The organism is Brevundimonas sp., from assembly GCF_046299595.1.
Lineage (GTDB): Bacteria > Pseudomonadota > Alphaproteobacteria > Caulobacterales > Caulobacteraceae > Brevundimonas.
Genome location: NZ_JBKBHQ010000001.1, coordinates 54,796 through 165,947 on the forward strand (window position 1 = coordinate 54,796; position 111,152 = coordinate 165,947).

Sequence of the window (111,152 nt, forward strand, 5' to 3'; positions counted from 1 at the left end):
TCTTTCACATGCGCGGAGCCTATCGCAGCGGTGCCTTGGCCACGCTTGCACGGATGGCCGCGCTGTTCCTGGCCACGGTGATCGGCTCGGGCTTGATCATGATGCTGTGGCTGATGCTGGCCTTCAACGAGATGATCGGCTGAGGCTGGAAAGCCGTACGCTAAGCCCCCTCAGGCGCACGGTCAGGGGAGGAGAGGCGTGCGAAGTCGCAAAGATGGGGCTTTCGTCCGGGCGCTCGCTCTGAAATAGGGTCTTGCCATGTTCAAATCCGTTCTTGTTGCAAACCGGGGCGAGATCGCCTGCCGCGTCTTCCGCACCGCTCGCGCGATGGGGATTCGCACCCTTGCCGTCTATTCCGAGGCCGATGCCGCCGCCCTGCATGTGCGTATGGCCGATGAGGCGACCCTGATCGGACCGGCGCCCGCACGTGAAAGCTATCTGGATCAGGACAGGGTGCTCGCCGCCGCCCGCGCCATGGGGGCCGAGGCCATCCACCCCGGATATGGCTTTCTGTCCGAGAACGCCGAGTTTGCCGAGGCCGTCGCCAAAGCCGGTCTGGTCTGGATCGGCCCTGCGCCCGCCTCGATCCGTGCCATGGGCCTGAAGGATGCGGCCAAGGATCTGATGGACAAGGCGGGCGTGCCGGTCACGCCGGGCTATCTGGGTGCGGACCAGTCCGACGAGCGCCTGATCAGCGAGGCCGGGCGCATCGGCTATCCGGTGCTGGTCAAGGCAGTGGCCGGTGGCGGCGGCAAGGGCATGAAGCGTGTCGATGCGCCTGCGGACTTTGCTGCTGCGCTCGCATCGGCCCGGCGCGAAGCAGGTGCGGCCTTTGGCGACGAGCGCGTGCTGCTCGAGACCTACATCACCCGCCCGCGCCACATCGAGGTGCAGGTGTTCGGCGATGCCCACGGCAACATCGTTCATCTTTACGAGCGCGACTGCTCGCTCCAGCGCCGCCACCAGAAGGTCATAGAAGAAGCGCCTGCGCCGGGCATGGACGCGGCCACCCGCAAGGCTGTCACGGACGCCGCCGTGCGCGCCGCGCGCGCCGTGGACTATGTGGGCGCGGGCACCGTGGAGTTCATTGCCGATGCCTCTGAAGGGCTGCGGGCAGACCGCATCTGGTTCATGGAAATGAACACCCGCCTTCAGGTCGAGCATCCCGTGACAGAGGCGGTCACCGGCGTCGATCTGGTCGAGTGGCAGTTCAGGGTCGCGGCGGGCGAGCCGATCCCGATGGCTCAGGACGACATTCCCCTTAGCGGTCACGCCATGGAGGCGCGCCTCTATGCAGAAGACCCGGCGCGCAACTTCCTGCCCAGCATCGGGCGGCTTCACCACTTCCAGCTACCTGATGAGATGCAGGGTGTGCGCGTCGACACCGGCTTTGCCGAGCATAGCGAGGTCAGCCAGTTCTACGATCCCATGCTGGCCAAGATCATCGTGCACCGGAACGATCGTGGGCAGGCAGCCGAAGCGCTGGCGCAGGCCTGTGCAGAGGTCGAGGTCGCGCCGGTCAGGACCAATGCGGGCTTTCTGGTGCGCTGTCTGCGTCACCCGCGCTTTGTGGCGGGTGATGTGGACACCGCCTTCATCGGTGCCGAGGCCGAAGCTCTCGCCTCGCCGGGCCTGTCACCTGATGCCGCCGCCGCAGCGGTCTGGGCGCTGGGCGCCCCCGGCTTCGAGCGCACCGACGAGTGGGCTTCTCCCTGGGAGGGCACGACCGGCGTGGCAGGTCTGCGTCTCAACCAGCCGGGCGTGAGGACGCGCCGAATTTATGTGGCGGATCAGGCAGTGGACGCGTCGCTTGAGGGCGATGACGACTTGGACTTCTCCTTCGTCAGCACCGGGGATGGGCTGGTGATCTTCGAGGCGGGCGAGGCGTGGCCGGTATCGCTGTTCCCGCCGACGGGCGCCAGCGGTGCGGCCAGCTCGGATGGCAGCCTGCGTGCGCCCATGCCCGGCAAGGTGGTCGCCACGCCGGCGGCGGCAGGCGATCACGTCGTGGCCGGACAGCCCGTCGTGGTGGTCGAGGCCATGAAGATGGAGCACGCGCTCAGCGCACCTTTCGATGGTATGGTGGCTGAAATCAGCGTAGGCGTGGGCGATCAGGTGGGCGAGGGCACTGTCCTGGCCGTCGTCTCGAAGGATCAAAGCGAATGAACCGCGTGAGCAAAGCCCTTCTTCCTCTGGCCGCGGCGTGTGCGGCCCTGACCCTGGCGGGCGGGGCTGCTGCCCAGGCCTATCAGCCGTCCAGCCCCGAGGCTGCCCGTCCCGAAAACCTGGCCGACATGCAGTGCATGGCCGTCTATGGCTATCTGGCAGGACGGGGCGACGAGAACGTTGCCGCCGGGGCGCTGGGGATGTTCTACTTCCTTGGTCGGCTTGAGGGCCGTGCGCCCGCTGTGGACTGGATGCGCGAGCTTTACCTCCTGACCGACACCCTGACTGATGAGGCCCTGGCCCCGCACTTCCAGCGCTGCGGCCAGGTTCTGATCGATCGTGGCGAGGCCATGCAGGCAGCGGCGGCACTCTATAGCGAGAACTGAACGGCTCAGCGCGCGCTTGCGCTCTGCCCCTGCATCCCCAACTCCCTCTCATGGCTCTGCACCTCATAAAGCTGGGCGTCGGCGTGCCCGATGTCGAATGGCTGGAGCGGCGCGTGGCGGGCGGGCAGCGCCTGATCGTGCACACGCGCCAGACGCCCAAGCGCGCATCCGAGATCGAGGACGGCGGCTCGCTCTACTGGGTTATCAAGGGCGTCGTGGGTGCGCGCCAGCGCGTGCAGGACATCACCACCCACGGCGAGGGCAAGGGCGCGCGCTGCGAAATCACCCTGGTGCCCGAAGTGGTCCGTACCGCGCCTCTGGCCCGCAGACCCTTTCAGGGCTGGCGCTATCTGGAAGCCGGGGAGGCTCCGCCCGACCTGCAAAGGCTGGAGGCCGAGGGGTTGCCCGACGATCTGGCCGAGCAGCTGCGCGAGCTGGGTGCGTGGTAGCGCGCGCATCTTGATCCGCGAGCAGACGATCAGGCGAGCGGCCTCGCGCCGCAGCCAAGGTTGACGAAACGGGCTTCCCCTGTCTCTCTGCCGCAGGTAAGACCCCGCCCGAAAACGGTCGGGAGCGAGACGACGCCGTCTGAAGTGTCGCCGCCGGAAGCGTTCAGGAGACTGCAGTGACCATCGAGACAAGCATTCCGGGCCTCGATCAGGCCCCGACCCGCCATTCCGGTCTGATCGCATGGGTACGCGAGATCGCCGCCCTGACCAAGCCCGACCGGGTGCACTGGTGCGATGGTTCCGAGGCTGAAAAGCGCATGATCGAGGCCGATCTGGTTGCGCGCGGCACCTTGCGCCCGCTGAACCCGGAGAAGCGCCCCGGCTCGTTCTATGCTGCCTCCGATCCCAAGGATGTGGCCCGCGTCGAGAGCCGCACCTTCATCTGCTCGAAGCAGAAGGCGGACGCAGGACCGACCAACAACTGGATGGACCCGGCCGAGATGCGCGGGCGTCTGGACGGCCTGTTCGATGGCTGTATGCGCGGGCGCACCATGTATGTCGTGCCCTTCTGCATGGGCCCGCTCGGCTCTCACATCAGCGCGCTGGGCGTCGAGATCACCGACAGCGGCTATGTCGTGCTGTCCATGGGCGTGATGACCCGCATGGGTCAGCCCGCCCTCGATCAGCTGGGCGAAGACGGTTTCTATGTGCCCGCCGTGCACACGCTCGGTGCACCGCTGTCGCCAGGTCAGCAGGACGTGCCCTGGCCCTGCAACGAGGAGAAGTGGATCGTCCACTTCCCTGAGACGCGCGAGATCTGGTCCTACGGCTCGGGCTATGGCGGCAACGCCCTGCTGGGCAAGAAGTGCTATGCCCTGCGCATCGCCTCGATCATGGCCCGCGACGAAGGCTGGCTGGCCGAGCACATGCTGATCCTGAAGCTGACCTCGCCCGAGGGCGCGGTGCACTATGTGGCGGCGGCCTTCCCCAGCGCCTGCGGCAAGACCAATCTGGCCATGCTTCAGCCCAGCCTCGATGGCTGGAAGGCCGAGACGGTCGGTGACGACATCGCCTGGATGCGCTTTGGCGACGATGGCCGTCTCTATGCGGTGAACCCCGAGGCCGGATTCTTCGGCGTGGCGCCGGGCACCAGCCGCAATACCAACCAGAACGCTCTGGCCACGCTGTCGCGCAACACCATCTTCACCAATGTCGCCCTCACCGAAGATGGCGATGTGTGGTGGGAGGGCCTGTCGAAAGAGCCGCCTGCCAATCTCACCAACTGGAAGGGTCGGCCGCACGATCCCGCCTCGGGCGAGCCTGCCGCGCACCCCAACGCCCGTTTCGCCGCGCCCGCTCACCAGTGCCCGACCATTGCGCCGGAATGGGAAGACCCGGCAGGCGTGCCGATCTCTGCCATTCTGTTCGGGGGGCGGCGCGCCTCCACCGTGCCGCTGGTGACCGAGGCCTTTGACTGGGATCACGGCGTGTTCATGGGCGCGACCGTGGCATCGGAAGGCACGGCAGCGGCCGAGAACAAGGTCGGCGAGCTGCGCCGCGACCCCTTCGCCATGCTGCCGTTCTGCGGCTACAACATGGGCGACTACTTCGGCCACTGGCTCAAGATGGGTGAGGGGGCCGATCGCGAGCGCCTGCCGCGCATCTATTTCGTGAACTGGTTCCGCAAGGACGAGAACGGCCGCTATGTCTGGCCGGGCTTCGGCGAGAATGCCCGCGTGCTGAAATGGATCGTCGAGCGCATCGAGGGCACGGCGGGCGCCAATGACACGCCGGTCGGCCGCGTGCCGGGGCGCGAGCATCTCGATCTCGAAGGCCTTTCGCTGAGCGACGATGAGCTGTCGACCCTGCTCGATCTCGACCTCGAGGCCTGGACCGAGGAAGCCTCGCGCATCCCCGCATTCTTCGAGATGTTCGCCGAGCGTCTGCCCCGGCCCCTGTGGGATCAACACGCCGCCCTGACCCGGCGCATCGCCAGCGCCTCTGAGGCCACGGCGGTCGCTGCCGAATAGAGAGCGCTTGCCAGGCAGGCTCGTGCTGCCACAGGATCGGTTCGTGTCTGCCTCCCCGCACACGCCTGCCCAGCCCATGCCGCCGCTCGACGTGATCGTCGTCGGTGCAGGCGCGCTCGGTCTCGCCACGGCAGCCGAGCTGACCGCTCGCGGGCACAGCGTCGCGGTCATCGATCCCGGCGGTGACAATGCGTCATCGGTGGCCGCAGGCATGATCGCGCCTGCGTTCGAGAGTGCGCTCGAAGGCCTTGATGACGATGGCGCGGTCCTGCTGCGCTCGGCCCGTGCCATCTGGCCGACATTTGCCGCACGCCATGGCATTGTCCTGCACGAGGACGGTGCGCTGTGGTGCGGCCCTGATCGCGAGGCCATGGCGGTGCGCCTGAAAGGCCTCGGCTTTGATTGTCAGCACACGGACGATGGCGTGCTGGCGCCGCTGGATGCACGCCTCTCGCCGGTCCGGGCGCTCGCGGCCTTGTCCGGCCATGTCACCGTGGTGAGGGCGGAAGTGCGCGCGATCAGGCGGCTGGGAGTCTCGCTCTGGTGCGTCGATGAGCAGTGGACAGCGCGCCATCTGGTTATCGCCACGGGCCATGGATGCGCCATCGAAGGTCTGCCGCCGCTGGCGCGCACGGCCATGTCGCCCGTGGTGCCGATCAAGGGACAGATCGTGATGGTGCAGGGTGCGCCGGTGCCTCGAACCGTGCGCGGACCGGGCATCTATCTGGTGCCCGGCGACGGCCACACCATGATCGGGGCGAGCATGGAGGAGGGGGCCGAGGACAAGGTGGCCGATCCGGCGGTCACGCGTTCTCTGCTGGAGCGCGCCGAGGCCCTGACCGGCCAATCCCTGACCGGCCTCGTGCACAGCGCGCGCTGCGGCGTTCGCGCTGCCATGCCAGACCGCCTGCCGCTTGCGGGTCATGTCGAGCAGGGTCTGTGCCTTGCCCTCGCGCCGCGCCGCAATGGCTGGCTGCTGGCCCCTGCGGTGGCGGGAACCGTTGCGGACGCCATCGAGCAGCGCCCGCCCGGTCCGTTCTCACAGGCGTTCAACCCGCTGCGATCATTCCACGTTGAACCTTAGCGGGATGTCTACGCGCGCTCCGTTGACCGGTGCGCCGTCGACCACCATCGGGCTGATGCGGAAATAGCGGGCCAGCTGCTGGGCCGCGCGGCCAAAGCCCTGTCCGGCCGGTGTCTCGGACAGCACGGTGCAGTCGCTGAGCGTGCCGCGTACCGATACGGCGCAGCGCATGGTCACGCTGCCGGTGATCCCGGCATTGAGCGCGCGCGGCGGATAGTGGCGCAGAAGCTGATCGCCTGTGGGCCTTTGCAGCCAGTCGGGATTGACGATCATGGGCGGGCCTGCCGGGGCTGTGGGCTGTGCCGTGCCGTTGGCCGCTGTGACAGCACCGGGAGCGGGTGCTGTGATGATCTCGGGTGTGAACACGCCCGTTACCTCGGGAGCGTCGACCGGGGTGAAAGGCGCAGTCTCGATGTTGGGCGCGGCCATGCGGGGCTGGCGAATCGGAGTCGGCTGGGCCGCCGCCTGGGCGGGCGCCGGGTCGAGCCGGGGGGCGGGCGGGCGGATCAATTCGATCTGGGTGGTGCGCTCGGCAGACTGAACGGGCAGCGGGGGCATTTCGAACCTCTGGCTGTAGAGCCAGGCTCCGAAGGCGGCGTGCACGGCAAGCGACGCGCCTGCCGCAAGCCAGATCCATTTGGGGATGGGCCGTTTTTTCTCGTTGAAATCCAGCGGCATGACCGCGCCGGGTCCGCCTTGCAACTGCATCATCATGACTGTTCTCCCTCCACTTTTCGTGCGGTGACAGCCGACGGCCGTCGCCGCGACAACCATGAGGCGCGTCGTTCGTGGTGGAATTGGGGCCCTGGACAGCCCCTGCTGCCGATCGCCGGGTTCAGCGCGCGTTAACCACGTTGGGGCAGATGCTGGATCATGAGCGTCGGAGCCATCGCATCGAGGGGCAGCGTCGAGGCGGCCATCCGCCGGGCGGCCGATCGCACCGGCGTGGATTTCGAGTTCCTCATGGCGACCGCGCGGCGCGAGAGCGCCCTGAACCCCGGAGCCAGGGCGCGCACCTCATCGGCGAGCGGGCTTTATCAGTTCATCGACCAGACCTGGCTGGCGACGCTCAGCCGTCATGGCGCGCGTCACGGTTACGGCGCCTATGCCCAGCACATCACGCGCGGGTCGGACGGGCGCTATCGGGTCAGCGAGGCTGCGCGCCAGCAGGTCATGGACCTGCGTTTCGATCCGCAGGCGTCTGCGGTCATGGCGGCCGAGCTGGCGTCCGACCATGCGGCTTACCTGCGGGGGCGAACCGGCATCCAGCCCAGCTCAGGCGATCTCTATGCCGCGCATTTTCTCGGGCCGGAGGGTTCGGCACGTCTGATCGAGGCGGTCCGAAGCCGCCCGACCGCCATCGCCGCGAGCCTGTTTCCGCAGGCCGCTGCCGCCAACAGGCCCATCTTCTATCGAGACGGGCGCGCGGCCACGGTGGCGGAGGTCTATGCCAACCTCACACGTCAGCATGGTGCTGGGGCGGCTGTGTCCGGCCCTCGCCAGACCGTGCCTGTCCTGAGCGATCAGGAGCGCGCCCTTGCCGAACGGCTTGATCGTCTGCGTGGCCAGCAGCAGCTTCTGGCCATGCTGACAGGCCAGAACGACCAGCAGGGCCTGAGTACCGGGTCGCTGCTTGCGGCGTTCGGTCCGGGACGGCGCGAGCCGGGCTCCGGATTTTAGGCGGCGCGCTCGCTGGCCTGGCGGGCCTGTTCGATGACGCGGCGGCGCGCCTCCTCCAGCGCATGAGTGACGCCGCTCAAGGTCACGGGCCTGAAGATCACGGCGGCAAATCCCATGGCCTCCAGCGCGTCGGCGTCCGTGTCTTCGCTCTCGATCACCGCGATCACAGGCATGGGCGCTCGGCCCGACTGGACCTTTGTCATGAAGGCCGCGATGTCCTGAGGCTCGGCCTGTGTCGAAACGAGCATCACGTCGGGGCGTCCCGCACGCAGCAGCTCGGCAGCCCGCTCGAGGCTCCTGACGCTCAGGACCTGGTGATCGAGCTGTTCCAGCACGGCCTTGAGCATGGCACCGCTCAGCGGATCGGCCTCGATCATGACGACCTTTAGGGGGCGCTCGCCAAGCTCGAGGGGGGCACTTGGAGTGGTGTCCAGCTCGGCGTCAGGATCGAAGGGCATTTCCAGAATGAAGCGGCTTCCGATGCCGCGCGAGGATTCGGCCTCGAGGCGCCCTCCCATCAACTCGGCCAGCTTGCGCGACAGGGCAAGACCGAGGCCCGCGCCGGGCAGGCCAGCGCTGGTCCGCTCGATGCGGGTGAAGGGCGTGAAGGCCATGACCAGCTCTTCGCGCGTCAGGCCCGGCCCTGTGTCGATGATCTCGATGCGAAGGCGCTGGGGCTCGGGCAGGCTGGCACGCACCTCGACACGGCCACGGGCGGTGTAGGCGATGGCATTGGACAGCAGCGCGTGCAGGATCTGGCGCACCCGCGCGCGATCTCCGATGGCACCGCCAAGAGTCCTGCTCGTGACGCTCCTGACGTCGGAACTCAAGGTCAGGCCCTTGGCCGAGGCGTTGCGGGCATGATGCAGCAGCAGCTCCTGAATGATCCGGCCCACATCGACTTCCTGCCGGGCGATGACGAGCTGTCCCTGCTCGGCGCTGTGATTGTCCAAGGTGGCGTCCAGCACCTCGACGAGGCTGCGGGCCGAGGACAGGGCGGTGTCGATCTTGTCGCGGGACGGCGCGCCGCGCGTGCCTGCGCCCATGGCCGCCGCCAGCACCTGGGCCACGCCGGACAGGCCATGGCGGACCTCGCGTGACAGGGTGGCCAGAATGTCCGAGCGCGACTTGGCCAGCAGGCGGTTGTGACGAAGGGCGATCTCGTTCTCGCCGAACAGCCGTTCGCGCTCGATGGCCAGGGCAAAGTGTTCGCGCAGGTGCCGGTTCAGGATCAGCGCCAGGGCCATAGCCAGAGCCAGGGCGCTGAGCACCAGCGTCGCCGTCGCACTGTCTCCATGCAGGGTATAGAGGCCGACAATCGGGCCGATCGCCGCTGCCGGTCCCACCACAAGCAGGTTGGGCAGGGAAGGCGCGCAGAAGAAGATCACGCCCACCGCTGCACCCGCACAAAGGACCAGCAGGATCTCGGAAAACGGGCCGGCGCCCATGGCCAGAAATGCAGTCTGCAATACGGCCACGGCCCACAGAAGGCCCGCCCCCATGTGCACGGCGGTGCGCAGCCGCAGATTGCCGACCTCCAGCGGTCTGCGGCGATGCCAGTCGGCGATGGCGTAGAAGACCGCCCAGTTGAAGGCGTAGATCCCCAGCGACAGACCCATCCAGGCTCCGTTGGGCGCGTGGGCGGCGATCAGCACAAACACTGGCAGGCAAATGCCAAAAAATCCAAGCGCATAGGGCAGCAGCTTGAGCTGAGCTTCGAGCCCCAGCGCCCCCACCTCGCGATTGGCGAGGGCGTCGTCTGCACTGATCGAGGTGGGGCTGCTGACCGTCATGATGCGAGCATAGGCGCGCACCGATTTATTCCGCGTTACGACAGGCGGGCGCATGGTAAAGATTGGGTAAGGTTAAAGGCGAGATACTGGGCACTCTCAATCGCTCCCGGAACGACACGACCCGCCCATGGCCAGCCCGATGCGCGCCCGCCTCACCGAAGCCGACATTCGACGCCTGGTGAAATCCCGCGACGACGACGAGCGGGCGTCTGCGGCGCACAAGCTGTGCCGGGCCATCGACCGGGCCGAGCTGGGCGATCTGGACCTGAAGGCGGCCCAGCGCATCATCCGCATCATGGCTGACGATGCCGCGGAACTGGTACGCCGCGCTCTGGCGGTCACACTGCGCTGTTCCGACGTGCTGCCGCGCGATGTCGCCATGAAGCTGGCGCAGGACGTCGATTCCATCGCCTTGCCCGTTATCGGTTTTTCACCTGTATTCACTGATGAAGACCTGATCCGCATCGTGCGCGCGGGCGATCAGGCCCGCCAGGTGGCTGTGGCCAGCAGGCCCTTCGTCGGCCGGGAGGTGGCCAGCACCCTCGCTGCGGAGGGCGTCGAAGCCGCGGTGCGCGCCCTGTGCGCCAATGACAACGCCGACCTTTCCGAGCAGGCCATGGCAAGGGTCGTGGATCGTTTCGCAGACTCCGGTGAGGTGGTCACGGCTCTGGCCTATCGCCGTGTGCTGCCGCTCGACATCACCGAGCGGCTGATCGAGGCGGCTTCGGAAAGCGTGCGCGCCCATCTGGTCTCGCGCCATGCCATTGCGCCTGAAGTGGCCATCCGCCTGGCCGCCGATGCGCGCGAGCGGGCCACGGTCGATCTTATTGACCAGGCCGAAAAGTCTCATGATCTTGGTGTTTTCTGTCAGCATCTTGATGCGAGGGGGCAGCTCAATGCCTCGCTTCTGCTGCGTGCCCTGGCACGAGGCTCCATGCCGTTCTTCGAGCACGCCCTGTCCGTGCTGGCAGGGGTGCCGCACGCGCGCGCCTGGCTGATGATCCATGATGCCGGGGCGCTGGGATTGAAGGCCATCTATGACCGGGCGGGGCTGCCGCCGCGCCTGTTCACGGCGTTCCGTGCCGGTGTCGACACCTGGGCCGAGATGCTGCGCGAAGGCGTGACGCCCGAGCCTTCACGCTTTCAGAACCGTATGCTGGAGCGCTTCCTGACCCAGCGCGCCTATGCACCGCGCGAGGACGTGGCCTATCTGATGGACCGCCTCGACATGAGCGCGCCGCCGCCGCCGCTTTCAGCAGCCAATGCAGCCTGAGCCCGGCGAGGCGCCGGGCCTTCTCATGATTGTGGCTTGGATGGTGGCGGGCGCGATCAACGCCCGTTGAAGTCGCGCACGCGCGTTTCCAGCTCGGTGGCGAGCGCAAGGCCCACGGGGTGGTCATCGGTCTTGATATCGTCGCGCACCACAGCCTTGATCGCATTGATGTGCGCATCGAGCAGCACCTGGGGCGCATCGAGACGCTTGGCCGGATCGTCCAGCAGCTTGCACAGCGATCCGGCCAGACGGGTCACCAGGGGGAACTGATATGTCGAGCCCAGCCCTTTGAGGTCGTGCGCGCGATGATAGAGCGCCTCGGCCGTTGCCGTATTATAGCCGTTGGTCTGGATGGCGTTACGGGCGGCCTCGAGCTTGTCCAGCTCGTCCTGAAGCCATGCCGCGAACTGGCCGGACATGGCCGCCAGAGCTTCCTCGGCCTTGGCGATGGCCGAGGCATCGATGCCGCCGAAGCCGCCGCCGAGCTTGGCTTTCAGTGTGTTGGGCGGCTGGATGAATTGGGCGGACGAGGGCTTGTTCACGACGGGACTCCGCATTTGACTGCCCTACCCATAGCCCCGCAGCCTTAAAAACCCGTGACCGGCACCCCTAGGCTGTGAATTGCTCGGCCAGCACGCGTTCCTCGAACGAGCGGTCCTTGTCGAACAGCATTGTCAGGGCGATGTCGCGCCGCTCACAGACCTCGACCTTGGCCACGCGGCGCACCTCGAAGCTGTCGGCCACGGCGCTGACCGGGCGCTTGTCCATCTCAAGCACCTCGAAACACACACGCGCCGTGTGGGGCAGAAGGGCGCCGCGCCAGCGCCGCGGGCGAAAGGCGCTGATCGGGGTGAGTGCGAGTACCTTGGCATCGAGCGGAATGATCGGTCCGTGGGCGGACAGATTATAGGCGGTGGAGCCCGCAGGCGTGGCGATCAGGGCGCCATCGCACGACAGCTCGTCGATGCGCACGCGCCCGTCCACGCTGATGCGCAGCTTGGCGCTCTGACGGGTCTGACGAAGCAGGGACACCTCGTTGATCGCAAGGCCAGAGTGAACCTCGCCCGCCTGGGTCCAGGCATCCATCTGCAAGGGATGAATGGTGGCGCTGGTGGCGTGGCGCACGCGCTCGGGCAGATTGTCGATCTCGAGGTCGTTCATGAGAAAGCCGACCGAGCCCATGTTCATGCCATAGACGGGCGTGCGCCGTGACAGGTTGGCGTGCAGGGTCTCGAGCATGAAGCCGTCACCGCCCAGTGCCACGATAACATCGGCCTCACTGACAGGCGCCTGCCCGTAGCGTGCGACCAGCTTGCGCGAGGCCTCGGCGGCATCGGCGCGATCAGAGTGGGTGAAGTGCAGGGCAAGGGTGTCGCTCACAGCCCACAGCAACCCTTCGCCGCCCCCACTGTCAACGCCCCTCAGGCTGCGACGTGGGTGGCAGCCTCGCGAAAGGCACGTGCGCTGGCGTCGCTGCTGAGGGCAAATGTCGCCGTCATATCGAAGGGCTGGTGACCGGGAAGGTCCGCGTTCAGGCGGCGGATTTCCTGAACCAGCGCGGGAAACACGGCGCGGTCGATGCCCACGCTGGCACAGGCCAGCGCCAGCTTGCGGGCACTGGTATCACGCATGGCCCTGCGGACATCATCCAGATTGAAGCCGCCCAGTGTGGACAGGGCGATCTCGAACAGGCTGAGACGCCCTTCGCGCACCGCCCGGATCAGATAGCCGGGCCTCAGCTGGCCCGAGGTATCGAGCTTGGCCACGAGGCGCTGTTCCATCTCGATGCGCTCACGGTCTTCGATCGGAGTGGGCTTGCCTGGCTCCGTGCTGCGAAGCGCGCTGCGCATGCTGGCCTCTACGGCGCGGTCGAGCTGGACGGTATCGACACGGAAGCGCTCTGAAATGGCCTGGCGCAGGGCCTGACCAACACAGGCGTAGAGCTGGGCAGCCAGCTTTTCGCTGAGGTGAGGATGGCGAATCAGCGGGCCACGCAGCGCCGCGATGCGCCGCGAGGCTTCCACGAGGCGCCGCATGCCCCCCTCGCTGATGTCGGCGCTGCGATTGCCGGCCAGGGCGGTCATGACCACAGGTTCGGCATTGTCGATGATGGCATCGCACACGCGCGAGCTGATGCGCGGGCGGCGCGCGACTTCGATCTGATGCTCCAGAGTGCATTCGACCAGAACCCGAAGCAGATCCTGATCGCGCAGAAGCGGGCTGCGGGCGATGATCGGGCGGGCGATCTCGATCTCGTCGAGCACCAGAATGTCGATCAGGGCGCGCGGCGCCCATTCGGCTTCGGAAATCTCCTCGGCCAGCACACGGCGCAGATCGCTCTCGATCTGGGAAACCAGCGTCGTGAAGATGTCGCTGAGCAGGTGCGGGCTGGAGGTGCGGCTGATGGGATCGGCGGCCTCGCACAGGGCCACAATGCCTTTGAGCAGGCGCTCGCGGTCGGGCCTCTCACGGCTGCGCGCCAGGTCGACCAGCTCAGGCCCTGTGGGCATGTCCGGGGACAGAACCGCACTGCGGCCCGGATGGGGGCTGTTGAACGCGGTCAGGCTCACTGCACAATCTCCGGTGCAAGTCGCGGAAAATATAGCATGCCCAGAGTTAACGCCGTGGCGTGAAGGCATCCTTAACGGCAGGTGAATCTGCGCCGCTCTTGACCATCACCGCCCCGGGCGGGTTGATAGCGATGGCGACCCGGCGGATCAGGCCTGACGGGACGCCCGACAGGAGGACAGCGCCATGGCCGACGGCACTTCGGTATCGCTCAAAGGTAAGGTCAGCGAGGAGGAGTGGAAGACCCGCGTTGATCTGGCAGCCCTCTATCGTCTCGTGGCCCTGCACGGCTGGGACGACATGATCTTCACCCATATCTCTGCGCGGGTGCCGGGGCCGGAGAAGCATTTCCTCATCAATCCCTACGGATTCTATTTCGAGGAGATGACGGCCTCGATGCTGGTCAAGGTGGACCTCGAGGGCAACGTCGTCGCCGAGACGCAGCACTTCATCAATCCGGCCGGTTTCACCATTCATTCGGCGGTGCACGCGGCGCGTGACGACGCCCACTACGTGATCCACCTGCACACCGACGCGGGCGTGGGCGTGGCCGCGCAGAAGGGTGGGCTGCTTCCGCTCAGCCAGAACGCCTGCCTGCTTCAACACCAGGTGGCCTACCATGGCTATGAGGGGCTGGCCCTGAACCATGACGAGCGCGAGCGTCTGGTGGCTGATCTGGGCGACAAGCCGCTGATGCTGCTCAGGAACCATGGCACTCTGGCAGTCGGAGAAACGGCGGCCCAGGCCTGGCTCGGCATCTTCTTTCTGGAGCGCGCGTGCCGTCAGCAGATCGCGGCGCTGTCTGCGGGCGCCGACGGCGTGCTTCCCGCTCCCGACGAGGCTCAGGCTGAGACCAGGGAGCAGGGCCGCGCGCTGCCCTATGTTGCCGCCCTGGCCTGGCCCGGCGCGCTGCGCCAGCTCGGCCGGCACCTGCCCGGCTATGATACATGAGGCCTGAGGCCTGATGATGTGCGCTGGGGGGCGCGCAGCCTTTCTCGCGGCGGGCGTGATTGCGGTCACGCTGAGCGTCGCGGGCGCGACGCAGGCAGGGGCCTGGAACAAGGCGCGCGGCGAGAGCCAGGTCATCGTCAAGCTGGAGGTCATGCGGGCCAGCGAGGGTTTCGATCCCGACGGTGTGCGGCTGCCCCTGCCGGCCGAGCGGCGCGACGACATCGCCTCTGTCCTTGGCGAGCACGGCCTGAGCGACCGGCTGACCCTGATCGTGCGCACGGACTATCAGCGCGGCGAGGACGCCTTCGTGCGCTATGAGGGGCTGGGCACCAGCGAGATCGGCCTGCAATGGCAGGTGTGGCGCGATGATCGCTGGGCGCTGGCGCTCTCCACCTCTCTGGGCAGGGCGGGTGAGGGGCGCGGCGCGGGCTATGCGCCGCCCGGCGTCGGCGAGACGGAGCGCGAGGTGCGCCTGCTGGCGGGACGCTCCTTCGGACACGGGTCCGGCCGTCTGGATGGATGGCTGGACGGGGCCTTCGCCGAGGTGCAGGTGGCGCGGCGCTGGCGCTCGGAACAGGAGGACGAAACCCGCCTCGACGTGACTGTGGGACTGCGTCCTCATCCTCGATGGCTGCTGCTGTCCCAGGTCTATGCGGGGGAGGTGGCGGGTGGCGGGCCCGCCTGGGCCAACACCGAGATCAGCGCCGTGCGCGAGATCGGCAGCTGGTCCTTTCAGCTTGGCTATCGCACAGCTCTTGCAGGGCGCGAGGTTCCGGCGCAAACGGGACCGGTGATCGGCATCTGGCGGCGTTTCTGACCCGTATGTAGCGACGGATTGGCGGTGGTTGTCGCGTTCCATATGGAACGACACCGGTTACAGAGATTTTAGTTGATGCGGCCGATTTGCCGGTCAACAAGCCCGCACGGCTTTGGAGACCCGATTTGTTCAAGCGCCACTTCTTTGCACTTGCCGCCGTCGCTCTGGTTGCGGTGATGGCTGTCGCGGGCATCCTGCGGCTGGCGCTGGCTGATGACAGCGGCGGGCAGGGACGCGGGGGTCCGGGCGGGCCGGGTGGTCGCGGCGGCGGCGGTCAGGCCGTGTCCGTGGCCGTCGTCGAGGCGCGCGGCTTTTCCGATACGCTCGATGTGCTGGGCGTGGCGCGTGGTCGCCGCTCGGTCAATGTGACATCCAACACTTCGGAACTGGTCACGCGGGTGCTGTTTCGTGACGGCCAGAGCGTGCGTGCCGGACAGGCGCTGGTGGAGCTTCAGGCGCGCGAGCAGGATGCCGGCCTGATCGAGGCTCAGGCGCGTCTGGCCCAGGCCGAGCGCGACTGGCAGCGCTGGCAGGAGCTGGCCGATCGCGGCATCGCGCCCCGGGTCAATGCCGAGCAGGCCCGCACCGCCTACGAGACCGCGCAGGCGGGTGTGAGAGCCGCCCAGGCCCGCGTCGGCGACCGCGTGATCCGTGCGCCCTTCGCTGGCGTGGTGGGTCTGTCCGATGTGCAGCCCGGCACGCTGATCTCGCCCGGAACCGTGGTGGCGACGCTTGATGATCTCAGCGTGATCCGCGTCGATTTTCCCGTACCCGAGCGGTTCCTGTCCTCGATCAGCAACGGCCAGCCTGTGCGTGCACGCCCGGACGCCCTCGACGGCGTGGAAGTGAGCGGGCGCATTGCCACCCTCGATACCCGGATCAACGAGCAGACCCGCGCGGTCACGGCCCGAGCCGAGTTTCCGAACCCCGGCGGCCGGATCAGGCCGGGCATGATGATGCGCGTCTCCATCGTGCGCGGCGAGCGCAGCAGCCTGTCGTTGCCCGAGACGGCCATACTGTTCCAGGGCGGCGACGCCTTCGTCTATCGCATCATCGAGCGCGAGGGGCAGAGTTCAGCCCAGCGGGTGCAGGTCACCATCGGGGTCAACGAGGGCGGGCGCGTGGAGATTCTTTCTGGCCTAGATGCCAATGATCGCGTTGTGGCGACGGGGCTCAATCGCATCCAGCCCGGCTCACCGGTTCAGCCCCTCGACCGTCAGGCCGCCCAGGGCGGGCGTCCGGGTGCAGGCGGCAACGCCAGCGTTCGCGGCAACGCCGGGCAGTCCGCGCCATGATGCTTTCCGATCTTGCTGTCCGCCGCCCGGTCTTTGCGGCCGTGGGCGCCATCGTGCTGTGCGTGATCGGCATGGCGGCATTCTTTTTCTTGCCCGTGCGCGAGCTGCCGAATGTGGACCCGCCGGTCGTCTCCATCAGCACCACCTACACCGGTGCCTCCGCCGAGGTGATCGAGAACCGCATCACCGAACCGATCGAACAGCAGATCGCTGGCATTCAGGGGGTGGAGCGCATCACTTCGGCCTCGCGCGATGGCCGCTCTCAGGTGACGATCCAGTTCTCGCTCGACCGTGATCTCGACGCCGCCGCCAACGATGTGCGTGACCGGGTCTCGCGCGTGCTGCGCGCCCTGCCGGCCCAGGCCGATCCGCCCGTGGTGGCCAAGGCCGACGCCGATGCCTCGCCGATCATGATCCTGTTCCTGCGCTCCTCGGAGATGAACCGTCTGGAGCTGACCGACTATGCCGAACGCTTCCTCAACGAGCGTTTCACCACGGTGCCGGGTGTGGCGGCCATCCAGATCTATGGCGAGCAGCGCTATGCCATGCGCATCTGGCTCGACTCGGCAGAGCTGGCCTCGCGCGGCCTGACGGTCACGGATGTCGAGACGGCCCTGACCAGCCAGAACATCGAGCTTCCCGCAGGCAGCCTGGAGTCGACCAGCACCGACTATGTGATCCGGGTGGCGCGCAACTACGCCACCGCTGAGGAGTTCGCCAATCTTCCCATCACTCGCGCCGGTGCCATTGCAGGCACGGGCCTGACCGGCACGGCGCAGTCCGCTGCCTATGTGACGCGCCTCGGGGATGTTGCGCGCATTGTCGAGGCCGCCGTCGATGACCGGCGCCTGTTCCGGGGCAACGGCCTCGACCAGATCGGTCTGGCCATCACGCGCCAGAGCCAGTCGAACGATCTGGCCATCTCGGAAGGGGTGCGCGCGGTCCTTGCCGATGTTCAGGACACGCTTCCCGCAGGCACCGAGCTGGTCATCGGCACCGACAACTCGCAGTTCACGGCCGAGGCCATCCGCGAGGTGTGGATCACCATCGGTATCGCGCTGGTGCTCGTGGCCATAGTCAACTTCCTGTTCCTGGGCACCATCCGCGCGGCCTTCATTCCGTCGATCGTGGCACCGATCTGTCTGCTTTCGACCTTCATCGTGCTGGCCCCGCTGGGCTTCTCGCTCAATCTCCTGACCCTGCTGGCGCTGGTGCTGGCCATCGGTCTGGTCGTGGATGACGCCATCGTCGTCACCGAGAACATCCAGAGGCGCATCGACCATGGCGAGCCGCCGCTGGTTGCGGCCGAGCGCGGCGCACGTCAGGTGTTCTTCGCCGTCGTTGCCACCACCATTGTGCTGATTGCGGTGTTTGCCCCGCTGATGTTCCTGCCCGGCTATGTGGGCCGACTGTTCGTCGAGCTGGCCGTGGCCATTTCCGCAGCCGTAGCCTTCTCGTCGTTCCTCGCGCTCAGCCTGTCGCCCATGCTGGCATCCAAGATCCTGCGCCCGGCCAGCGGCGGGGGTTTCATGGCGCGCCGTGTCGATGCGGGCCTTGGCGCGCTCAGGGATTCCTATCGCAGCACGCTGGAGAGCATCATCGGGCGCAAGGCTGCGGCCCTTGGCGTCGGCGCGCTGGTGCTGGCGGTGGGCCTTGGCGCCTTCCTGATGTTCCGGGCCCTGCCCAGCGAGCTGGTGCCGCCGGAGGATCGCGGGCGGGTCATGCTGCGCATTCAGGGGCCTGAGGGTGCGGGCTTTGACTATACGCGCAACATCATGCTGGGCCTCGAGCCCATACTTGCCGAATATGCCGAGGCGGGCGAGGCCGAGTTCTACATGGTCTCCAGCCCCGGCTTTGGTGGCGGCACCTTCAACAGCGGCAACGGCATTCTGGCGCTGACGCCTCTGGACCAACGCACGCGCTCGGCGGACGAGATCGCACAGGATCTGAACCGGCGACTGCGCAACCAGACAGATGCCCAGGTCAATGCCAGCGTGCCCCAAGGCTTCCAGATGCGCGGCGGTGGCGGCGGTGGCGGCATCGAGCTGGTGGTCACGGGCAGCGAGTACAGCGACATCTACAACTGGCTCCAGCCGGTTCTGGCCGCGGCTCTCGAGAACCCCAACCTGTCGCGACCGCGCCTGAACTACGAGCCCAACGCGCCGCGCCTGCTGGTGGATGTCGATCCCGAGAAAGCCGCAGCACTGGGGGTCTCCTCACAGGATGTGGGGCGCACGCTCGAGACCATGTTCGGGTCGCGACGGGCCACGACCTATATCCGCGGCGGGCGTGAGTACGACGTCATCCTTCAGACCGACCGGGCGAACCGGGCCAGCGTGGCCGACCTCGAGACGCTGTATGTGCGCGCGGGCACGGGCGCCAATGTGCCTCTGGCCTCGGTCGTCGAGACCCAGACCAGCGGCGACACGCCCGACCGCCGCCGCGTGGATCGCCAGCGCGCCATCTCGCTCCAGGCCGACATCGGCGCGGGCTACACCCTCGTTCAGGCCATGGAGTTCTTCGAAGGCGTGATCGAGCAGCAGCCGCAGGGCGTCGTGGTCACCCAGTGGGGCGGGGCGGCGCGCAACCAGCAGGAGGCGGGCGCCTCGGTGGCCATTGCTTTCGGCCTTGCGCTGCTTCTGGTGTTTCTGGTGCTGGCAGCCCAGTTCGAGAGCTGGATCAGCCCGGCAGTCATCATGCTGACCGTGCCTCTGGCGGCTGCAGGTGGCCTGTTCGGCCTGGTGATGGCGGGCTCCAGCCTGAACATCTACAGCCAGATCGGGCTGATCATCCTGATCGGTGTGGCGGCCAAGAACGGCATCCTGATCGTCGAGTTCGCCAACCAGCTTCGCGATCAGGGACGCAGCGTGCGCGATGCCATCATCGAATCGGCGTCCTTGCGCCTGCGTCCGATCATCATGACCTCCATCGCCACTGCCTTTGGTGCCCTGCCGCTGGTGCTGTGGCAGGGGGCAGGCGCGGGCAGCCGCCAGACCATCGGCGTGGTGATCTTTGGAGGGGCGCTGTTCGCCACCTTGCTGACGCTGTTCGTGGTGCCGGTGATCTATGCGCTGGTGGCCCGCTATACCCGCTCGCCCGAGTATACGGCACGCAAGATCGCCGAGTGGGAAGCGCAGGAAGTCACTGCGAACGACACGGTGCCCCAGGCCGCCGAATAGGGCTTATGGAGCCGCTTCGGGCGAGGCAGGCTCCGCTTCGGGCGGGAAGCCTGTTTCCACCTTGAGGAAGGCGATCAGGTTGCGCCGGTCGGTCTCGTCGCGCACGCCGGCAAAGCTCATCTTGTTGCCGGGCAGGAAGCCGCGCGGATCGTTCAGCCACTGGTCCAGCCGCTCGGCATCCCAGACGAAACCGGCATCGCGCAGCGCAGGCGAATAGTTGTAGCGCTCATGGGTGCCGGCCTCGCGCCCGAACACCTGCCAGAGGTTCGGTCCGGTCATGTTCGCACCACCCTCGTTGAGCGTGTGACAGGCGCGGCAGCGCGCGAACACCCTGCGCCCCTCGGCCCAGTCTCCGGCATTGTAGGGAGCGGGCAGGGCCGCGATCAGCGCCGCGCGCTGAGCGTCGTCGAGCGAGGGTGGGGGTGAGGAAGTCCCCTGTTCCTGCGGCTGGCCGCAGGCCGTCAACAGGACAATCAGGCCAGCGGCAATGATTGTTGGTATGGTGCGCATGGGTCCCTCCGGTTCTGCCAGCCCTAGATCGCGCGTGTGTCATGCGCTCGCAAGGTGACGGATGCGCGCGCCTGTTCTGCCTCGTGACTGCGCATGCCATGCCCGGGCTGGCCATTCTGAGGCGTCTCGCCTATGAGCGGGGCAACGAGAGAGCCCGCATCCAAGCCGTCAATCGCGGGCCAGGAGGAGCGTCATGTCCCGTCACAAGCTGCGTACCCTGGGCGCGCGCGCCCTGTCGCCCGAAACGCTGATGATGGGCTACGGCTACGATCCGGCCCTGTCCGAAGGCTCGATCAAGACGCCGATTTTCCAGACCTCGACCTTCGTGTTCCGCTCGGCCGAGGATGGCAAGCGCTTCTTCGAGGTCGCCTATGGACTGCGCGAAAAGGAGCCCGAGGAGGCGTTGGGGCTGATCTATTCGCGCATCAACAATCCCAATCTGGAAATCCTTGAGGATCGCCTGTCGGTGTGGGACCGCGCCGAGCGTGCCCTGGTCTTTTCGAGCGGCATGGCGGCCATCTCGACCAGCATCCTGGCGCTGTGCAGGCCCGGCGAGCGCGTGCTCTACAGTGCGCCCGCCTATGGCGGCACCGAATACCTGTTCGACCGCATCCTCCCGCGCATGGGTGTCCGGGTCGAGAGCGTGGCCGCCAATGCCGGCACCGAGGCGCTGCGCATGGCCATTGCGCGCGCCAGCGACGAAGCACGCGCCGAGGGCGGACGCCTGGCTGTGGTCTATGTCGAGACCCCGGCCAATCCCACCAACGAAATGGTCGATATCAGGGCCGCGGCCGAAGCGGTGCGTGCGTGTGCGGGCGAGGCGCGCCCCGCGCTCGTGGTGGACAACACCTTCCTCGGCCCTCTGTGGCAGCGCCCGCTGCAACTGGGGGCCGATCTGGTCCTCTATTCGCTGACGAAATATGTGGGCGGGCACTCGGACCTGATCGCGGGCGGATGCATGGGCGGGGGCGAGATCATGGCGCGCATCGGCGAGATGCGCACCATCTGTGGCACCATGCCCGACCCGCACACGGCCTGGATGCTGCTGCGCAGTCTCGAGACCCTGCACCTGCGCATGGAGCGCTCGCAGGCCAACGCCGAGACGCTCATCTCCCGACTGCGCGAGCACCCCGGCGTAGAGGGCGTGCTGGTGGCCGGCGGGGCGAGCGAGGAACAGAAGGCGATCTTCGCGCGCCAGTGCAGCGGCATCGGCTCGACGTTCTCGATACGTGTGCGCGGCGGCGAGGCCGAGGCCTTTGCCGTGCTCAACGCCCTCAGGCTGTTCAAGCTGGCTGTCAGTCTGGGCGGCACCGAAAGCCTCGCCTCGCACCCGTCCAGCACCACCCATTCCGACTACAGCGCCGAGGCCAAGGCGCGCTGCGCCATCAGCGAGAACCTGATCCGGCTGTCAGTCGGTGTCGAGAATGTCGAGGATCTGTGGGCAGACCTTAGCCAGGCGCTGGCCCTGATCTGAGGGCGGTCGGGCTGGCCCCCGCCGCACCGCTGCCGGAGTTGCTCTGAGCTTTACAAGCTCCTTCCGATTTGCCCCCAATCTGAGGATTGAGGTGGCTATCAAGCGGGAGGGTGTGATGGACTGGTGGGCGTGGATGCTGATTATTGCAGGGTATTTCCTTGCCTTTGATATCCATAAGCGGGTTTGCCAGATGGATGATCGAATCAAGGAATACGAGCGTCAGTTCGAGGGGTACTACCGAGAACTTGTGGAGCTGAGGCGCGAGATTTATCGCCTCGAGCGGCGCCGATCCTCGCGTGAATAAGTATGCCAGCCCTGGTGCCGCAGTTGTCGCCAGACGGTGATTGCTTCGCCAGACGAGCGGTCGACATGCGCTGTATACCGCGAACATATAGCGAAACAGGTTCGGGACTATTCCGGGGAATTCGGTCGGAATTGTCCCGAACTGACCCGATTTGTTCCAAATCCAGCGCCTTTGGCAGAGCGCCGCAAACCCCTTGTCAGCCTTGGAAATGTGGTGCCGGTTGCAGGATTCGAACCCGCGACCTTCGGTTTACAAAACCGCTGCTCTACCAACTGAGCTAAACCGGCGCATGGGCTGGCGTGCTTATGAGGCGTTGCGCTAGATGCCGCAAGCGGCAATCGTGCCGCCGGGACCACAACCATGCCGACCTTTCTGTCAGGCCTGACGCCTGCTCATGTGCTGCCAGTGCTCATGCTGGTGGTGTCGAACATTTTCATGACCGTCGCATGGTACGGACACCTGAAGGTCGAGCACCGGGCCCTGTGGCTGATCGTGCTGGTCAGCTGGGGGATCGCGTTCTTCGAATACTGCCTCGCCGTTCCCGCCAACCGCATGGGCTATCAGGTCTACAGCGCCGCCGAACTCAAGACGATGCAGGAAGTTATCTCCCTGTCGGTGTTTGCCGTGTTTGCCGTGACCTGGCTGGGTGAGCGCCTGACGATCAACCACCTGATGGGTTTTTCGCTGATCGCGCTCGGAGCCTGGTTCGTGTTCAGGGGACCGATTCCGGTTCAGCCCGCAGGCATGTGAGCGGCGATCTTGTCGGCCAGGGCGCGCAGCTCCTCCGTATCGGCCATGGGTGCGTGTCCGTGGCCCTTCAGGGGCCGGTCCGCCCAGCGCGGCACGACATGGAAATGCAGGTGAAAGATCGTCTGCCCGCCCGCATCGCCATTGTACTGGAAGATGGAAATGCCGTCCGGTGACAGTGCCGCATTCACCCCGATGGCCACGCGGCGGCTGACCTCGATCAGATGGGCGAGGGTCTCGGGCTCGATCTCGAGGATGTTTCGCGCCCGGCCCTGTCTCGGAATGATCAGCACATGGCCCGGCGACTGGGGGAAGACGTCCATGAGCGCCACGGCGTGCTCGTCCTCGAACACGCGCACCGAGGGCAGTTCGTCACGCAGGATGCGCGCGAAGATGTTGTTCGGGTCATAGTCGCCGCGCAGGCTCATGATCGTCTCCGGTCTGTGGCGCTGCCCGCCATCATGGCCCACGGCGCGCAGTGAAATCCAGCGCCTGATGCTGTCATGCCGAGCGAAAGGGCAGGTGCTCGCGCTCGATCATCGCCTTGGTGCGGGCCATCAGGCGGCGCTCCTGGCGTACGCGCTCGGCCACGGGCGCGCGCAGGGCCTCATCGGCGATGTAGTGTGCGGACCATGTGTATTCCGGGCGATAGCCGCGCGCGATCTTGTGCTCGCCCTGCGCTCCGGCCTCAACGCGCGCGAGGCGCTCATCGATGGCGATGTCCATGGCCTGATAGTAGCAAAGCTCGAAGTGCAGGAAGGGCCGCTCGATCAGCGTGCCCCAGTAGCGCCCGAACAGGGCATCGCCACCGCGCAGGTTGAGGGCGCCGGCCACCGCCCGCTCCCCCTCGAAGGCCATGACCAGCACGATCTGATCGGCCATGGTCTCGCCGAGCAGCGAGAAGAAGGTCCGGTTGAAATAGGGCTCGCCCCACTTGCGCTCGCCGGTGTCGAGATAGAAGTCGAAGAAGGCGTCCCAGTGCGCCTCGCGGATGTCGGAGCCGCTCAGGCGCTGGATCGTCAGACCCTGACAGGCCTCGCGCCGTTCGCGCCGGATGGATTTGCGCCGTGACGACGACAGCTCGCCGAGAAACGCATCGAAGCTGTCGTATCCGGGATTGCGCCACCAGTACTGAAGCTGGGCGCGGTCGATCAGGCCCGCCTCGCGCATGACGGCCTGATCCTCCGGGGTGGCAAAGTTCACATGCAGCGATGAGACCTGCAGGCGTGAGGCAAAGCTGACGGCGGCCTCGACCAGACTGCGCCGCGTGTTCTCCGGTGCGTCTGGCGCACACAGCAGGCGCGGTCCAGTGACGGGCGTGAAGGGCACCGCGCCCAGAAGCTTTGGGTAATAGGCCCCGCCCGCGCGCTCGTAGGCCTCGGCCCAGGCGAAGTCGAACACGTATTCGCCCGCGCTGTGATGCTTCAGATAGAGCGGCATGGCCCCGATCAGGGCCTCGGTCTCGTCGTGCAGGCTGAGGTGACAGGGCTGCCATCCGGTCGCGGGCGACGCACAGCCCGATACCTCGCATGCCTTGAGAAAGTCGTATGAAAGAAATGGATTACCGGCAGGATTTGACAGTCTGTCCCAGCTTGACCTGTCGAGCGCAGACAGTGCGGGGTTCAGCCTCGCTGTCCATCCTCCGGCACTGTCGTTCACTTGACCTCGACGATCGCGTCCACTTCGACGGCAAAGCCCAGGGGCAGGCGATAGACGCCGACGGCCGAGCGGGCATGGCGTCCAGCGTCGCCGAACACGTCGACCATCAGGTCCGAGCAACCATTGACGACCTTGGGAATGTCAATGAAGTCGGGTCCGGCCTGCACGAAGCCGCCCAGCTTGACCACGCGCACCACGCGCGACAGGTCGCCGTCCAGCGCCGCCTTCATCTGGGCCAGCAGATTGATGCCGCACAGGCGTGCGCCCGCAACGGCCTGCTCCAGGCTCACGTCCTCGCCCACCGTGCCCTTGAGCCCGCCCGAGGCATCGTTGGAAAGCTGACCTGCGATGTGCAGCAGGTTGCCCGAGCGCACGAAGGGAACGTAGTTGGCCACGGCGGCGGCGGCTTCGGGCAGGGTGATGCCGAGTTCGGCAATGCGGGCGTCGATGCTCATGAGCGATGGATCCTGAAGGCTGTGGGTCAGTCCTGTTTCCTAGCGGGACGCGGGCGCGGCTTCAATGCGCGACCGGCCTGAACGGCATCGAGGCCAAAGCGGCCACGCAGAGAATCGATGGCGCGCTCTGTGCGCAGGGCACGCCCCTCGCCCTGATCGAACAGGGAGGCGGGCACGGCTTCGGCGTCGACGAGGTTGGCAAGACCAATTCCGATCAGACGATAGCGGCGGGCGGCGGGTTCGGCATCAAGCAGGGCGCGGGCATGGGCGAACAGGCTTCGGGCGGTCTGAATGGGCTCGGGCAGGGTCACGCGCCGGGTGAGCAGGCGAAAGTCGCTAGTGCGCAGCTTGAGTATGGCGACCTGACCGGCCACGCCCTCACGGCGCGCGCGCATGGCCAGCTTTTCGCACAGGGGCCAAAGCTCTGCCCTCAAGGCTTCGATATCGCTAAGGTCTTCGTTGAAGGTGGTTTCCGCGCTCATGCCCTTGCGATCACGCTCCGGGTTCACGCGCCTGGCGTCACGCGCGTGGGCCAGTTCATGCAGGCGCAGCCCCCATTCGCCATAGGCCGTCACCAGGGTCTTGAGGTCGGCGGCGGCCAGATCGCCAATGCTGGGATAGCCGTCCGAGTGAAGCTGGCGCGCCATGACAGTGCCGACCCCCGGCAGGATCGATACGGGGCGAGGGGCGAGAAATCCCACAGCCTCCGCCGCGCCGATGACCTGAAAACCGCGCGGCTTGTCGAGGTCGGAAGCGATCTTGGCCAGGAAGCGATTGGGTGCGAGGCCGATGGAGACGGTCACGCCCACCTCGCGCTCGATCTCGGCCTGCAGCCTGACCAATTGCAGGGCAGGCGGGCCACCGTTGAGGCGCTCGGTGCCCGACAGGTCGGCCCAGGCCTCGTCCAGCGACAAGGTCTGGATCAGGGGCGTCAGGGCGGCGAGCCGGCCCAGAATCTGATCGCTGGCCTGCTTGTAGCGGCGAAAATCGGGCGCGATGACCACGGCGTCGGGGCACAGCTTGCGCGCCTTGAACATTGGCATGGCCGAGCGCACCCCGTGCTGGCGGGCTATGTAGCAGGCGGTCGAAACGACACCGCGCACCCCGCCGCCCACGATCACCGGCTGATCGCGCAGCTCTGGCCGGTCGCGCTTTTCCACCGAGGCATAGAAGGCGTCGCAGTCGAGGTGCGCGATGCACAAGGTGCCCAGTTCCTCGTGATTGACCACGCGCACCGAGCCGCAGGCATCGCAGCGCGAGCGCGCGCTGTCGCCGGGCTGTAGGCAATCGCGGCAGAGGCTCTTGACAGGGCTCACGACAGAACGGGGCAGGGGCTGATGCCGGCTTCACGCCAACTTAAGAATGTGAGGGCCATAGTGCGCTCTCAACGCGACGGGCAACAGTCGTGGGCGGGCAATGCCGCCGGGACAAGAGCGGACGGTTCGGTTGATGATGGCCAAGAAAGTCCTGATCGTCGAGGACAACGAGCTGAACATGAAGCTGTTTCATGATCTGCTCGATTCGCAGGGCTACGAGACTCTGCAGACCCGCGAGGGTCTGCAGGCACTCTCGCTGGCGCGCCAGCACCGGCCAGACCTGATCCTCATGGACATCCAGCTGCCTGAAATCTCGGGCCTCGAAGTCACCAAGTGGCTCAAGGAAGACGAGGAACTGGCCCACATTCCCGTGGTGGCCGTCACGGCCTTTGCCATGAAGGGCGACGAGGAACGCATCCGCCAGGGGGGCTGTGAGGCCTATATCTCCAAGCCGATCTCGATCACCCATTTCCTCGACACCGTGCGAAAGCACCTGAACTGAGGGCAGGGCGATGACCGCGCGTATTCTTGTGGTCGATGACGTGGAAGCCAACGTCCGCCTGCTGGAAGCCAAGCTGACGGCAGAATATTACGACGTGATCAGCTGTCACGACGGTGCCACGGCATTGGAGCTGGCCGCCTCCGAACAGCCCGACATCGTGCTGCTCGATGTGATGATGCCGGGCATGGACGGGTTCGAGACCTGCCGTCGCCTGAAGGCCGATGCGCTGACCAGGCACATTCCCGTGGTGCTGGTCACGGCGCTGGACGGGCGCGATGATCGCATCCAGGGGCTCGATGCGGGCGCCGACGACTTTCTGACCAAGCCGCTGGATGACGTGATCATGTTCGCGAGGGTGCGCTCGCTCACCCGCCTCAAGCTGGTGATCGACGAGCTGCGCGAGCGTGAGGAATCCGGGCGCAGGCTGGGGCTGAACGAGACCAGTTCCAAGATGCGCGGCGCCGGTGGCCGCGTGCTCATCGTCGACGACAACGCGCGGCAGGCTGCCCGCATCGCCGAAGTTCTGGGCAGCGAGCACCGCCCTCTGATCGAAAGCGATCCCGAGAGTGCCATGCTCACCGCACGCGGGCCGGTCGATCTGGTGGTGCTCAATGCGCGCGCCGAGGGTTTTGACGGGCTTCGTCTGGCGGCCCAGCTGCGATCCGGCGAGGCGACGCGCCATCTGCCGCTGGTTGCCGTGGTCGATCCCGATGATCGCCAGCGTCTGCTCAAGGCGCTGGAGATCGGCGTTAATGACGTGCTGTCCCGCCCCATCGATACCGAGGAATTGGCGGCCCGCGCGCGTACCCAGATCAGGCGCAAGCGCTATTCGGATTTCCTGCGCGATCGCCTCGATCATCGCATGGAGCTGGCCGTCACCGATCCTCTGACGGGGCTGCACAACCGTCGCTATATGTCGGGCCAGCTGCTGGCCCTGATGCGGCGCGCGGCGCGCGGTGGCGAGCCTGTGGCCGTGCTGGCTTTCGACATCGATCACTTCAAGGCCATCAACGATACCTTCGGGCACGACGCTGGCGACGAGGTGCTGCGTGAGTTCGCCGTGCGGATCGCCACCAATGTTCGCGCCATCGATCTGCCGTGCCGCACGGGCGGGGAGGAGTTCGTGGTGGTGATGCCGGCCACGGGCATGGAAGCGGCGCAGCGGATCGCCGAGCGCATTCGCCTTCACGCGTCAGGCACGCCTTACCGTGTCTATGGCGGGCGCGAGCTGCTGGACGTGACGATCTCGATCGGGGTGGCGGTGTCGGGCGACCGGAATGATACGCCCGAGGCTCTGCTCAAGCGCGCCGACGAGGGCCTTTACGAGGCCAAGCAGACAGGTCGAAACCGGGTCGTCGCACGCGCGGCCTGAACCCTTCCGCTGTCAGGCCCCCGACTCGTGTCGCGCGGCCATAGAAAAAGCGCCCTGACCGCATGGCAGGGCGCTTTTCATCCTGTCAGGCAGGAAAGGCTTACTTGATCTTGCCTTCCTTGAACTCGACGTGCTTGCGCACGACGGGGTCGTATTTGCGCATGACGAGCTTTTCGGTCTGGGTGCGGGCGTTCTTCTTCGTGACGTAGAAGAAGCCGGTATCCGCCGTCGAGTTGAGGCGGATCTTGATGGATGCGGGCTTTGCCATCGTCTTGTTACCTTGAGCGGGGGGCCGCTCATGGAAAAGCAGCCGCCGAAATCGGGAGCGCGGAACATACTCAGGACGGCTGCGAAGTCAACCGTCAGCGGGCGCGCGGGGTTCGGAGGCGAGGCTGATGACTATTCCCAGCCGGTCGCGGCCGCCTGCATGGCTGCTTGATTGACCGGGCGGGCGACCAGTCCGCTCTGGGTGATCCAGACCTCGTAGCGCGCGCCATTGGCCATGGGCATATAGGCCCCGCTGCCATAGAGCGTGTCCACCACCGGCGCGTGGCGACCATATTCCTGGGCCAGCTGCCACAGGTCGATGCGGCTTTGGCTCTCGGGGCGAAGGTCGTGCACGCTGCGCTCGGCGCTGATCTCGTTGCTCACGTCGGCATAGCGCCCGGAAAGGCGTTCGAGCTGATACTGGCTGTCGAGGCCCAGCACATTGGCCCACGGCTTCCAGCGCAGCACGCGCGCCTCGATGCGCCAGTGATCTCCATGCAGCGGATAGACCCGGGACACACCCTCGGGCGCCTGGTCGCTGGGCGGCTGGGTGAGCGTGACGTCATAGTGCCGGGTGCCGCGCTGGACGACGTCGAGGGTTGCGATGGGCCGCTCGAAGCTGAGGCGGTTGTAGGTCTGTATATCGAGGCCGACCATGGCCAAGGCAAAGGCGACAGCGCCGAACAGGGCACCGAAAATCACGCCGCGCCCGCCCTTGCCGGGGCGTCCGCGGAAGATCCATCCCAGCCCGCCCAGCAGAAGCACGGCGGCGAGAACGGCCACCACGCCCGGAATGATCCACCACCACCAGACCATAACGCCACCCCCACAGTTACGCTTAAGACACGCTTTACTACGCCGCTATGACCCTGACCTACAAGGGTTTCGCTTTCAAGGCGAATAAAAGCTCACCTCGCGGCAACCCAGGGTGGGCGGGCAAACTTGATCGCGCGGGAGCACCCTTTATGGTCGCCTTCCATGACAAGATATGCATTCAGAACCGCCATCGTCCCTGCCACTGCCATGCTTATGGCCCTTTCGGCCTGCCAGCAGCCCGCCGAAACCGGGCACGCGACGCAGAACGCGCAGGACCAGTTCTTCTCAAACCTGTCCGAGCTGTGCGGCCAGCGTTTCGTGGGCCAGGTCGTCACCGATGATCCCGTCGATGATGACTTCCGCAACAGCCGCCTGCTGATGCATGTGCGCGACTGCTCGGACGATGAAATCCGCATTCCCTTCTGGGTTGGCGATGACCGCTCGCGCACCTGGGTCATCACCCGCACCGACACGGGACTGCGCCTCAAGCACGATCACCGCGATCCCGACGGCACCGCTCACACCCTGCACTGGTATGGCGGGGACACGGCCAGTGAGGGCACGATTACCCGTCAGGAGTTCCCGGTCGATCAGGAATCGATCGATCTGTTCAATGCCAATGACCGGGCCGTCTCGACCACCAACGTCTGGGCCGTCGAGGTCAATCCGGGCGATACCTATGTCTATGAGCTGGCGCGCGAGAACCGCCTGCTGCGGGTGGCCTTCGACCTGACCAACCCCGTAAGCGAATAGGCCTAGAGCGGCTCGATCCGGTGGCGGCCCGCCTGCCAGCGCACGAAGGGCACGGGCCGGTCAGGTGAAGCCAGACGCGCCTCCACCTCGCCCAGCACAAAGCGGGTGATGGCAGGCAGGTCGAGCTTGCGCGCCTCATCCAGCGGTATCCAGGCCACGTCCTCCAGCTCGCTGGAGGGCGCACGCCTGTCTCGTGCCAGCAGGGCATCGGCATCGGCCATGAAGAAGCGCGCATCGAAGCGGCGTGTGCGCCCCGGCGGCGTGATCGCGCGGGCGATGAAGCGCAGGGCGCCAAGGTCAGGCGCGCAGCCGGCCTCGTAGAAGCCGTCCCAGCCGCGCGGACTGGGCCGGGACGGGGCAGGGCGTGCAAGCCTGTGCCCCGTTTCCTCGAAGGTCTCGCGGACCGCCGCCATGGCCAGGGCGCGGGCGCGGCGCGGTGCGAGCGCGAGCCTCGACAGGCACGCAGGTGACAAGGTGCCTTCAGCCGGTGCGGTGAAATCCGTGCGCTCCAGCCGCCCACCGGGAAACACCCACTTGGAGGCCATGAAGGCCAGCCCGGCCGCCCTTCGCCCCATCAGCACCGCAGGCTGAGCCTGCCTGTTCACCACGATCAGGGTGGCGGCATCGCGCGGGCGCATGCGGCTGGCCTGATGGGGAGCGTCGGCCAGATCCTGTGCGCTGTCGAACGGCGTGCTCATCAGCCCTTGCGACGCTTGCTGCCGGGCTTGGCAGCCCTGCCGCCCTTGCCGCCGCCCGAGCCGGAGCGGGGACCAGAGCGGGGGCCGCGGTCCCGCACGCCAAGACGCGGGCGCTGGGCATTGGGGTCGGCCGGTTCGGGCTCGCTCAGCATCTCGAACAGAAGCCCACCGGTGATCGGCGTGGCCTCGACCAGCCTGACTTCCACCTGTCGACCCAGCAGCCAGCGCTGGCCGCTGCGTTGGCCGACGAGAGCGTGGGCGCGGTCGTCGTGAATGAAATACTCCTGGCCCAGATGCGAGACCGGCACGAGGCCGTCGGCGCCGGTCTCGTCGAGGCGCACGAACAGGCCAAAGCGGGTCACGCCGGTGATCCGGCCTGCAAATGTGGCACCCACCCTGTCGGCGAGGAAGGCGGCGATATAGCGGTCGTTGGCGTCACGCTCGGCGGCCATGGAACGGCGCTCGGTGGCGGTGATGTGCTCGGCGATGCTGGTGATCTCGCTCGCCTCGCGGTCGCTCAGGCCATCATTGCCCAGCTTGAGTGCGCGGATCAGCGCCCGGTGCACGATCAGATCGGCATAGCGGCGGATCGGCGAGGTGAAGTGGGCGTAGCGGTCAAGGTTGAGGCCGAAGTGGCCGATGTTGTCGGGGCTGTAGTGCGCCTGCATCTGGGTGCGCAGCACCACCTCGTTGACGATCTCGCCGTGGGGGCCGTCGCGCGTCTCGTCCAGCAGGCGGTTGAAGCGCGCGGTGGTGGCGGGCTCGCCCTTGTTCCACTTCATGCCGATGGTGCCGAGGAAGTCGGCGATGTTGAAGATCTTCTCCTGGCTGGGCGCGTCGTGAACCCGGTAGATGAGCGGCGTGCGCTTCTGCTCCAGCGTCTCGGCGGCGCAGACATTGGCCTGCACCATCATCTCCTCGATCAGGCGGTGGGCCTCAAGGCTGCGGCGCGGCTCGATGGAGGTGACCTCGCCGTCCTCGTTCAGCCTGATCTTGCGCTCCTGGGTCTCGATGGCGAGCGGCGCACGCGCCTTCCGGCCCCTCAGCATCACCTCATAGGCGCGCCAGAGCGGCTTCAGGATCGTGTCGACGTGGGGGGCGGTGTGGGCATCGGCCTGGCCCTCGAAGCCGGCCTGGGCCTGCTCGTATGAGAGAGAGGCGTGCGAGCGCATCAGGCCGCGCATGAACCTGTGCCCGGTCTTGCGGCCGTTCCGGTCGAACACCATGCGCACGGCCATGCAGGCGCGATCCTCGCCCTCTTTCAGCGAGCACAGCCCGTTGGACAGATGCTCGGGCAGCATGGGCTCGACGCGATCGGGGAAGTAGGTCGAGTTGCCCTTGTCGCGCGCCTCGCGATCCAGCGCTGTCTGCGGTCGCACATAGGCGGCGACATCGGCAATGGCGACCCAGACGATCTGGCCGCCCTCGTTGGCGGGGTCCGTGTCCGGCTCGGCATAGACGGCATCGTCGTGATCGCGCGCATCGGCAGGGTCTATGGTGATGAGGGGCACGCGGCGCAGGTCTTCGCGCCCTTTCAAGGTGGGCAGTTCGGTGGCCCTGGCCTCCTCGATCACGGTGTCGGAGAAGCCGGTCGGAAGGCCGTGGCTGTGGATCGCGATCAGGGATGCGGCGCGCGGATGGTCCTCATGGCCCACCACCTCAAGGATCCGCGCGCGCTTGGGGCCATACCGGCTGTGAGAGCCGCTCGGCTCGACCAGCACCAGATCGCCTTCGCGTACCTTGTCGCCGTCATCGTCGGCGAGCAGGAATGACTCCCTCGACTTTCGGTCCACCGGCTCGATGCGCACTTCGCGGCGAGCCTTGCGGGCCACGCCGAGCACGCGGTGGGCGCTCTGTCCCAGCTTCTTGACCAGCCGGGCTTCCCATTCATCGCCCTCGCGCGAGAAGCGCACCAGCAGGCGATCGCCCAGTCCAGGTGCACCAGCCACTTTCTCGCGCTCGTCGGGCACCAGACGCACCAGCGGCGTACTAGCATCGCCCTTGACCAGCCGCACCCACATATCGCCGTCGCCGTCGCGCTCGGCCACGTCGGCAACGCCTACGGGCGGAAAGCTGTCGGGGGGCGCAAAGCCCTTGCGCCCGCGCTTGCCCAGCGCGCCTTCCGCCTCGAGCGACTTGAGCATGTCGCGCAGGTGGCGGCGCTCGGCACCCTTGAGCCCGAAGGCCCGCGCGATGTCTGCCTTCTCCGCCTCTCCGGCCTCCTTCATGAAGCGCAGCAGGGTCTCGCGATCCGGCAGGCCGGGTGAGGCGGGATGCTTGGAGGACGAAGCGTGCGGCGCGCGGGGGCGGCGGGGTCTGGCCATGGCTTCTCCTTATCCTGAACCCTGGCAGATCGAAACGCCTAAGGCGGCGCGTGGCTGCCAGAGGTTGCCCCCGGCATCGGTCCATGCGACCAGCAGCCAACGCTAGATCGCTGCTGCGGAGCAAGCCCATGACCCTGACCGATGCGCCCACGCTGATGCGCCCTGCCGACAGCCTGCTCGACATGATCGGGCGCACGCCCATGATCGAGGTGCGCGGGCTGGACACCGGCCCCTGCCGCCTGTTCCTGAAGCTGGAATCGAACAACCCCGGCGGCTCGATCAAGGACCGCATCGCCCTGTCGATGATCCGCGCCGCCGAGAGCGACGGGCGCCTCAAGCCCGGCGGCACAATCGTCGAGGCCACGGCGGGCAACACGGGTCTGGCGCTGGCGCTGGTGGGGCTTCAGAAGGGTTATCGCGTCCTGCTGGTCATTCCCGACAAGATGAGCCGCGAGAAGATCCAGCACCTGCGGGCCATGGGTGCCGATGTGCGCCTGACCCGCTCCGATGTGCCTCACGGACACCCCGAGTACTACACCGACATGGCCGAGCGCCTGGCCGCGCAGACGCCGGGCGGCTTCTACGTCAACCAGTTCGCCAACGATGCCAACTGGCAGGCGCACTACGACACGACTGGCCCCGAGATCTGGCAGCAGATGGGAGGGCGGGTCGATGCCTTCGTGGCCGGGATCGGCTCTGGCGGGACCATCACGGGGGTGGCGAAATACCTCAGGGAAGTCTCGCCCCAGACGCGCATCATTCTGGCCGACCCGGTCGGCTCGACCCTGGCGGGCATCGTCAACGAGGGACGGCCTGGCCCCGAGGGCAGCTACACGGTCGAGGGAATCGGTCAGAATTTCGTGCCCGAGACCGCCGACATGAGTCTCATCCACAAGGCCTATTCCATCCCCGACACCGAGGCCATCGCTGTGGTGCGCGAGCTGCTGCTGAAGGAGGGGGTGCTGGCGGGCTCCTCTTCAGGCACCCTGATCGGGGCGGCCCTGCGCTGGTGCCGCGAGCAGAGCGAGGAAAAGCACGTCGTGACCTTCGTGTGCGACACCGGGGCCAAGTACCTCTCCAAGGTCTACAACGACGCCTGGCTGACCGATCACGGTCTGAAAGAGCGCACCCTGCACGGCGACCTGTCGGACCTGATCACACGCAAATATGCCGATGGCGACGTGGTGACGGTCTCGCCCGCCGAGACGCTAGATAGCGCCTACAAGCGGATGCGCGGCGCCGATGTCTCGCAGCTGCCCGTGATCGACGACGGGCGTCTGGCGGGCATCATCGATGAAAGCGACATCGTGCGCGAGATGGACACCGACGCCATCAGCCGCGACGCGCGCTTCAAGCGCACGGTGGGTGAGGTCATGACGCGCGAGCTGGACACCGTGCAGGTGGGCGAAGCGCTCGACGCCCTGATCCCCCTGTTCGACCGCGATCGCGTGGCCATCGTGCTGGATGGCGAGGACTTCGTGGGTCTGATCACGCGCGTCGACCTCATCAACCATCTCAGCCTCAACCGGCAGGGGGCGTAAGCGGCATGAGCTCGTCCAACCGCAAGCCCAACGCCCAGGGCTTTTCCACCCGCGCCATCCACGCCGGCCAGCACCCGGACCCGACGACGGGTGCGGTGATGACGCCGATCTATGCGACCTCGACCTTCGCGCAGGAAAGCCCCGGCGTGAACAAGGGCTATGAGTATGCACGCGGCAAGAACCCGACCCGCGAAGCATTCGAGCGCTGCATCGCCGATCTGGAAGGGGGCACCCACGGTTTGGGTTTCGCCTCGGGCATGGCGGCCACCGCCACGGTGCTGGAACTGCTGGACGCGGGCAGCCACATCGTCACGGGCGACGACCTGTACGGCGGAAGCTGGAGGTTGTTCGAGCGCGTGAGAAGGCGCTCTCAAGGGCTTGATTTCTCATATGTTGATCTGGCTGACATCGAGGCGGTCAAGGCGGCCATTACGCCGTCCACACGCATGATCTGGGTCGAAACCCCGACCAATCCGCTGATGAAGCTGGCCGACATTCGCGCGCTTTCAGAGCTGGCGCAGGGCAGCCAGTGTCTCTTGGTGGTCGACAACACCTTTGCCACGCCCTGGTGTCAGCAGCCGCTTGCCCTGGGCGCCGACATCGTGATGCATTCGGCAACCAAGTATCTGAACGGCCATTCGGACGTGATCGCGGGCGCGCTGGTGACCGGCGACAGCGATCTGGCGGGCCAGGTCAAGTTCCTGCAGAACTCGGTCGGCGGGGTGATGGGGCCGTTCGACGCCTTTCTGGTCAATCGCGGTCTCAAGACCCTGGGCATCCGCATGAAGGCGCATTGTGCCAATGCCATGGAGCTGGCGCGCTGGCTCGAGGCGCGCGCGGGCGTGCAGAGGGTGATCTATCCGGGGCTCGACTCCCATCCGCAGGCCGAACTGGCGCGACGCCAGATGAGCCACTTCGGTGGCATGGTCTCGGTGTATCTGGAAGGAGGGCTGGAGCGCACCCGCCGCGTGCTGGAGCGCGTTCAGGTGTTCACGCTGGCCGAGTCGCTGGGCGGGGTCGAGAGCCTGGTCAATCACCCTGCGATCATGACCCACGCTTCGGTGCCCAGAGAGGTGCGCGAGGCAGGCGGCGTTGGCGACAATCTGATTCGCCTGTCGGTGGGGGTCGAGGACATCGAAGACCTGATCGGCGATCTCGATCAGGCCATGGCGGTCTAGGGCCATGGCACACAGCGTCTTCATCGATGGCGAGGCGGGCACCACGGGCCTGCAGATCCGCGAGCGTCTGGCGGGGCGCTCTGACATCCGCCTCATCTCGCTGGCCGAGACCGAGCGCAAGTCTATCGAGGCGCGGCGTCGCGCCATACGGGACGCCGATCTGGTCATCCTGTGCCTGCCCGACGATGCCGCACGCGAGGCGGTGGCCATGATCGGCGACACAGACACGCGCGTGATCGACGCATCGAGCGCGTTTCGTGTCGATCCGGCTTTCGTCTATGGCTTTGCCGAGATGGGCGAGGGGCAGCGCGAAGCCATTGCCGGTGCGCGGCGCGTCTCGAACCCCGGATGCTATCCGACGGGCTTCATTGCGCTGGCAAGGCCGCTGGTGCAGGCCGGGCTGCTGCCGAAGGACTGGCCGGTCAGCGTCAATGCAGTCTCGGGCTATTCAGGCGGCGGGCGCGCCATGATCGCCGAGTTTGAAGGGCAGGGGAGTGACGGGGCCCCGCCCTACCGGGCCTATGGCCTGGCGCTGGGCCACAAGCATCTGGCCGAGATGCGCCAGCACGCAGGCCTCGATCATGCTCCGCTGTTTTCGCCTGCCGTGGGCCGATACGCGCAAGGCATGCTGGTCGAGGTGCCCCTGCCTCTGTCGCGCCTGCCTTCCCGCCCCGGCCTCGGCGATGTGCACGCAGTGCTGAACGCGGCCTATGCAGACGAGCGCTTCGTCAAGGTGATGCCGCTCGATCAGTCGCGCGCCATGACCGGCATCACGCCGGAGGCCCTGAACGGCACGAACGAGATGCAGCTTTTTGTGTTCGGCCACGACGATCAGGCGCGGCTCATTGCCCGCCTCGACAATCTGGGCAAGGGCGCGTCGGGTGCCGCCGTCCAGAACCTCAATCTCATGCTCGGTGTGGACGAGGCGACGGGGCTCTAGCCTCACCCCCGGAACGGGTGGGTGTCGCAGGCGTGCGCCGCGCGTTAAGCTCCACTATCTGAAGTCGGGCTTCGGAGCGAGGGGCGCCGTGAAGCAGATCCTGATCGTCGAGGACATCGCTGAGACGCGACGCTGGCTGGCGCAGACGGCGACGCGCGCCTTTCCCGGCTGCGTAATCCGCGAGGAAGGCGGGGTGCGGGCTGGCTGTGCGGCGGTGCTGGCCGAGGCGTTCGATCTGGCGCTGATCGATCTTGGCCTGCCGGACGGCTCGGGGCTGGAAGTGCTGCGGGCCATGCGCCAGATGCAGCCCGAGGCGCTGGCTGTGGTGACCACCTCGGTAGGTGATGACGCTTTCGTCGTGGCCGCCCTGTCGGCGGGGGCTCATGGTTATCTGCTCAAGAATCAGCCGCAGGACACTCTGGTGAGGCAGCTCACCCAGATGGCCGAGGGCGTTCCGGCCCTGTCGCCCGCCATCGCGCGCCGGATCATGGAGCATTTCCGCATGACCGGACCGGCAGCGCCCGAGGCCGACCTGACGGCACGCGAGCGCGATGTGCTGGCCCTGATCGGGCGGGGCCTGCGCAATGCCGAGGTGGCGGGTGAACTGGGCCTGAGCGAGAACACCGTGGCCGGCTACATCAAGAACATCTATCGCAAGCTCGGTATTTCCTCGCGGGCCGAGGCCGCATGGCAGGCCGCGCGCATGGGCCTGACCACGCGCTAGATCGCCGCCTTGCTCATCGTGGTCTCAAGGGGTTCGGCCTCGCAGGCTGAGGGCCGCTCGCTCGGGATGCGCGCGCTGATCCGCGTGCCGCCGTCATCGGAATGCACGGCCATGGCGCCGCCCTGCGCCTCGACGCGAGACCTCATGTTGCCGAGGCCATTGCCGCCCGAAGCCCCGCGGCCGGGTGCTGGCCCGCGTCCACATCCGCCAAAGCCGCGCCCGTCATCGCTCATGATCAGGGTCAGGGCATCGGCGTCGAGATGCAGGGACAGGGCAAGGCGTTTTGCCTGCGCATGCTTGATGGTGTTGCTGACCGCCTCGCGGATCACGGCGCGCACCGCATGAACACCGGCACGGCCCAGGCGTGCGCCCGGTTCGATGCGCACCTGCCAGTCCAGCGCGATGGCGTGTGGCTCCAGACGATCGGCCGTCTCGGCTCTCAGGTCGGCGAGGATATTGGCCAGCGGCGCTTCCACACCCTGGGCATCGTTGATGACCTCGTGCATCTCGGCCAGGGTTTCGCGCAGCACCGCGTCCTTGCGCTCGCCTTCCGGGGTGTGAAGGGCCTTCAGAAGCTGGGCACCGAGATTGTCGTGGATGTCGCGGGCGATGCGCGCGCGCTCCTCGCTGACGCCGCGCTCATAGGCACTGCGGCTGGCCTCGGCGTGACGCATCAGTTCCACGATCTGCTCGGCCAGAGCGAGGTCGCGCAGGGAGAACAGGCGCCGCCCCTTGGAGCGATAGCGCAGCAACAGTGCCGGGCTCTCGGCAAGCGACGGTATCGCCAGCACCATCCCCTCGTCCAGCAGCGCCGGGGCATCGCGCGGAGGCGACGCAGTGATCTCCATGGGCGCGAAGGTATCGCGCAGCAGGGCCTGCCACCGCGTCGAGCGCTCGCCCGCGCTGGGGCTGAAGGCGGTTTCGACCACGGCGCGGAACAGGGCGGTCTCGTCGGTATCGCGGCGGCCCTCCACCCATGTCCACAGGCGGGCACGCAGCGGCAGATAGACGAGGCTGGCCAGCAGCAGGGCTGACGCCAGGGCGATGGTGGGCTCAAGTGACAGAAGCCCGATCAGGGCGACGTCGAGCGTCAGTATGGTCAGGGCGGTGCCCGCAGTGAAGATCAGCTGGAATGCCCAGGCGCCGAGCCCGAACAGGCGATAGCGCAGCAGCCCCACAGCCAGTCCGGCATAGATCACCAGAAAGAACATGAAGGCGTAATGGGCCTGCATCACCGGCGCGCGGCCAAAGCTGCTGGGGGCTGCAACGAGGGCGATGAAGGCACCTGCACCCACCACCACGCTGGCGCCGAGCCAGACTGCGATGGCCCGGGTACGCGGATCGTGACGGGCCGCTGCGATCTGCACGGCCGCAAGGGCCACGATCAGCACCATCTCGCTGAGCGTGATGCGGTGTACCTCGACATGATCGGGCGAGGGGCCCAGGGCGACCATCGCCGTCCACAGGCCGAAAACGCCTGCCGTCACGATCATCCAGAACCGCCATGCGCGCAGGCGCACCGGATAGATCAGGAACAGGGCGATCATGGCGATGCCGAAGCCTGAGGCGCTGATCATGTTCACCAGGCTGGCCGTGAACAGGAAGTCCGGGCTGAGCGGCGTCTGGAGCAGCCAGAACACCGCCGCAACGCAAAAGCCGAGGGTCATCACGCCGCTGAAGGCGAACAGGCCCGCAGCCAGGTCACGCGGCCTCAGCGCCCAGACCCAGCCGCCGAGCACGCACGCGGCCGCGCCCGTAAAAAGCGAGGTCCAGACCGGCAGGGAAATGGCGCTGATCGGGCGCCAGGTGCCGGGCGCCAGATTCCACCCGCCGGGAGGCTGGATGCCGAGCGCGATGACATAAAGCACGGTGCCCATCGACAGCGCCACGAACGGCGTCAGGCGCGCGACCGGTGTGTAGAGCCGCCCCATCCGAGTCTGGCCTCCCTCGCCGGTCCCGGAACAAGATTACCCGCAACACGGTCAAAGGCCATAGGATGGTGAGGGTGGCGGTGGCGCGCCCGGCAGGACTCGAACCTGCAACCGTCCGCTTAGAAGGCGGATGCTCTATCCGGTTGAGCTACGGGCGCTCAGTCGCAGGTGCGCACTGGCTCAGTGCGTCCAGGACTGCTTGCGATTGTAGGCGAAGTTGTCCGCATAGGCCTTCAGGATCACGGGTGCCTCGCGCGGTTCCTGAAGCTGGAAGGGGATGCCGTGACGCTCGGCATAGGCGATGGCCTCGTCGCGGGTGTCGAAGCGCAGCTTCACCTGGGCATTCATGTCCGTGGAACTGGTCCAGCCCATCAGCGGATCGGGCGTGCGCGCCGAGGCCGGGGCGAACTCCAGCACCCAGTGCTGGGTGCGGGCCTTGCCCGACTGCATGGCTGTCTTGGCGGGGCGATAGATGCGCGCGAGCATCGGGCAGTCTCCGGCAGATGTTCAGGTCCGATGGTCGGAGCGGCAGGATTCGAACCTGCGACCCTCTGCTCCCAAAGCAGATGCGCTACCAGGCTGCGCTACGCTCCGCACGGCGGGCGCTCCTCTTGCCATGGGCAGAGCCTGACCGCAACGCACCTATTGGCTGCCAAAGAAGGGATGAAGGATGCGATCTCCCTCGCGCAGGCCGATTTCGTCGCTGCGCCCCGCTCTCAGTTCCAGCACGCCCTTGGCCGGGCCGGTAGAGTATATGTTGCTGGTCGAATAGGGGGTGGTGTGCTTCGCGATGGATACAACGCGGCCCGCATCGTCGATGTAGATGATGTCCAGCGAGCTTGGGGTATTGGCCATCCAGAAGCTGCGAACGGCCATGTCGGGGAACTGGAACAGCATCCCCTCGCTGTCGCCCAGCGGCGGGCGGTACATCAGGCCCCGACTGCGGCTTTCCTCGGTATCGGCGATCTCTACCTGAAAGACGTGCTCGCCCGAGGCGGTCACCACGGTGAGCGGCTCCACGCGCAGATTGCTTACCGGGTGGCGGGTCTCGCTGCCCGAGGCGGAGCAGGCGGCAAGCAACAGAAAAGACACGACAACAGCGAGACGCAGCATGACTCAAAGCCCTTTTCCGGGCCGATCATGCGCCCGGCTGGATTTCCGCGACAACCAGGCCCTTTGGCCCTTCGGCAAACTTGACCATCACCGCATCGCCCGGCTGCAGATCATCGAGGCCGCAGCGACGCAGGGTCTCAATGTGCACGAAAATATCGTTGGGCGCACCATCGCGCACCACAAATCCATAGCCCTTGGTGCGGTTGAACCACTTGACCGTGGCGGGCTCGAACGGACCGTCGGTGCTCAGGGCGTGTCTGCGGTCGGGGCGAGCGGTAACATCGCCGCCTGCGCGGCGCAGTCCATCATAGCCGCCGGCACGCGGCGCGACCGCGACACTCTGGTCGAGGTCATGGACCTGGGCGACCTGCCAGCCCTTGGGGCGGCGCACGACATCGCAGGTAATGGCCGCGCCTTCGGACGCAGTTTCGTGGCCCACATCACGCAGGCTGGTGATGTGGATGAGAACATCCTTGAGGTCCGTCAGACTCGGATCGTCGGGGACGATGAAGCCGTACCCCTTACCCGGATCGAACCATTTGACGTGTCCGCTGATCTGCACCGCCTGCGACGCGTCCAGCCCCTCGAAATCAAACCCAGACATAAGCCCCTCACGCCACACGACCTATGTGTGACTGAACATAGATTACACGGTTCCGTGAAAAGGCGGGAGCCCCAGAAACAGGAATTTCGCGCTATGGGGGAAGCGAGGGTGCGTGCACCTTGTTCTGATCACACGCCGGTGGGGCCATCCATGAGCACGCGCACCTTCCGAACGAGGTCGAACTTGCGATAGGGCTTGCCGATCAGCTCGAAGCCCGAGCGATCCTCGCTGTTCTCCAGGGCCCGATCAGCCCAGCCGGTGGTGAGCAGGATCTTGAGCTTGGGATGAAGCGCGCGCGCCTGGTTCGCCAGGCTGACGCCGTTGATGCCGCCGGGCATGACGATGTCGGTGAACAGCAGCGCGATGTCGCTGCGCTCGCGCAGGATATTGAGAGCCGCCTCGCCGTTCTCTGCCGTCAGCACCTCATAGCCCACGTCGCGCAGCATGCCGCTGCCCATCTCCATCACATCGAGGTTGTCCTCGACCATGAGGATGATCTCGCTGCCGCCCTTGGCCGAGCGCGTCTCCGGCCCGGCGATGTCCTCGGCCTCGCCGGTGGTGGCGGGGAAGATCATCTCGACGCGTGTGCCCTGGCCCTCATCGGAGCGAATCAGCAGATGCCCCTGGCTCTGGCGCATGAAGCCATAGACCATGGCCAGTCCCATGCCCGTGCCCTTGCCCACCTCCTTGGTGGTGAAGAACGGCTCCATCACGCGTCCCAGGACAGATTTCGGAATGCCCTGGCCCGTGTCGATGACCGACAGGACGACATAGGCGCCCTTGTCGAGGGCGGGATACTCCGGGTCCGGCCCGTCGATGCTGATGTTGCGGGTCTGGATCGTGACCTGGCCGCCATCGGGCATGGCATCGCGCGCATTGATGAGGATGTTGAGCAGCGCCACCTCGGCCTGAACCGAATCGACGCGGGCCATATCGAGGTTGTCGGCGAAGTCGGTCCTGATGGTGACGTCAGAGCCCAGAGTGCGGTCAACCATCTCCATCAGCCCCGAGACCAGAGCGTTCAGGTTGATCGGACGGCCATCCAGGCGTTGCTTGCGCGCAAAGGCGAGAAGCTGGCTGGTCAGGGTCTCGGCGCGGCGTGCGCCCTCGATGGCGCGCTCGATCCTGTCGCGCACCACGGGGTCGATCACCCGCTCGCGCGCCATGTCGAGGTTGCCCATGATCACGGTCAGCATATTGTTGAAGTCGTGGGCGATTCCCCCGGTGAGCTGGCCCACCGCTTCCATCTTCTGCGCCTGACGCAGCGCGTCCTCGGCATCGCGGCGGCGCGAGACGTCGAGCTGGGAGGCAAAGAAATAGATCAGATTACCCGATGCATCGAACACCGGGCTGATGAACAGGGCGTTCCAGAAGGTCGAGCCATCTTTATGATAATTCAGGATTTCGACGGCGATGTCGGTGCGGTTCTCAATGGCCTGACGAACGGCTGCCACGGTCTCGGGGTCGGTGGCGGGGCCTTGCAGAAAGCGGCAGTTGCGCCCGACGATCTCGTGCTCGTCATAGCCTGTCATGTCGATGAAGGCACCGTTGGCGAAGACGATGGGATTGTCCGGCAGACGCGGGTCGGTAACGATCATCGGCATCCGCGTCTTCTCGACGGCGGCAAAGAAGATGTCGTCCTGTCCGGCAAAGCCTTCGGTCGTGACCGGGGGAGAGTGCGGATCGGGGTGACGCTTGTTCGGCACGCTTGAAAATCCCGTAAGCGGCCATGAGCGACCAGATCGATACGGCAGGCACTTTAGCGGCCTGAGCCAGAGGGTCAAAAGTCGGAAGCGTACACTTCAAGTGATCCGCAGCGACAAGGCATCGGAAGGCACGGCAAAGAAAAACGGCACCACAGGCGACTGCGATGCCGTTCCGGTAACTCGAGCGCGTGGCAGGCCCTAGGGGAATCGAACCCCTCTTTCCAGGTTGAAAACCTGGCGTCCTAACCGATAGACGAAGGGCCCGCAGGCGCGAGGGGGGCGATATAGCCGCCCTTTCAGACGGGCGCAAGGGCCTAATTCGCTGATGGCCGCCAGTGCGGATCGTGCAGGTCGACGACCTCGAATTGCACGCTCTTGCGTCCGTTCCAGTCGTCCGGCTTCAGGCGACCGACCACGCTAAGGCCCCCTGCGCCTGACAGAAGCGCCTGGCCCACGGGCAGGTCCGCACAGCGCCATGCGATGGCCTTGATGGCGCGCCCGTTCTGGCCCACCAGCCGCGCCCTCACGTGCCCTCCGTTCATCGCAACCGCGTCGCGTGACGCAACATCGGTGAGAGCGAAAAGCGGCTCCGGGTTGCCAGGGCCGTAGGGAGCCAGGCGCTCGAAGGCGTCGCACAGGGCGCGACTGGCGCTGTCCACTTCGAGCAGGGCGTCGATCTCGAGGCTGTCGGCCTCCATGGCGCTGGCATGGGCATCGGCGAGGACCCGGTCAAGGAAAGCGCGAAGGTCGTCGATGCGCTCCTTTCGCACGCTCAGACCGGCGGCCATGGCGTGCCCCCCGCCTGCCAGCAACAGCCCCTCATCGAAAGCGGCCTGCACCGCAGCGCCCAGATTGACCCCCGGCTGGGAGCGCCCCGACCCGCGCCCGATGCCCGTGGCGGGGTCGAGGCCGATCACGATGCTTGCCTTGCGAAGCCGCTCGCGCAGGCGCCCCGCCACGATGCCGACCACGCCGGGGTGCCAGTCCTCGCCTGCCACAATGGCGACAGGCCGGGCGTCGAGATCGGGCTGGCTCTGGAGCATGGCCAGGGCGGTGTCGGTGACTTCGGCCTCGATGTCGCGGCGCTGGGCGTTCAGCTCGTGCAACGCCTCGGCTGTCTGGCGGGCGATGGCCGGATCATCGGTGGTGAGCAGCAACGCGCCGAGGTCCGCCCGCCCGATCCGTCCGCCCGCATTGATTCGCGGGCCGAGCACGAAGCCTGCCGTGCTGGTGGTGGCGCGTGTGTCCTTCGAACCCGAGGCTGCAAGCAGGGCTGCGAGGCCGAGGTTCTGCCACCGGGACATCACCTTGAGGCCCTGTGCGGTCAGGGCGCGGTTGAAGCCGGTCAGGGCGGTGACGTCACAGATGGCCCCCAGCGCCGCCAGATCGAGCCACTGGCGGATGTCGGGCTCCGGTCGGTCATCGAACAGCCCGCGGCGGCGCGCCTCGCGGTTCAGGCCCGCCAGCAGCACAAGCGTCACACCGGCGGCAGCCAGATGTCCCTGGCCCGAGTTGCAGCCCGGCCGGTTCGGATTGACCACGGCCTCGCAGGCGGGCGGGGCCTCACGCATCAGGTGATGGTCGATCACCACCACCTTCAGGCCGATCTTGGTCGCGTGGGCGATGGCGTCCGTGGCCGCTGCCCCGCAGTCGAGAGTTACCACGAGGTCCGCGCCCGAAGCCTTCAGGCGGTCGAAGGCGAGGGGGCTTGGCCCATAGCCCTCGGTCAGGCGATCGGGCACATAGAAGGGGGCCTCGACGCCAAGCGCGCGCAGCCAGCGCGTGAGCAGGGCCGCACTGGTGGCCCCGTCCACGTCATAGTCGGCAAAGATGCGAATCTGCCGACGCCCCTCGACGGCATCGAGAATGGCGGCGCAGGCCCGGTCCATGTCGAGAAAGCTCGACGGGTCGGGAAAGTGCTCGCGCAAGGTCGGCTCCAGAAAGCCTGCGGCCGTCTCGGGTGTGATGCCGCGCCCCGCCAGTGCCCGTGCCAGCGGCTCTGGCAGGTCGTGCTGACGGATCAGCTCCGCAACCATGGTGTCACGGGCCGGACGGGCGATCCATCGCCGCCCGCTGAGCGACTGCTCGACACCGAGAAATGCGTTTGCCACTCTAGCTAGCTTCAGGCCGGACGGGTCATGTGGATGCGGCGGATCGTGCGCGTCGAGGAGTCCATGACCAGGGTGTGGGTGCTGACCATGCCGCCTCGCACGCTTACGCCGCCCAGCATGGCGCCTTTGGTCACGCCGGTGGCTGCGAACACCGCATCGGTCCGCACCAGGTCGTTCAGGCTGTACTTGCGCGCATAGTCGGTGATGCCCAGACGCTCGGCGCGCGCGCGCTCGTCATCGTTGCGGAACACAAGCCGGCCCTGAAACTGTCCGCCCACGCACTTGAGGGCCGCGCACGCCAGCACGCCCTCGGGCGCGCCGCCCTGGCCGATATAGATGTCGATGCCGGTCTCTGGCTCGGCGGTGTGGATCACGCCTGCCACATCACCATCGCCGATCATGAGGACGCGCGCGCCCACCTTGCGCAGGCTGGCAATGATCTCGGCGTGGCGGGGCCGGTCCAGCACGCAGGCCGTAATCTCATGGGGGCTGACGCCCTTCGCCCTGGCCAGAGCCTCGACATTCTCGGCGGCGCTGGCATCGAGGTCGATGATGCCATCGTCATAGCCCGGTCCGATGGCGATCTTGTCCATGTAGGTGTCGGGCGCTTGCAGCATACCGCCCTCGGGCGCCATGGCGACGACGGCCAGGGCATTGGCCATGGCCTTGGCCGTGATGGTCGTGCCTTCCAGGGGATCGAGCGCGATGTCCACGCGCGGGCCTTTGCCGGTGCCCACCTTCTCGCCGATGTAGAGCATGGGCGCCTCGTCGCGCTCGCCCTCGCCGATCACGATCAGCCCGTCCATGTCCTGACGGTTGAAGGCCTTGCGCATGGCGTCCACGGCGGCCTGATCGGCGGCTTTCTCGTCACCCCTACCGACCATGCGCGAGGCGGCAATGGCGGCGTCCTCGCACGCTTCGACCGCATAGCTGATGAGGGTGTCGGGAAGGGTGGCCATGAAGTCTCTCCTGATGTGTGCGGCGCACCGGACCGGCGCCCGCCACGCGTGTGTCTAGCGACGGGTGAGCGGCGGCGGCGGGGTGGCCCGCTGGCGCAGGGCTCTGGCCCACGCCTCGTATTCGGCGCGGCTCATGCCCGAGATCGGTCGGGTGCGGCTGGGGTCGATACGCGAGCGCGTGCTTTCAGCAAAGCCCTCGGGATCGTTCAGCGTCCACTGAATGCGCGAGACGGCTTCGGCGAGTGCGTCTTGGGTGGCTTCGAGCCTGACCACTTCCGTGGCGATCTCGTAGGGGGCGGGCAGGCCGGTCGGCGCGGCGGGGAAATCGGCCCAGCGCGGATAGGTCCGATTCTCCGCCACCAGCGCCTCGATGCGCGCGGCAGCGGGCGATGCCGGATCGACGGGCTGGTTGAAGGGCAGGGGCGAGGCACAGGCGCTCACGCACAGGCTCAGCCCAAGCGCGCCCGCCAGCCCCGACGGGCCGGACGGCAGGCTGAAGCGTTTTTTTGCCCGACAAGCGTTCATATCGGCCCTGCTCATATGCCATGATCGCGCCTCTAGGAAGGGCAGGCTCGCCAGAAGCGGTCGCAGGATCGCTGGCAGCGCCACATCGCCGGGGAGAAAGCGCGACATGAGCCGATCAAAGGACACCGCCGGGCCCTCGCCTCGCAGCCCACGCCCGAAGGCTGGGCGGGCCGGGGCCGGGGCCTCGGGCAAGGCCGCCGCGAAAGGCGGCAGAAAGCCCGCCGCGCGCCGCACTGATGAATTCCCCGCTGCCGAAGCGCGCCAGACGCCGCCGCCTTCTGCCTCTGCGGCCCCCGTGGATGCGGCGGGTTTCGATTTCGCCGCCCAGCGCGAGGCCCTCGAGACGCTGTCCATGAACATCGCCCGCGCCGCCCTTACGGCCCAGGCCGCCATCGCCGAGGCGGCCATGGCCAGCGCCGAGCGCCCGCCCCAGGTCTCTGCCGATCCGATGAACATGGCGCCGGCCATGACCAGCGTATTCACCAGCCTGAGCGCGCGGCCGGAAACGCTGTTCCGCGCCCAGGCTGACCTGTTTTCCCGCTACATGGACCTGTGGAGCGATGCCACGCGGCGCGCCATGGGCGAGGCGGTCGAGAGCGCAGCCGTGGCCGACAAGCGCTTTCGCGACCCGTCCTGGGGCGAGAGCCCGGTCTTTGACGTGATGCGTCGCTCGTATCTGGTGACGGCGGACTGGATGAACGGCCTGATCGCCAGCGCCGAGGACGTCGATCCGCGCACGCGGCGCAAGGCCGAGTTCTTCACGAAACTGCTCACGGACGCCTTCTCGCCGTCGAATTTCCTGGCGTCTAACCCGGTTGCTCTCAAGGCCATGGCCGAGACCAACGGCGAGAGTCTGGTGCGCGGGATGCAGAACTTTGCCGCCGATCTGGAACGCGGGGGCGGCAAGCTGGCCATCAGCCAGGCGGACTATGGCCAGTTCGAGGTCGGGCGCAATGTCGCCACCGCCGACGGTCAGGTGGTGTGGCGTGACGAGCTGTTCGAGCTGATCCACTACGCGCCCGCCACCGAGACCCAGCACGAGATACCGCTGCTGATCTTCCCGCCGTGGATCAACAAGTTCTACATCCTCGACCTGCGCCCCGAAAACTCCATGATCCGCTGGCTTTCGGCACAGGGCTTCAGCGTATTCGTGTGCTCATGGATCAACCCCGACCGGGACAAGGCGCATTTCGGCTTCGACGACTATCTGGAAAAGGGCATCTACCGGGCCAGCGAGAAGGTGATGGAACAGTGCGGCACCGATGCCTTGAGCGCGGTCGGATACTGCATAGGGGGCACCTTGCTGGGCGCGGCGCTGGCGCACATGGCCGAGCGGGGTGACAAGCGAATCCGGGCCGCCACCTTCTTTGCCGCCCAGCACGACTTCGAGCAGGCGGGTGACCTGCTTCTGTTCACCGACGAACACTGGCTGCGCGAAATCGAGCAGAAGATGGACGAGGCCGGGGGCGTGCTGCCCGGTCAGGCCATGGCGGATACCTTCAATGCGCTCAGGGCCAACGATCTGATCTGGTCGTTCTTCGTCTCGAACTATCTGATGGGCAAGACGCCTCCAGCGTTCGACCTGCTGTTCTGGAACTCCGATCAGACGCGCATGCCCAAGGCATTGCACATGGCCTACCTGCGCCGCCTCTACGGAGAGAATGCCCTCGCGCGGGGGGAGTTCGAGATCGGCGGTGTGCAGGTGGATCTGTCGAAGGTGAAGACCCCGCTCTATTTCCAGGCGAGCCGCGAGGATCACATCGCGCCGATGAACTCGGTCTATCGCTCGGCCCGGCTGTTTGGCGGCGACGTTACCTATACCCTGGCCGGGTCGGGCCACATCGCGGGCGTGGTGAACCATCCCGACGCGGCCAAGTACCAGCACTGGATCAACGAGGCCCTGCCCGATACCCTCGCCGAGTGGCAGCAGGGTGCAAAGGAGCACCCCGGCTCGTGGTGGCCGCACTGGTCTGCCTGGCTGGCCGGTCACTCCGGCGGGCAGGTTCCGGCCCGCGACCCGCGCAAAGGCCCGCTCCGGCCCATCGAGCCCGCACCGGGTTCCTATGTGAAAGTGAAGTCTTGAAACGTCTTGATGCCAACGTCCTTCTGGCCGTGACGACCCTGTCGTCCTTCATTCTACTGATCATGACCGCGACGGTCTTTGCGCCGTCCGAGCCGTGGTGGCGCTATGGGCTGATGGGGCTCATCACCGTGCTGGCCTACAGCCTGATGTCGCCGATGCTTGAAAGGCTGATGAAGCGCGAGGCCCAGCCGCTGGTCTCGCCCGAGGCACCCAGCAGCCTGGCGTGGTCGGCGATCTATCCCGGTGTGATCCTGCTGGCCGCGCTCGCGCCAATCGTCTGGACCGGCATCGACTATGGCCTTGTTCTGATCGTAGCCGGTGTGTGGTTCGGCACCACCTTGCGCTCGGCCATGGTCAGCGTGAAGCGCCAGCAGGAGGCAGGCTGAGCGCCTAGTTCGCGCTCAGGCCCATCTGGATCACATTGGTGCGGCCGGTGCGGAATCCGGCCTCGCAATAGCTGAGATAGAAGCGCCACAGCTTGCGGAACCGCTCGTCGAAGCCCAGCGGGCGGATGCGGTCCCAGGCCCGCTCGAAGGACTGGTCCCAGAGGCTGAGCGTGCGTGCATAGCTCTCGCCAAAGCGGCGGGTGTGCGTCCAGTCCAGCCCGGCAGCCGCCACGACCGGCGCCAGCGCCTTCTCGCTGGGTAGCATGCCGCCGGGGAAGATATATCGCTGGATGAAGTCCACGCGCTGGCGATAGCTCTCGAACAGGTCGTCGCGGATGGTGATGATCTGAAGGGCCGCGCGCCCGCCCTCGCCCAGAACCTCCCGGATCTTGCCGAAATAGGTCGGCCAGTAGCTCTCTCCGACCGCCTCGAACATCTCGATGGAGGCCACGCGGTCGAAGCGGCCCTCGACGTCGCGATAGTCGATCAGGCGCACCTCGGCGCGCTCGTTCAGCCCTTCGCGTTGCAGGCGCGCGCTGGCGAACTCGTATTGCTCGCGCGAGATGGTGATGCCGGTGACTCGCGCGCCGACCTCGCGGGCAGCGAACTCGGCAAAGCCGCCCCAGCCACAGCCGATCTCCAGCACGCTCTGGCCGGAGGACAGGTCCATGGCGCGGGCCAGCTCGGCATATTTGCGTGTCTGGGCTGCAGGCAGGGGCTCGGACCTTTTCTCGAAGATGGCTGAGGAATAGGTCATGGTCTCGTCCAGCCACTGGGAATAGAAGCTGTTGCCCAGATCGTAGTGGGCGTGGATGTTCTTGCGCGAGCCCGAGCGCGAATTTCGCCTCAGCCCGTGCAGCAGGCGATTGGCGAACCTGACCACGCCGCCGCCAGAGAACAGGCGCTGGATGCCCGCATGGTTGTCGGCCAGCACCTCAAGCAGGTTCGACAGGTCAGGCGTGTCCCACTCGCCCGCCATGTACCCTTCCGCAAAGCCGATGTCGCCACCGGCCAGAACGCGGCGGGCAAAGCGGAAATCGCGGATGTGAAGCTCGCCCGAAGGGCCGGGCGTGCTGCCCTTCAGCACCCGCGTCGAGCCGTTGGGCAGGCGGATCAGCAAGGTGCCGATTTCCCAGCGCGCGGACAGCATGTCGAGGACCATCCTGGCCCCCGGTCCGACCCGGGCATCAGGCAGGCCCGCGTGATCACTGTGTGAGATGTCGCTCATGCCGCGTTCCTGTGGTGTGAGTGCGAGTTTAGCCAGTCAGGCCCGCTCAAGGCCAGTCCCGCCCGATCTGGGCAGGGCGGAAAAGGCGTCGAGGGCGCGCTGGCGGGCCTCGGAATGATCGACGATCGGCTTCGGATAGGTGTCGCCGAGGCGCACGCCCGCATCAGCCAGCACTTCGTGCGTCGCCTCCCACGGCTTGTGAATCCAGCGATCGGAGAGGCGCGCCAGCTCGGGCACCCATTGTCGGACATAACGCCCTTCGGCATCGAACTTCTCGCCCTGTGTGACGGGATTGAACACCCGGAAATACGGAGCCGCATCGGCCCCGGATCCCGCGACCCACTGCCAGTTCTGTGCATTGTTGCCGAGATCGGCGTCCACCAGCGTGTCCCAGAACCACGCTTCGCCCTCGCGCCAGTCGATCATCAGATGCTTGATGAGGAACGACGCCACGATCATGCGCACACGGTTGTGCATATAGCCTGTGGCCCAGAGCTCGCGCATGCCTGCATCGACGATGGGATAGCCGGTGCGCCCGCGCTTCCAGGCGGTCAGCGCCGCCCTGGCATCGCGCCAGGGCATGGCGTCGAACTCGGGCCGGAAGTTGCGCTCGGGCAGGTGCGGGAAGTGGTGCAGCAGGTGCCAGGAGAACTCGCGCCACAGCACCTCCGAGATGAATTTTTCCGCATCCTTCGAGGTGGCACCATTGGAGCCCGCGGCTTCGCGCGCGCGGCGAACCAGTGTCCAGGGCGCGATCTCGCCGAAATGCAGATGAGCGGACAGGCGGCTGGTGCCCGAACTATCCGATGGAATATCGCGCCTTTCAGGATAGTTTTTCATGCCTGACTTCAGGAACCGTGACAGCTGGTCCTTTGCCCCTTCCTCGCCCGGCAGCCAGTCGGCAAAGCCGCTCGACCAGTCGGGGTCTTTGGGATGAAGTCCGAGAGATTCGATGCTCTCGCTTTCCAGGCCCGCTGCAGCGCAGCTCATCAGTCTTGGCCCAAGGCGCTCGGGCGGCAGCTCAAGCTCGCGCAGCAGCGCCTTGGCGAAGGGCGAATAGACCTTGTAGGGCTCACCCGATCCATTGAGAACACTGCCAGGCGGGCACAGCAGGCTGCCATTCCAGGCCTTGCATGTGACGCCGTCCTGCTCGAGACCGTGTACGATGTCCCGGTCACGCGCGGCGGCCTCTGGCTCAAAAAGCCGGTTTGCATACAGGGCGTTGGCTCCCGCTTCTTCAACCACCTTGCGAAGTTCCGCCTCGCACTGGCCGGCGCGAACGATCAGGCGAAGCCCCCGATCCTTGAGCCGGGCCTCAAGCGCGCGCAGGGACTTGTCCAGCCACCAGAGCGAGGCCCCGCCCTGGGCTCGCCCCTCAAGGGTCTCGTCATGGACATAGAGCGCAACGATCGGGCGTCCGCTCTCGTGCGCAGCGCTCAGCGCCGGATTGTCGGCGATGCGCAGGTCGCGGCGAAACCACATAATGACGGGAGCCTGATCTTTCGCCACTTTGAGGCCTCATGTGCATGATTTGCGCGCGTCTGCTTTGCAAGCTGCGGGCTGCAGACCAATATGTGGTTCGGATCGGTGCGCGCCAGTGATGCGACCGGTCGTACCTGTGGACCCTCGGCGTATTTTAGACCTTTAGCGGATCATGTCAGTGCAGCAGCCCAACAGCGAAATCATCCTCGGCACCGGCAAGGGCCGCGACGTGCGTATCGGCGGGGGCGGGCGCATCGCCTTCATCGCCGGGCCCTGCCAGATGGAGAGCCGGGAGCATGCGCTGGAGACCGCTCATGCCCTGCGCGAGATCGGCGAGCGGCTGGACGTGGGCATCATCTACAAGACCAGCTTCGACAAGGCCAACCGCACCTCGGCCAGCGCGGCGCGCGGCATCGGCCTTGAGGCCAGCTTGCCGATCTTCGCCGAAATCCGTGAGGTCACGGGTATGCCGGTGCTGACGGACGTGCACTCCGAAGAGCAGTGCCGCAATGTCGCTGAAGCCGTCGATGTGCTCCAGATTCCTGCCTTCCTGTGCCGCCAGACCGACCTGCTGCTGGCGGCGGCAGCCACGGGCAAGGCCATCAACATCAAGAAGGGCCAGTTCCTCGCGCCGTGGGACATGAAGAACGTGATCGCCAAGGTCACGGGTGCTGGCAACGCCAATGTCATGGCGTGCGAGCGCGGCACCTCGTTCGGCTACAACACGCTGGTGTCCGATATGCGCGCCCTGCCGGTTCTGTCCGAGATCGGCTGTCCGGTGGTGTTCGATGCCACCCATTCGGTGCAGCAGCCGGGCGGGCAGGGCACGTCGTCGGGCGGACAGCGGGAGTATGTCCCCGTGCTCGCACGTGCCGCCGTATCGGTGGGGGTGGACGCGGTGTTCATGGAAACCCACCCCGATCCCGACCGCGCGCCATCCGACGGGCCGAACATGGTGCCCTTGTCCGAGTTCGAGCGCCTTGCGGCCGAGCTGATTGCCTTTGACGACCTGTCCAAGCGCACCTTCGCACGGCGGCCGGGCCGCTGACGGGGCTTTACCTCGGGCTGGTGCCGCGATAGCTCCGAAACATGGAAATCAACGCTCTCAGAAACCGCATCCGGCAGATCGAGGGCGTGCGTGTGGCGTGCGTCGGCGATCTGATGCTGGACCGCTATGTCTATGGCGAGGTCAGCCGCATCTCGCCCGAGGCGCCCATCCCGGTGTTGCGCCACCTGTCCGAGATCGCCATGCCGGGCGCGACCGGCAATGTGGCACGCAATGTGGCGGCACTGGGCGGGCATGTCGTTCTCGGCGGACTGATCGGTGATGACGAGGCCGGGCGCGAGCTGTCCAGCCTGCTGACGGGTGATGCGCGCATCAAGGCGAAACTGACGCGCAGCGCGCACCTCTCCACCATCGTCAAGACGCGCTTCGTGGCCGCGGGCCAGCAGATGATGCGGCTCGACCGCGAAGATGCGCCCGCCAGCGCCGATCGCCTCGATCCCTCGGTTCTTGAAGGGGCTCAGGCCATTCTGGTTTCCGACTATGCCAAGGGTGCGGTCAGTGCGGACCTGATCGGCGCAGTGCTGGAGACAGGCGCGCGGCTGGCCATCCCCGTCATCGTCGATCCCAAGGGCCGTGACTTCGCAAGATACGGCCCCGTGGACGTGATCAAGCCCAATGCCAGCGAGCTGGCGCTGGCAACAGGGCTGCCCGTCGATAGCGATGGCGAGATCGAGGCGGCGCTGGCTGCCCTGCTGGAGGCCTGCGAGGCGCAGGCCATCGTGGTCACACGCGCCGGGCGCGGCATGAGCATTGCGCGGCGCGGCGGGGGCGTGATCCATGTGCCTGGCAGGGCGCGCGAGGTGTTCGACGTGTCTGGCGCGGGCGATACCTCCCTTGCGGCGCTGGGTCTGGCGCTGGGAAGCGGCGCGGACCTGGAGGAGGCGACCCACTTTGCCATCGTGGCCTCGGGCGTGGTGGTGGGCAAGCAGGGCACGGCCAGTGTGACGCCTGAAGAGCTGATCGACGCCGAGCGCGAGCGGCAGGTCAGCGCCGGTGCCGATGGTCTGACCGATCTGGATGTCCTGCTCGACGAGGTGGCGACCTGGCGCCGTCAGGGGCTGAAGATCGGCTTCACCAACGGCTGTTTCGACATTCTGCATCGCGGCCATGTGGCTTACCTTCGGCAGGCGCGTGGCTGGTGCGACCGGCTGATCGTCGCGCTCAACAGCGATGCCTCCGTGCGCGCGCTCAAGGGCGACAGCCGCCCGGTGAACGATATTCATGCACGCGCGAGCGTGATTGCCGGTCTGTCGAGCGTGGACCGCGTGACCGTGTTCGATGAGCCCACGCCTTTGTCACTGATCAAGGCCATCCGCCCGGATGTTCTGGTCAAGGGCGCTGACTACACGCGTGAGGGCGTGGTCGGGGCCGACGAGGTGGAAAGCTGGGGCGGACAGGTGCGGCTGGCCAGCTTCGAGCCCGGCTTCTCCACCAGCCGCACCATCGAAAAGATGCAGACCGGGGGTGTGAAGCCATGACAAGACCCATGATCGTTGTCACAGGCGGCGCCGGTTTCATCGGCTCCAACGTCGTGGCGCGCCTGTGCGCGCTGGGCACCCATGACGTGGTGGTCTGCGATCACCTGCGCACGGCCGACAGCGGCAAGTGGCGCAACATTGCCGGGCACGACGTGGCCGACATCTGGTCGCCCGAGACCCTGTTCGATGACCTCGATGCGTGCGCGGGCAATGTCGAGGCCGTGGTGCACATGGGTGCCATTTCCTCGACCACCGAGCCGGACGCCGAGCGCATCATCGAACAGAACTTCCGCCTGTCGCGTGACCTGTGGCACTGGTGCGAGGCGGCGGGTGCGCGCCTGATCTATGCCTCGTCGGCGGCTACCTACGGTGCCGGCGAGCAGGGCTTTGTCGACGACAACAGCGCAGAGGCGCTGGGCAGGCTGCGGCCGCTGAATGCCTATGGCTATTCCAAGGCCCTGTTCGATCGCTATGCGGTGCGCCACAGCGCGCGCGGGTCAGCGCCGGCGCAGTGGGCGGGGCTCAAGTTTTTCAACGTCTATGGCCCCAACGAGTATCACAAGGGCGGCATGAAGTCGGTGGTGGCCCAGATCTGGCCCAGTGTCAGGGACGGCGAGCCGGTGCGCCTGTTCCGCTCGCACCATCCCGACTATGCCGACGGAGGCCAGCTTCGTGACTTCGTCTATGTGGATGACGTGGTCGATCAGGTCATGTGGCTGCTGGCCACGCGCGAGGTCAGCGGAATCTTCAACGCCGGATCGGGCGAGGCGCGCAGCTTTGCCGATCTGGCCGCCGCGACGCTGAAGGCGGCCGGGCGCGAGCCGGACATCACCTTCATCGACATGCCCGAGGCGATTCGCGAGCGTTATCAGTACTACACCTGTGCCGACATGAGCCGCGCGCGCGATGCCGGTTTCGCGCGCGAACCAACCCGCCTGGAAGACGGGGTGCATCGCTATGTCACCCAGTTCCTGATGCACGACGACCCCTATCGCTGAGATGACGGCACCGGCGCACAGACGACTGTCGATGCGGATCATGGGCGCGGTGGTCGTGGGCGTGCTGCTGCTGCTGGCCGTCGGGGTGGTGATCTGGCGCGGCGACATCGTGCGTTCCTCGCTGGACCCGCAGATACCCTTCCAGACCTATACGCCTCCGCCTGCGCCCGACTATGGTGAGCCTGCTGCCTGGGCCGTGATGGACCCGCCCGCAGGCCAGCGCGCCGCCGTCTTCTTCCTGCATCCCACGACCCACGACGGCGGCAGTGACTGGAACGCGGCCCATGACGATGCGCGGGCACGCCGACAGCTCATGCGTGTCATGGTGCCGAACTATGCCGGGCCATTCTTTGGTCAGGCGCTCATCATGGTGCCTCACTATCGCCAGGCCAGCCTCTACACCCGCATGACCCTGCGCGAGGATGCCAGAGAGGCCCGCGCCTTCGCCTATCGGGACGCGGCAGCCAGCTTCGAGGCCTTCGTGCGCGCGGTGCCGGGCGACATGCCCGTCATCGTGGTGGGAGTGGAGCAGGGCGGAGAGCTTCTGGCGCGCCTGATCCGCGAGCGCATCGGGCCGGACCTGTCATTGCGAAGCCGTCTGGTGGCGGCCTATCTGATCGATGTGGTGGTGCCCGCCGATGAGTATGGCCCCGATGCCGCTGTTCCTGCCTGCACGGCTCCGGCGCAAGCGGGCTGCGTTCTGGCATGGTCGCCGGTGCGTGAGGGCTCGGACGACGAGGCGCGACGCAGGCGGGCGAGGGCGCTGGTATGGAATGATCGCGGACAGCTCGATTCCCTAGGCGATCGCCCGGCTCTTTGCGTCAATCCTGTGCTGGGGCAGGTGTCGGGCGAGGCTTCGCAGCCGCGTCAGCATCTGGGCGGAGCCAATGCCACCGGCATGGAGCGCGGGGCCAGGCCGGCCTTCATCACCAGACAGATCGCCGCCCAGTGCCGCGATGGAATACTGCGCTATACCGAGCCGCGCTCCGAGGCCTTCGAGCAGGATGGTTCGTGGGCGGACCGGCGCAAGGCCAAGCCCTATAATCTGTTCTATGCGGACATCGAGGCGGATGCAGAGCGCAGGCTGAACGCTTTCACCCGCTGAGCGGCTGCCATAGCCAAACGAGCCAGGCCGCGAGGGCTAGGAATGTTCCGAAGGGAAGGGCGTCTTGCAAGCTGCCCTCGCGCCTGACGATGAGGCGCGAGAGCCATAGCGACAGGCCCGCCAGGGACGCGACCAGCAGCACCAGGGGCAAAGCCTGCCAGCCTAGCCATGCGCCTATGGCGCCCAGCAGGCGCGGATCGCCGCCTCCAAGGCCCTCTCGCCTGCGGATCTTCTCGTAGAGCCACGCCAGCAGCGCCAGCACGCCTGCACCGGCCACCAGGCCCCACACACGCGCTTCGAGCGCCTCGGGTGCGAAGGTCATGGCCGCCACAAGCCCCGCCAGCGCCAGGGGCAAGGTGAGCTGATCGGGCAGCCAGAAGTGTTCCAGGTCGATAACGGCGATCAGCAGAAGCCACCAGCCGAAAAGTGCCGTGAGCATGATGGTGCCCTCGGGCGCCAGCCATGCAGACAGGGCGCCGATGAGCGCCGCGGCGATCTCGATCAGGGGATAGCGTGGGGGTATCGGCGTCCGGCAGTGGCGGCAGCGCCCTCGCAAGAAGGCGTAGCTCAGCAGGGGAATCAGATCGCCCGGCCCCAGACTCGCCTGGCATGAGCGACAGCGCGAACGGGTCATGACCACGGGCTCGTCGTGGGGCATTCGGCTGGATAGCAGCGCGATGAAACTGCCCGCGATCAGGCCTGCTCCAGCCAGAACGAGGGCCAGCAGCGGGGTATCAGAAAGCTGGTTCAGGGCGGTCTCGAAAGCGTGCATCTCGAAGGGCCGTTCCAGGCCAGGGGCAATCTGTGCAAAGGGTCTGCGCCGGAGGGGGCGGGTACAGCCCAAGGGTTGCCTGCGACTTAACGCGAGTTGAAATAATCCGCAAACGGATTGTTTCAAGCCGCTGGCATATAAGTCAGTATAAAGAGCATGACAGTGCCGTGAAAACTCTAATACGAAAATCTGATACTAAATTTCGGCTACCTGGCTGAAACAAAACTGTCGTTTCGCTCGCCTAGACCATCGCCCCAAGGCGGGGATGTAATCGCGCCGGGCGCTCCGCCCGGACCTCTTCGCCGTGTCCCATTGGCGGAGATGAAGATGATCGGCTCCTCGCGTTTCAAGAAAATCCTGATGGCCAGTGCGGCCGTGATGTTCCTGTCGGCCTGCGGTGCTGACGATGTGGCCTCGCCCGGTGAGGGCCGCTTCATCGGCGGTCCCGGCGGTGGCGGCGGTGGCGGCGGCGGTGGTGGCGGCGGTGGCTCCGGCCCGGCTGCTGACTGCCCGACGGGTTTTGCCAACGTGGGTGTGATCAACAACCTGCGTAACTGCCAGCTGCCTGCGACGATCATCGGCAATCTGGTGGTGCCCTTCCGCACGGGCACCGTTTATTCGCTCTCTGGCCGCGTCAACGTCGGCACCGACATGGGACCGAACCCTGCCGCGCCGACCGCTGGCAGCCAGCAGGGCATCCTGACCATCGAGCCGGGCGTGCGCCTCTTCGGTTCGGGCGGTCTGGACTATCTGGTGGTGAACCGCGGCTCGCAGATCTACGCCGAGGGCACGGCCAATAACCCGATCATCTTCACCAGCCGCCAGAGCATCGAGGGCACGACCAACGCCAACTCGATCGGTCAGTGGGGCGGCATCGTGGTTCTGGGCCGTGCGCCGACCAACGTCTGCCCCGGCGGCGTGACCCCGCCGAACATCGCCTGTGAAACCCAGGTCGAGGGCACCAACGCCTTCTACGGCGGCAACACGCCCGGCGATAACTCGGGCCGCATGCGCTATGTGCGCGTCCAGCACCCCGGCTTTGAAATCCTGCCGAACAACGAGCTGAACGGCATCACCTTCGCCGGTGTCGGCAACGGCACGACCCTGGAATACATCCAGGTCCACAACAGCTCGGACGACGGCATCGAGATGTTCGGCGGCACGGTCAACCTGCGCTGGATCGTCCTGACCGGCAACGACGACGACTCTTACGACACCGACACCGGCTTCCGCGGTGCGGCCCAGTTCATGATCGTGACCCAGCGCGCCGCCGGTGGCGACCGCATGTTCGAAATGAGCTGCGCGGGCAACCAGGCCTTCTGTTCGCACCCGATGGTGGCCAATGCCACCCTGGTGGGTCGTGCCGGTGGTGGCGATGCCATCATCATCAACTCGGGCACGGACCTGACCCTGATCAACTCGGTGGTCACGGCCCCGTCTACGGCGACCACGGCCTGCCTGCGCGTCGATGGCAACAACACCGAAGCGGCGGCGCCGACCTTCCGCGGCGTGTTCTTCTCCTGCCCGAACCCGTTCTCCGCGAACGCATCGAGCATCGGTATCACCCGCACCCAGGCGCTGTTCACCGACGCCAGCAACGTTTCGAACGGCACGTCCACGCTTCAGAGCGTGTTCATCAACGGTGCCAACGAATCGGCCCGCACGCCGGTGAACGCCAGCACCTTCAACCCCTTCTTCCAGAACGTGGGTTACATCGGTGCCGTGCGCGACAGCAACGACAACTGGTGGCGCGGCTGGACCTGCGGTCTGGAGGCCGGCTCGACCTGCTGATGACCCTGCGGGCGGCGGGAAACCGCCGCCCGTTCCCGTTTATCGTGCACGCATTCAAAGGCTTCACCCATGAAGACGCTCTCCCGCTCGCTGAGCGGACTTTTGCTGGCCACAACCGCGCTGGTCGCGCCGGTGGCGGCTTTCGCCCAAACCCAGCCCGCGCCGGGCCAGGACCCTGAGGTCACTGCGGTCGACGAGATCGTCATCCTGGGCCGCTACATTCCCGAGCCGCTGCGTGAAACGCCGCAGGTTTCGGCCATCCTGACCAGCGAGGATCTTGCGCGTCAGGGCGACGACAACGCCGCCGCCGCCGTGACCCGCCTGACGGGCCTCAGCATCGCCGAGGGTCGCTTCGTCTATGTGCGCGGCCTTGGCGAGCGCTATTCTTCGGCCCTGCTGAACGGCTCGCCGCTGCCCAGCCCCGAGCCGCTGCAGCGCGTCGTGCCGCTGGACCTGTTCCCGTCCAGCATCCTGCAGACCGTTCTGGTGCAGAAGACCTATTCCTCGGAGTTTCCCGGCGAGTTCGGAGGCGGCGTGATCGATCTGCGCACCGTGACGACGCCGATCAATCCGTTCCTGAACTTCTCGATCGGCACCGGCGGCAACACCGCGACCACCTTCCAGAGCGGCTTCACGCACTATGGCTCGGATACCGACTTCTTCGGATTCGATGACGGCACCCGCAAGATGCCCCTGCCGCTGCGCCAGGCCATCGCCACGGGCCTTCGCGTCAACCAGGCCAACTTCTCGGATGACGACCTGCAGTTCATCGGCCAGAGCTTCCGCAATGCGCCCCTGAACCTGATCCAGCGCACCGACACCGTGCCTGCGAATCTCAGCCTCGGTCTGTCGGGCGGGCGCTCCTTCGATCTGGGCCGCGGCCAGCTTGGCGTGATCGGCGTGTTCGGCTTCTCCAACAGCTGGACCACGCGTAACGGTGTGCAGCAGGAAGGCCGTATCGACATCGACGAACTGGTGCCGCTGACCGATTTCGGCTTCTCGTCGACCCAGAACGACGTGCGGCTCAATGCCCTGGGCGGGTTTGGTCTCGAGTGGGGTGCCGGCAACGAAGTGCGCTGGACCAACCTCTATGTGCGTAACACCACCAAGGAAACGCGCGTGCGCGAGGGCAACGACGACCTGGCCGGCCGTATCGTGCGCGACGACTTCACGGCCTGGTACGAGCGCCAGCTGTTCAGCACCCAGCTGACCGGCGCGCACATGCTGATGCCGTCGCTCGATCTGGGCTGGCGCATCGCCTATGCGACCACCTCGCGCGATGCGCCCTACGAGAAACAGATCCGCTATCGCCTCGACGATGGCATCTACTACCACGACAGCTCGCAGCAGCGTAACTCGACGCGCTTCAGCACACTGGACGACGACACCTTCAGCGGTGGTGCCGAGATTGCCTATACCACCGGCTTCATCGGCGGGCGCGAGGCGACCTTCACGGTGGGTGCGGACGCGCTGCGCAACACGCGCGATTCCGAAAGCCGCGAGTTCCGCTTCGTGGCCCTCAACGTGCCGCTGCCGCTGGAAGTTCAGCGCACGCGCGTCGACTTCCTGCTGGCCGACTTCAACATCCGCCCCGACGCCCTGGTGCTTCAGGAAACGACCGGTGCGGACGGCGCCGCGGCCTATTCGGGCGAGCTTGAGGTGCGTGCCGGCTTTGCCAAGGCCGACATCGACATCATGCCGACCGTGCGTGCCTCGCTCGGTGTGCGCTACGAGGATGCCACCCAGACGGTGACGCCGATCGACATCTTCACCGGTGCGGCTCTGCCGGGTGCGGCACCTCTGGAGAACAGCTACTGGCTGCCGTCGGCTACGCTGACGTGGAACTTCGCCGAGAACATGCAGCTGCGCCTCGGTGCCTCGCGCACCATCGGCCGCCCGCAGTTCCGCGAGCTGGCGCCTCAGCAGTATCTGGACCCCGACAGCGACCGCCTCTTCATCGGCAACCCCTTCCTGGTCGATACCGAGCTGACCAATCTGGATGCGCGCGTGGAGTACTACTTTGCGCCGCAGCAGTATGTGATCGGCGGCGTCTTCTACAAGGACATCGACCGTCCGGTGGAAGCGGCGGTGAACGATGCGGGTGCGACGGTCCAGCAGACCTATCTGAATGCGCCCAACGCGCGCATCTGGGGTGTCGAGCTGGAAGGCAAGGTCTATTTCGACCTCAACCCGGACTGGGGCTTCATCGGCACTCGCCGCTGGCTGCTTCAGGCCAACTACACCTACACCAACTCCGAGGTTCGCGCCTCTGCTGACGACGTGGTGTTCCCGCTGGTGGGTGGCGGAGCTCCGCGCCCCGCTCTCGATTACATCATCAACGGCAGCCGCCTGCAGGGTCAGTCGGACCACATCTTCAACATCCAGTTCGGATGGGAGAATGCGGCGAGCGGATCGCAGGGCACCTTGCTCGGCACCTATGTCGGCGAGCGTGTCTCGGCGCGCGGCCGCCCCGGCGAGCCTGACTTTATCCAGGAGCCGGGCTTCATGCTCGACTTCGTGCTGCGTCAGGATTTCACCGTGTGGAACCGCGATTTGCAGTTCGGCTTCGAGCTTCGCAACATCCTGAACACCGAGTATCAGGAGTATCAGCTCCTGAACGACAGCCGTATCGACATCAACCGTTACGACCTCGGCCGGAGCATCTCCTTCAGCCTCAGCACGCGCTTCTAGAAGACATCGCGTTCGATGAACTCTGTGCAGAGCCTCGCCCGGTCCGCCGGGCGGGGCTTTGTCATATTATCGTAGCAGAGTTGTCACGCACGATTGGGCTAGCGCGGATAGAAGCGAGGCTTCGTGATTTCGCGTCGAGCGTCGGGGCTCAAGGTGCGTGCTTCCCCCTCTACGGATTCCTCAGCCTACCTGTGGGCGAGACTTGATCGTCGCGCCCTCAATGCGGTCGTGCAGCTGCTGCTGATCGTGCTCATTGCCGTGCTGCTGGCCCGCCTGATCTGGATCGTGATCAGCCCTCCGGCAGACCCTCTGACGACACCGGCCGCAGCCCTGGATGTGTCAGCACGCGCTGACCGCAGCGTGCTGGCCCGCTTCGACCCGTTCGCCCTTGCCGCGAGCGCCGGCCAGCCTTCTGGCATAGAGGGGCGGGCAGCGACGGCGGGGGCTTATCGGCTGCATGGTCTGCGCTACGAGGCCGGCGGCGGGGGCAGCGCCATCATTGCTGTCGAGGGTGGGCGTCAGGGCATCTATGCGCCGGGCGACACCCTGCCCGGCGGCGGTCGGCTGGTGGGGGTCGGCCCCGACCATGCCGTGATCGAGCAAGGCGGGCGGCGCTACACCATCAGTTTTCCCTCGGCCCGGACGACCGCGCCCGTCCCGGGAATGGCTCCTGCTGCTGAGGAAGGCGAGGCTTCGTGAACATCATCATTCGCAATCTGTGTGCCGCTGTGGCGCTTGTGCTCATGCTCGCCGCGCCCCTTCACGCGCCGCTGGCCCAGTCCTCCCCGGCTGCACACAGTCTCAACTTTCAGGATGCCGACATCCGCGTCGTTGCACAGGATGTGGCGCGCGTGACAGGGCGGACCTTCATCTTCGATCCGCGCGTCCAGGGCACCATCTCGGTGGTCTCCAGCCAGCCGCTGAGCCGCAACGAGGTGTTCAACGTCTTCGTCTCCGCCCTGAGGGCCAACGGCTATGTGGTTACGCCGAGCGGCTCGGGGGCCTATCGCATCTCCCCGGCGGAGGGCGCAGCGCGCCAGCCGGGCAGCGCCGGCAGCGACCGCTTCGTGACCGAGGTGTTCCGCCTGCGCAGCATGGACGCGGCGGCAGTGGCTGAAATCCTGCGCCCGCTTGTTTCTGCCGAAGGTCAGGTGCTGGCTGGGGGCGAGAGCAATGTGGTGGTCGTCGCCGACTACGCCGACAATCTGGCGCGTATCCGCGGCATTCTGGCCCGGCTGGATCAGGACCGTTCCAATATCGAGATCGTGCCGCTCAGCAACACCTCCGCGCGCGAGATTGCCGGTGTCGTCAGCCAGATTCTGGGGCTGTCGGAGCGAAGCAGCTTCCTGTCGGTGGTGCCGGTGGACAGCAGCAATGCCATCGTTCTTCGTGGCGACCCCGAGGCCCTGGCCAGAGCCGTGGCCCTGATCACCGACCTCGACAGCCGCGCCGGGGCCAGTGGCGGTGTGCGCGTGGTCCATCTTCAGCACGCCAATGCCGAGCAGCTTCTTCCCGTCCTGCAACAGCTCGTGGGTCAGGTGCCTCAGCCCGCAAGGCCGACCGGTGCCGGTCAGGCGAGCGCAGCGCAGGCGGCTGCTGGCGGAGAGACGGGCAGCGCCGCGCCTGCCGGAGCCAGCCTGGGCGGCGCGCCCGTGGCCATAGCGCGCTATCCGGGTGCCAATGCCCTCGTCATCAGCGGCAATGCCGAGACCCAGCGCGCCCTGGCCGAAGTGATCCGCCAGCTCGATACCCGCCGCCAGCAGGTTCTGGTCGAGGCCATCGTGGTCGAGGTGTCGGATGATGCCGCGCGCCAGCTCGGGGTGCAGTTCCTGCTGGCCGGGGGCAATGGCAACAGCGTGCCTCTGGTGGCGACGAACTATACGGGCACAGGTCCGAACCTTCTGGCCATCGCCGGGGCCATCGCGGCCGATGGCAATTTTCCCGACGATTCCGCCTTGCTCCAGAACCTTCGCGCAACGGCGGTGGGATCGCTTATCAACTCTGCGGGCCTGATCGGCGGCATTGGTCGCCAGCTCGACAACGGTGCGCTGTTCGGCCTGATCCTCAATGCGGTGCAGAACGACGGTGCCTCGAACATCCTGTCCACGCCCTCGATCCTGACCCTCGACAACGAGGAGGCGCGCATACTGGTCGGTCAGGAGGTGCCCATCACGGTGGGCGAGGTGCTGGGTGTCAACAACTCCAACCCGTTCCGCACGATCCAGCGACAGAATGTCGGCGTGCAGCTGGAGGTGCGCCCCCAGGTCAATGCCGGTGGCGAGATCACGCTTTATCTCCGCGTCGAGGTCTCCAGCATCGCAGGCACCGTCAGCTCCGGCTTCGAGGAGCTGATCCTGAACAAGCGCGAAGCCCAGACCATCGCCCTGGCCGATGACGGCGACATCATCGTTCTGGGCGGCCTGCTGCAGCAGGACGAGCGCGTGTCCAACTCGCGCGTGCCCGTGCTGGGCGACGTGCCCGTTGTGGGCAACCTGTTCCGCAGCACCTCGCGCCAGCAGCAGCGCACCAATCTGATGATCTTCATCCGCCCGACCATCATCCGCACGCACGAGGAGGCACGCGCGGCCACAGCGCGGCGCTACGACCACATCACCAGCGAGCAGCGGATGTCGAACCCGGACGGCGTGAGCAGCCTCGAGGACTATGTGCGCCTCTACCTCGAAGAGCAGGGCCGCAGTGCCGCGCCCGCGGGCGCGGAGCAGCCATGAGCGCCCAGCCGCTTGTCATCGAGTTTGATGATGCGCCCCTCCACGCGCCGGTGCCGAAGCTCGCCTACAGCTTTGCGCGCGGCAAGGGCGTGCTTGTCGCCGAGCACGAAGGCGGACCGTGCCTGATGTTGCGCGAGGGTGCCGACCCGCGCGGTCTGATCGAGGCGCGCCGTGCCATTGGCGTGCCCTGCCACGTTCAGCGGTTGTCCGCTGCGGCCTTTGACCGGCTGCTGTCCGAGACCTATGCGGGTGACGTCATGGTGACTGCGGCCCATGACGATCTGCCTGTGGACGGTCTGGAGGGCTTTCTGGGGGACATGCCCACCGCCGCAGACCTTCTGGACACCCAGGACGATGCGCCTGTCATCCGCCTGATCAACGGCCTGATCGCCGAGGCGGTGCGCAGCGGCGCCTCGGACATCCACATCGAGCCGTTCGAGAGCACGCTCAGCATCCGCCTTCGAATCGACGGCGTCCTGCGCGAGACCCTGAGCCTGCACAGCCGCCTCGCTCCGGTGCTGGTGTCGCGCATCAAGGTCATGGCCCGCCTCGACATTGCCGAGAAGCGCATCCCGCAGGACGGGCGCATTCCGCTGGCGCTTGGAGGAAAGACGCTGGACGTGCGCGTGTCCACCCTGCCTTCCCGCGCGGGCGAGCGCGTGGTGCTGCGTATTCTCGACAAGGAGCAGGCCGACCTGAGCTTGCAGGCGCTGGGTATGCGCCCCGAGATGCTGGCGGCCTACCAGCGCGCGCTGTCGGAGCCGAACGGCATCATTCTGGTCACAGGCCCTACCGGATCGGGCAAGACCACCACGCTCTATGCCGGACTTGCCACGCTCAATGATGCCAGCCGCAATATCCTGACCATCGAAGATCCGGTGGAATACGCGGTCGAGGGGGTGGGTCAGACCCAGGTGAACACCCGCGTGGGCATGACTTTCGCCACGGGCCTGCGCGCCATCCTGCGTCAGGACCCCGACGTTGTGATGGTCGGGGAGATACGCGACTCCGAAACGGCCAGCATCGCCGTCCAGGCCAGCCTGACGGGACACCTCGTGCTCTCGACCGTGCACACCAACGATGCGGCCGGGGCTGTGACGCGCCTCAGGGACATGGGCATCGAGCCCTTCCTGCTGGCTTCCACCCTGCGACTCATCATGGCCCAGCGGCTGGTGCGCCGCGTTTGCACGGCCTGTGCCGAGGAAGTGACGGTCGATGCGGCGCAGGCAGGGCTCAGCGGCCTTCGCACCGGCACCCGGATCAGACGCGCCGTGGGTTGCGACGCGTGCCGGAACACGGGCTACAGCGGGCGTATCGGCATCTATGAGGCCATCCGGGTTACAGACGAGGTACGCCGACTCATTGCCTCCGGTGCCCCCGAGGACCAGTACCAGCCCCATCTGTCAGAGGCAGGGGGGCTTGCGGTATCCGCCCGCGCGCTGATCGCGGCCGGTCAGACGACGATCGAGGAAGTCCTGCGTGTCACGGCCCATGGCGGGGGCGATGATCATGCATCGGTTTGACTATGACGCCCTCGATGCGAGCGGCCAGGTCAGGCGAGGCAGGCTGAAGGCGGCCAGCCGGGAAAACGCCGAGGCGCGGCTGCGCGCCCGCTCGCTTATGGCGCTCGAGATCCGCGAGGAAGCGGCAGGCAGGGCGAATGCGAAAGCGCGACTGTCGAGCCGCGCTCTGGCCATGATCACGCGACAGCTCGCCACCCTGATTACGGTCTGCCCGCTGGAGGAGGCCCTGCGCACCCTGATCGCCCAGACCGAGGCGCCCGCTGCACGCAGGGTTCTGGCCGAGACGCACGCGGGCGTGCTCGAAGGCCTGCGTCTTTCTGCGGCCATGGCGCGCCTGCCCCGGGCATGGCCACCCCTTTATCGCGCCATGATCGCTGCGGGCGAAAGCTCCGGCTCCCTGCCCGAAATCCTGACGCGCCTCGCCGACGTGCAGGAGCGCGAGCAGGCGGTGCGCGGGCGGATCATCACGGCGCTGGTCTATCCTGCAGCGCTGGCGCTGGTGGCTCTGGTCGTCGTGGCTGCCCTGATGACCTTTGTGGTCCCGCGTGTGGTCGAGCAGTTCAGCTCCATGAACCAGACCCTGCCGCTGCTGACCCAGATCGTGATTGGAGCATCGAGCCTGATGCAGTCCGTCGGCTGGCTGATGCTTCTGCTGCTGCTTGGCGCTGGAGTCGCGCTGTGGCGCGCCTTGCAGGTCGAGCGTTTTCGCCTTGGCTTCGACCGCTGGGTGCTGAGCCTGCCGCTGATCGGCCGACTGATCCGCGATCTTCACGCCGCGCGCTTCGCCCGGATGCTGTCCACCATGCTGGACAGCGGGCTTCCCGTCTATGAGGGCCTTGGGATCGTGGCGCCGACCATTCGCAACCGGGTGCTGCGACGGGCCACACTCGACATGGCTGCGGCTATCCGCGAGGGCGGTGCCCTGTCCGCTGCCATGCGCAGGGTCGGTGTCTTTCCCCCCATACTCGTGTCCATGGCGACCAGCGGAGAGAACGCCGGGCGGCTTGGTGTCATGCTGGAGCGCGCGGCAGACTTTCTCGAGCGCGAGTTCAACACCTTCACGGCCGTGGCGCTCAGCCTGATGGAGCCCGCCATCATCATCGTCATGGGGGCGGTCGTGGCCGTGATCGTGCTGTCGATCCTGCTGCCCATCCTACAGATCAACACCCTCACTGCCCGTTAGGAACGCCATGGCCCGCATTCGCCAGCCCAATACCTCTCAGATCGCTTCCCGCCGCAGGGGTCGCCGCCGCAGTGCCGGTTTCAGTCTCATCGAGCTGATGGTGGTCATCGTCATTCTCGGCCTGCTTGCGACCATCGTGGTCATCAATGTGCTGCCCAGCCAGGACCGCGCCATGATCGAGAAGGCGCGCGCGGACATTGCCACCCTTGAGCAGGCGGTCGAGACCTACCGGCTCGACAATCTGAGCTTTCCCACCAACGAGCAGGGGCTCGCGGCTCTGGTCAGCCCGCCGCAGGGGCTCGCGCGGCCGGACCGCTATCGCCAGGGCGGCTATGTGCGCCGCCTGCCCGAAGATCCGTGGGGCAATCCCTATCAGTATCGCCAGCCCGGTCGCAGCGGGCCGTTCGACATCTTTTCCTTCGGAGCAGACGGGCGCGAGGGCGGTGAGGGCAACGATGCCGACATCGGCAACTGGCAATAGGGCGCGCGCGGGCTTCAGCCTTATCGAGCTCATGGTGGTGATTGCCATCATGGGTGTGCTGGCCACGGCCGCTATCCTGACCTTTCCTGCGGGCAATGGCGCGCCGCGCCGCGATGCCGAGCGCCTTGCCAGCGTGCTTGGCCATGCAAGCGAGGAGGCTGTGCTGTCCGGCCACACCATCGAGGCACGACTGGATGACGAGGGCTATCGCTTCCGCACGCTTGCGGGTGCGCAGCGGCGCGACATCGAGCGCGGGCCCTTGGCGCAGGCGCGCTGGTCGCCGGAGGTGCAGTTCGCGGCAGATCGGCCGCTGAGCCTGAGGTTCTCTGCGGGCGGAGATGCAACACCCGCCGACATCGTGCTGCGCGCGGGTGCGGACTCTCTCACCGTGCGCCTCGGTGATGACGGAAGGGCTGAAGTCCATGCCCCCTAGGCCTGCACCCGCCGGATTCAGCCTGATCGAGCTGCTGGTCGCGCTGGCGGTGTTCAGCATCGCTGTCGTGGCCCTGCTCAACCTGACAGGAGAGAGCACGCGCACGGCTGCCAGCCTTGAAGAGCGCGCCATGGCCGCGGTGGTGGCAGAGAACCGCCTGCTTGAGGTCATCTCCGGCGCTGTTCCTCTGGCCGTGGGCGAAGATCGCGGCGAGGTCGAGATGGCCGAGCGCCAGTGGGGCTTCATTCGCATCGTCTCGCCTACGCCTGAGCCCGAGATGGTGCGGGTGCACGTTCGAGTCGGCCTGGCGGAGCGGCGCGAGACCCTGGCCGAGGTCACCGCGTTCAGGAGGCGCCCGTGAGGGGCTTCAGCCTGGTCGAAATGCTGGTTGCCCTGAGCATCTTTGCCCTGCTGGCCAGCGCAGGCGTGGCCGTCATGGGCTATGCGGTGCAGACACGCACGGCGCTGGGCGAGCGCACCGATACCCTCGGCCAGTTCGAGCGTGCCCGCGCCATCATGCGTGCGGACATGGCCCAGGCCGGGCTTCGAGCGGTGCGCGAGGCCGATGGCCGCCTGCGCCAGCAGGTGATGCGGGGCGGTGAGGGCAGCCTGCTGCTGGCCGTCACGCGCCACGGGTCGGAGAACCCGGACGCCGAAAGCCGCGCCTCGGTTCAGCATGTCGAGTATCACCTGATCGACGGGCGGCTGGAGCGGCGGGTGCGCGCGCACCTGGACGGCGCGCCCGACCTGCCTGCGCGCGTGCTGGTCGAGGGCCTGGGCGAGGTCGATGTGCGGTTTCTGGCAGGCACGGAGTGGATCGAGCAGTGGCCGATCGCGGGTCGCCTGCCCCAGGCCGTGCGTCTGCGCGCCTCGTGGCCCGGCATCGGCCCTGTGGAGCAGATTTTCCTCGTGGGAGCCGGCGCGCCATGAGCAAACCCAATCGGCGAAGGGGCATGGCGCTTCTGAACGTGCTGCTGCTGGTGACGATCATTTCGGCGCTGTCGATCGGTTTTGTCGACGATATCCGCTTTGGCATCAGGCGCGCCGAGAACACCCGCTTTGCGTCCCAGGCGCGCTGGTACGCGCACGGCCTCGAGCAACTGGCCATGGTGCGCATCGCAAGGCTTCTGGATGCGGACAGTGCGCGGACATCTCTCGCCGGCAACTGGCACCAGCAGGACTTCAGCTTTCCGACTGATGATGACGGCACGCTCACGGCCAGCCTTCGTGATGCGGGGGCCTGTTTCAATCTCAACAGCGTCGTCGAGGGTGCCGGTGACCTGATCAGGTCGCGCGAGGCGGGCATCCGGCAGTACCGCGTTCTGCTCGGCCTGCTGGGAATCGGCGAGGCGCGTGCTGCTCAACTGGCCGATGCACTGGCAGACTTCATTGATACCGACGCCTTCCGCTCGCCCGCCGGTGCCGAGGATGAAGCCTATGCGTCACTGGGCTATCGCACGGCGGGCACCCTGCTCAGCGAGCCGAGCGAGCTGCGCGCCATCCGGGGTTATGATCCGCAGGTCTATGCCCTGATCCGTCCCCATGTCTGCGCCCTGCCGCAGAGCGGCCCAACGCCCGTCAACATCAATACCCTTGCGCCCGAAAGCGCTGTGGTGCTCGCGGCGCTCAGTGAAGGGCAGATCGGCGTGGGCACCTTCGAGCAGGTGCTGGCCCAGCGTCCGCCCGGCGGCTGGCGCAGTCTCGACGACTTTCTGGCCTCGCGCGCCTTCGATGGCCGCCCGCCCGAAGGCGCTCTTCTGGCACAGCTCGGCCTGACCACGCGCTATTTCGCCCTGGAGAGCCATGTGACCTTTCAAGGCGCGCAGATCGTGTCCTCTGCGCTGATCGAGGCCAGCGGCCCTGATGCGATCCGACTTGTCGCCAGACGCTGGAGTCTTCCCGAATGAGTTTCACCAGCTTCCTTGTTCTGCCCGACGAGCCCGAGGGTGTCGTGCAGGCCTATCAACTGATCGATGGACGCCTGAGCGAGATGCCTTCCGGGGGATCGGATACGGCCCTGTTGCAGGGCGCGGCGCTGATCGTGCCGGGACCGGATGTTGTCGTGCATCGCATGGCTCTTGAGGCCCGTACCCAAAGCCAGGCCACCGCCCTGGCCCGACACCGCATCGCGCCCGAGCTGGCCCGCGCAGGCGAGCCTTGTCACGTCGCGGTCTCGCCGCCGGACGAGACGGGCGTGCGCACCGTGGCGGTCGTGTCCCTGACGGCCCTGTCGCGCTGGTCATCGTGGGTGCAGGGCCTGGGCTTCGAACCAGGTGTCGTCGTGGCAGATCACATGCTGCTGTCGCCACCCGATGACGGGCAGGTTCTGGCGGCGCCGATAGGCCAGCGGGTGCTGCTGCGCAGTCACGACATGAGTGCGGCGGTCGAGCCCGAGCTGGCCACAGTCCTGACCGAAGGGCGCGCGCTTGTGCGCCTCGATCACGAGCATGAGACGCTGAGGCTTCTGGCGGACGGTCTGGGCGGACCGCTGCTCGATCTGACGCCGCCCCGCCCGAGGCCCGCGCTCGGCGCGCGCGAGGTGGGGCGCACGGCCATGCTCGCTGCGGCGGCTCTGGTCATGGCGCTCGCCGTTCCGGTGGCGGGGCTGATCAGTGACAACGCCCAGGCAGAGCGGCTTGAGGCCGCCACAGCCCGCCTCGCGCGCCAGTCCGTGCCTGCTTCCTTCCAGTCCTCGGCTCCAGCCCACGAGCGACTTTCCGGCTGGCGCAGCAGCCTCGGGGCCACCTCGCGCTTTGTGGACATGAGCGCCAGCCTGTTCGCACTGATGGAAAGCGTGCCCGGCACGGCTCTGGAGAGCCTGATGATCGAGGAAGGCGGGGTGATGCGCGCCACGGTCGCCTATTCGGACTATGCGCTATCGACCGCCCTGATGGACCAGGCCGGTGCTCACGGCCTCGTTCTCGAGGAAGTCAGTGCGCTGGACGAGCGCGGCATTCGCGTCAGTGACTATGTGGTGAGGCAGCGCCCATGATCGAGGCTCTGAAGACCCGCTGGCTTGCTCTGACAGCACGCGAGCGGTGGATGCTCGGGCTCGGTGCAGCTGTCGTGCTTGCGGTCGCATTCTGGTACACTCTGGCTTCGCCGCTGCGCCATGCGCGCGCGACGGCGCAGGATCGAGCCGCGGCGGCGCGTAGTCAGCACGTCCGGGCCGTCAGCGATGCAGCGGTCATCGAGGCGGAGCGTGCGCGCCGTCAGGGCATGGATCTGTCCCGTCCGCTGGAGCAGACCGCGCTCGATCTGGCCGCCAGCACAGGCTTGAGCGTCGAACGCCACGACGTGGCCGAGGACGGCAGCGTGACAGTGCACATCACGGGTGCGGGCACGGGGGCCCTGTTCGGCTGGCTGGCCGCGCTGGAGAACGGTGCCGGAATCGGCACGGCCAACGCCAGTGTCGTGCGGGGGGATGCGGGTCTCGATGCTCAGGTCACCTTGAGCCGCGTGGCACAATGACAGGGATGGCATTATGATGCGGGGGCTGGCGGGGGCTGCCGGTCTTGTGGTGGCCATGATCGCGTTCGCGCCGCTTAGCCTTGCGCGCGGGGTGCTGGAGGCGCGGGCACCGGGCCTCGCGGTCGAGGCCATGGAGGGCACGCTGTGGTCGGGCACGCTTCGCGACGTCAGCTATGGCAGTCAGCGTCTCGGGGACATCAGGGTGCGGACATCGCTTGTCAGGCTGCTTTCAGGCGGGCTGCACCTCGAGCTGTCAGGGGCGATGCGAGGGCATTTGCGCGTCAATGGTGCACGCTTCGCACTTCGCGCGGAGCGTGTCGATGTGCCTGCACAGATGGCCGGACTGGAGCAGATCGTGCGCTCGCCCATCCAGATCACGGGGCTTGAGGTCGCGATGCAGGACGGGCGGTGCAGCGAGGCCCGCGGGGAGATTCAGGCCGTGGCGCAATGGGCCGAGCGTCCGCTGGGGCTGGGCGGTGCGATGACCTGCGAGCAGGGCCGCGTCACGGCCCGGTTCGAGGGCGCGGACGTCTCGGGCGCATCCACGCTCTTTGCGGACGGTCGGATCAGTACCGACCTGAGCATCACCGGTCTCGACGAGACCGAGTTGGCGCAACTGGCCGCGCTCGGGTTCGAGGTCTCAGAGGGTCGGGCGAGCCTGACCCGGCATGGCACGCTCATCCGGCCCTAGCGCAACACCTGCGGCAGCCACAGCGACAGGGCCGGGATGAACAGTACCAGCGCCAGCACGAACAGGCACGTAAGATAGAAGGGCCAGAGGGTTCGCAGCGCCTGGGTGATGGGTATCTTGCCGATGGCCGATCCCACGAACAGCACTGACCCCACCGGGGGCGTGATCAGGCCGATACCGCAGTTGAGCAGCAGGATCACGCCGAACTGCAGCGGGTCGACGTCGAAGGCGCGTGCCACGGGCAGGAAGATCGGCGTGCAGATGATGATCAGCGGTGCCATGTCCATGAAGGTGCCGAGCATCAGCAGCATCAGGCTCATGAGCAGCAGGATCAGGATGGGATTGTCGGTCAGGGCGGTCAGGGCGCCGACCAGAGCCGAGGGCAGTTGCAGGAAGGCCATCAGCCAGCCGAACGCGCCCGCACAGCCGATGATGAACAGCACCGCGCCCGAGGTGCGAACGGCGCTGATGCAGGCGGCCTTGAACTGGGCCGGGCCCATGGAGCGATAGACGATGGCCGTTATCAAGGTGGCATAGACCACCGCGACCGAGGCGCTCTCTACGGCGGTGAAGATGCCTGCGCGGATGCCGCCGAAGATGATCACCACCAGCAGAAGGCCGGGCAGGGCGGCCACGGTGCGGCGCAGCACCGCGTTCATGCCGGGGAAGGCTTCGGCGGCATAACCGCGCCTGCGGGCGACCAGATAGGAGGTGACCATCAGGGCGGCGGCAAGGATGAGGGCGGGCACGATGCCGGCGGCGAACAGGTCCGAGATCGAAACGCTGCCCCCGGCCGACGCCGAATAGAGGATCATGTTGTGCGACGGCGGCACCAGCAGGGCGACCAGGGCCGCAGAGATGGTCACATTGACCGCATAGTCGGGCTCGTAGCCACGCTTGACCATCTGGGGGATCATGGTGCCGCCGACCGCCGAGACATCGGCGATGGCCGAGCCGGAGACGCCGCCGAACAGGGTCGAGGCACCCACCGTCACCTGTCCGAGGCCGCCGCGCACATGGCCGAACACGCTGGAGGCCAGGGCGATCATGCGGTCGGACAGCCCGCCCTTCATCATCAGCTCGCCGGTGAAGATGAACAGCGGAATGGCCAGCAGGGCCACCGAGGTGATGTCCGAGCCCATCTGCTGAAACACCACAATGGGCGGCACCGCCAGATAGACGACCGTGGCCAGGGTAGCGGCAAGCAGGGAGAAGGCGACGGGCACGCCGAGCAGCAGCAGCACGCCCAGCACGCCGAACAGGATGATCAGTTCCATGGGGGCAATCCTTATTCGGCGGGCTCGACATCGCCCTTGAGCAGGCGCTCGACGGCGAAGATCGCGATCAGGGCTCCGCCCACGAACAGGGCGAGGAACTTGAGGCCTGCGGGCAGGGGCGCGCCGGGCATGGCCACGCCCCAGTCATCGACCATCATGTATCCGCCCATCACCATCAGCCCGAGGCCGGCGGCCACAGCGACGAGGCGGGCAAAGGCCTTGAGCGCACGACGCATGGGCGGCGGGCTGTTCTCGACCAGGGTGGGAAAGGCGAAATGGGCCTCGTTGCGCACGGCAATGGCGGCACCGAACATGACGGCAAGGCTCATGAACAGCAGGGCGACCGGCTCGGTCCAGCCGGGCGAGCTGTTGAGCACATAGCGCGCATAGACCTGCCAGGCCTGCACCAGACTCATGACCACCAGCGCAATACCGGCCAGCGCCAGGGTCGCCGTGGCCAGGGCATCGAGTAGCGTGCGGCGCGCAGGCGGGTGGATCGTGTCGTCTTGCGGATTCATCATCAGGCTCCGGCCATGACGCGGTCATAGAGGGCGCGCACGCGCGGCTCGGCGAGGTGTCGCTCGATGACCGGCTGCACCGATCGGGCAAAGGCCTCGCGGTCGACTTCGGTGATTTGGGTGCCATGGGCGAGCACGGCATCGCGCGCCTCGATCTCGCGCGCATCCCACGCCACGCGCATCACCTCGACTGACCGGCGGGCGACATCGCGCACCAGATCGCGGTCAGAGGGCGTCAGGCGCTCCAGGGTCTCCTGTGAGATCAGCAGGGCGTCGGGTGAATAGGAGTGCTCGGTCTGGGACCAGTAGGTCGCCACCTCGTACTGGCGGCTGGAGTGATAGCTGGCCCAGTTGTTCTCGGCCCCGTCGATCAGATGGGTCTGCATGGCCGAGAACACGCCGCCGAAGCTGAGCGGGGTGGCATTGGCCCCCATGGCGCTGATGGTTTCGAGGAAGATGTTGGACAGCGGCGCGCGGATCTTCATGCCGCGCAGCTCGCCCGGCTCGCTCACCGGCCGGCGCGCATTATAGAGGCAGCGCGGGGCCGCGTCGTAATAGGCAAGACCCACAAGGCCACGGCTTTCGAACACATTGAGCAGGTCGGTGCCGACCTCGCCATCGACCACGCGGCGCATATGGGCCTTGTCCTCAAAGACATAGGGCAGGGCGAGCAGGCGGGTCTCGGGAAAGGCGTTGTTCAGGGCGGCGACGGCCACGCGGCACATGTCGATGGCCTGATAGCGCACAAGGCCAATCGAATCATCTTCCGAGCCGAGCTGACCTGACGGGTAGAGCCGCACGCCAAGGCGACCATCGGTGAGCCGTCCCAGCTCCTCGCCCATCCACTGCATGGCCGTGACGGTGGGATAGCCGTTCGGGTGCACATCCGCGACCGATAGGATGCGCTGCCCAGCCTGTTCGCGCGGGGCGCAGCCGGTGGCCAGGCCCGCCAGCGAGACACCGCCCAGGCCCATGGCAAAGTGGCGGCGGTTCATCGTTGCGCTCATGAGCTGTCTCCCGCATCTGCGTCGGCGGCGCGCGCGTGACAGGCGATGCTGCCGTCGGTGCCGAAGTCGGCCAGCGCGCGCTGGCCCGCCTCGATACGATGCACACCCGTCACCGCGCCTGTCGAGATCAGGTCACCGGCCCGCAGGCTGATGCCGCGGCGCGCATGGAGGTCGAGCAGGAACACGAGGGCCTGCAAGGGGCCACCGGGCAGGTTTCCGGCACGCCCCCGGCCGACCTCTCCGCCCTCGATCAGCATCCGGCACTCCAGATCATCAAGGCGCGCGATGCCGTCCTCGACGCGCTTGCCCACGATCAGTCCGGCATTGTTGCCGAAGTCCGAAGCCGTCACCGCCGGGCCCAGATCATTGATCAGCGACAGCGGACTGCCTGCCAGCTCGATACCGGTCAGAACCTCATCGATCAGATCGACCGCTTCCTCGCGTGTCCAGCTGCGCTCGTCGGGCGAGACGTCGCGGTTGATGCGGATCAGATACTCGGCCTCGACGGCGGCGAAACCTCCGTTGATGACGGGAACGGCGACACCGTTGTCATCGTCGATCATGGGCCAGATGTTGCCACTGAAGATCGGTCCGGCGAGGCGGTCGGCACCATAGCGCTGCACAAGTGGGTCAGGGATCCGGCCCAGCTTCCAGCCCCGCACCTCTCCGGGCCAGAGCGCAATGGCTTGGTCCTGGATGGCATAGGCCTGAGACAGGCTCTCGGGCAGGGCTCCGGGGTAGGCGCTGATGGCCTCAAACCCCAGCCGCGCCTTGACGAAACGCGACGCGATCTCGCGCTCGGACGCACGATCTGCGTGCGTGGCTACCAAACTCACGGCTGCCTGCTCCCTCGACGGACCGTGACGCTTTGCCCGGCCCTCACTTGTTGTTCTGGGGCGTTTCCACCCTGATTTGCCATCAAGATTGCTTTGGAAGGAAACCGGTGTCAATTTGAATCGCGAAACCGGCACCCCGAGGCTTGCGGCACAGCAATCTCTGTCCCGCGCCAAGAATGGTCTAGACAAGGTTTGAAGCAGGGAGAGACATCATGAGATCACCGATCGCACTTCTGGCAGCGGCCGCGGGCGTCTTGCTGATGCTCGCGCCGGCCGCGCCGCTTGAGGCCGCCGTCAGCGCGAGGCAGGAGACGCAGGCGCAGCAGCTCCCTGCCTTTCCGGGCGCACTGGGGTGGGCATCGACCACGCCGGGAGGGCGCGGGGGCGAGATCCTGCGCGTCACCAATCTGAATTCGAGCGGTCCAGGCTCTTTCCGTGCGGCGCTGGAGCATGACGGCGCGCGCATCATCGTGTTCGAGGTGGGCGGGGTCATCGATCTGGAGCGCGAGAGTCTGCGCATCCGTAATCCCTATCTGACCATTGCAGGCCAGACGGCCCCTTCGCCCGGCATCACCCTGATCCGTGGCGGGCTCGACATCGCCACTCATGACGTGATCATCCAGCACATCCGCATCCGCTCGGGCAATGCGGGCGAGGCTCCGCGCAGTGGCTGGGACGCGGACAGCATCTCCACCATCGGTGCGCGCAACGTCATCATCGACCACTGTACCCTGACGTGGGCGACCGACGAGAACCTCTCGGCATCGGGGCCGCGCTTCACGGGCGAGACGCCCGACGACTGGCGCCGGGGCACCTCGCACAACATCACCTTTTCGAACAATATCATCGCCAACGGCCTGGCCCACGCCAGCCATGCCAAGGGCGAGCACTCCAAGGGCTCGCTGATCCACGACAACGTCAGCAACATCCTGATCGTCAACAACCTTTATGCGCACAACTTCGAGCGCAATCCGCTGTTCAAGGGCGGTGTGCGCGGTGTGATCGCCAACAACCTGATCTACAATCCCGGTGCGCGCGCCATTCACTACAACCTCATGGTCGAGGAGTGGGGAGCAGTGCCGCCTATCCCCGGCCAGATGACCGCCGTGGGCAATGTCATGCGCGCCGGCCCCTCTACCTTGAGCGACCAGATTGCCTTCCTGATGATCGGCGGGGCAGGGGATCTGGAGTATTATGGTCGTGACAACATCGCCGTTGATCAGCGCGGCAATCCCCTGCCCATGTTCGGTCGTTACACCACCACCCCGGCGCGGATCATCGAGATGCGCCGCCCGCCCGTGTGGTGGGACGGGCTTGAGCCCATCCCCGCCGTCCAGCTCCAGAGCGCGCTGCTGCGCAACGTGGGTGCCCGTCCGTGGGATCGCGACATCCAGGACGTGTGGCTGATCGCAGAGGTCGCCGAGGGGCGCGGGGCGATCATCGACAATGAATCTGAAGTCGGTGGCTATCCCGCTCAGGGCGAGCCCACGCGCCGCCCCTTCAATCCAGACGAGTGGGACCTGCGCTTCATGACACCGATCGATGACAGCGTGCTTGATCGCCCCGGCCGTCGCCTGACGACCTGATCTGATTGCGGATCAGACCCGGCCCCTGACGCGCGGATTATTCTGACACGTGGATTCTTCTGGGCAAACGTCACGGGGTCGGGCATGGCCGGTTCATGACCCGAGTAGCCCTTGCGAGGTCGCCGGTCATGGTATGAGATGCGATCAGCGAAAGGATAAAGGGCTTGGCACGCGGCGCACGGGCAACCACCATCAATGATATCGCGAGACTCGCCGGGGTCTCGAAAAAGACCGTGTCGCGCGTCATCAACAACTCGCCCTCGGTGCGCGAGGAAACCCGCGTCAAGGTTCAGGCCATCATTGCCGAGCACGGCTTCGTGCCCGACCCCCAGGCACGCGGACTGGCCTTTCGCCGCTCGTTCCTGATCGGCATGATCTATGACAATCCCAGTCCCAACTATGTGGTGAACATGCAGCAGGGCATCCTCGACGCCGTGCGCGGCTCGGGCCTTGAGCTGGTGGTTCACCCCTGCAACCGCCAGTCCGCCAGCTTCATGGATGACGTGCGCGGCTTTGTCGTGCGCCAGAAGCTGTTCGGAGTGGTCATGCCCCCTTCGGTGTCCGAGGACGAGCGCGTGGTGCAGATGCTGCGCGAGGTGGGCTGTCCTTATGTGCGCATCGCCTCCATCGCCCTTGACGTGCCCGAGGTCATGGTCGTGACCAACGACAGCCTGGGTGCCGCCGAGGCGGCCCGCCACCTCGCCGAGCTTGGCCACGAGCGCATCGCCTTCATCTCGGGGCCCGAGACCTTCCGCTCGTCCCACGAGAGGCGCCGGGGCTTTCGCGAGGGTCTGGGCGAGTTCGGCCGCGAGTTGGACCCTCGATACACCCGCGTGGGCGCTTATACCTTCGAGTCCGGGCAGGCTGCGGCCAACGACCTGCTTTCCATGAGCGTGCCGCCTACGGCCATCTTCGCGGGCAACGATGAAATGGCCATCGGCGTCATGACAGCGGCGCGTGATCGCGGGCTCGATGTGCCTAGTGATCTGTCGATCGTCGGTTTCGACGATCTGCCCATGGCCGGGCGTCTGTGGCCCAGCCTGACCACCGTGCGTCTGCCGATCCGCGACATGGGCCGCATGGCCGCCGAGAAGCTGACGGCGCGTAGCAGGGGCCTCGATCCGCTCACATTGGAGCAGCCCGTGGTTCGTCCCTCGCTGGTGGCGCGCCAGTCATCGGCACCGCCGCGCGGATCCTGATGCTATCTTGCCGCCGCACCGTCCGTGGCTTGTCTAGGGCGGTGACACCGGTTACCAAAGGGCCATCCCCTCGACCCGATCTTCAGAGTTCACCGGAGAGACATCATGTTCCGCAAGACCTATCACGCCACCCACCCGGACATGATGGAGTGCGTGGACAACGACAGCCTGCGGGACCGCTATCTGATCGACGAGCTGTTCGCCGAGGGCGAGGTGAGGCTCAACTACACCCATTATGAGCGCTTCGTGATCGGCGGGGTGGTGGCATCGGGCGCGGTGCGTCTTCCCGACCAGAGCGAGCCTGCCTCGGCGGCGGGCCACCCCTTCCTTGAGCGGCGCGAGCTTGGCATCGTCAATGTAGGCACCAGCACCGGCGTGGTCAGTGTGGACGGCACCGCCTACACCCTGGCGCCCAAGGACGGCCTCTATGTTCCTATGGGCACGCGCGATGTGGTGTTCGAGGGCGGCGCGGACGGCCCGGCGCACTTCTATCTGGCCTCCACGCCTGCCCACGCGCGCTTTGAGACCAAGCACATCTCCATCGATCAGGCCGTGCCGCTGGAGCGCGGCGCGCTGGAGACATCCAACGAGCGCACCATCTATCAATACATCGTGCCCGCGACGTGCCAGTCGGCGCAGCTTCTGCTGGGCCTGACCATCCTCAAGCCCGGCAGTGTCTGGAACACCATGCCGCCGCACCTGCACGACCGCCGCTCGGAGGTCTATTTCTACTTCGACCTCGGCGAGGACAACCGCGTCTATCACTTCATGGGTGAGCCCGAGGCCCAGCGCCACATCGTCGTGGCCGATGGCGAGGCGGTCGTGTCGCCGCCGTGGTCGATCCACATGGGCGCGGGCACGTCGAACTATGCCTTCATCTGGGCCATGGGCGGCGAGAACCTCGACTACACCGACATGAAGGTCATCGACATCTGCCAGCTGAACTAGGAGCGCGCCCCGTGGAAATGTTCTCACTGGCCGGTCGTCATGCGCTTGTGACCGGTGCCAATACGGGCCTGGGCCAGGCCATCGCCGTAGGGCTGGCAAGGGCAGGGGCTGACATCATCGTCGCAGGCCGCTCCAGGCCCGATGAGACCGGCGAGGCTGTGCGTGCCCTCGGGCGCCGCTTTCACGCCATCAGCGCTGATCTCGGCCGGATCGAGGATCTGCCGCGCGTGGCCGAGGAAGCGCACGCGGCCTTCGGCCATGTCGACATTCTGGTCAACAATGCGGGCATCATCCGCCGCGCCGACAGCCTCGATTTCTCGCTTGAGGACTGGGATGCGGTGATGGATGTGAATCTGAAGTCCGTGTTCTTCCTCTCCCAGGCCATCGCGCGGCAATGGGTGGCTGATAACCGCGGCGGCAAGATCATCAATATTGCGTCCATGCTCAGCTTTCAGGGCGGCATTCGCGTGCCATCCTATACCGCGTCCAAGAGCGGCCTTGCCGGGCTCACGCGCCTTCTGGCGTGCGAGTGGGCGGGCAGGGGCATCAATGTGAACGCCATCGCGCCGGGCTATTTCGCCACCAACAACACCGAGGCCCTGCGTGCCGACGAGGGGCGCAATTGCGACATTCTCGCCCGCATTCCCGCCGGGCGCTGGGGCGATCCGTCCGATCTGGCAGGCGCGGCCGTGTTTCTGGCATCCAGTGCAGCGGACTATATGCACGGTGCCATCGTGCCCGTGGACGGCGGCTGGCTGGCCCGCTAGCGAGCCGCCAGCTCGGCCAGCCAGACCTCCAGCCAGCTGTAGCCCTCGCCTGCATCGAGCGCGGCGTCGTCGCTATCGTCGGGATCGAGACCGTGGGCGCGCTCCCATTCGTCCGGCAGACCGTCGCCGTCCGTATCGCGCCAGGGTGGGCCGCTGTGCAGAGCGGGCCAGCCACCCACATCGTCCTGCGAGTCGATGATGCCGCCCGTGCCGGTCCGCACTGTCTCGATCACGCGCGCATCCACGTCATCGCGCGCCCGGCTGGCCCCTGCGTGGGCCAGCACGCGCTCCATGGCCTCTGCGGCGCTGACGTCGAGGCGGGGGAGGGCGGAGACAAGGGGCGCACCCTCAAGGCGGTATCCCGCCCGATCGGCGCCGCGCACCAGTGACCACGGATCGTCTGGCACCACGCCGTTCAGGCTGTTGACCTCGAACCATGCGCGGGCATGAGGGTTGCGCTCGTCGAAAATGTGCAGGCCCTCACTGTCGGGTCCGCTGATGTAGGCATTGGCGATGAAGGCGTAGGTTGAGCGGCTGTCGGTATCGACATTGTAGCCCGCGCGGCTTGCGCCCCAGTTGTAGAAGACGTTGTTGCGGAACTCCATGACCGGTCCCTCGGGATCGGTTTCCAGCGCCGTATAGTTCCCGGGGCGCGGCATGCGCGCGCTGTGGTGAGCCCACAGATTGTTCAGGAAGCTGAAGCGTGCGCCGTAGCCTCCACGCAGCAGTGAGCCATAGCCGTGCTCGCCCTTGTCGTGGCCCGAGGCGTTCAGGGACTCGGTGATCATCGACCACTGCACGGTGACGTCATAGATGCCGCGCTCGGGCGGATCGTAGCGGCTGCCTACCGACAGGGTCTCGTCCACGGACCAGCTGGCCGAGACGTGATCGAGAATGATGCGCCGGCCGCGTGTGATGGATATGGCATCTTCCTCCGAGCCCGAGGCATCGCCCAGCCGCGAGCGGATGAAGCGCACGATCACTTCGTCCGCGGCAATGATCAGGGGCTGGTCGGCCAGGGTGATGCCATCGCCCGGCGCACTCTGCCCCGCGATGGTGATGTGGGGATGGCGGATGACCAGCGGGGTTTGCAGGCGGATCGTGCCCGAGACATCGAAGATTATCGTTCGCGGCCCGCGAAGCGCGATGGCGGCGCGCAGCGATCCTGGCCCGTCATCATCCAGATTCGTGACCCTGATGACCGCGCCGCCGCGCCCACCCACAGCACAGAATCCTGCTCCCTCCGCACCTGGAAAGGCAGGCGTGTCACCGGGCTGACACGGTTCGTGAACGTCGTTCGTTATCGACGTCAACCCCATGAGCAGCAAGGCTGCGGGCGCTGCAAGGACGGGGCGGAGCCAGCCGCGGGCTGTGCATTTCATCGAACTGACACCTTGTCACGGGCTCTGAGTTTTGCTTATCCTCTAGATGATACCGGTGTCAAAGGTAAGGCAAGCGTAAATGACACCGGTGTCAACGAGGGGCGCGCACGCCACTCCAAATAAACGAAGGGGGGCGACAGAGCCCTTCCAACAACTGCTGACCGGGAAATCCGGCTATAGCTGTGCCCAATGGGAGGAGGCATATGTCGCATCCAGTTCAATTGCGGTCGAACCGCGCCGTCCGTTTTGGTGTCTCGCTTGGCGCCATGGTCCTCGCTGTAGGCATGGCCGGAATGGCCCAGGCCCAGTCTCAGCCGTCCAGTGAGGCGACGGCGGTCGACGAGGTCGTCATCACGGGTTTCCGTGGCAGCCTCAATCAGGCGCTGGAAATCAAGCGCAACGAAGTGGGCATGGTCGACGCCATCGTGGCCGAGGACATTGCCGACTTCCCCGACCTGAACCTGGCCGAAGCGGTCCAGCGCATCCCCGGCGTCTCCATCGACCGTGACGCGGGCGAGGGTCGCCAGATCACCGTGCGTGGTCTGAGCTCTGACTTCACCCGCACGCGCATCAACGGCATGGAAGCCCAGGCCACGACCGGCGGCACGGACTCCTCTGGCGGCGCAAATCGAGGCCGCGGCTTTGACTTCAACGTCTTCGCTTCCGAGCTGTTCAGCAACGTCCGCGTGCGCAAGACAGCGGCGGCCGAGACCGAAGAGGGCTCGCTGGGCGCCACTGTGGACCTGCGGACCACGCGTGCGTTCGACTACAACGGCTTTCGCATGGCGGCCTCGATCCAGGGGGGCTACAATGATCTGTCCCAGACCTGGAGCCCGCGCGCGGCCTTCCTGATCAGCAACCGCTTTGCCGATGACCGGCTCGGCGCCCTGCTGTCGGTGGCCTATTCGCAGCGCAACACCTTCGAGGAAGGCTTCAGCTCGGTGCGCTGGGAGCGCGGTACGGACAACGGCGGCTTCTGCTCGCCCGTGGGCTTTGCTCCCCAGAATCCGGGCAACAGTGCCGCCAATGGCTCGTCGGCTGCGAACTGCGCCACGGGTGTGCCGCGCCCGGCCAATACCCCCTCGAACGTGGCAGCTTACCAGACGGCCAACAGCGCCAATGTGTTCCACCCGCGCCTGCCCCGCTATGGTCGCCTCACGCACGAGCAGGAGCGCATCGGCGTCACCGCCTCGGTCCAGTTCCGCCCGGTGCAGACCACGACCTTCAGCGTGGACCTGCTCTATTCCCAGCTCGACATGACCCGCCAGGAGGACTTCCTCGAGTCCCTTTCGTTCAGCCGCAACGCGGCGGCGGGCGGCAAGACCCAGATTCACGTCCGCGATGCGGTCGTCGAGAACGGCGAGCTGGTCTATGGCGTGTTCGACAATGTCGATATCCGCTCCGAGCAGCGCTACGATGAGCTGACCACCGAGTTCACCCAGCTTACCTTCGAGATCGATCACGCCTTCAGCGACCGCGTGCGTGGCCGCTTCTTCATGGGGCGCGCCGAGTCCGAGTTCCGCAATCCGTTCCAGACCACGGTTACGATCGACCGTCAGAACGTGCAGAACTACAGCTGGGACTTCCGGGGCAACCGCAACACCCCGCTGATCACCTATGGCTTCGATGTTACTGACCCCAACCAGTGGGAGTGGCGTCAGATCGGCACCTCGGTGCCGCGCTCCGAGATCCGTATCCGGCCCCAGGGCGTCGATACGATCTTCGATTCGGTGCAGGCCGACCTGTCGGTCGACATGACCAACAGCCTGACGCTTCGCGGAGGTCTGAACTGGAAGCGCTTTGGCTCGTCATCCTACGAGTTCCGCCGCACCGACGAGACGGTCGTGCCCGCCCTGCCGCCGGGCGTGACCATGGCCAACATCACCCAGCTGCTGACGGGCTATGGGCGCAATCTGAGCGTTCCGGCCGGCACGCCGCTGTCGTGGGTGGTGCCCGATCTGCGCGCCATCGCCAATCTGTTCAACATCTACTGCAACTGCGACACCGGTGTGCCCGGCGGCGACTTCCGCCTGACCAGCATCACCAACGGCAATGCGCGCGGCGGCAACCGCTATGTCGAGGAATCGAACATCGCGGCCTATCTGCAAGCCGACTTCACCGCCGACATCGGCTCTATGATCCTGCGCGGCAATGTCGGCGTCCGTCACGTCGAGACCGAGCTTTATGCCGAAGGCTACAGCTCGACCGGCGGCGGCACCCTGGTGCGCGGCACGCACAGCTATACCGACACCCTGCCGTCGCTCAATCTGGCGCTCAGCGTCACGCCCGACCTGATCGTGCGCTTCGGCGCGGCCAAGGTCATGGCGCGGCCCCAGATCAACAACTCGGTGTCGGGTGCCAACTATCTGGTGCCGACCACGTCGCTGAACGCTTCAGGGCCGAACTTCACCGCCACCATCGGCAATGTGACCCTCGATCCGTTCCGCGCCACGACCTATGACCTCAGCTTCGAGTGGTACTTCGCGCCCGAGAGCCTGCTGTCAGTGGCCTTCTTCTACAAGGACATCGACACCTTCATCCAGGTGCTGCGCCAGGACCTGCAGTATCAGCAGCTCACCTTGCTGAACCCCGAGGCCTTCGCGCCCGGCTTCTGCACGGGTGTGTGCTCGCCCACGACCGTGTTCGCCCTGACCTCGGCGGTGAACACCGAAGGCGGTCCGCTGTCGGGCTTCGAGATCAGCTACCAGCAGCCGTTCAGCTTCCTCCCCGCGCCGTTCGATAACTTCGGCGTTCAGCTGAACTACACCCGCGTGACCTCCGAGATCGACTATTGCAACGACGCGCTGTGCTCGACCTTCACCACGGCCGAGCTGGCGAACCTGTCGCCCGAGTCCTACAACGCGACCCTCTATTACGAGGATGACCGTCTGCGGGCGCGCGTGTCGGCGGCCTATCGCGACGACTATCTGCAGAACGTGCCGGGCCGGAATGCCAACCCCTTCGAGGGCAAGTTCTCGACCCTGAACATCGACATGTCGGCGTCCTATCGCCTCAACGACAATGTCACCCTGACGTTCGAGGGGCTGAACCTCACCGACCAGTTCAACCATCAGTGGGTGGGCGGCGAGAACGACCGCTACAGCACCTCGGTCTATCACCACACCGGCCGCCAGTATTACGTCGGCGTGCGCTACCGCTTCTGAGTTTCCGCGTAGAGTTCACTTCCTGAGCGAACTGGGGCGGTATTGCATTCGTGATACCGCCCGCCTTTTTGGTGGCCTGCCGCCAGTGGCTTGACCCATAGTCGGGCCCGGTTCGAACCGGCGTGCCGCTGCGTGCGCCCCACACAGATGAGAAGTGCAGTTGCTGCCATGATCGACAAGATCGACGTCTTTATCGCCCTTCGCTCCCAGGGCGTCGTGCCCGTGTTCTTCCATCCCGACCCGGAGGTGTGCATCGAGGTCATCTCGGCGTGCGCGCGCGCGGGCGCGCCATGCGTGGAGTTCACCAACCGGGGTGATTTCGCGCCGTCCATCTTTCACGAGGTGTCGCGCCACTTCGCTGGCAAGACCGGGGGGCCGCGCCCGGTGCTGGGCGTGGGCTCGATCGTCGATGCGCCCACGGCCGCTCTCTACATCGCCAGCGCCGCGCGTTTTGTCGTCGGCCCGGTCCTGAATGCGGAGGTGGCCAGGCTCTGCCATCGTCGCCGCGTCCTTTATGCGCCGGGCTGCGGCTCGGCCAGCGAGATCAGCGATGCCCATGCGCTGGGATGCGATCTGGTCAAGGTGTTCCCCGGCGAGAGCGTCGGCGGTCCCGATTTCGTCAAGGCGGTACTTGGCCCGATGCCATGGACGCGCATCATGCCCACGGGGGGTGTCGATCCTGACGAGGCCTCGGTGCGCGCCTGGTTCGGCGCCGGGATCGTCGCGGCGGGCATGGGCTCCAAACTGATCACCAAGGCGCATCTGGACGCGCGCGACTGGGCCGGGATCGAGGCTTCGGTTCGCGCCTGTGTCGAGCTTATCGCCCGCGTGCGCGGGTAGTTTCATTGCATTAGGGGCTATCAAGCATGACCCAGCCGATCCTCAATCTGCGCAAGGCCGAAGACTGCCGCTTTGACTGCGTGTCTTTCGGCGAAGTGATGCTGCGTTTTGATCCGGGCTTTGGCCGGGTCCGCAATGCGCGCAGCTTTCAGGTGTGGGAAGGAGGCGGCGAGTACAATGTCGCGCGGGCCATGCGAAAGTGCTGGGGATTGCGCTCAGGGGTCGTGACGGCCCTGCCGGTCAACGATCTCGGCTGGCTGGTCGAAGACCTGATGATGCAGGGCGGTGTCGATACCAGCCATGTCATCTGGCGCGAATTCGACGGGCTTGGCCGCAACACGCGCGTGGGTCTGAACTTCACTGAAAAGGGATTCGGTATCCGCCCGGCCCTGGGTTGCTCCGACCGGGGCCACTCGGCGGCCTCCCAGATCCGCCCCGGCGAGGTGGACTGGGACCGACTGTTCGGCGAGCAGGGCGTGCGCTGGTTCCACACCGGCGGCATCTTTGCGGCCCTGGCCCCCAACACGGCCGAGGCCGTGATCGAGGCGGTCGAGGCGGCACACCGGCACGGCACCATCGTGTCCTACGACCTGAACTACCGCCCCAGCCTGTGGAAGAGCCAGGGCGGCAAGGCACGCGCCCAGGAGGTCAACCGCACCATCGCCCGCCACGTCGATGTGATGATCGGCAACGAGGAGGACTTCACCGCCTGTCTCGGCTTCGAGGTCGAGGGGCTGGACGAGCACATCAGCGCCATCGACCCGGCCAACTTCAAGACCATGATCGAGACCTGCGTGAAGGCGTTCCCCAACTTCAAGGTGGCGGCCACCACCCTGCGCAACGCCAAGACCGCCAGCGTCAACGACTGGTCGGCGATCCTGTGGGCAGGCGGCGAGTTCCATGCGTCGCGCCTGCGTGAGAACCTCGAGATCTATGACCGGGTGGGCGGCGGTGACGGGTTTGCATCCGGTCTGGCTTTCGCTTTTCTCGAAGGGCTCGGGCCTCAGGCAGCGGTCGAGTACGGGGCCGCGCACGGCGCTCTGGCCATGACCACGCCGGGCGATACCTCGATGGTCAACCGCCGCGAGGTCGAGGCGGCCATCACGGCAAAGGGCGCCCGGGTCATCCGCTGAGCCGGTGGACAGGGCCGCCAGCACCGCACCTCACTGGCTACGCAGCCAGTCCATGAACAGGTCGTGGCGAATGCCGTCATTGTTCAGGTTCTCTGTCGGCGGGGGCGTCATGCCCCCAGCTCGCCAGGCGCGCACTGGTGTCTACCGGCTAACGCCCGCGACCGGCCCAGATGTAGAGCGGGATCAGGGGAACGCCCCACAGTGTTCCGGCCAGTCCGTAATAGAGCAGCTCGACCCACGGATTGTCGGGGATGTGCGTGCCGATCTCGATGGCAGCCCAGACATAAAGCGCCAGAAACACGAGCGTCAGCAAGGATGCGAGCGCGCGGCGCACCCGCCCGCTGGACAGGCTCATCGCTTGGACCTCATTGCCGTATAGAGCAGGGCCACCACAAGGGCAGCGCCCCACGCCCACAGCACCCAGTCGAAGTCCTGCACCAGTGCTGTCTGGAACACGCGCGTCGAGAGGAACCAGCCAATGACCGCACCGGTCAGGGTCACGGGCAGCCACGCGATCAGGCCCTGCCTGCGACCGGTCAGGCGCTCAAAGCTGAAGGCGAGGGCGAGCACGCCGACAAGGGCGATGATGAGGTGGGTGTTGCTCATGATGCGGCCTCCTGCCACGCGAGGTTCTCCAACCGCGTCATATTGAAGACTCGCGCTCGCAGCAAACCTTGGGCATGAAGCGGGCAAGGCAGGGGCGATCCCGCGCCCGGCACGATCATTTGCGGCAGAGTTTGATGACGCGAATCTATTCCGACGACCGATCGACGGCAGTGGCCGTGTGGCTGTTTCTCGTGGCGGCCCTTGTCTTTGCAATGGTGGTGGTCGGTGGCATCACCCGGCTGACCGGGTCGGGGCTTTCCATCACCGAATGGCAGCCGATCATGGGCGCGATCCCGCCCCTGTCCGATGCCGACTGGAACGAGGCGTTCGAGAAGTATCGCCAGATCCCGCAGTATCGTGAGGTCAATGCGGGCATGAGCCTGGACGAGTTCCAGTTCATCTTCTGGTGGGAGTGGGTGCACCGCTTTCTGGGGCGTTTGATCGGGCTGGTCTATGCCGTCCCCTTCCTGTTCTTCACCTTTGTGCGCCATACGCCCCTGTCGGGCAGTTTCCCGGCCATGCCCTCGCGCCTGGTGTGGCGTGGCTGGGTGTTGCTGGCCATGGGTGGGCTGCAAGGGCTGATCGGCTGGTGGATGGTCTCCAGCGGGCTGGCCGACCGCGTGGATGTGGCGCCCGAGCGGCTGATGGTTCACCTTGGCCTCGCGTTCCTGATCCTGATCGGCCTGATCTGGACGGGCCTCGAGGCGCGTGCAGGGCGCAGCACCGTCAGGCCCTCGCGGGGCTGGACGCTGGCCGCAACGCTCATTCTGGTCGGGGTGATGATCCAGTGCCTGATCGGCGCCCTGGTCGCAGGCTCCAAGGCGGGGATGATCTATACCGACTGGCCGCTGATGAACGGCGCCCTGCTGGCGCCGGTGGATTGGTCCATGGGCGCGCTGGTCTGGCTTCACGATCAGGCGCTGGTGCAGTTCCTGCACCGGATGTGGGGCTATCTGCTGCTGCTGGGCGTGCTGGTCTATGGCCTGCTGTCATGGACACAGAAGGTGCCGGGCGAGCAGGGACTGATGGCCGCGCTGGTGGTCGGCGGAGTCATTGTTCAGGCGGTGCTGGGCATCATCACCCTGATGCTCGCCGTGCCGCTGACCATGGGCGTTATCCACCAGGGCGGTGCGGCCATTGTGGTGGCGCTGGCCACGGTGAACCTGTGGGTGGTCCGCCGCAGCCAGCCGCGCATGTTCGTCAGCTACGGAATTGGCTCCAGGGGCCCGTGATCGCCAGCGTCTGACCCGGCGCATAGAGGTTCACGAACATGGTCTGGCCGTCGGGCGAGAAACACACGCCCGCGAACTCGGTGTTCGAGCCCTCGGGCGTATCGAGGGGCAGGGCGTTGCGTGCGATGGTATAGACCCTGCCCTCAGGCGTGACGCCCTTGATGTGCTGGATGCCGACTTCCTTGTCCTCGCAGCCGATCACATGGCCCCAGGGCGAGATGTCGATGTTGTCGACGTAGTCCAGAACCGCGCGGTCGGTCGCCTCGACGAACAGCTCGAGCACGCCGGGCGTGTCGGTCTCGCCGGGCTGCCCCTCATGGGGGCTCGGCACATAGCGCAGGATCTGGCCGTGGCGGTCGCGACCGCCCGAGGTGCAGGCGAAATAGAGATGATCGCCCGCCCAGATCACGCCCTCGCCGCGAGCGAAATAGGCCGCGCCGCGCTCATGCCCGCGCTCCGCAATGTCGGCGTTGGGATTGTCAACACCATCGATGTCGACCCAGGAGACCTCGCGGCTGTCGCCCTGCTGCCAGAGCGTCTCCTCCCAATTGCGGGTGTCGGCCGAGGGCACATCCCGCAGCACCATGGCCTGAAGCCGACCGCCGCGATGCAGGTGGCGCGGATCGTCGGGCAGAAAGCGATAGAACAGGCCCGCACCCGTGTCCTCGGTCTGATAGACAATGCCCGTGCGTGGGTCGATGCAGGCGGCTTCGTGGCGAAAGCGGCCCATGCCGGTGATCGGGACCGGCTCGGCAAGACCGCGCTGGGCGGCAGGAACCTCGAACACCCAGCCGTGATCCTGTGTCAGACCGTTGGCGCGACCGAGCGTGGTCTCCTCGCACGTCAGCCAGCTGCCCCAGGGCGTGATGCCACCCGCGCAGTTGATCATGGTGCCGGCCAGCGAGAGGTATTCTTCCTCCATCTGGCCGGTGCGCAGGTTGTAGATCATGGTTGTGGTGCCGCCCACCATCGGCACGTCACGGTCTGCGTACTTGGCATAGGCCTTGTCGGCGGCGACATGGCCCAGCCTTGACAGATCGCGTCCGAACGGGCCGCGCGCCAGATCGCGGGGGTTCAGCTCGTGATTGCGCACCAGGGCCACGCGCTCGTCATCGAGGCCAAAACAGCCCATGCCGTCGAACTTGTCCGGCACGACCATGCCGTCGCTCATGGTGTCGCCAAAGCGCGAGAGGACGCGATAGCTGAAGCCTTCAGGCAGATCGAGCACGCCTGCCGGGTCGCTCTGAAGCGGTCCGAAGCCGTAAACCTCGTTGCGATAGGTCTCGCCCATCACGCCGGTCTGGGCGCGCGCGGCGAGGGCATATCCGGCCAGGGCGGTGGACGCGAGCGAGCGGCCAAGGAAGCGGCGGCGCGAAAGGCTCATGAGCAGACTCCGGAAATATCAATCGATGAAGTGATGCGCTTTCCTAACAGCCCGCACCCTGTCTGATCATCACAGGGGTATGAAACCGAGACCCTGGCGGCCACATTATGCAGGTATTATGATACCGAATTGCTTTTCATGATGTTTTACAACGCGCTAACTGTATGGCTGAACTGTTTCAGTGCTTGACGTTGCAGCCGCCGTACCCTATTGAGCCCGCTTCGCGCGCCGGGACAGGCCCGGTGCAGCCAGGAACACTCCCATGCTGAACACCACCACGGCTTCGCTGAAGCCCTCGGAGGTCGAGAAGAAGTGGATCGTGATCGATGCCGACGGCGCTGTCGTCGGCCGTCTCGCCAGCTTCATTGCCATGCGTCTGCGCGGCAAGCATCGCCCCGACTACACGCCCCATGTCGATTGCGGTGACCATGTCATCGTGATCAACGCCGACAAGGTTCGCTTCACCGGCAAGAAGCTGGCCGACAAGGTCTATTACCGTCACACCGGCCACCCCGGCGGCGTCAAGGAAATCACCGCCGGCAAGCAGCTCTCGGGCCGCTATCCCGAGCGCGTGCTGATGAAGGCCGTCGAGCGTATGCTCCCCAAGGAAAGCCCGCTGGCGCGCACCCAGATGACGCACCTGCGCCTCTACACGTCGGACAGCCATCCGCACGAAGCCCAGTCGCCTGAGGTCATCGACTTCAAGGCGCTCAACTCCAAGAATGTGCGGAGCGCCTGACCATGACCGAGACCATGACCGATACCGCCACGGGCTTTGACGCGCTCAAAGGCATGGGCACCGCCCAGGCCGAAGAGGCCATTGTGCGCGAACCCAAGATCGACGCCCAGGGCCGCGCCTATGCCACCGGCAAGCGCAAGAACGCCATCGCCCGCGTGTGGGTGAAGCCCGGCAACGGCAAGATCACCATCAACGGCCGCGATCAGGAAGTGTACTTTGCCCGCCCCGTGCTGCGCATGATGATCGCCCAGCCCTTGCAGGTCGCTGATCGTCTGAGCCAGTTCGATGTTGACGTGACCGTCGAGGGCTCGGGCCTGTCGGGCCAGGCTGGCGCGATCCGCCACGGCATCGCCCGCGCGCTGACCTACTATGAGCCTGCGCTGCGCCCCGTCCTGAAGCCCCATGGCTTCCTGACCCGCGACAGCCGCGTCGTGGAGCGCAAGAAGTACGGCCGCGCCAAGGCTCGCCGCAGCTTCCAGTTCTCGAAGCGCTAGTCGAACAGGCGATTTATCGCCAAGAAGGCGTCCGGTCTTGCCGGGCGCCTTTTTTGTTACGGGAATTGTTGCGCTTGGGGCGCTCAACGGTTGCGCGCCTCGCAAGGGGCGGACTAGTTTGGCATCGCGGGCGCACCGATGGTGCGATGCCGAAACCAAGAACATAAGGCCGGACCCAAACCGACATGTCCCAAGACAAGAAGCAGAACCTGCAGGACACCTTCCTCAACGCCGTCAGAAAGTCGAAGACGCCACTGACCATCTTTCTGGTCAACGGCGTGAAGTTGCAAGGCATCGTGACCTGGTTCGACAATTTCTGCGTGCTGCTGCGCCGCGACGGCCAGTCCCAGCTGGTGTACAAGCACGCCATCTCCACCATCATGCCTGCCCAGCCCGTTCAACTGTTCGAGGCCGAGGGCGAAACGGACGCCAGTTGAAACGTTCCCTGATCGACCACCAACCGGAAGTTCAGCGGGCGATGGTGGTGGGAGTGGAACTGGCGCGCTCGCCCAAGGGCACGCGGCCCGCAGGCGAGGGTCGCCATGCGCAGGATCGAATCTCCGAGGCGGTCGGACTTGCCGAGGCCCTCGACCTCGAAGTCGCGGTCCAAGAAGTCGTGCGGCTGAGGCGTGCGGTTCCGGCGACCCTGTTCGGCAGCGGTCGCGTCGATGAATTGGGTGCTCTGGCCCGTGCGGGCGATGCAGGCGTCATCATCGTCGACGAAGCCCTGACGCCCGTGCAGCAGCGCAATCTGGAAAAGGCCTGGGGCGCCAAGGTCATCGACCGGACCGGGCTCATCCTCGAGATCTTCGCCCGGCGCGCGCGCACCCGCGAAGGGCGCCTTCAGGTCGAGCTGGCGCGGCTGGATTACGAGCGCTCGCGTCTGGTGCGGACCTGGACCCACCTCGAGCGCCAGCGTGGCGGCCTCGGCAAGACCGGCGGTCCCGGTGAAACCCAGATCGAGCTGGACCGGCGTCTCATCAATGACCGCATGGTTCGCCTGCGTGCCGAGCTGGAGGAGGTGCGCCGCACACGCGGCCTTCAGCGCGCCGCGCGCACCGCCGTGCCCCATCCGACCGTGGCTCTGGTGGGCTATACCAATGCCGGCAAGTCCACCCTGTTCAACCGCATGAGCGGCGCCGAGGTGATGGCGCAGGACATGCTGTTCGCCACGCTGGATACGACCCAGCGCGCCATCCGCCTTCCTCAGGGCCGTCCTGCGATCCTGTCCGACACGGTGGGGTTCATCTCCGATCTGCCTCACGAACTGGTGGCCGCATTCCGCGCCACGCTGGAGGAGGTGGCCGAGGCCGATCTGATCCTGCATGTGCGCGACATCGCCAGCGCCGACAGCGCAGCGCAGAAGCTGGACGTAGAGCGGGTGCTGGAGATGATTCCCCCCGTCGAGGGGCGCGAACGGGTCATCCTCGAGGTCTGGAACAAGATCGACCAGCTTGCCGAGGACGAGGCCGAGGCTCTGGCGCTCAAGGCGGCGCGCTCCGGCGAAGCCGTGGTTGTCTCGGCCCTGACCGGGCTGGGGATCGAGAAGCTGAGATCCGAGATCGCTGCGCGCATCGACGATGAGCCTGCGCTCGATGTCACATTACAGGCGGGCGATGGTGAGGCTCTGGCCTGGCTTTATGCCAACGGGCGGATCGTAGCGCGCACCGATCTGGACGACGGCTCCATCCGCCTCAGCGTCCGCCTGCACCCCGCCGCCATCGGGCGCTTCGAGCGCCAGTTCCCTCAGGCTGATCTTTAGGCCCTTTCAGCCCGCTTGGCGGCATTCCACAGGGCGTCCATCTCGGCCAGGTTGGACTGATCGGGCGTGCGCCCGTCATTGCCCAGTTGTGTCTCGATGTGGGCGAAGCGCCGCTGGAACTTGGCGTTGGCAGCACGCAGGGCATCCTCGGGCTCCACATTCAGCTTGCGCGCCAGATTGGCGATGACGAACAGCAGGTCGCCCAACTCCTCGCGCAGGCGCGCGTGATCGGCGCCGTCGACCTCGGCGCGCAGCTCGCGCACCTCCTCATCAAGCTTGTCGAATACCTGTTCCACCTGCGGCCAGTCGAAGCCAACACGCGCCGCGCGCGCCGTCAGCTTGACAGCACGGGTCAGGGCCGGAAGGCCGGTCGGGATGTCATCGAGGATGCCATGGCGTGCCCGGGACTTGCGCTCCTGCGCCTTGACCGCCTCCCAGGCCGCGTTCTGCTCGGCTGCCGTGCGCGGCCCGGCCTCGCCAAAGACGTGAGGGTGCCTGCGCTGCAGCTTGTCGGCTATGGCCGTGGCCACGTCATCGAAGGTGAAAAGTCCCTGCTCCTCGGCCATTCGGGCGTGGAACACCACCTGAAACAGAAGGTCGCCCAACTCGCCGCGCAGGTCGTCCATGTCGGAGCGCTCGATGGCGTCGGCCACCTCATAGGCCTCCTCGATCGTGTAGGGCGCTATGGAGGCAAAGGTCTGCTCCACGTCCCACGGACAGCCGCCTTGCGGATCGCGCAGGCGGGCCATGATCGCGAGCAGGCGTGCGAGAGGGCGCTGTGGGATTGGCTCTGTGCTCATGTCCCGTGCCTAGAGGATGATGCCGGCCCCGTCACCTGCGGGCGTCGAGTTCGGTCCTGATCTTGGCGTGGCGGGCCTGATCCAGCGGATAGCCTTTCAGCACCACGGCCGAGATCAGCAGCAGCACCAGCGGCACGCCCACGAAGATGCCGGTCAGCCAGCCGATCACCTCCGGCGTGTTGACCGCGCCGACGCCGGCATCAAAGCCGATCTGCTGAAGCGCGATGAAGGTGCCGACCGAGATCGCATAGCCCAGCTTGGATGTGGCCGTCAGCACCGAGAACAGCAGGCCCGTGCGGTCGGTGCCGGTGTCGAGCAGCACCTCGTCGCTGACATCTGCCATCATGGCGCGCAGCAGCAGGTCGGCGGCACCAAAGGCCAGGCCGGTGGCGAAGATGGCGATGGCCGCGATCACCAGTGCGCCCTGGGGCGTGAGCAGGGAGGCGATCAGCAGGGTGAGCGCGAAATAGACCGAGGCGACGGCCAGGGTCTGGTGCTTGCCCCATTTCATCGCCGCCCAGGCCCAGACCGGCGCACCCACGAGCCCTGCCACGAAATAGACCAGCAGCAGGATCGAGGTCTCGGCGCGCTCGAAGCCCTTGGCGTGCTCGAAGAAATAGAAGAACAGGGCCGCCACCGTGCCACGCGCCGCCCCCAGCATCAGATCGGACGTCAGCAGGCGTTGCAGGGCGCGGCTTCTGAGCAGCGAGAGCCACGCCGTCAGCCCTTCGCGCCGGGTGGCATCGGCGGGGGCTTGCGGCTCGGGCGTGAAGCGCACGGTGATGAACAGCGCCAGAGGCAGCAGCACCACGATGAAGGCCCCTTGCAGGCGCACGGCGCTCAGATAGTCCTGTCCGAGCGCCTGAACCACCGGCGGGATGAGCAGCACCGCCAGCACGCCCACGATATTGGCCGCCTGCCACCAGCCATAGATTCGCGAGCGCTGGTCATAGTCGCTGGACAGCACCGAGGCCCAGCTCATCTGGGACAGCAGGCTGGCGGAATAGCCCAGATACATGATCACCAGCCACACGATCAGGTGGGCCGGCCCTGCACCGCGCTCGACAAAGAACAGCATGGCCACCGAGATCATCAGCACCGGGGCGCTGGCCAGCATCCAGACCCGGTAGCGCCCGAAACGCGTGCGGGTGCGGTCGATGATGGCGCCGAACAGCGGGTCGAGCACGATGTCTCCGATCCGCACCAGCATGAAGACAAGGCCGACGACGGCCAGGGGCACGCCGATCTGGCTGGCATAGAACTCGGGCAGGGTCACATAGACCGGCAGGCCCAGCGCCGCATAGGGCAGGCAACTTGCGGCGAACGCGGCGAGGGTTGCATTGCTGCGCCGTGTTGGAGCCGGGGCACCGGAGGATGCGGTATCGGAGGGCGTGGCGGGGTAGGGGGCCATGGGTGATTCCCGAGCAGAACAGGCGATGCAGTGAGCCTGTTCGGCCGTCGCCTCGCAAGTCACTTGCATGCGCCATGGCCTCGTGGCTCCATGGGCTCATGTCGAGGCTGCTGGCCATGATCGTGATGCTTGCGGGGCTGGTGGTGGCCGGTCCCGTCTTTGCCCATGACGATCCGTGCACAGAGGACGATCCGCGCTGGCGTGAGCCCGCCGACGCCAATGCGGCCAGCTTCTACTGGATGGAGTGGGCGCCCTTTTCAGGCCCCGAGGTGGGCTGGGAGACCTATCTGCCGCTGCTCCAGCGCGAGGTCGGCACCGCTTGCGGCCATGAGACGACGGGCTTTGCCGCTGCGCTGGCAAGCTGGCAGGTACGCTACAACCTGCCGGGCACGGGCGTGTTCGATCCTGCCAGCTTTCAGGTGCTGCGCGGCGTGATGCAGGAGCGGCGGCCCTTCGTCATGGCGCGGATCAACGGCGAGTGCCCCGAAAGCCCGTCGCTGCTGCTGCTGGCCTATATCCCCGTCGAGCACGAGCAGGCCGAGCGCATGACCCGCCTTGTGCGCCGGGACGTGTTGCAGGCCTATCTGTCCATGGTGGAGGCGGCCCGGAGTGAGGTGCCCGAGATCGCCGCCGATCCTGAACTGCTCAAGATATTCTCCGGCTGGCGTGACCCGGACGAGGATCGCCTGCGCTGCGAGCGGGAGGGCAACTGCGATGGCCTGCGCCGTGCTGTCTGCTCACCGCACAGAACCGGCACGGCCATCGACATCTATGTCGGCCACGCCACCGGCTGGGGGGTCGATTCCACCGACCACTACAACCGCCTGCAACAGAGCCGGGGTGCGGCCTATCGCTGGCTGGTCCTGAACGCCCATCGCTTCGGCTTCGTGAACTACATCTACGAGCCCTGGCACTGGGAGTGGGTCGGTCCGGTCGCAAATGCCAGCGCGCCTGCCGTGACGCCCTGAGGGCACCTTCTTTTTCCGCACATTTCTGCTGCTTCGCTCTTGCAGCAACGCGCGCCCTCACCACATTGGCCACAGTTGCAGTTTCAGTAGGGCCGTGCGGCCGCGCCGCCGCGCGTCAATCTCATCCAGCAAGGAGCGAACATGGCGAAGGTTCTGGTGCTTTATCATTCGGTCTATGGTCATCTCGAGGTCATGGCCAAGGCGGTAGCCGAAGGTGCGGCCTCTGTTGAGGGCGTCAGTGCCGACATCCGCCGCGTGCCCGAGACGGTCAGCGAGGAGGTGGCGCGCGCGTCCGGGTTCAAGCTCGATCAGGATGCGCCCATCGCCAGTGTCGAAGAGCTGGCCGAGTATGACGCCATCATCATCGGTGCGGGCACACGCTATGGCACGGCGGCCTCGCAGATGCGCGCCTTCCTCGATCAGACCGGACCCCTGTGGGCGCGCGGTGCCCTGGTTGGCAAGGTGGGCGGTGCTTTCACGGCCTCGGCGACCCAGCACGGCGGGCAGGAGACGACCCTGACCTCGCTTCACACCACCTTGATGCACCACGGCATGATCGTGGTGGGCCTGCCCTACAGCTTTCAAGGCCAGATGCGCATCGACGAGGTGGTGGGCGGCTCGCCCTATGGGGCCAGCACCATAACGGGCGGGGACGGGTCGAGGATGCCCAGTGAGACGGATCTCGAGGGTGCGCGCTTTCAGGGCCGCCACATCGCACAGATTGCGCTCAAGCTGCATGGCTGAGGACAGGTCAGGTCGGCGCGCGGCGTCGGCCTGACCCTCACAAGGGCGATGGTACGGCCATGTTGTCGATAAGCCGGGTCTGATCCAGCCAGGCGGCAACCAGCACCCTTGCAGGGCCATCGGCCACATTGTTCTCGAAGACCGACAGGTCCGCGCTGCGACGCACCGAGACATAATCCACGCGATCGAAGCCCGCTTTCAGCAGCGCGCCATGGGCTTCACGCTCGATACCGGGGATGGGACGCCCTGTCGCCACCTGGCGCGCAGCTTCGGCCATGATGCGGTTGAGCTTGCGCGCGATCAGAAGCTGGGCATCGCTCAGATAGGCATTGCGCGATGACAGGGCCAGGCCGTGGCCATCACGCCTGGTCGGCGCGCCCGTGATTTGCGTCGGCAGGGCGAGGTCAGCGGCGAGGCGCTCGATCACTTTCAGCTGCTGAAAGTCCTTCTCGCCGAACACGGCCACATCCGCCGCCACCAGAGTGAGCAGCCGCGCGACCACCGTGGCCACGCCCTCGAAGAAGTGCGGGCGAAAATCGCTCTCCAGACCCTGCGCAGGTCCGCTGACACGTACCGAGGTGGCAAAGCCGGGCGGATAGATGGTCTCGACCTCGGGTGCGAACAGGACGTGGGCACCAACCTGTGACAGCAGATCATGGTCACGCGCCTCGCTGCGCGGGTAACGCGCGAGATCTTCGTGGGGCGCGAACTGCCTGGGGTTGACGAACACGCTCACCACCACCCGATCGCAAAGGCGCAGGGCGGCGCGGACCAGATCGAGGTGCCCTTCATGCAAGGCACCCATGGTCGGCACGAAACCCACGCTGTGACCCTGCTCGCGCCATTGAGTGATGCGCACTCTCAGCGCCTCGGACTCTCGGATGATCTCGGAACGCGAAGGGTTCACGCCTGTTTACCGTGCTGGTTAAGCCTGTCTCTCAACCCGGTCTTGAGGGGCTGTGGGTAAGGTGGCCTTATGACGCGAGCCGACCCGATCCGTCCAGCATCGAAGCTGCCCCTGCGCGCGCTGGCGTGTGCGGGCGCACTGCTGGTCGCAGGCGGATGCAGCGGGGTCGAGGACGACCCGCACCGCTTCGAGCGCTGGGCCGAAAGCGTCGCCGAGATTCCGCTGTCCGTCGAGGATGCGCGCGCCCGCGCTGGACAGGCCGTGGCGGCCATGGGCGAGCGTCCATCCGAACAGGCGGGCCTGCGCCCGGCGCTGCACGTCGTGGTCGTCGAGCCGCACGAGCTTTGGGAAGCGCGTGATCCGGTGCTGCGCGGTGCCATGGACCTGGCGGGCCGCGCCGCCGGTCAGGTCGTCAGCGAGGCGGCAAGGCAGGGCACCCGCCAGATCGCCGAGGCCGTCACCGGCCCCGCGCCGGCCAGTGTGTCTGCGCCTTCACGCCAGACCTCGGTGATCCAGGTCGGTGCCTATTCCTCGGAGGCCGCTGCGCGCTCGGCGTGGCAGGCCCTGTCCCGGCGCGTGGATGCCACCTACCAGCCCGTCTTCGAAACCGTCGATGTGGGCGGGCGCTCCATTACCCGTCTCAAGATCGGACCTGTGCCTGCCGAGGCGGCGGCGGGTCTGTGCGCGGCGCTGGGCGTCAGCGATCCCTGGTGTGCGCGCGCGCGCAGCTAGGCGTTTCTCCACAGAAGCCCTCGGGGCCACGATTGACCGCACACACCGCCATGGGCGACTCTGGCCGCCTGGCACAGAGGCGGTGAGTCTTCGCCCCTCCTCGCCTTTGTTGATTTGGGCCGGGAGCGTTCGGGGCAGATGAATACGGCAACCACCATAGTTCTGGGCAACGAAAAGGGCGGGGCCGGCAAGTCCACGCTGGCGATCCATGTTCTCGCCGGCCTGATGGAGCAGGGCGCGCGCGTGGCCGTGATCGACCTCGACCTGCGCCAGCGCTCGCTGGGGCGCTTCGTGGCCAACCGCAGGCGCTGGCTCGAAGCCAATGGAGTCGTGGCTCCCATGCCGCTGGAGCCCGATCTCGGTGCCGATGGCAAGGCCCTCGCCCTCATGCCCGCCGCCGCACAGATCGAGCGGTTCGATGCTGCCTTTGCCGAGGTCACCGACTGCGATTTCATCGTCATCGATACGCCCGGTGGCGATACCGCCCTGTCACGCCATGCCCACGGGCGCGCCCATCAGATCGTCACCCCCATGAACGACAGCTTTGTCGATTTCGACCTTCTGGGGCACGTCGATCCGGTCACGCTCGATCTGCTTCAGCCATCAATCTACAGCGAGACGGTGTGGGAGGCGCGCAAGAGCCGCGCGGCACAGGGGCAGGGCTCCATCGACTGGGTCGTGCTCACCAACCGTCTCGGGGTGCCCGAGGCGCGCAACCGCAAACGTCTCGATGAGCGGATGGCCAAGCTGGCCAAGCGGGTCGGCTTTCGCATCGGACCCGGCCTGCGCGACCGGGTGATCTATCGCGAGCTGTTCCCCTTCGGCCTGACGGTGGCCGATCTGTCGCCGCAGGTGCGTCCGGTGCCCGTGTCGCTGGCCCATGTCGCCGCGCGCCAGGAGCTGCGCAATCTGATGCTGGCGCTTGGCCACGCGCACGATGACGACCGGGGCGGTGATCTCGACCAGGCCGCCTGATGGCCGGGTTCTGGCTGCTGCTGGCGGTGCTGGGGATCTATGCCCTGGTGAGACTGGGCCGGGCAGGCGAGGGCAGGGGCGCGGGCCCCGGATCAGGCCATTGGCGCATTTCCACCAGCGTGTTCGCTCTGGCACTAATTGGCGGGGGTGGAATCGTCAGTGCGCGCGGGCAATGGCCCATCGGCCTGGTCATGGTAGGCGCGGGGCTCTATCTGCTCACGGCCTCGCGCACCGGGCGGCAGGTGCCGACACGTTCAGAAGCGCTGAGCGAATCCGAGGCGCGCGACATTCTCGGCGTGGGCGAGCAGGCCAGCGAGGCCGAGATACAGGCTGCCTGGCGACGGCTGATCGCGACCGCCCATCCTGATCGTGGCGGCACCAAGGGGCTGGCCGAAAAGGTCAATGCAGCGCGCGCGCGGCTGCTGAGACGCTAGGTCTGGAGCACGCGCTCGGGATTCAGTCCGGTCGCAGCACCAGGCACGAGACGTTGCGCTCGCGCATGGCCGCGCAGGCCGCTTCCGCCGCATCCCGGGTAAAGCCGGTATAGCGCGCCCGGTACCAGCCCGAGGCCGATTGCACGCGGCCCTCGGCTTCGCGGAACTGGTCGCGGAAACGACGCCCGATCTCTCCCAGCCAGTTGCGCGCCACCGCCTCGTCGCGGAAGGCGCCGACCTGAACCTGCCAGCCGCGCTCGCCCGATGCTGAGGCCGCAGCCGAGACAGGGGCGGTACGAACCTCGGCGCGCTCATTGCTTCCCTGCTCGATCGGGCGTCCGGTGTTCAGCGAAGCCGTATAATCTCGCGGTGCCGGTGCTGAAGCAAAGGTGGCGGTGGCCACTTCGCGCGCAGGCTCCCGCGTTGCTGTGCTGGCAGGGGCGCTCGGCTGGGGCGGGGTCATGGGCGTGGCGGAGGCATAGGTCACGGGCGCACTGGGCGTCGGGATGCCGTAGCCGCGCTGCTCGAAGAAGGCCTGGGCCACCTGAATGGGCTCGCCAAGGCTGCGCCTGCGTTGCAGCTCGAAGCCGGTCTGGGTCAGCTCTGCGACGTGGCTGTTGCGGGTCTGGGTCGAGCGGCCGCCGAGCACAACGGTGATGATGCGACGCCCATCGCGGACCGATGAGGCGGCCAGATTGTAGCCCGAGGCATTGGTGAAGCCGGTCTTGATGCCGTCATAACCCGTGCGTGAATGCAGCAGGCCGTTGGTGTTGGCGTACTCGCGGCCGTTGAACAGCCAGTGCTGCTGCCCAAAGTAGTGATAATACTGCGGAAAGTCGCGCATGATCGCGCGCGACAGTACGACAATGTCCCGGGCGGTAGAGATCTGGCGGCTGTCGGGCAGGCCGTGCGGATTGACGAAGCGCGAGCCGGTCATGCCCAGCTCCTGCGCGCGCAGGGTGCTCATGCTGGCGAAGCGGGCCTCGGAACCAGCGACGTGCTCGGCCAGGGCCACGGCGATGTCGTTGGCCGAGCGCACGGCAAGCGAACGAATGGCGTCGTCGACGCTGATGGTCTGTCCGGCGGGCAGGCCCAGCTTGGACGGAGGCTGGGAGGCGGCGCGCGGCGAGATCACGACCCGGTCCTCGAGGCTGATCCGGCCTTCGTTCAGCGCCTCGAAAACCATGTACAGCGTCATCACCTTGGTGATGGAGGCCGGATAGCGCGGCGAATCGGCGTGACGCGCGAACAGCACCTCGCCGCTTTCGGCATCCACGACCATGGCGGCGTAGCGCACATTGTCGGAGTCGTTCGCGACCACCTGGGCGGCGTGCTGGGACAGCGGCGCCAGCATCAGACCTGCGGCCAGTATCAGCACCGGCACTATGCGCGAGGCGAAGGTCGGGAAAAGTCGCGTTCTTGAAGCCATTGCTACCAGCCGTCGTCTTGCTTGCGGGACTAAAGATTGCTTGCGGAAAACAAACGGGAGCGGACCCGAAGCGCCCGCTCGGAACGAGCCTAACATGTCCAGGGCACACTTACGGTAGGGTAAAGGCACGCCAAACAAACTTGTGATCGCCTGAAGCGGGGTATGGTGATTGTGCGGCGCACAAAAAATCTTGACACGCCTTCGCACTTGCACCATATGCGATCCATGGAAGAGGGCCGCGATCAAGATGGGCTCTCCCGGAACGAACTTCGCTACAGGAGAATTCAGATGGCCACTGCTACCGAAAACGTGAAGAAGACCATGGACAAGGCTCAGGAAGGCGCCGAGCGCGCTCATGCCGCCGGCACCCAGGCTTTCCGCGAAGGTGTCGACAAGAGCCTGGCCGGCATGGCCGAGCTGAACGCCGAGGGCAAGCGCAACTTTGAAGCCTTCGTCGAGTGCGCCACCGCCGCCACCCGCGGTGCCGAAGCCCTGACCAGCCACGCCGTCTCGCTCGGCAAGAAGGGCTGGGAAGACGGTCTGTCGGCCGCCCAGACTCTGGCCCAGGCCCGTTCGATCCAGGAAGTGATCGAGCTGCAGACCAGCTTCACCAAGAACTGGGTCGAGACCTATCTGTCGGAAATGACCAAGGCTACCGAGATCATGTCGTCGTCGGTGAAGGACTCCTTCAAGCCGATCAACGACCGCGTGACCGCCACGGTCGAGCGCATGCAGTCGGTGCGCTAAGCGCTACCGAGGCCAAGCCTGAAACGGAGCCCGTAGCGGAAACGCTGCGGGCTCTTTTTCGTTGTGTCAGCACATGATCAGCCGGGGCGTGCGGGTGAGGCGCGCAATCTTGTGGGTCTGTGGCCCGCAAGCCCTTTCAAACCGGGGCGTTTGCCATATCTAATCATCAGGTCCGCTCAACTGCGGTCCATCGAGTCGGAGACGGAACGGCGAGGATGACGCGAAAGCCCCCCTCACAACAGCCCGGGTCGGGATCGGGTGCGGGCGATGTGGCCATTGTCACCGAAACCAAGCCCAAGGTGCAGCGCCCGTCGCTGTATCGTGTCCTGATCCTGAATGACGACTACACCCCGATGGAGTTCGTCGTTTACGTGCTCGAACGCTTCTTCGCCAAGTCGCGCGAGGAGGCCACGACCATCATGCTTCATGTACATCAGCATGGTGTCGGCGTTTGTGGTGTGTTCACATACGAGGTGGCAGAAACGAAGGTAGCCCAGGTCATCGAGACGGCCAGGAGACACCAGCACCCGTTGCAGTGCACCATGGAAAAGGACTGACAGGAGAGAACAGCGTGCCCTCATTCACCCGCCACCTCGAAGAGACGCTTCACCGGGCGGTGGGTTACGCCAACGCACGCAGTCATGAGTATGCGACGCTGGAGCACCTGCTGCTCAGCCTGATCGATGATCCTGACGCCAGCAATGTCATGCGTGCGTGCAATGTCGATCTGTCCACCCTGCGCGCGGCGCTGACGCTCTATATCGACAACGATCTGGCGGCGCTGGCCACCGCGAGCGACAACGATGCCAAGCCGACGGCGGGCTTCCAGCGCGTGATCCAGCGCGCGGTGATCCACGTGCAGTCATCAGGGCGCGAGGATGTCAGCGGAGCGAACGTGCTGGTGGCCATCTTCTCCGAGCGCGAGAGCCATGCCGCCTACTTCCTGCAAGAGCAGGACATGACGCGCTATGATGCGGTCAACTTCATCTCGCACGGCATTGCCAAGAAGGCCGGTGTGGCCGAGGCCCGCCCCGTCAAGGGTGCCGCCGCTCCCGAGGAGCAGGAGGAGCGCGCCGCCGTCAAGCAGGGCGGCGAGGCGCTCGAGGCCTATTGCGTCAACCTGAATGAAAAGTCGCGCGAAGGCCGTGTCGACCCGCTGATCGGTCGCGAGGCCGAGGTGGAGCGCGCCATCCAGATCCTGTGCCGTCGCACCAAGAACAACCCCCTGCTGGTCGGCGATCCGGGCGTGGGCAAGACGGCCATCGCCGAGGGCCTGGCACGCAAGATCGTGCACGGCGAGGTGCCGGACGTTCTGAAGGACGCGACCATCTTCTCGCTCGACATGGGCGCGCTGCTGGCCGGCACGCGCTATCGCGGCGACTTCGAGGAGCGGCTGAAGCAGGTCGTCAAGGAGCTGGAAGAAACCGACGGCGCGGTGCTGTTCATCGACGAGATTCACACCGTGATCGGTGCGGGCGCGACCTCTGGCGGTGCCATGGATGCCTCGAACCTGCTCAAGCCGGCGCTGGCGTCCGGCACCCTGCGCTGCATGGGCTCGACCACCTACAAGGAATATCGCCAGCACTTCGAGAAGGACCGCGCCCTGGTGCGCCGGTTCCAGAAGATCGACGTCAATGAGCCCAACCTCGAAGACACGATCAAAATTCTTCGTGGACTCAAGAGCTACTACGAAACCTTTCACAAGCTGCGTTACACCGACGCGGCCATTCGTACGGCGGTCGAGCTGTCGGCGCGCTACATCACCGACCGCAAGCTGCCCGACAAGGCCATCGACGTGATCGACGAGGCCGGGGCCAGCCAGATGCTGCTGGCCGAGAGCCGCCGCAAGAAGCTGATCGGCCAGAAGGAGATCGAGGCGGTCATTGCCAAGATGGCGCGCGTTCCGGCCAAGTCGGTGTCACGTTCCGATGTCGAGGCGCTCAAAAACCTCGAGGCGGATCTGAACCGCGCCGTGTTCGGTCAGGGCGAGGCGATTGCCCAGCTTGCTTCAGCCATGAAGCTGGCGCGGGCGGGTCTGCGCGATCCGAACAAGCCCATCGGCAGCTATCTGTTCTCGGGCCCGACCGGCGTGGGCAAGACCGAGGCCGCGCGCCAGCTCTCACAGACGCTTGGCATCGAGCTGCTGCGCTTTGACATGTCCGAGTACATGGAGCGCCACACGGTCAGCCGCCTGATCGGCGCGCCTCCGGGCTATGTCGGTCACGACCAGGGCGGCCTGCTGACCGATGCGGTGGACCAGCATCCCCATGCCGTGGTGCTGCTGGACGAGATCGAGAAGGCGCACCCGGATCTCTACAACATCCTGCTTCAGGTCATGGACCACGGCACCCTGACCGATGCGGTCGGCAAGAAGGTCGATTTTCGCAATGTGGTGCTCATCATGACCACCAATGCGGGTGCCGCCGACAATGCCCGCGCAGCCATCGGCTTTGGCCGAGGCAAGGTCGAAGGCGAGGACGAAAAGGCCATCCAGCGCCTGTTCACGCCAGAGTTCCGCAACCGCCTCGATGCCGTGGTGGCCTTCAGGCCGCTGGGGCCGGACATCATCCGCAGCGTGGTGCAGAAGTTCGTGATGCAGCTCGAGGCGCAGCTCGCCGACCGCAACATCACCATAGAGCTGAGCGACGAGGCGGCCGACTGGCTGGCCAAGAACGGCTTTGACGAGCTTTACGGCGCGCGCCCGCTCGCCCGTGTGATCCAGGACTCGATCAAGAAGCCGCTGGCTGACGACATCCTGTTCGGCAGGCTGGTGCGCGGAGGGCACGTCCGCGTCATCCTCAGCGACGGCAAGATCGCCTTCGACATCAGCGAGGGCGAGCGCAAGGCCAAGCCTCCCGCCTCGACGCGCGCTGAAGCCTGACCTTCGGGCTCGATCCGGCGCGCGAGGCGTGGAGGGGACACCTGTTAGATCAGGTGCGGTTGCGAAGGCGTGCGTCAAGGCTCCACGGGCCGGGACCACTGAACACGAAGTAGAGGAACACGAAGCAGTAAAGCGCGGCCAGCTCCCCACCGTTCAGGATGGGGTAGGCGCTTTGCAGGCCGTGGAACTGCCAGTAGGCCACCGCCATCATGCCCGAGAGCACGAAGGCGACAGGGCGGGTGAACAGGCCGAGAATGATGAGCACGCCGCCCACCAGCTCCAGCATCCCGCCGATGCCGAGCTGGCTGAACAGCTCTGGCTGGGGGCGATCACCAGCGGGAAAGCCGAGGATCTTCTGGGTGCCGTGCTGAAGAAACAGCAGGCCGGTGACGATACGCAGGACACTGAGCATCTGAGGTGCCCAGCGGTTCAGATCGTTCATGGAGGTCTCCCCCTCAACGCTGCACCCGAATCGTGTCCGGGCCCGCTCACGATCCTCCCAAACACCGTTCAGGGAAAGAGTGTCAGCAAGGAGCGAGCCGGAAACGGCCAGCTACGGGGTGCAGCGTCAGGCGGCGGCGGCCTCACCCTCGGCCATCTTCTGTATGGCGACATAGTCGGTCTTGCCCGTGCCCAGCACAGGCACCTCGGAGACCTTGAGGATGCGCTTGGGCACCGCCAGTTCGGGTGCGCCGTGGGTCTTGGCCCAGCTTGCCAGGGCGGTGACATCGGCGGAGCGCTCGTCGGTCACGAGCACCAGCCGCTCCCCCTTGCGCGGATCGGGCACCGAGACGACGGCGTGGCGCGCATCGGGCCAGACGGCGGTGGCCAGCCCTTCCACGGCCGTGAGCGAGATCATCTCGCCGCCGATCTTGGCGAAACGCTTGACCCGTCCGAGGATGCTGACATAGCCGTCCTCGCTGATCTCCACGATGTCGCCGGTGTCGTGCCAGCCGTCATTCAGCGGCTCGATGGCGTCAGGATCGCTTTCTGACAGATAGCCCGCCATGACATTGGGCCCGCGCAGGTAAAGCCGCGCGCCGCGCTCGATGCCCTCGACCGCTTCCATCTTCGCTTCCATGCCGGGCAGCAGCTTGCCGACCGTGCCGACGCGCGCGGCACCGGGTTGATTGACGGCCACCACGGGCGCGGCCTCGGTGGCACCATAGCCCTCCAGAACTTCCAGGCCACCAAAGCGCTGGCGGAACAGCTCGACGGTCTCCTCGCGCACCTTCTCGGCACCGGCCACCACAAAAACGAGGGTGGAGAAATCGCCGGGAGCCGCCACGCGCGCATACTGGTTGAGGAAGGTGTCGGTGGACAGCAGCAGCGAGGCCTTCACGTCGGGCAGCAGGGTCACGATCTGCTTGGCGTGCAGGGGGGAGGGGTACTGAAACACCTTCAGCCCCGACAGGATCGGCAGCAGCACCCCGCCGGTCAGGCCGAAACAGTGGAAGGTGGGCAGGGGGTTGAACATCACCCAGTCGGGATCGAGATCGATATGGGATGCGACCTGGCGCACATTGGTGACCAGATTGGCCTGGGTCAGAACCACACCCTTGGGCGCGCCGAAGCTGCCGGATGTGAACAGGATCACGCCCACGCCGTCAGGCTCGGACGCAGCGCGGAACTGGCGCGGCATCATGCCCGACATCAGGCCATACAGCTTGTCGGCCAGGCCGATGGTCTTGCGGATGTCGTCCAGCCAGACGATCTCGGCGTCCTGTGCGACCAGCTCGATCAGGTCGTCCAGCTTGGCCTGGTCGATGAAACGCCGCGCGGTCAGCACCCGGCGTACGCCCGCCGCCTTGAGCGCCGCGCGCACGTTGCGGGCACCGGAGGTGAAGTTCAGCATCACCGGCACGCGCCCGTGGGCATGCAGACCAAAAAAGGTCACCACCACACCGGAACTGGACGGCAGCAGTACGCCGACCCGCTCTCCGGGCTCGGTCATGGCGGCGATCTTGCGACCCAGAACGAAGGCCGCGCGAATGAGGCCGGTATAGGTGAGGGGGTTGCGATCCTGATCCTCGAGGATCACCTTGTCGCCATAGGTTTCACGCGCTGCGATCAGCGCATCGAACACCGACATTTTCCCCTCCCGCGCATCGAAAGGACGCGGCATGGAGCGTTTCTCCCTGAAAGATCGAGTCTTCCTTGTTTGGCCGGGCACACTAGATGGGGTCCGAGCGGTTGAAAAGACTTGTCACAGGGCGTGAACGCCCCCGGTGCGCGATTAGTGCCCCTTTGCGCGGGCAGATGGATGCACTCAGATGGATACTGGCGCAGCAGGCGCCGCACGGGTATGAGGCCCCATGGTCACGGTGATCGACACTCTGGCGCGCAAGCCATCGGAACTGCGCCATCCTGAAAAGGCCAATCGCCCCGACAGCCCCGTGCTGCGCAAGCCCGACTGGCTGCGCGTCAAGGCACCCGGCTCGGGACAGTACAACGCCACCCGTGCGATCGTGCGCGAGAAGGGCCTGCACACCGTCTGCGAGGAGGCGGCGTGCCCCAACATCGGCGAGTGCTGGAGCCAGAAGCACGCGACCTTGATGATCATGGGCGATACCTGCACGCGCGCCTGTGCTTTCTGCAACGTCAAGACGGGCCTGCCGCAGCCACTCGATCCCGAGGAGCCCTCCAAGGTCGGCCTCGCCGTCGCCCAGATGGGTCTCAATCACGTTGTGATCACCTCGGTCGACCGCGACGATCTGAAAGATGGCGGTGCCGAGCACTTCGCCGAGGTCGTGCGCCAGATCAGGGCCCAGGCACCGGGCACGACCATCGAGATCCTGACCCCCGACTTCCTGCGCAAGGATGGCGCCGCCGAGGTGGTGATCGACTCCGGCCCGGACGTGTTCAACCACAACCTCGAGACCGTGCCGCGGCTCTATCTCAAGATCAGGCCCGGCGCGCGCTACTATCACAGCCTGCGCCTGCTGGAGCGGGTCAAGGAACGCGCGCCTGCACAGTTCACGAAGTCGGGGATCATGGTAGGCCTTGGCGAGACCAAGGAGGAGGTCATGCAGGTGATGGACGACATGCGCTCCGCCGGCGTCGATTTCATCACCATCGGCCAGTATCTCCAGCCCACGCGCAAGCACGCCGCCATTGACCGCTTCGTGACGCCCGATGAGTTCTCGGCCTATGCGGCCATCGCCCGCGCCAAGGGTTTCCTGATGGTGTCGTCCAGTCCGCTGACGCGATCCAGCCATCACGCGGGTGACGACTTCGCCCGGCTGAAGGCCGCGCGCGAGGCCCGCCAGGGTCGCTGAGGACCATCGCAGCCCATGCCCATCCATCGCGTGACTCGCATCCTGCCTTATGGGCCGGATCAGCTTTTCGATCTGGTCGGCGACGTGCGCCTCTATCCCGACTTCGTGCCGTGGATCACCTCCATGCGCGTCTATAACGAGCGGGTTCTGGGGCAGGGGGCAGACCAGCTCGATGCAGAGGCGGGCGTCGGCTTTGCCTTTCTGCGTGAGCGTTTTTCCACGCGGGTAACGCGCAATGCGCCAGAGCGGACCATCGAGGTCAATCTGATCCGCGGGCCGTTTCGCAGGCTGGTCAATCGCTGGACCTTCGTCGAGCATCCGCAGGGCTGCGAAGTGCGCTTCTTCATCGACTTCGAGTTTCGCTCGCGCCTGCTTGACGGTTTGCTTGCAGCCAATTTCGACCGTGCGGTCAGCAGGCTTATGAGCTGTTTCGAAGACCGCGCCCGCGCGCTCTACGGCACCCGCCAGGCTGTCGGTCCCTGATCGCGGCTTTCAGCGCGCACTTGCATCCGAATGCGCAATCCCGGCCTATATGTGTGGGCACACCATGGTGAGGGAGGATCGGCCTATGGCGCTTCGTACTGGACCCCGAAGAGCGCCGTCGCTGGCAGCGATGGCGGTCATGGCTCTGGCGCTGGCTGCGTGCGGACGCACCGAGCCGCCCACGCCCGAGGTCGAGGCTGAGCGCAACGCGGCTGTTGCCGAGGCCGTGCGCGAGCAGCAGGCGCTTTTCGCATCCGCCAGAGCAGCCGACACCCAGGATGAGGGCCGCGCCTATGCCTACACCTTCGAGGGGCTGACGGCGCCGTCCGTACCCATGACCGCCTTCGAGGGACAGGTGATCCTGGTGGTCAACACCGCATCGCAGTGCGGCTTCACCGGGCAATATGAGGGCCTTCAGCAGATCTATGGCGAGTATCGCGATCAGGGCCTCGTTGTGCTGGGCGTGCCGTCCGGCAACTTCAACGATCAGGAGTTCGCCGAGGCCGATGATATCCGCGAGTTCTGTACTACCAATTTCGGCGTGACCTTTCCGATGGCCGGGCGCACGGACGTGATTGGCGACAACGCGCATCCGTTCTATCGCTGGGCGCGCGCAGAGCTGGGCGAGAGCGCCGTGCCCGGCTGGAATTTCCACAAGATCCTCATAGACAGGCAAGGGCGGGCCGTGGCCGCTTTCGGCAGCCGCGTCGAGCCCACCTCCGATCAGCTCAGGGCCGCGATCCGGCAGCTTCTTTGATGATCAGCGGAACAGGTCATGCCTGACGCGGAGGATTTTACGCGGATTGAAGCGCTCGCACGCAGTCTGCAGCCTGGCTCGGTCGGCCATGCATATGGTCCCTGGCTGGCGGCCCGCGGGGCAGGGCTGAAGGATCAGGCCAAGGCGGCGTTGGGGGACTTTCTCAACGAGGCTCTTACGTGGCCCGAAGCGCGGCGGCGCGACTTCGTCGTCTGGCTTGATCAGGCCAGCGAACAGACGGGCGCACGCCGGGCGATCACTCCGCACCCGCTGATGACTCGGCTGGTCCTGCCGACGCTGTGGGCATGGGCCGAGGCCGAGCCTGCGGATGCCATGGCGCATCTGCTTCTGGCCAGATTTCACAACTGGTCGCTGGACGATACTTCGCCGCTGGATCATTACCGCCGCGCATTGGAACGCGATGCCGGGCTGGTTGCGGCGCGACGCGGTGTGATCCATGCGCTGTGCGACATGGTGGAGCGCAACCAGCACCATCTGCCCGTCGACTATCTGGGTGATCGTCAGCGCGATGCTGCAAGCATGGAAGAGGCCGCAAGTCTGGCCGAGGGCCTGCCTGATGCTGCTGAGCGTCAGGATCTTATCGCCCATGCCGCCATGTTGCGCGATCGCGCCCTTGGCCTGCGATCAGATGGCGGACTGGCCACTTACTTTTTCGCGCGCTGAGCAGGAACATTGGTCTTGCCTGACGCCCGCATCCAAATGTCGCCTAATGGATATTATCAGAAATAGTTGATGCCGAGCCTGGGAAACAAGACTGTTGCGGTGCCGAACTGTCACCTCTCAGGGGCTTAAGCGTGGTCCAGCGTGATCTGCAGTCCGTCATGGCCGGCGCCGACATGGGCGGGCAGCAGTCGTGACAGACTGTCGTAGTCCATGTCGATATGCAGATTGGTCAGCCACGCCCTGTCGACCCCGGCGCGCGCGATCCACTGCAATGTCCGGTCCAGATGGGCATGGGTCGGATGGGGCGTATAGCGCAGGGCATCGACCACCCAGACGCTCGCCCCCGAAATGATCTCGAAGCTGGCGTCGGGAATGTCCGAGACATCGGGGCTGTAGGCCAGACCGCCGATACGATAGCCCAGCGCGCGCACCGGCCCGTGAGCCTGATCGAAGCCGGTGACGGGTATCGGCCCCGATGGCCCGTTGATCTCGAACGCGCGCTCCGGCAGCGCTCTCGCTTCACAGATGGCCGGATAGCCCTGCACGCTCTCGAAGATATAGCCGAAGCGGCCCGCAAGAGCCGCGTGCGTGGGCTCGTCCATGTAGCAGGGAATCCTGCTGCGCTGGCGCATGGCAAAGACGCGCAGGTCGTCGATGCCATGGGTCTGGTCGGCGTGATCGTGGGTGTAGAGCACCGCATCGACGCGGCGCACCCCGGCCATCAGCATCTGTTCGCGCAGGTCGGGCGATGTGTCGACCAGCACCGTTGTCGCTTCGCCCTCACCATTCTCTGGCAGTCGCTCGACCAGCATGGAGCAGCGGCGGCGGCGGTTGCGCGGGTTGGCGGGATCGCATGCGCCCCAGTCGCCATCGCCGCGCGGCACACCGCCCGATGAGCCCGTTCCCAGCAGGGTATAGCGCAGCCTCATGGTCGCTCGATCCGGTCGAACAGGGCGAAGAAGGCATCCTCGGTGCGCGCCCTCGCCTCATCCGGTGACCAGCCCCTGATTTCGGCCAATTTGTCGAGCACGTGCGAGATGTAAGCTGGCTCGTTGCGCCGCCCGCGGTGAGGCACCGGGGCCAGATAGGGGCAGTCCGTCTCGACGATGATGCGATCGGCGGGCATGTCGCGGATCAGAGCCCGGACATCCTCTGCCGCCTTGAAGGTGGCAATGCCTGACACCGAGAACCAGCACCCCATTTCCGCTGATATTCTCGCGAGTTCCGACCCACTTGTGTAGCAGTGCATGAGGAAGC

General features: G+C 66.3%; 106 protein-coding genes and 4 tRNA genes (2 of these 110 only partly in view). 65 read left to right on the forward strand and 45 right to left on the reverse strand.

Annotated elements, in window-relative coordinates; all coding sequences use genetic code 11:
- From ACK4E3_RS00305 to ACK4E3_RS00330, 6 genes are all read left to right on the forward strand, one after another.
- A protein-coding gene (locus tag ACK4E3_RS00305; protein ID WP_409694709.1) for a DUF3667 domain-containing protein crosses the window boundary here: on the forward strand, positions 1-143 show its final stretch. Its footprint begins 910 nt before the window's first position; the window shows 143 of its 1,053 coding nt (coding positions 911-1,053); its start codon lies beyond the left edge, outside the window; its stop codon occupies positions 141-143.
- Positions 144-258: 115 nt separating this feature from the next.
- A complete protein-coding gene (locus tag ACK4E3_RS00310) occupies positions 259-2,166 on the forward strand; it encodes an acetyl/propionyl/methylcrotonyl-CoA carboxylase subunit alpha (protein ID WP_409694711.1) in 1,908 nt (635 codons plus the stop codon).
- The gene (locus ACK4E3_RS00315) at positions 2,163-2,552 is read left to right on the forward strand and encodes a hypothetical protein (protein ID WP_409694713.1); all 390 of its coding nucleotides are present in this window, start codon (positions 2,163-2,165) and stop codon (positions 2,550-2,552) included. The genes ACK4E3_RS00310 and ACK4E3_RS00315 overlap by 4 nt, the downstream gene beginning before the upstream one ends.
- 50 nt (positions 2,553-2,602) lie before the next feature.
- Positions 2,603-3,001 (forward strand): DUF1489 family protein, encoded by a 399-nt coding sequence (locus ACK4E3_RS00320; protein ID WP_409694715.1) that lies wholly within the window; start codon positions 2,603-2,605, stop codon positions 2,999-3,001.
- A gap of 182 nt (positions 3,002-3,183) precedes the next feature.
- The gene (locus tag ACK4E3_RS00325; RefSeq protein WP_409700958.1) at positions 3,184-5,031 is read left to right on the forward strand and encodes a phosphoenolpyruvate carboxykinase (GTP); all 1,848 of its coding nucleotides are present in this window, start codon (positions 3,184-3,186) and stop codon (positions 5,029-5,031) included.
- A gap of 43 nt (positions 5,032-5,074) precedes the next feature.
- Positions 5,075-6,115 (forward strand): NAD(P)/FAD-dependent oxidoreductase, encoded by a 1,041-nt coding sequence (locus ACK4E3_RS00330; RefSeq protein WP_409694717.1) that lies wholly within the window; start codon positions 5,075-5,077, stop codon positions 6,113-6,115.
- Here the strand turns inward: ACK4E3_RS00330 and ACK4E3_RS00335 are convergent.
- Positions 6,095-6,829 (reverse strand): TonB family protein, encoded by a 735-nt coding sequence (locus tag ACK4E3_RS00335; RefSeq protein WP_409694719.1) that lies wholly within the window; start codon positions 6,827-6,829, stop codon positions 6,095-6,097. The two genes, ACK4E3_RS00330 and ACK4E3_RS00335, sit on opposite strands and share 21 nt — an antisense overlap.
- A gap of 159 nt (positions 6,830-6,988) precedes the next feature.
- Here ACK4E3_RS00335 and ACK4E3_RS00340 point away from each other — a divergent pair, with 159 nt between their 5' ends.
- On the forward strand, positions 6,989-7,795 hold the full coding sequence (locus tag ACK4E3_RS00340; RefSeq protein ID WP_409694720.1) for a transglycosylase SLT domain-containing protein: 807 nt from the start codon (positions 6,989-6,991) through the stop codon (positions 7,793-7,795).
- Here the strand turns inward: ACK4E3_RS00340 and ACK4E3_RS00345 are convergent.
- Positions 7,792-9,609, reverse strand: coding sequence for an ATP-binding protein (locus ACK4E3_RS00345; RefSeq protein ID WP_409694722.1), 1,818 nt, complete (start codon positions 9,607-9,609; stop codon positions 7,792-7,794). The genes ACK4E3_RS00340 and ACK4E3_RS00345 overlap by 4 nt on opposite strands.
- Positions 9,610-9,715: 106 nt before the next feature.
- Here ACK4E3_RS00345 and ACK4E3_RS00350 point away from each other — a divergent pair, with 106 nt between their 5' ends.
- Positions 9,716-10,861: a DUF2336 domain-containing protein gene (locus ACK4E3_RS00350; protein ID WP_409694724.1), complete on the forward strand. Its 1,146-nt coding sequence runs from the start codon at positions 9,716-9,718 to the stop codon at positions 10,859-10,861.
- A 56-nt stretch (positions 10,862-10,917) separates the two neighbouring features.
- Here the strand turns inward: ACK4E3_RS00350 and ACK4E3_RS00355 are convergent, their stop codons facing one another.
- The 3 genes from ACK4E3_RS00355 to ACK4E3_RS00365 are packed head-to-tail and all read right to left on the reverse strand — an operon-like array spanning position 10,918 to position 13,431.
- The gene (locus ACK4E3_RS00355; RefSeq protein ID WP_409694725.1) at positions 10,918-11,418 is read right to left on the reverse strand and encodes an Hpt domain-containing protein; all 501 of its coding nucleotides are present in this window, start codon (positions 11,416-11,418) and stop codon (positions 10,918-10,920) included.
- Between the two features lie 52 nt (positions 11,419-11,470).
- Positions 11,471-12,241 carry an NAD kinase gene (locus ACK4E3_RS00360; protein ID WP_409694727.1) on the reverse strand — a complete coding sequence of 257 codons (771 nt, stop codon included), beginning with the start codon at positions 12,239-12,241 and terminating at the stop codon, positions 11,471-11,473.
- Positions 12,242-12,282: 41 nt separating this feature from the next.
- Positions 12,283-13,431 (reverse strand): DUF2336 domain-containing protein, encoded by a 1,149-nt coding sequence (locus ACK4E3_RS00365; protein ID WP_409694729.1) that lies wholly within the window; start codon positions 13,429-13,431, stop codon positions 12,283-12,285.
- Positions 13,432-13,615: 184 nt separating this feature from the next.
- Here ACK4E3_RS00365 and ACK4E3_RS00370 point away from each other — a divergent pair, with 184 nt between their 5' ends.
- The 4 genes from ACK4E3_RS00370 (at position 13,616) to ACK4E3_RS00385 (ending at position 19,671) form a co-directional block, all read left to right on the forward strand.
- Complete coding sequence (locus ACK4E3_RS00370) at positions 13,616-14,380, forward strand: class II aldolase/adducin family protein (protein ID WP_409694731.1); 765 nt, start codon at positions 13,616-13,618, stop codon at positions 14,378-14,380.
- A 13-nt stretch (positions 14,381-14,393) separates the two neighbouring features.
- Positions 14,394-15,197 (forward strand): hypothetical protein, encoded by an 804-nt coding sequence (locus ACK4E3_RS00375; protein WP_409694733.1) that lies wholly within the window; start codon positions 14,394-14,396, stop codon positions 15,195-15,197.
- A 125-nt stretch (positions 15,198-15,322) separates the two neighbouring features.
- The gene (locus ACK4E3_RS00380; protein WP_409694735.1) at positions 15,323-16,492 is read left to right on the forward strand and encodes an efflux RND transporter periplasmic adaptor subunit; all 1,170 of its coding nucleotides are present in this window, start codon (positions 15,323-15,325) and stop codon (positions 16,490-16,492) included.
- Positions 16,492-19,671: an efflux RND transporter permease subunit gene (locus ACK4E3_RS00385; protein WP_409700962.1), complete on the forward strand. Its 3,180-nt coding sequence runs from the start codon at positions 16,492-16,494 to the stop codon at positions 19,669-19,671. Before ACK4E3_RS00380 ends, ACK4E3_RS00385 begins: the two co-directional genes overlap by 1 nt.
- A gap of 3 nt (positions 19,672-19,674) precedes the next feature.
- On the opposite strand, the gene ACK4E3_RS00390 is transcribed toward ACK4E3_RS00385, so the two are convergent.
- Complete coding sequence (locus tag ACK4E3_RS00390; RefSeq protein ID WP_409694737.1) at positions 19,675-20,181, reverse strand: c-type cytochrome; 507 nt, start codon at positions 20,179-20,181, stop codon at positions 19,675-19,677.
- A 193-nt stretch (positions 20,182-20,374) separates the two neighbouring features.
- Here ACK4E3_RS00390 and ACK4E3_RS00395 point away from each other — a divergent pair, with 193 nt between their 5' ends.
- Positions 20,375-21,655, forward strand: coding sequence for a cystathionine gamma-synthase family protein (locus ACK4E3_RS00395; protein WP_409694739.1), 1,281 nt, complete (start codon positions 20,375-20,377; stop codon positions 21,653-21,655).
- 515 nt (positions 21,656-22,170) lie between these two features.
- On the opposite strand, the gene ACK4E3_RS00400 is transcribed toward ACK4E3_RS00395, so the two are convergent.
- Positions 22,171-22,246: transfer RNA gene (locus tag ACK4E3_RS00400), tRNA-Thr, on the reverse strand.
- Positions 22,247-22,319: 73 nt separating this feature from the next.
- Here ACK4E3_RS00400 and ACK4E3_RS00405 point away from each other — a divergent pair.
- Complete coding sequence (locus ACK4E3_RS00405; protein ID WP_409694741.1) at positions 22,320-22,709, forward strand: DMT family protein; 390 nt, start codon at positions 22,320-22,322, stop codon at positions 22,707-22,709.
- On the opposite strand, the gene ACK4E3_RS00410 is transcribed toward ACK4E3_RS00405, so the two are convergent.
- From ACK4E3_RS00410 to ACK4E3_RS00425, 4 genes are all read right to left on the reverse strand, one after another.
- Entirely contained in the window at positions 22,691-23,134 is a 444-nt protein-coding gene (locus tag ACK4E3_RS00410) for an HIT family protein (RefSeq protein WP_409694743.1), read from the reverse strand. The genes ACK4E3_RS00405 and ACK4E3_RS00410 overlap by 19 nt on opposite strands.
- A gap of 73 nt (positions 23,135-23,207) precedes the next feature.
- On the reverse strand, positions 23,208-24,365 hold the full coding sequence (locus tag ACK4E3_RS00415; RefSeq protein ID WP_409694745.1) for a GNAT family N-acetyltransferase: 1,158 nt from the start codon (positions 24,363-24,365) through the stop codon (positions 23,208-23,210).
- The gene (locus tag ACK4E3_RS00420; RefSeq protein ID WP_409694747.1) at positions 24,362-24,820 is read right to left on the reverse strand and encodes a RidA family protein; all 459 of its coding nucleotides are present in this window, start codon (positions 24,818-24,820) and stop codon (positions 24,362-24,364) included. The genes ACK4E3_RS00415 and ACK4E3_RS00420 overlap by 4 nt, the downstream gene beginning before the upstream one ends.
- A gap of 26 nt (positions 24,821-24,846) precedes the next feature.
- The gene (locus ACK4E3_RS00425; protein WP_409694749.1) at positions 24,847-26,136 is read right to left on the reverse strand and encodes a DNA polymerase IV; all 1,290 of its coding nucleotides are present in this window, start codon (positions 26,134-26,136) and stop codon (positions 24,847-24,849) included.
- Positions 26,137-26,272: 136 nt separating this feature from the next.
- Here ACK4E3_RS00425 and ACK4E3_RS00430 point away from each other — a divergent pair, with 136 nt between their 5' ends.
- On the forward strand, positions 26,273-26,638 hold the full coding sequence (locus ACK4E3_RS00430; RefSeq protein WP_409700965.1) for a response regulator: 366 nt from the start codon (positions 26,273-26,275) through the stop codon (positions 26,636-26,638).
- Between the two features lie 10 nt (positions 26,639-26,648).
- Complete coding sequence (locus tag ACK4E3_RS00435) at positions 26,649-28,010, forward strand: PleD family two-component system response regulator (RefSeq protein WP_409694751.1); 1,362 nt, start codon at positions 26,649-26,651, stop codon at positions 28,008-28,010.
- 100 nt (positions 28,011-28,110) lie between these two features.
- On the opposite strand, the gene rpmG is transcribed toward ACK4E3_RS00435, so the two are convergent.
- Both rpmG and ACK4E3_RS00445 read right to left on the reverse strand, forming a co-directional pair.
- Complete coding sequence (gene rpmG / locus ACK4E3_RS00440) at positions 28,111-28,278, reverse strand: 50S ribosomal protein L33 (RefSeq protein ID WP_409694753.1); 168 nt, start codon at positions 28,276-28,278, stop codon at positions 28,111-28,113.
- Between the two features lie 131 nt (positions 28,279-28,409).
- Positions 28,410-29,093 (reverse strand): hypothetical protein, encoded by a 684-nt coding sequence (locus ACK4E3_RS00445; protein ID WP_409694755.1) that lies wholly within the window; start codon positions 29,091-29,093, stop codon positions 28,410-28,412.
- A gap of 162 nt (positions 29,094-29,255) precedes the next feature.
- Between ACK4E3_RS00445 and ACK4E3_RS00450 the strand changes: the two genes are divergently transcribed.
- Positions 29,256-29,846: a hypothetical protein gene (locus tag ACK4E3_RS00450; RefSeq protein WP_409694756.1), complete on the forward strand. Its 591-nt coding sequence runs from the start codon at positions 29,256-29,258 to the stop codon at positions 29,844-29,846.
- A 2-nt stretch (positions 29,847-29,848) separates the two neighbouring features.
- Here the strand turns inward: ACK4E3_RS00450 and ACK4E3_RS00455 are convergent, their stop codons facing one another.
- Both ACK4E3_RS00455 and rnr read right to left on the reverse strand, forming a co-directional pair.
- The gene (locus tag ACK4E3_RS00455; protein ID WP_409694758.1) at positions 29,849-30,544 is read right to left on the reverse strand and encodes an NUDIX hydrolase; all 696 of its coding nucleotides are present in this window, start codon (positions 30,542-30,544) and stop codon (positions 29,849-29,851) included.
- Positions 30,544-32,868 (reverse strand): ribonuclease R, encoded by a 2,325-nt coding sequence (rnr, locus tag ACK4E3_RS00460; protein ID WP_409694760.1) that lies wholly within the window; start codon positions 32,866-32,868, stop codon positions 30,544-30,546. The genes ACK4E3_RS00455 and rnr overlap by 1 nt, the downstream gene beginning before the upstream one ends.
- Positions 32,869-32,996: 128 nt before the next feature.
- On the opposite strand from rnr, the gene ACK4E3_RS00465 reads away from it, so the two are divergent.
- The 4 genes from ACK4E3_RS00465 (at position 32,997) to ACK4E3_RS00480 (ending at position 37,251) form a co-directional block, all read left to right on the forward strand.
- A complete protein-coding gene (locus tag ACK4E3_RS00465) occupies positions 32,997-34,409 on the forward strand; it encodes a pyridoxal-phosphate dependent enzyme (RefSeq protein WP_409694762.1) in 1,413 nt (470 codons plus the stop codon).
- Between the two features lie 5 nt (positions 34,410-34,414).
- Positions 34,415-35,587 (forward strand): cystathionine gamma-synthase, encoded by a 1,173-nt coding sequence (locus ACK4E3_RS00470; RefSeq protein ID WP_409694764.1) that lies wholly within the window; start codon positions 34,415-34,417, stop codon positions 35,585-35,587.
- Between the two features lie 4 nt (positions 35,588-35,591).
- Positions 35,592-36,527: an N-acetyl-gamma-glutamyl-phosphate reductase gene (gene argC, locus ACK4E3_RS00475; protein WP_409694766.1), complete on the forward strand. Its 936-nt coding sequence runs from the start codon at positions 35,592-35,594 to the stop codon at positions 36,525-36,527.
- Positions 36,528-36,615: 88 nt separating this feature from the next.
- A complete protein-coding gene (locus ACK4E3_RS00480; protein ID WP_409694768.1) occupies positions 36,616-37,251 on the forward strand; it encodes a LuxR C-terminal-related transcriptional regulator in 636 nt (211 codons plus the stop codon).
- Here ACK4E3_RS00480 and ACK4E3_RS00485 read toward each other — a convergent pair.
- The 11 genes from ACK4E3_RS00485 to ACK4E3_RS00535 form a co-directional block, all read right to left on the reverse strand.
- Entirely contained in the window at positions 37,248-39,182 is a 1,935-nt protein-coding gene (locus ACK4E3_RS00485; protein ID WP_409694770.1) for a sensor histidine kinase, read from the reverse strand. The two genes, ACK4E3_RS00480 and ACK4E3_RS00485, sit on opposite strands and share 4 nt — an antisense overlap.
- A gap of 81 nt (positions 39,183-39,263) precedes the next feature.
- Positions 39,264-39,340, reverse strand: a tRNA-Arg gene (locus ACK4E3_RS00490).
- 22 nt (positions 39,341-39,362) lie between these two features.
- Positions 39,363-39,668, reverse strand: a complete 306-nt coding sequence (locus tag ACK4E3_RS00495) for an ETC complex I subunit (RefSeq protein WP_409694772.1) — start codon at positions 39,666-39,668, stop codon at positions 39,363-39,365.
- Positions 39,669-39,699: 31 nt separating this feature from the next.
- A tRNA-Pro gene (locus ACK4E3_RS00500) sits at positions 39,700-39,776 on the reverse strand.
- Between the two features lie 48 nt (positions 39,777-39,824).
- Complete coding sequence (locus ACK4E3_RS00505; protein WP_409694775.1) at positions 39,825-40,295, reverse strand: DUF192 domain-containing protein; 471 nt, start codon at positions 40,293-40,295, stop codon at positions 39,825-39,827.
- A gap of 25 nt (positions 40,296-40,320) precedes the next feature.
- The gene (locus tag ACK4E3_RS00510; protein ID WP_409694778.1) at positions 40,321-40,899 is read right to left on the reverse strand and encodes a cold-shock protein; all 579 of its coding nucleotides are present in this window, start codon (positions 40,897-40,899) and stop codon (positions 40,321-40,323) included.
- A gap of 128 nt (positions 40,900-41,027) precedes the next feature.
- Positions 41,028-42,605, reverse strand: coding sequence for a histidine kinase famiy protein (locus ACK4E3_RS00515; protein WP_409694781.1), 1,578 nt, complete (start codon positions 42,603-42,605; stop codon positions 41,028-41,030).
- A gap of 189 nt (positions 42,606-42,794) precedes the next feature.
- A tRNA-Glu gene (locus ACK4E3_RS00520) sits at positions 42,795-42,869 on the reverse strand.
- Positions 42,870-42,919: 50 nt separating this feature from the next.
- Complete coding sequence (gene recJ, locus ACK4E3_RS00525; RefSeq protein ID WP_409700968.1) at positions 42,920-44,641, reverse strand: single-stranded-DNA-specific exonuclease RecJ; 1,722 nt, start codon at positions 44,639-44,641, stop codon at positions 42,920-42,922.
- 86 nt (positions 44,642-44,727) lie between these two features.
- The gene (glpX, locus tag ACK4E3_RS00530) at positions 44,728-45,675 is read right to left on the reverse strand and encodes a class II fructose-bisphosphatase (RefSeq protein ID WP_409694784.1); all 948 of its coding nucleotides are present in this window, start codon (positions 45,673-45,675) and stop codon (positions 44,728-44,730) included.
- A 54-nt stretch (positions 45,676-45,729) separates the two neighbouring features.
- Positions 45,730-46,200: a hypothetical protein gene (locus tag ACK4E3_RS00535; protein WP_409694787.1), complete on the reverse strand. Its 471-nt coding sequence runs from the start codon at positions 46,198-46,200 to the stop codon at positions 45,730-45,732.
- A gap of 106 nt (positions 46,201-46,306) precedes the next feature.
- On the opposite strand from ACK4E3_RS00535, the gene phaC reads away from it, so the two are divergent.
- Together phaC and ACK4E3_RS00545 are read left to right on the forward strand one after the other, a co-directional pair.
- A complete protein-coding gene (phaC, locus tag ACK4E3_RS00540; RefSeq protein WP_409694790.1) occupies positions 46,307-48,283 on the forward strand; it encodes a class I poly(R)-hydroxyalkanoic acid synthase in 1,977 nt (658 codons plus the stop codon).
- Entirely contained in the window at positions 48,280-48,669 is a 390-nt protein-coding gene (locus ACK4E3_RS00545) for a hypothetical protein (RefSeq protein WP_409694793.1), read from the forward strand. The genes phaC and ACK4E3_RS00545 overlap by 4 nt, the downstream gene beginning before the upstream one ends.
- Before the next feature lie 4 nt (positions 48,670-48,673).
- Here the strand turns inward: ACK4E3_RS00545 and ACK4E3_RS00550 are convergent, their stop codons facing one another.
- Positions 48,674-49,897: a class I SAM-dependent methyltransferase gene (locus ACK4E3_RS00550; RefSeq protein ID WP_409694796.1), complete on the reverse strand. Its 1,224-nt coding sequence runs from the start codon at positions 49,895-49,897 to the stop codon at positions 48,674-48,676.
- Between the two features lie 36 nt (positions 49,898-49,933).
- Positions 49,934-51,379 carry a cryptochrome/photolyase family protein gene (locus ACK4E3_RS00555; protein WP_409694799.1) on the reverse strand — a complete coding sequence of 482 codons (1,446 nt, stop codon included), beginning with the start codon at positions 51,377-51,379 and terminating at the stop codon, positions 49,934-49,936.
- A gap of 172 nt (positions 51,380-51,551) precedes the next feature.
- Between ACK4E3_RS00555 and kdsA the strand changes: the two genes are divergently transcribed.
- From kdsA to ACK4E3_RS00575, 4 genes are read left to right on the forward strand one after another with little or no spacing between them, the layout of a single operon-like run.
- Complete coding sequence (kdsA, locus tag ACK4E3_RS00560) at positions 51,552-52,427, forward strand: 3-deoxy-8-phosphooctulonate synthase (RefSeq protein ID WP_409694802.1); 876 nt, start codon at positions 51,552-51,554, stop codon at positions 52,425-52,427.
- 41 nt (positions 52,428-52,468) lie between these two features.
- Complete coding sequence (rfaE2, locus tag ACK4E3_RS00565; RefSeq protein ID WP_409694805.1) at positions 52,469-53,923, forward strand: D-glycero-beta-D-manno-heptose 1-phosphate adenylyltransferase; 1,455 nt, start codon at positions 52,469-52,471, stop codon at positions 53,921-53,923.
- Positions 53,920-54,921: an ADP-glyceromanno-heptose 6-epimerase gene (rfaD, locus tag ACK4E3_RS00570; RefSeq protein ID WP_409694808.1), complete on the forward strand. Its 1,002-nt coding sequence runs from the start codon at positions 53,920-53,922 to the stop codon at positions 54,919-54,921. The genes rfaE2 and rfaD overlap by 4 nt, the downstream gene beginning before the upstream one ends.
- A 1-nt stretch (position 54,922) precedes the next feature.
- A complete protein-coding gene (locus ACK4E3_RS00575) occupies positions 54,923-56,026 on the forward strand; it encodes a DUF3089 domain-containing protein (protein ID WP_409694811.1) in 1,104 nt (367 codons plus the stop codon).
- Here the strand turns inward: ACK4E3_RS00575 and ACK4E3_RS00580 are convergent.
- The gene (locus ACK4E3_RS00580) at positions 56,016-56,798 is read right to left on the reverse strand and encodes a prepilin peptidase (RefSeq protein ID WP_409694814.1); all 783 of its coding nucleotides are present in this window, start codon (positions 56,796-56,798) and stop codon (positions 56,016-56,018) included. The genes ACK4E3_RS00575 and ACK4E3_RS00580 overlap by 11 nt on opposite strands.
- Before the next feature lie 327 nt (positions 56,799-57,125).
- Here ACK4E3_RS00580 and ACK4E3_RS00585 point away from each other — a divergent pair, with 327 nt between their 5' ends.
- The 14 genes from ACK4E3_RS00585 (at position 57,126) to gspN (ending at position 71,791) form a co-directional block, all read left to right on the forward strand.
- On the forward strand, positions 57,126-58,589 hold the full coding sequence (locus ACK4E3_RS00585) for a hypothetical protein (RefSeq protein WP_409694816.1): 1,464 nt from the start codon (positions 57,126-57,128) through the stop codon (positions 58,587-58,589).
- Between the two features lie 69 nt (positions 58,590-58,658).
- Entirely contained in the window at positions 58,659-61,280 is a 2,622-nt protein-coding gene (locus tag ACK4E3_RS00590) for a TonB-dependent receptor domain-containing protein (protein ID WP_409694819.1), read from the forward strand.
- A 123-nt stretch (positions 61,281-61,403) separates the two neighbouring features.
- Positions 61,404-61,979: a type II secretion system protein N gene (locus ACK4E3_RS00595; protein WP_409694822.1), complete on the forward strand. Its 576-nt coding sequence runs from the start codon at positions 61,404-61,406 to the stop codon at positions 61,977-61,979.
- Complete coding sequence (gspD, locus tag ACK4E3_RS00600; RefSeq protein ID WP_409694825.1) at positions 61,976-64,009, forward strand: type II secretion system secretin GspD; 2,034 nt, start codon at positions 61,976-61,978, stop codon at positions 64,007-64,009. The genes ACK4E3_RS00595 and gspD overlap by 4 nt, the downstream gene beginning before the upstream one ends.
- Positions 64,006-65,532 (forward strand): type II secretion system ATPase GspE, encoded by a 1,527-nt coding sequence (gene gspE, locus ACK4E3_RS00605; protein ID WP_409694828.1) that lies wholly within the window; start codon positions 64,006-64,008, stop codon positions 65,530-65,532. Before gspD ends, gspE begins: the two co-directional genes overlap by 4 nt.
- Complete coding sequence (gene gspF, locus ACK4E3_RS00610) at positions 65,519-66,715, forward strand: type II secretion system inner membrane protein GspF (protein WP_409694831.1); 1,197 nt, start codon at positions 65,519-65,521, stop codon at positions 66,713-66,715. Before gspE ends, gspF begins: the two co-directional genes overlap by 14 nt.
- A 7-nt stretch (positions 66,716-66,722) precedes the next feature.
- Positions 66,723-67,196 (forward strand): type II secretion system major pseudopilin GspG, encoded by a 474-nt coding sequence (gspG, locus tag ACK4E3_RS00615; RefSeq protein ID WP_409694834.1) that lies wholly within the window; start codon positions 66,723-66,725, stop codon positions 67,194-67,196.
- Positions 67,171-67,629, forward strand: coding sequence for a GspH/FimT family pseudopilin (locus ACK4E3_RS00620; protein WP_409694837.1), 459 nt, complete (start codon positions 67,171-67,173; stop codon positions 67,627-67,629). The genes gspG and ACK4E3_RS00620 overlap by 26 nt, the downstream gene beginning before the upstream one ends.
- Positions 67,619-67,990, forward strand: a complete 372-nt coding sequence (gene gspI, locus ACK4E3_RS00625) for a type II secretion system minor pseudopilin GspI (protein ID WP_409694840.1) — start codon at positions 67,619-67,621, stop codon at positions 67,988-67,990. Before ACK4E3_RS00620 ends, gspI begins: the two co-directional genes overlap by 11 nt.
- Positions 67,987-68,559, forward strand: a complete 573-nt coding sequence (gene gspJ / locus ACK4E3_RS00630; protein ID WP_409694843.1) for a type II secretion system minor pseudopilin GspJ — start codon at positions 67,987-67,989, stop codon at positions 68,557-68,559. The genes gspI and gspJ overlap by 4 nt, the downstream gene beginning before the upstream one ends.
- Positions 68,556-69,536 carry a type II secretion system minor pseudopilin GspK gene (gene gspK, locus ACK4E3_RS00635; protein WP_409694846.1) on the forward strand — a complete coding sequence of 327 codons (981 nt, stop codon included), beginning with the start codon at positions 68,556-68,558 and terminating at the stop codon, positions 69,534-69,536. Before gspJ ends, gspK begins: the two co-directional genes overlap by 4 nt.
- Positions 69,533-70,621, forward strand: coding sequence for a type II secretion system protein GspL (gene gspL / locus ACK4E3_RS00640; RefSeq protein WP_409694849.1), 1,089 nt, complete (start codon positions 69,533-69,535; stop codon positions 70,619-70,621). The genes gspK and gspL overlap by 4 nt, the downstream gene beginning before the upstream one ends.
- The gene (gspM, locus tag ACK4E3_RS00645) at positions 70,618-71,100 is read left to right on the forward strand and encodes a type II secretion system protein GspM (RefSeq protein ID WP_409694852.1); all 483 of its coding nucleotides are present in this window, start codon (positions 70,618-70,620) and stop codon (positions 71,098-71,100) included. Before gspL ends, gspM begins: the two co-directional genes overlap by 4 nt.
- A gap of 13 nt (positions 71,101-71,113) precedes the next feature.
- Positions 71,114-71,791: a type II secretion system protein N gene (gene gspN, locus ACK4E3_RS00650; RefSeq protein WP_409694855.1), complete on the forward strand. Its 678-nt coding sequence runs from the start codon at positions 71,114-71,116 to the stop codon at positions 71,789-71,791.
- Here the strand turns inward: gspN and ACK4E3_RS00655 are convergent.
- The 4 genes from ACK4E3_RS00655 to ACK4E3_RS00670 are packed head-to-tail and all read right to left on the reverse strand — an operon-like array spanning position 71,788 to position 75,429.
- Positions 71,788-73,068 (reverse strand): TRAP transporter large permease, encoded by a 1,281-nt coding sequence (locus ACK4E3_RS00655; protein WP_409694858.1) that lies wholly within the window; start codon positions 73,066-73,068, stop codon positions 71,788-71,790. The two genes, gspN and ACK4E3_RS00655, sit on opposite strands and share 4 nt — an antisense overlap.
- Positions 73,069-73,079: 11 nt before the next feature.
- Positions 73,080-73,589 (reverse strand): TRAP transporter small permease, encoded by a 510-nt coding sequence (locus ACK4E3_RS00660; RefSeq protein WP_409694861.1) that lies wholly within the window; start codon positions 73,587-73,589, stop codon positions 73,080-73,082.
- Entirely contained in the window at positions 73,589-74,593 is a 1,005-nt protein-coding gene (locus tag ACK4E3_RS00665) for a TRAP transporter substrate-binding protein (RefSeq protein ID WP_409694863.1), read from the reverse strand. Before ACK4E3_RS00665 ends, ACK4E3_RS00660 begins: the two co-directional genes overlap by 1 nt.
- A complete protein-coding gene (locus tag ACK4E3_RS00670) occupies positions 74,590-75,429 on the reverse strand; it encodes a 2-keto-4-pentenoate hydratase (protein WP_409694866.1) in 840 nt (279 codons plus the stop codon). Before ACK4E3_RS00670 ends, ACK4E3_RS00665 begins: the two co-directional genes overlap by 4 nt.
- 212 nt (positions 75,430-75,641) lie before the next feature.
- On the opposite strand from ACK4E3_RS00670, the gene ACK4E3_RS00675 reads away from it, so the two are divergent.
- From ACK4E3_RS00675 to kduD, 4 genes are all read left to right on the forward strand, one after another.
- A complete protein-coding gene (locus tag ACK4E3_RS00675; RefSeq protein ID WP_409694869.1) occupies positions 75,642-77,015 on the forward strand; it encodes a polysaccharide lyase family 1 protein in 1,374 nt (457 codons plus the stop codon).
- A gap of 143 nt (positions 77,016-77,158) precedes the next feature.
- On the forward strand, positions 77,159-78,214 hold the full coding sequence (locus ACK4E3_RS00680) for a LacI family DNA-binding transcriptional regulator (protein ID WP_409700971.1): 1,056 nt from the start codon (positions 77,159-77,161) through the stop codon (positions 78,212-78,214).
- Between the two features lie 105 nt (positions 78,215-78,319).
- Positions 78,320-79,162, forward strand: coding sequence for a 5-dehydro-4-deoxy-D-glucuronate isomerase (gene kduI / locus ACK4E3_RS00685; RefSeq protein ID WP_409694872.1), 843 nt, complete (start codon positions 78,320-78,322; stop codon positions 79,160-79,162).
- Between the two features lie 17 nt (positions 79,163-79,179).
- Positions 79,180-79,929 (forward strand): 2-dehydro-3-deoxy-D-gluconate 5-dehydrogenase KduD, encoded by a 750-nt coding sequence (kduD, locus tag ACK4E3_RS00690; protein ID WP_409700974.1) that lies wholly within the window; start codon positions 79,180-79,182, stop codon positions 79,927-79,929.
- On the opposite strand, the gene ACK4E3_RS00695 is transcribed toward kduD, so the two are convergent.
- Positions 79,926-81,152 carry a pectate lyase gene (locus ACK4E3_RS00695; RefSeq protein ID WP_409694875.1) on the reverse strand — a complete coding sequence of 409 codons (1,227 nt, stop codon included), beginning with the start codon at positions 81,150-81,152 and terminating at the stop codon, positions 79,926-79,928. The two genes, kduD and ACK4E3_RS00695, sit on opposite strands and share 4 nt — an antisense overlap.
- Positions 81,153-81,577: 425 nt before the next feature.
- Between ACK4E3_RS00695 and ACK4E3_RS00700 the strand changes: the two genes are divergently transcribed.
- The 3 genes from ACK4E3_RS00700 to ACK4E3_RS00710 all read left to right on the forward strand — a co-directional run bounded on the left by ACK4E3_RS00700 (position 81,578) and on the right by ACK4E3_RS00710 (position 86,448).
- Positions 81,578-84,475 (forward strand): TonB-dependent receptor, encoded by a 2,898-nt coding sequence (locus tag ACK4E3_RS00700; RefSeq protein ID WP_409694878.1) that lies wholly within the window; start codon positions 81,578-81,580, stop codon positions 84,473-84,475.
- Positions 84,476-84,643: 168 nt separating this feature from the next.
- Entirely contained in the window at positions 84,644-85,315 is a 672-nt protein-coding gene (locus tag ACK4E3_RS00705; protein WP_409694881.1) for a bifunctional 4-hydroxy-2-oxoglutarate aldolase/2-dehydro-3-deoxy-phosphogluconate aldolase, read from the forward strand.
- A gap of 26 nt (positions 85,316-85,341) precedes the next feature.
- Entirely contained in the window at positions 85,342-86,448 is a 1,107-nt protein-coding gene (locus ACK4E3_RS00710) for a PfkB family carbohydrate kinase (RefSeq protein ID WP_409694884.1), read from the forward strand.
- 148 nt (positions 86,449-86,596) lie between these two features.
- Here ACK4E3_RS00710 and ACK4E3_RS00715 read toward each other — a convergent pair whose 3' ends face one another.
- Together ACK4E3_RS00715 and ACK4E3_RS00720 are read right to left on the reverse strand one after the other, a co-directional pair.
- On the reverse strand, positions 86,597-86,803 hold the full coding sequence (locus ACK4E3_RS00715) for a DUF2842 domain-containing protein (RefSeq protein WP_409694887.1): 207 nt from the start codon (positions 86,801-86,803) through the stop codon (positions 86,597-86,599).
- The gene (locus tag ACK4E3_RS00720) at positions 86,800-87,054 is read right to left on the reverse strand and encodes a transglycosylase (RefSeq protein ID WP_409694890.1); all 255 of its coding nucleotides are present in this window, start codon (positions 87,052-87,054) and stop codon (positions 86,800-86,802) included. Before ACK4E3_RS00720 ends, ACK4E3_RS00715 begins: the two co-directional genes overlap by 4 nt.
- A 134-nt stretch (positions 87,055-87,188) precedes the next feature.
- Between ACK4E3_RS00720 and ACK4E3_RS00725 the strand changes: the two genes are divergently transcribed.
- Positions 87,189-88,286 carry a COX15/CtaA family protein gene (locus tag ACK4E3_RS00725; RefSeq protein WP_409694893.1) on the forward strand — a complete coding sequence of 366 codons (1,098 nt, stop codon included), beginning with the start codon at positions 87,189-87,191 and terminating at the stop codon, positions 88,284-88,286.
- Here the strand turns inward: ACK4E3_RS00725 and ACK4E3_RS00730 are convergent.
- The gene (locus ACK4E3_RS00730) at positions 88,255-89,670 is read right to left on the reverse strand and encodes an alkaline phosphatase PhoX (protein ID WP_409694896.1); all 1,416 of its coding nucleotides are present in this window, start codon (positions 89,668-89,670) and stop codon (positions 88,255-88,257) included. The two genes, ACK4E3_RS00725 and ACK4E3_RS00730, sit on opposite strands and share 32 nt — an antisense overlap.
- A gap of 265 nt (positions 89,671-89,935) precedes the next feature.
- Here ACK4E3_RS00730 and rplM point away from each other — a divergent pair, with 265 nt between their 5' ends.
- The 4 genes from rplM to hflX all read left to right on the forward strand — a co-directional run bounded on the left by rplM (position 89,936) and on the right by hflX (position 92,665).
- The gene (gene rplM / locus ACK4E3_RS00735) at positions 89,936-90,409 is read left to right on the forward strand and encodes a 50S ribosomal protein L13 (RefSeq protein ID WP_409700977.1); all 474 of its coding nucleotides are present in this window, start codon (positions 89,936-89,938) and stop codon (positions 90,407-90,409) included.
- Between the two features lie 14 nt (positions 90,410-90,423).
- A complete protein-coding gene (gene rpsI, locus ACK4E3_RS00740) occupies positions 90,424-90,903 on the forward strand; it encodes a 30S ribosomal protein S9 (RefSeq protein ID WP_409700980.1) in 480 nt (159 codons plus the stop codon).
- Between the two features lie 185 nt (positions 90,904-91,088).
- Positions 91,089-91,340, forward strand: a complete 252-nt coding sequence (gene hfq / locus ACK4E3_RS00745) for an RNA chaperone Hfq (RefSeq protein WP_409694899.1) — start codon at positions 91,089-91,091, stop codon at positions 91,338-91,340.
- Positions 91,337-92,665 (forward strand): GTPase HflX, encoded by a 1,329-nt coding sequence (gene hflX, locus ACK4E3_RS00750; protein ID WP_409694902.1) that lies wholly within the window; start codon positions 91,337-91,339, stop codon positions 92,663-92,665. The genes hfq and hflX overlap by 4 nt, the downstream gene beginning before the upstream one ends.
- Here the strand turns inward: hflX and mazG are convergent.
- Together mazG and ACK4E3_RS00760 are read right to left on the reverse strand one after the other, a co-directional pair.
- Positions 92,662-93,465: a nucleoside triphosphate pyrophosphohydrolase gene (mazG, locus tag ACK4E3_RS00755; protein WP_409694905.1), complete on the reverse strand. Its 804-nt coding sequence runs from the start codon at positions 93,463-93,465 to the stop codon at positions 92,662-92,664. The two genes, hflX and mazG, sit on opposite strands and share 4 nt — an antisense overlap.
- A 31-nt stretch (positions 93,466-93,496) precedes the next feature.
- Entirely contained in the window at positions 93,497-94,876 is a 1,380-nt protein-coding gene (locus tag ACK4E3_RS00760; RefSeq protein ID WP_409694908.1) for an MFS transporter, read from the reverse strand.
- Positions 94,877-94,974: 98 nt separating this feature from the next.
- Here ACK4E3_RS00760 and ACK4E3_RS00765 point away from each other — a divergent pair, with 98 nt between their 5' ends.
- Positions 94,975-95,844 (forward strand): D-alanyl-D-alanine carboxypeptidase family protein, encoded by an 870-nt coding sequence (locus ACK4E3_RS00765; protein ID WP_409694911.1) that lies wholly within the window; start codon positions 94,975-94,977, stop codon positions 95,842-95,844.
- A 141-nt stretch (positions 95,845-95,985) separates the two neighbouring features.
- Positions 95,986-96,588 (forward strand): NAD(P)H:quinone oxidoreductase, encoded by a 603-nt coding sequence (wrbA, locus tag ACK4E3_RS00770; RefSeq protein ID WP_409694914.1) that lies wholly within the window; start codon positions 95,986-95,988, stop codon positions 96,586-96,588.
- 37 nt (positions 96,589-96,625) lie between these two features.
- On the opposite strand, the gene panC is transcribed toward wrbA, so the two are convergent.
- Positions 96,626-97,495 carry a pantoate--beta-alanine ligase gene (gene panC / locus ACK4E3_RS00775; RefSeq protein WP_409694917.1) on the reverse strand — a complete coding sequence of 290 codons (870 nt, stop codon included), beginning with the start codon at positions 97,493-97,495 and terminating at the stop codon, positions 96,626-96,628.
- Positions 97,496-97,564: 69 nt separating this feature from the next.
- On the opposite strand from panC, the gene ACK4E3_RS00780 reads away from it, so the two are divergent.
- The 3 genes from ACK4E3_RS00780 (at position 97,565) to ACK4E3_RS00790 (ending at position 99,636) form a co-directional block, all read left to right on the forward strand.
- Entirely contained in the window at positions 97,565-98,227 is a 663-nt protein-coding gene (locus ACK4E3_RS00780; RefSeq protein ID WP_409694920.1) for an SPOR domain-containing protein, read from the forward strand.
- Between the two features lie 138 nt (positions 98,228-98,365).
- Positions 98,366-99,202: a division plane positioning ATPase MipZ gene (locus ACK4E3_RS00785; RefSeq protein WP_409694923.1), complete on the forward strand. Its 837-nt coding sequence runs from the start codon at positions 98,366-98,368 to the stop codon at positions 99,200-99,202.
- Positions 99,202-99,636 carry a J domain-containing protein gene (locus ACK4E3_RS00790; RefSeq protein WP_409694926.1) on the forward strand — a complete coding sequence of 145 codons (435 nt, stop codon included), beginning with the start codon at positions 99,202-99,204 and terminating at the stop codon, positions 99,634-99,636. Before ACK4E3_RS00785 ends, ACK4E3_RS00790 begins: the two co-directional genes overlap by 1 nt.
- 22 nt (positions 99,637-99,658) lie before the next feature.
- Here ACK4E3_RS00790 and ACK4E3_RS00795 read toward each other — a convergent pair whose 3' ends face one another.
- Positions 99,659-101,065: a serine hydrolase gene (locus ACK4E3_RS00795; protein ID WP_409694929.1), complete on the reverse strand. Its 1,407-nt coding sequence runs from the start codon at positions 101,063-101,065 to the stop codon at positions 99,659-99,661.
- Positions 101,066-101,353: 288 nt separating this feature from the next.
- Between ACK4E3_RS00795 and ACK4E3_RS00800 the strand changes: the two genes are divergently transcribed.
- From ACK4E3_RS00800 to clpA, 3 genes are all read left to right on the forward strand, one after another.
- Positions 101,354-101,812, forward strand: a complete 459-nt coding sequence (locus tag ACK4E3_RS00800) for a phasin family protein (RefSeq protein WP_409694932.1) — start codon at positions 101,354-101,356, stop codon at positions 101,810-101,812.
- Between the two features lie 215 nt (positions 101,813-102,027).
- Positions 102,028-102,369, forward strand: a complete 342-nt coding sequence (gene clpS / locus ACK4E3_RS00805) for an ATP-dependent Clp protease adapter ClpS (RefSeq protein ID WP_409694934.1) — start codon at positions 102,028-102,030, stop codon at positions 102,367-102,369.
- A gap of 14 nt (positions 102,370-102,383) precedes the next feature.
- Positions 102,384-104,693, forward strand: coding sequence for an ATP-dependent Clp protease ATP-binding subunit ClpA (gene clpA / locus ACK4E3_RS00810; RefSeq protein WP_409694937.1), 2,310 nt, complete (start codon positions 102,384-102,386; stop codon positions 104,691-104,693).
- A 49-nt stretch (positions 104,694-104,742) separates the two neighbouring features.
- Here the strand turns inward: clpA and ACK4E3_RS00815 are convergent, their stop codons facing one another.
- Together ACK4E3_RS00815 and ACK4E3_RS00820 are read right to left on the reverse strand one after the other, a co-directional pair.
- Entirely contained in the window at positions 104,743-105,135 is a 393-nt protein-coding gene (locus ACK4E3_RS00815) for a DoxX family protein (protein WP_409694940.1), read from the reverse strand.
- 126 nt (positions 105,136-105,261) lie between these two features.
- Complete coding sequence (locus ACK4E3_RS00820) at positions 105,262-106,818, reverse strand: AMP-binding protein (protein ID WP_409694943.1); 1,557 nt, start codon at positions 106,816-106,818, stop codon at positions 105,262-105,264.
- 190 nt (positions 106,819-107,008) lie between these two features.
- Between ACK4E3_RS00820 and lipA the strand changes: the two genes are divergently transcribed.
- The 4 genes from lipA (at position 107,009) to ACK4E3_RS00840 (ending at position 109,895) form a co-directional block, all read left to right on the forward strand.
- Positions 107,009-107,971, forward strand: coding sequence for a lipoyl synthase (lipA, locus tag ACK4E3_RS00825; protein WP_409694946.1), 963 nt, complete (start codon positions 107,009-107,011; stop codon positions 107,969-107,971).
- 15 nt (positions 107,972-107,986) lie between these two features.
- On the forward strand, positions 107,987-108,454 hold the full coding sequence (locus tag ACK4E3_RS00830) for a type II toxin-antitoxin system RatA family toxin (protein ID WP_409694949.1): 468 nt from the start codon (positions 107,987-107,989) through the stop codon (positions 108,452-108,454).
- Positions 108,455-108,539: 85 nt separating this feature from the next.
- Entirely contained in the window at positions 108,540-109,211 is a 672-nt protein-coding gene (locus ACK4E3_RS00835) for a glutathione peroxidase (RefSeq protein ID WP_409694952.1), read from the forward strand.
- An 18-nt stretch (positions 109,212-109,229) separates the two neighbouring features.
- Positions 109,230-109,895 (forward strand): hypothetical protein, encoded by a 666-nt coding sequence (locus tag ACK4E3_RS00840; RefSeq protein WP_409694955.1) that lies wholly within the window; start codon positions 109,230-109,232, stop codon positions 109,893-109,895.
- Positions 109,896-110,020: 125 nt separating this feature from the next.
- Here ACK4E3_RS00840 and ACK4E3_RS00845 read toward each other — a convergent pair whose 3' ends face one another.
- Positions 110,021-110,824, reverse strand: a complete 804-nt coding sequence (locus tag ACK4E3_RS00845; RefSeq protein WP_409694958.1) for an MBL fold metallo-hydrolase — start codon at positions 110,822-110,824, stop codon at positions 110,021-110,023.
- Positions 110,821-111,152 carry the 3' portion of a TatD family hydrolase gene (locus ACK4E3_RS00850; RefSeq protein WP_409694961.1) on the reverse strand. Its footprint extends 448 nt past the window's final position, so only the last 332 of its 780 coding nucleotides appear in the window; its start codon lies off the right edge, out of view; it ends in the stop codon at positions 110,821-110,823. Before ACK4E3_RS00850 ends, ACK4E3_RS00845 begins: the two co-directional genes overlap by 4 nt.

Coding starts and splice junctions, on each gene's coding strand:
- ACK4E3_RS00310 (WP_409694711.1), top strand. CDS start 259: ATGTTCAAATCCGTTCTTGTTGCAAACCGGGGCGAGATCGCCTGCCGC.
- ACK4E3_RS00315 (WP_409694713.1), top strand. CDS start 2,163: ATGAACCGCGTGAGCAAAGCCCTTCTTCCTCTGGCCGCGGCGTGTGCG.
- ACK4E3_RS00320 (WP_409694715.1), top strand. CDS start 2,603: ATGGCTCTGCACCTCATAAAGCTGGGCGTCGGCGTGCCCGATGTCGAA.
- ACK4E3_RS00335 (WP_409694719.1), bottom strand. CDS start 6,829: ATGATGATGCAGTTGCAAGGCGGACCCGGCGCGGTCATGCCGCTGGAT.
- ACK4E3_RS00340 (WP_409694720.1), top strand. CDS start 6,989: ATGAGCGTCGGAGCCATCGCATCGAGGGGCAGCGTCGAGGCGGCCATC.
- ACK4E3_RS00350 (WP_409694724.1), top strand. CDS start 9,716: ATGGCCAGCCCGATGCGCGCCCGCCTCACCGAAGCCGACATTCGACGC.
- ACK4E3_RS00355 (WP_409694725.1), bottom strand. CDS start 11,418: ATGCGGAGTCCCGTCGTGAACAAGCCCTCGTCCGCCCAATTCATCCAG.
- ACK4E3_RS00370 (WP_409694731.1), top strand. CDS start 13,616: ATGGCCGACGGCACTTCGGTATCGCTCAAAGGTAAGGTCAGCGAGGAG.
- ACK4E3_RS00375 (WP_409694733.1), top strand. CDS start 14,394: ATGATGTGCGCTGGGGGGCGCGCAGCCTTTCTCGCGGCGGGCGTGATT.
- ACK4E3_RS00385 (WP_409700962.1), top strand. CDS start 16,492: ATGCTTTCCGATCTTGCTGTCCGCCGCCCGGTCTTTGCGGCCGTGGGC.
- ACK4E3_RS00390 (WP_409694737.1), bottom strand. CDS start 20,181: ATGCGCACCATACCAACAATCATTGCCGCTGGCCTGATTGTCCTGTTG.
- ACK4E3_RS00395 (WP_409694739.1), top strand. CDS start 20,375: ATGTCCCGTCACAAGCTGCGTACCCTGGGCGCGCGCGCCCTGTCGCCC.
- ACK4E3_RS00405 (WP_409694741.1), top strand. CDS start 22,320: ATGCCGACCTTTCTGTCAGGCCTGACGCCTGCTCATGTGCTGCCAGTG.
- ACK4E3_RS00410 (WP_409694743.1), bottom strand. CDS start 23,134: ATGAGCCTGCGCGGCGACTATGACCCGAACAACATCTTCGCGCGCATC.
- ACK4E3_RS00420 (WP_409694747.1), bottom strand. CDS start 24,820: ATGAGCATCGACGCCCGCATTGCCGAACTCGGCATCACCCTGCCCGAA.
- ACK4E3_RS00430 (WP_409700965.1), top strand. CDS start 26,273: ATGGCCAAGAAAGTCCTGATCGTCGAGGACAACGAGCTGAACATGAAG.
- ACK4E3_RS00435 (WP_409694751.1), top strand. CDS start 26,649: ATGACCGCGCGTATTCTTGTGGTCGATGACGTGGAAGCCAACGTCCGC.
- rpmG (WP_409694753.1), bottom strand. CDS start 28,278: ATGGCAAAGCCCGCATCCATCAAGATCCGCCTCAACTCGACGGCGGAT.
- ACK4E3_RS00445 (WP_409694755.1), bottom strand. CDS start 29,093: ATGGTCTGGTGGTGGTGGATCATTCCGGGCGTGGTGGCCGTTCTCGCC.
- ACK4E3_RS00450 (WP_409694756.1), top strand. CDS start 29,256: ATGACAAGATATGCATTCAGAACCGCCATCGTCCCTGCCACTGCCATG.
- ACK4E3_RS00455 (WP_409694758.1), bottom strand. CDS start 30,544: ATGAGCACGCCGTTCGACAGCGCACAGGATCTGGCCGACGCTCCCCAT.
- rnr (WP_409694760.1), bottom strand. CDS start 32,868: ATGGCCAGACCCCGCCGCCCCCGCGCGCCGCACGCTTCGTCCTCCAAG.
- ACK4E3_RS00465 (WP_409694762.1), top strand. CDS start 32,997: ATGACCCTGACCGATGCGCCCACGCTGATGCGCCCTGCCGACAGCCTG.
- ACK4E3_RS00470 (WP_409694764.1), top strand. CDS start 34,415: ATGAGCTCGTCCAACCGCAAGCCCAACGCCCAGGGCTTTTCCACCCGC.
- argC (WP_409694766.1), top strand. CDS start 35,592: ATGGCACACAGCGTCTTCATCGATGGCGAGGCGGGCACCACGGGCCTG.
- ACK4E3_RS00485 (WP_409694770.1), bottom strand. CDS start 39,182: ATGGGGCGGCTCTACACACCGGTCGCGCGCCTGACGCCGTTCGTGGCG.
- ACK4E3_RS00495 (WP_409694772.1), bottom strand. CDS start 39,668: ATGCTCGCGCGCATCTATCGCCCCGCCAAGACAGCCATGCAGTCGGGC.
- ACK4E3_RS00505 (WP_409694775.1), bottom strand. CDS start 40,295: ATGCTGCGTCTCGCTGTTGTCGTGTCTTTTCTGTTGCTTGCCGCCTGC.
- ACK4E3_RS00510 (WP_409694778.1), bottom strand. CDS start 40,899: ATGTCTGGGTTTGATTTCGAGGGGCTGGACGCGTCGCAGGCGGTGCAG.
- recJ (WP_409700968.1), bottom strand. CDS start 44,641: ATGGTTGCGGAGCTGATCCGTCAGCACGACCTGCCAGAGCCGCTGGCA.
- glpX (WP_409694784.1), bottom strand. CDS start 45,675: ATGGCCACCCTTCCCGACACCCTCATCAGCTATGCGGTCGAAGCGTGC.
- ACK4E3_RS00535 (WP_409694787.1), bottom strand. CDS start 46,200: ATGAACGCTTGTCGGGCAAAAAAACGCTTCAGCCTGCCGTCCGGCCCG.
- phaC (WP_409694790.1), top strand. CDS start 46,307: ATGAGCCGATCAAAGGACACCGCCGGGCCCTCGCCTCGCAGCCCACGC.
- ACK4E3_RS00550 (WP_409694796.1), bottom strand. CDS start 49,897: ATGAGCGACATCTCACACAGTGATCACGCGGGCCTGCCTGATGCCCGG.
- ACK4E3_RS00555 (WP_409694799.1), bottom strand. CDS start 51,379: ATGTGGTTTCGCCGCGACCTGCGCATCGCCGACAATCCGGCGCTGAGC.
- kdsA (WP_409694802.1), top strand. CDS start 51,552: ATGTCAGTGCAGCAGCCCAACAGCGAAATCATCCTCGGCACCGGCAAG.
- rfaE2 (WP_409694805.1), top strand. CDS start 52,469: ATGGAAATCAACGCTCTCAGAAACCGCATCCGGCAGATCGAGGGCGTG.
- rfaD (WP_409694808.1), top strand. CDS start 53,920: ATGACAAGACCCATGATCGTTGTCACAGGCGGCGCCGGTTTCATCGGC.
- ACK4E3_RS00575 (WP_409694811.1), top strand. CDS start 54,923: ATGACGGCACCGGCGCACAGACGACTGTCGATGCGGATCATGGGCGCG.
- ACK4E3_RS00580 (WP_409694814.1), bottom strand. CDS start 56,798: ATGCACGCTTTCGAGACCGCCCTGAACCAGCTTTCTGATACCCCGCTG.
- ACK4E3_RS00585 (WP_409694816.1), top strand. CDS start 57,126: ATGATCGGCTCCTCGCGTTTCAAGAAAATCCTGATGGCCAGTGCGGCC.
- ACK4E3_RS00590 (WP_409694819.1), top strand. CDS start 58,659: ATGAAGACGCTCTCCCGCTCGCTGAGCGGACTTTTGCTGGCCACAACC.
- gspE (WP_409694828.1), top strand. CDS start 64,006: ATGAGCGCCCAGCCGCTTGTCATCGAGTTTGATGATGCGCCCCTCCAC.
- gspF (WP_409694831.1), top strand. CDS start 65,519: ATGCATCGGTTTGACTATGACGCCCTCGATGCGAGCGGCCAGGTCAGG.
- gspG (WP_409694834.1), top strand. CDS start 66,723: ATGGCCCGCATTCGCCAGCCCAATACCTCTCAGATCGCTTCCCGCCGC.
- ACK4E3_RS00620 (WP_409694837.1), top strand. CDS start 67,171: ATGCCGACATCGGCAACTGGCAATAGGGCGCGCGCGGGCTTCAGCCTT.
- gspI (WP_409694840.1), top strand. CDS start 67,619: ATGCCCCCTAGGCCTGCACCCGCCGGATTCAGCCTGATCGAGCTGCTG.
- gspK (WP_409694846.1), top strand. CDS start 68,556: ATGAGCAAACCCAATCGGCGAAGGGGCATGGCGCTTCTGAACGTGCTG.
- gspL (WP_409694849.1), top strand. CDS start 69,533: ATGAGTTTCACCAGCTTCCTTGTTCTGCCCGACGAGCCCGAGGGTGTC.
- gspM (WP_409694852.1), top strand. CDS start 70,618: ATGATCGAGGCTCTGAAGACCCGCTGGCTTGCTCTGACAGCACGCGAG.
- gspN (WP_409694855.1), top strand. CDS start 71,114: ATGATGCGGGGGCTGGCGGGGGCTGCCGGTCTTGTGGTGGCCATGATC.
- ACK4E3_RS00655 (WP_409694858.1), bottom strand. CDS start 73,068: ATGGAACTGATCATCCTGTTCGGCGTGCTGGGCGTGCTGCTGCTGCTC.
- ACK4E3_RS00660 (WP_409694861.1), bottom strand. CDS start 73,589: ATGATGAATCCGCAAGACGACACGATCCACCCGCCTGCGCGCCGCACG.
- ACK4E3_RS00665 (WP_409694863.1), bottom strand. CDS start 74,593: ATGAGCGCAACGATGAACCGCCGCCACTTTGCCATGGGCCTGGGCGGT.
- ACK4E3_RS00675 (WP_409694869.1), top strand. CDS start 75,642: ATGAGATCACCGATCGCACTTCTGGCAGCGGCCGCGGGCGTCTTGCTG.
- kduI (WP_409694872.1), top strand. CDS start 78,320: ATGTTCCGCAAGACCTATCACGCCACCCACCCGGACATGATGGAGTGC.
- kduD (WP_409700974.1), top strand. CDS start 79,180: ATGTTCTCACTGGCCGGTCGTCATGCGCTTGTGACCGGTGCCAATACG.
- ACK4E3_RS00700 (WP_409694878.1), top strand. CDS start 81,578: ATGGTCCTCGCTGTAGGCATGGCCGGAATGGCCCAGGCCCAGTCTCAG.
- ACK4E3_RS00705 (WP_409694881.1), top strand. CDS start 84,644: ATGATCGACAAGATCGACGTCTTTATCGCCCTTCGCTCCCAGGGCGTC.
- ACK4E3_RS00710 (WP_409694884.1), top strand. CDS start 85,342: ATGACCCAGCCGATCCTCAATCTGCGCAAGGCCGAAGACTGCCGCTTT.
- ACK4E3_RS00715 (WP_409694887.1), bottom strand. CDS start 86,803: ATGAGCCTGTCCAGCGGGCGGGTGCGCCGCGCGCTCGCATCCTTGCTG.
- ACK4E3_RS00720 (WP_409694890.1), bottom strand. CDS start 87,054: ATGAGCAACACCCACCTCATCATCGCCCTTGTCGGCGTGCTCGCCCTC.
- ACK4E3_RS00725 (WP_409694893.1), top strand. CDS start 87,189: ATGACGCGAATCTATTCCGACGACCGATCGACGGCAGTGGCCGTGTGG.
- ACK4E3_RS00730 (WP_409694896.1), bottom strand. CDS start 89,670: ATGAGCCTTTCGCGCCGCCGCTTCCTTGGCCGCTCGCTCGCGTCCACC.
- rpsI (WP_409700980.1), top strand. CDS start 90,424: ATGACCGATACCGCCACGGGCTTTGACGCGCTCAAAGGCATGGGCACC.
- hfq (WP_409694899.1), top strand. CDS start 91,089: ATGTCCCAAGACAAGAAGCAGAACCTGCAGGACACCTTCCTCAACGCC.
- mazG (WP_409694905.1), bottom strand. CDS start 93,465: ATGAGCACAGAGCCAATCCCACAGCGCCCTCTCGCACGCCTGCTCGCG.
- ACK4E3_RS00760 (WP_409694908.1), bottom strand. CDS start 94,876: ATGGCCCCCTACCCCGCCACGCCCTCCGATACCGCATCCTCCGGTGCC.
- ACK4E3_RS00765 (WP_409694911.1), top strand. CDS start 94,975: ATGTCGAGGCTGCTGGCCATGATCGTGATGCTTGCGGGGCTGGTGGTG.
- wrbA (WP_409694914.1), top strand. CDS start 95,986: ATGGCGAAGGTTCTGGTGCTTTATCATTCGGTCTATGGTCATCTCGAG.
- ACK4E3_RS00780 (WP_409694920.1), top strand. CDS start 97,565: ATGACGCGAGCCGACCCGATCCGTCCAGCATCGAAGCTGCCCCTGCGC.
- ACK4E3_RS00785 (WP_409694923.1), top strand. CDS start 98,366: ATGAATACGGCAACCACCATAGTTCTGGGCAACGAAAAGGGCGGGGCC.
- ACK4E3_RS00790 (WP_409694926.1), top strand. CDS start 99,202: ATGGCCGGGTTCTGGCTGCTGCTGGCGGTGCTGGGGATCTATGCCCTG.
- ACK4E3_RS00795 (WP_409694929.1), bottom strand. CDS start 101,065: ATGGCTTCAAGAACGCGACTTTTCCCGACCTTCGCCTCGCGCATAGTG.
- ACK4E3_RS00800 (WP_409694932.1), top strand. CDS start 101,354: ATGGCCACTGCTACCGAAAACGTGAAGAAGACCATGGACAAGGCTCAG.
- clpS (WP_409694934.1), top strand. CDS start 102,028: ATGACGCGAAAGCCCCCCTCACAACAGCCCGGGTCGGGATCGGGTGCG.
- ACK4E3_RS00815 (WP_409694940.1), bottom strand. CDS start 105,135: ATGAACGATCTGAACCGCTGGGCACCTCAGATGCTCAGTGTCCTGCGT.
- ACK4E3_RS00820 (WP_409694943.1), bottom strand. CDS start 106,818: ATGCCGCGTCCTTTCGATGCGCGGGAGGGGAAAATGTCGGTGTTCGAT.
- lipA (WP_409694946.1), top strand. CDS start 107,009: ATGGTCACGGTGATCGACACTCTGGCGCGCAAGCCATCGGAACTGCGC.
- ACK4E3_RS00830 (WP_409694949.1), top strand. CDS start 107,987: ATGCCCATCCATCGCGTGACTCGCATCCTGCCTTATGGGCCGGATCAG.
- ACK4E3_RS00835 (WP_409694952.1), top strand. CDS start 108,540: ATGGCGCTTCGTACTGGACCCCGAAGAGCGCCGTCGCTGGCAGCGATG.
- ACK4E3_RS00840 (WP_409694955.1), top strand. CDS start 109,230: ATGCCTGACGCGGAGGATTTTACGCGGATTGAAGCGCTCGCACGCAGT.
- ACK4E3_RS00845 (WP_409694958.1), bottom strand. CDS start 110,824: ATGAGGCTGCGCTATACCCTGCTGGGAACGGGCTCATCGGGCGGTGTG.